Annotated in this window: 99 protein-coding genes, 20 tRNA genes and 1 pseudogene (1 of these 120 cut by a window edge); 38 read left to right on the top strand and 82 right to left on the bottom strand. The window is 69.0% G+C overall.

Features of this window, described 5'->3' with window-relative positions:
* From ACE3SG_RS18650 to ACE3SG_RS18640, 3 genes are all read right to left on the bottom strand, one after another.
* Nucleotides 1-1,235: the 5' portion of an ATP-binding protein gene (locus ACE3SG_RS18650; RefSeq protein ID WP_374567548.1), read on the bottom strand. Its footprint begins 1,417 nt before the window's first position; 1,235 of the gene's 2,652 nt are visible here — the first part of the coding sequence; it begins with the start codon at nt 1,233-1,235; the stop codon falls past the left edge of the window.
* Complete coding sequence (locus tag ACE3SG_RS18645) at nt 1,232-2,344, bottom strand: ABC transporter substrate-binding protein (RefSeq protein ID WP_374567545.1); 1,113 nt, start codon at nt 2,342-2,344, stop codon at nt 1,232-1,234. The genes ACE3SG_RS18650 and ACE3SG_RS18645 overlap by 4 nt, the downstream gene beginning before the upstream one ends.
* Before the next feature lie 307 nt (nt 2,345-2,651).
* Nucleotides 2,652-3,293, bottom strand: coding sequence for a YdeI family protein (locus ACE3SG_RS18640; RefSeq protein WP_374567544.1), 642 nt, complete (start codon nt 3,291-3,293; stop codon nt 2,652-2,654).
* A 66-nt stretch (nt 3,294-3,359) separates the two neighbouring features.
* Between ACE3SG_RS18640 and dapF the strand changes: the two genes are divergently transcribed.
* From dapF to xerC, 3 genes are all read left to right on the top strand, one after another.
* A complete protein-coding gene (gene dapF, locus ACE3SG_RS18635; protein ID WP_374567543.1) occupies nt 3,360-4,241 on the top strand; it encodes a diaminopimelate epimerase in 882 nt (293 codons plus the stop codon).
* The gene (locus ACE3SG_RS18630) at nt 4,238-4,930 is read left to right on the top strand and encodes a DUF484 family protein (RefSeq protein WP_374567541.1); all 693 of its coding nucleotides are present in this window, start codon (nt 4,238-4,240) and stop codon (nt 4,928-4,930) included. The genes dapF and ACE3SG_RS18630 overlap by 4 nt, the downstream gene beginning before the upstream one ends.
* 201 nt (nt 4,931-5,131) lie before the next feature.
* Nucleotides 5,132-6,049, top strand: a complete 918-nt coding sequence (gene xerC / locus ACE3SG_RS18625; protein WP_374567539.1) for a tyrosine recombinase XerC — start codon at nt 5,132-5,134, stop codon at nt 6,047-6,049.
* Nucleotides 6,050-6,082: 33 nt separating this feature from the next.
* On the opposite strand, the gene ACE3SG_RS18620 is transcribed toward xerC, so the two are convergent.
* Nucleotides 6,083-6,661, bottom strand: a complete 579-nt coding sequence (locus ACE3SG_RS18620; protein ID WP_374567537.1) for a hypothetical protein — start codon at nt 6,659-6,661, stop codon at nt 6,083-6,085.
* 147 nt (nt 6,662-6,808) lie between these two features.
* Here ACE3SG_RS18620 and ACE3SG_RS18615 point away from each other — a divergent pair, with 147 nt between their 5' ends.
* From ACE3SG_RS18615 to ACE3SG_RS18585, 7 genes are all read left to right on the top strand, one after another.
* Nucleotides 6,809-8,191, top strand: coding sequence for a M48 family metallopeptidase (locus tag ACE3SG_RS18615; protein ID WP_374567536.1), 1,383 nt, complete (start codon nt 6,809-6,811; stop codon nt 8,189-8,191).
* Between the two features lie 109 nt (nt 8,192-8,300).
* Nucleotides 8,301-9,524 (top strand): PQQ-binding-like beta-propeller repeat protein, encoded by a 1,224-nt coding sequence (locus ACE3SG_RS18610; protein WP_374567534.1) that lies wholly within the window; start codon nt 8,301-8,303, stop codon nt 9,522-9,524.
* A gap of 507 nt (nt 9,525-10,031) precedes the next feature.
* Nucleotides 10,032-10,256: a hypothetical protein gene (locus tag ACE3SG_RS18605; protein ID WP_374567533.1), complete on the top strand. Its 225-nt coding sequence runs from the start codon at nt 10,032-10,034 to the stop codon at nt 10,254-10,256.
* Nucleotide 10,257: 1 nt separating this feature from the next.
* Nucleotides 10,258-11,268 (top strand): hypothetical protein, encoded by a 1,011-nt coding sequence (locus ACE3SG_RS18600; protein WP_374567531.1) that lies wholly within the window; start codon nt 10,258-10,260, stop codon nt 11,266-11,268.
* A 444-nt stretch (nt 11,269-11,712) separates the two neighbouring features.
* Nucleotides 11,713-12,063 (top strand): GntR family transcriptional regulator, encoded by a 351-nt coding sequence (locus ACE3SG_RS18595; RefSeq protein ID WP_374567529.1) that lies wholly within the window; start codon nt 11,713-11,715, stop codon nt 12,061-12,063.
* An 11-nt stretch (nt 12,064-12,074) separates the two neighbouring features.
* Nucleotides 12,075-12,956, top strand: coding sequence for an ABC transporter ATP-binding protein (locus ACE3SG_RS18590; RefSeq protein WP_374567527.1), 882 nt, complete (start codon nt 12,075-12,077; stop codon nt 12,954-12,956).
* A gap of 21 nt (nt 12,957-12,977) precedes the next feature.
* Entirely contained in the window at nt 12,978-13,838 is an 861-nt protein-coding gene (locus ACE3SG_RS18585) for a hypothetical protein (protein WP_374567525.1), read from the top strand.
* 53 nt (nt 13,839-13,891) lie between these two features.
* Here ACE3SG_RS18585 and ACE3SG_RS18580 read toward each other — a convergent pair whose 3' ends face one another.
* The 7 genes from ACE3SG_RS18580 to ACE3SG_RS18550 all read right to left on the bottom strand — a co-directional run bounded on the left by ACE3SG_RS18580 (nt 13,892) and on the right by ACE3SG_RS18550 (nt 21,474).
* The gene (locus ACE3SG_RS18580) at nt 13,892-14,836 is read right to left on the bottom strand and encodes an AraC family transcriptional regulator (RefSeq protein ID WP_374567523.1); all 945 of its coding nucleotides are present in this window, start codon (nt 14,834-14,836) and stop codon (nt 13,892-13,894) included.
* Between the two features lie 47 nt (nt 14,837-14,883).
* Entirely contained in the window at nt 14,884-15,669 is a 786-nt protein-coding gene (locus tag ACE3SG_RS18575; RefSeq protein ID WP_374567522.1) for an L-iditol 2-dehydrogenase, read from the bottom strand.
* Nucleotides 15,666-17,060: a D-arabinitol 4-dehydrogenase gene (gene dalD, locus ACE3SG_RS18570; protein WP_374567519.1), complete on the bottom strand. Its 1,395-nt coding sequence runs from the start codon at nt 17,058-17,060 to the stop codon at nt 15,666-15,668. Before dalD ends, ACE3SG_RS18575 begins: the two co-directional genes overlap by 4 nt.
* On the bottom strand, nt 17,057-18,121 hold the full coding sequence (locus ACE3SG_RS18565) for an ABC transporter ATP-binding protein (protein WP_374567517.1): 1,065 nt from the start codon (nt 18,119-18,121) through the stop codon (nt 17,057-17,059). The genes dalD and ACE3SG_RS18565 overlap by 4 nt, the downstream gene beginning before the upstream one ends.
* 19 nt (nt 18,122-18,140) lie before the next feature.
* On the bottom strand, nt 18,141-18,971 hold the full coding sequence (locus tag ACE3SG_RS18560) for a carbohydrate ABC transporter permease (protein ID WP_374567515.1): 831 nt from the start codon (nt 18,969-18,971) through the stop codon (nt 18,141-18,143).
* A 5-nt stretch (nt 18,972-18,976) separates the two neighbouring features.
* Nucleotides 18,977-19,834 (bottom strand): carbohydrate ABC transporter permease, encoded by an 858-nt coding sequence (locus tag ACE3SG_RS18555; protein ID WP_374567513.1) that lies wholly within the window; start codon nt 19,832-19,834, stop codon nt 18,977-18,979.
* A gap of 323 nt (nt 19,835-20,157) precedes the next feature.
* Nucleotides 20,158-21,474, bottom strand: a complete 1,317-nt coding sequence (locus ACE3SG_RS18550; RefSeq protein WP_374567511.1) for a sugar ABC transporter substrate-binding protein — start codon at nt 21,472-21,474, stop codon at nt 20,158-20,160.
* A 239-nt stretch (nt 21,475-21,713) separates the two neighbouring features.
* On the opposite strand from ACE3SG_RS18550, the gene ACE3SG_RS18545 reads away from it, so the two are divergent.
* Together ACE3SG_RS18545 and cfa are read left to right on the top strand one after the other, a co-directional pair.
* On the top strand, nt 21,714-22,895 hold the full coding sequence (locus ACE3SG_RS18545; RefSeq protein WP_374567509.1) for a class I SAM-dependent rRNA methyltransferase: 1,182 nt from the start codon (nt 21,714-21,716) through the stop codon (nt 22,893-22,895).
* Nucleotides 22,896-23,088: 193 nt separating this feature from the next.
* Complete coding sequence (cfa, locus tag ACE3SG_RS18540) at nt 23,089-24,291, top strand: cyclopropane fatty acyl phospholipid synthase (RefSeq protein ID WP_374567506.1); 1,203 nt, start codon at nt 23,089-23,091, stop codon at nt 24,289-24,291.
* A gap of 55 nt (nt 24,292-24,346) precedes the next feature.
* On the opposite strand, the gene ACE3SG_RS18535 is transcribed toward cfa, so the two are convergent.
* Nucleotides 24,347-25,801: a hypothetical protein gene (locus ACE3SG_RS18535; protein WP_374567503.1), complete on the bottom strand. Its 1,455-nt coding sequence runs from the start codon at nt 25,799-25,801 to the stop codon at nt 24,347-24,349.
* A 10-nt stretch (nt 25,802-25,811) separates the two neighbouring features.
* Complete coding sequence (locus ACE3SG_RS18530) at nt 25,812-27,110, bottom strand: SPFH domain-containing protein (RefSeq protein ID WP_374567501.1); 1,299 nt, start codon at nt 27,108-27,110, stop codon at nt 25,812-25,814.
* Nucleotides 27,111-27,333: 223 nt separating this feature from the next.
* Here ACE3SG_RS18530 and ACE3SG_RS18525 point away from each other — a divergent pair, with 223 nt between their 5' ends.
* Both ACE3SG_RS18525 and ACE3SG_RS18520 read left to right on the top strand, forming a co-directional pair.
* A complete protein-coding gene (locus ACE3SG_RS18525) occupies nt 27,334-28,023 on the top strand; it encodes a response regulator transcription factor (RefSeq protein ID WP_374567499.1) in 690 nt (229 codons plus the stop codon).
* Nucleotides 28,024-28,291: 268 nt separating this feature from the next.
* Nucleotides 28,292-30,403 (top strand): sensor histidine kinase, encoded by a 2,112-nt coding sequence (locus tag ACE3SG_RS18520; protein WP_374567497.1) that lies wholly within the window; start codon nt 28,292-28,294, stop codon nt 30,401-30,403.
* Here ACE3SG_RS18520 and ACE3SG_RS18515 read toward each other — a convergent pair.
* The gene (locus ACE3SG_RS18515; RefSeq protein WP_374567495.1) at nt 30,400-30,897 is read right to left on the bottom strand and encodes an Lrp/AsnC family transcriptional regulator; all 498 of its coding nucleotides are present in this window, start codon (nt 30,895-30,897) and stop codon (nt 30,400-30,402) included. The genes ACE3SG_RS18520 and ACE3SG_RS18515 overlap by 4 nt on opposite strands.
* Before the next feature lie 140 nt (nt 30,898-31,037).
* On the opposite strand from ACE3SG_RS18515, the gene glmS reads away from it, so the two are divergent.
* On the top strand, nt 31,038-32,885 hold the full coding sequence (glmS, locus tag ACE3SG_RS18510; RefSeq protein ID WP_374567493.1) for a glutamine--fructose-6-phosphate transaminase (isomerizing): 1,848 nt from the start codon (nt 31,038-31,040) through the stop codon (nt 32,883-32,885).
* Nucleotides 32,886-33,024: 139 nt separating this feature from the next.
* Here the strand turns inward: glmS and ACE3SG_RS18505 are convergent, their stop codons facing one another.
* The gene (locus ACE3SG_RS18505) at nt 33,025-33,423 is read right to left on the bottom strand and encodes a hypothetical protein (protein ID WP_374567491.1); all 399 of its coding nucleotides are present in this window, start codon (nt 33,421-33,423) and stop codon (nt 33,025-33,027) included.
* 193 nt (nt 33,424-33,616) lie between these two features.
* On the opposite strand from ACE3SG_RS18505, the gene ACE3SG_RS18500 reads away from it, so the two are divergent.
* Nucleotides 33,617-33,994 carry a VOC family protein gene (locus ACE3SG_RS18500; protein ID WP_374567489.1) on the top strand — a complete coding sequence of 126 codons (378 nt, stop codon included), beginning with the start codon at nt 33,617-33,619 and terminating at the stop codon, nt 33,992-33,994.
* A 57-nt stretch (nt 33,995-34,051) separates the two neighbouring features.
* Here ACE3SG_RS18500 and ACE3SG_RS18495 read toward each other — a convergent pair whose 3' ends face one another.
* Nucleotides 34,052-35,701 carry a hypothetical protein gene (locus tag ACE3SG_RS18495; protein ID WP_374567487.1) on the bottom strand — a complete coding sequence of 550 codons (1,650 nt, stop codon included), beginning with the start codon at nt 35,699-35,701 and terminating at the stop codon, nt 34,052-34,054.
* An 8-nt stretch (nt 35,702-35,709) separates the two neighbouring features.
* Entirely contained in the window at nt 35,710-36,177 is a 468-nt protein-coding gene (locus ACE3SG_RS18490; RefSeq protein ID WP_374567485.1) for an Lrp/AsnC family transcriptional regulator, read from the bottom strand.
* Between the two features lie 173 nt (nt 36,178-36,350).
* On the opposite strand from ACE3SG_RS18490, the gene ACE3SG_RS18485 reads away from it, so the two are divergent.
* Together ACE3SG_RS18485 and ACE3SG_RS18480 are read left to right on the top strand one after the other, a co-directional pair.
* Nucleotides 36,351-38,618, top strand: a complete 2,268-nt coding sequence (locus ACE3SG_RS18485; protein WP_374567483.1) for an aminotransferase class V-fold PLP-dependent enzyme — start codon at nt 36,351-36,353, stop codon at nt 38,616-38,618.
* Between the two features lie 47 nt (nt 38,619-38,665).
* Entirely contained in the window at nt 38,666-39,463 is a 798-nt protein-coding gene (locus ACE3SG_RS18480) for a sulfite exporter TauE/SafE family protein (RefSeq protein ID WP_374567480.1), read from the top strand.
* A 146-nt stretch (nt 39,464-39,609) separates the two neighbouring features.
* Here the strand turns inward: ACE3SG_RS18480 and ACE3SG_RS18475 are convergent, their stop codons facing one another.
* From ACE3SG_RS18475 to rtcR, 27 genes are all read right to left on the bottom strand, one after another.
* Nucleotides 39,610-40,416, bottom strand: a complete 807-nt coding sequence (locus tag ACE3SG_RS18475; protein WP_374567478.1) for a DNA polymerase beta superfamily protein — start codon at nt 40,414-40,416, stop codon at nt 39,610-39,612.
* A 91-nt stretch (nt 40,417-40,507) separates the two neighbouring features.
* On the bottom strand, nt 40,508-41,647 hold the full coding sequence (locus ACE3SG_RS18470) for a slipin family protein (protein WP_374567476.1): 1,140 nt from the start codon (nt 41,645-41,647) through the stop codon (nt 40,508-40,510).
* Nucleotides 41,648-41,941: 294 nt separating this feature from the next.
* Nucleotides 41,942-42,007, bottom strand: a tRNA-Ala gene (locus ACE3SG_RS18465).
* Between the two features lie 197 nt (nt 42,008-42,204).
* Complete coding sequence (locus ACE3SG_RS18460; protein ID WP_374567474.1) at nt 42,205-42,768, bottom strand: HNH endonuclease; 564 nt, start codon at nt 42,766-42,768, stop codon at nt 42,205-42,207.
* A 53-nt stretch (nt 42,769-42,821) separates the two neighbouring features.
* Nucleotides 42,822-44,024: an RtcB family protein gene (locus ACE3SG_RS18455; protein ID WP_374567472.1), complete on the bottom strand. Its 1,203-nt coding sequence runs from the start codon at nt 44,022-44,024 to the stop codon at nt 42,822-42,824.
* 29 nt (nt 44,025-44,053) lie between these two features.
* Nucleotides 44,054-44,122: transfer RNA gene (locus ACE3SG_RS18450), tRNA-Ser, on the bottom strand.
* 92 nt (nt 44,123-44,214) lie between these two features.
* A tRNA-Val gene (locus ACE3SG_RS18445) sits at nt 44,215-44,289 on the bottom strand.
* A 6-nt stretch (nt 44,290-44,295) separates the two neighbouring features.
* Nucleotides 44,296-44,435: transfer RNA gene (locus ACE3SG_RS18440), tRNA-Gln, on the bottom strand.
* Between the two features lie 11 nt (nt 44,436-44,446).
* Nucleotides 44,447-44,520, bottom strand: a tRNA-Lys gene (locus ACE3SG_RS18435).
* Nucleotides 44,521-44,525: 5 nt separating this feature from the next.
* Nucleotides 44,526-44,600 (bottom strand) — tRNA-Glu (locus ACE3SG_RS18430).
* Nucleotides 44,601-44,632: 32 nt separating this feature from the next.
* Nucleotides 44,633-44,707: transfer RNA gene (locus ACE3SG_RS18425), tRNA-Met, on the bottom strand.
* Nucleotides 44,708-44,710: 3 nt separating this feature from the next.
* On the bottom strand, nt 44,711-44,872 hold the full coding sequence (locus ACE3SG_RS18420) for an SEC-C metal-binding domain-containing protein (RefSeq protein ID WP_374567470.1): 162 nt from the start codon (nt 44,870-44,872) through the stop codon (nt 44,711-44,713).
* Nucleotides 44,873-45,013: 141 nt separating this feature from the next.
* A tRNA-Phe gene (locus tag ACE3SG_RS18415) sits at nt 45,014-45,088 on the bottom strand.
* 18 nt (nt 45,089-45,106) lie between these two features.
* Nucleotides 45,107-45,196, bottom strand: a tRNA-Ser gene (locus ACE3SG_RS18410).
* Nucleotides 45,197-45,206: 10 nt separating this feature from the next.
* Nucleotides 45,207-45,291 (bottom strand) — tRNA-Leu (locus ACE3SG_RS18405).
* Nucleotides 45,292-45,315: 24 nt separating this feature from the next.
* A tRNA-His gene (locus ACE3SG_RS18400) sits at nt 45,316-45,386 on the bottom strand.
* A gap of 27 nt (nt 45,387-45,413) precedes the next feature.
* A tRNA-Pro gene (locus tag ACE3SG_RS18395) sits at nt 45,414-45,489 on the bottom strand.
* A gap of 150 nt (nt 45,490-45,639) precedes the next feature.
* A tRNA-Asn gene (locus tag ACE3SG_RS18390) sits at nt 45,640-45,716 on the bottom strand.
* A gap of 1 nt (nt 45,717) precedes the next feature.
* A tRNA-Cys gene (locus ACE3SG_RS18385) sits at nt 45,718-45,803 on the bottom strand.
* Nucleotides 45,804-45,813: 10 nt separating this feature from the next.
* Nucleotides 45,814-45,889 (bottom strand) — tRNA-Trp (locus ACE3SG_RS18380).
* Nucleotides 45,890-45,903: 14 nt separating this feature from the next.
* Nucleotides 45,904-45,978: transfer RNA gene (locus ACE3SG_RS18375), tRNA-Gly, on the bottom strand.
* Nucleotides 45,979-45,982: 4 nt separating this feature from the next.
* Nucleotides 45,983-46,067, bottom strand: a tRNA-Tyr gene (locus ACE3SG_RS18370).
* Between the two features lie 17 nt (nt 46,068-46,084).
* Entirely contained in the window at nt 46,085-46,318 is a 234-nt protein-coding gene (locus tag ACE3SG_RS18365; RefSeq protein ID WP_374567468.1) for a hypothetical protein, read from the bottom strand.
* A gap of 34 nt (nt 46,319-46,352) precedes the next feature.
* Nucleotides 46,353-46,431, bottom strand: a tRNA-Arg gene (locus tag ACE3SG_RS18360).
* A gap of 11 nt (nt 46,432-46,442) precedes the next feature.
* Nucleotides 46,443-46,584 (bottom strand) — tRNA-Asp (locus ACE3SG_RS18355).
* Between the two features lie 416 nt (nt 46,585-47,000).
* Nucleotides 47,001-47,075, bottom strand: a tRNA-Gly gene (locus ACE3SG_RS18350).
* Nucleotides 47,076-47,618: 543 nt separating this feature from the next.
* Nucleotides 47,619-49,223 carry an RNA repair transcriptional activator RtcR gene (rtcR, locus tag ACE3SG_RS18345; RefSeq protein ID WP_374567466.1) on the bottom strand — a complete coding sequence of 535 codons (1,605 nt, stop codon included), beginning with the start codon at nt 49,221-49,223 and terminating at the stop codon, nt 47,619-47,621.
* Between the two features lie 205 nt (nt 49,224-49,428).
* Between rtcR and ACE3SG_RS18340 the strand changes: the two genes are divergently transcribed.
* From ACE3SG_RS18340 to ACE3SG_RS18325, 4 genes are all read left to right on the top strand, one after another.
* A complete protein-coding gene (locus tag ACE3SG_RS18340; protein WP_374567464.1) occupies nt 49,429-51,009 on the top strand; it encodes an RNA-binding protein in 1,581 nt (526 codons plus the stop codon).
* 534 nt (nt 51,010-51,543) lie between these two features.
* Nucleotides 51,544-52,764: an RtcB family protein gene (locus ACE3SG_RS18335; protein WP_374567462.1), complete on the top strand. Its 1,221-nt coding sequence runs from the start codon at nt 51,544-51,546 to the stop codon at nt 52,762-52,764.
* 124 nt (nt 52,765-52,888) lie between these two features.
* Nucleotides 52,889-53,926 carry an RNA 3'-terminal phosphate cyclase gene (gene rtcA / locus ACE3SG_RS18330; protein ID WP_374567460.1) on the top strand — a complete coding sequence of 346 codons (1,038 nt, stop codon included), beginning with the start codon at nt 52,889-52,891 and terminating at the stop codon, nt 53,924-53,926.
* Between the two features lie 127 nt (nt 53,927-54,053).
* On the top strand, nt 54,054-54,362 hold the full coding sequence (locus ACE3SG_RS18325) for a hypothetical protein (RefSeq protein WP_374567458.1): 309 nt from the start codon (nt 54,054-54,056) through the stop codon (nt 54,360-54,362).
* 14 nt (nt 54,363-54,376) lie between these two features.
* Here ACE3SG_RS18325 and ACE3SG_RS18320 read toward each other — a convergent pair whose 3' ends face one another.
* Entirely contained in the window at nt 54,377-55,342 is a 966-nt protein-coding gene (locus ACE3SG_RS18320) for a GlxA family transcriptional regulator (protein ID WP_374567456.1), read from the bottom strand.
* 110 nt (nt 55,343-55,452) lie between these two features.
* Here ACE3SG_RS18320 and ACE3SG_RS18315 point away from each other — a divergent pair, with 110 nt between their 5' ends.
* Complete coding sequence (locus ACE3SG_RS18315) at nt 55,453-55,761, top strand: putative quinol monooxygenase (RefSeq protein WP_374567454.1); 309 nt, start codon at nt 55,453-55,455, stop codon at nt 55,759-55,761.
* Nucleotides 55,762-55,776: 15 nt separating this feature from the next.
* Here the strand turns inward: ACE3SG_RS18315 and ACE3SG_RS18310 are convergent, their stop codons facing one another.
* Nucleotides 55,777-56,313: a hemerythrin domain-containing protein gene (locus ACE3SG_RS18310; RefSeq protein ID WP_374567452.1), complete on the bottom strand. Its 537-nt coding sequence runs from the start codon at nt 56,311-56,313 to the stop codon at nt 55,777-55,779.
* Nucleotides 56,314-56,428: 115 nt separating this feature from the next.
* Nucleotides 56,429-57,409 (bottom strand): DUF72 domain-containing protein, encoded by a 981-nt coding sequence (locus ACE3SG_RS18305; protein WP_374567450.1) that lies wholly within the window; start codon nt 57,407-57,409, stop codon nt 56,429-56,431.
* A gap of 76 nt (nt 57,410-57,485) precedes the next feature.
* Between ACE3SG_RS18305 and ACE3SG_RS18300 the strand changes: the two genes are divergently transcribed.
* From ACE3SG_RS18300 to rpoD, 5 genes are all read left to right on the top strand, one after another.
* Entirely contained in the window at nt 57,486-58,076 is a 591-nt protein-coding gene (locus tag ACE3SG_RS18300) for a helix-turn-helix domain-containing protein (protein WP_374567448.1), read from the top strand.
* Entirely contained in the window at nt 58,073-58,600 is a 528-nt protein-coding gene (locus tag ACE3SG_RS18295) for an N-acetyltransferase family protein (protein WP_374567446.1), read from the top strand. Before ACE3SG_RS18300 ends, ACE3SG_RS18295 begins: the two co-directional genes overlap by 4 nt.
* A 63-nt stretch (nt 58,601-58,663) precedes the next feature.
* Nucleotides 58,664-64,810, top strand: a complete 6,147-nt coding sequence (locus ACE3SG_RS18290; RefSeq protein WP_374567444.1) for an MG2 domain-containing protein — start codon at nt 58,664-58,666, stop codon at nt 64,808-64,810.
* Nucleotides 64,807-66,963 (top strand): penicillin-binding protein 1C, encoded by a 2,157-nt coding sequence (gene pbpC, locus ACE3SG_RS18285; RefSeq protein ID WP_374567442.1) that lies wholly within the window; start codon nt 64,807-64,809, stop codon nt 66,961-66,963. The genes ACE3SG_RS18290 and pbpC overlap by 4 nt, the downstream gene beginning before the upstream one ends.
* A gap of 554 nt (nt 66,964-67,517) precedes the next feature.
* Nucleotides 67,518-69,743 carry an RNA polymerase sigma factor RpoD gene (rpoD, locus tag ACE3SG_RS18280; RefSeq protein ID WP_374567440.1) on the top strand — a complete coding sequence of 742 codons (2,226 nt, stop codon included), beginning with the start codon at nt 67,518-67,520 and terminating at the stop codon, nt 69,741-69,743.
* Nucleotides 69,744-69,826: 83 nt separating this feature from the next.
* On the opposite strand, the gene ACE3SG_RS18275 is transcribed toward rpoD, so the two are convergent.
* From ACE3SG_RS18275 to ACE3SG_RS18265, 3 genes are all read right to left on the bottom strand, one after another.
* Nucleotides 69,827-70,606 carry a hypothetical protein gene (locus tag ACE3SG_RS18275; protein ID WP_374567438.1) on the bottom strand — a complete coding sequence of 260 codons (780 nt, stop codon included), beginning with the start codon at nt 70,604-70,606 and terminating at the stop codon, nt 69,827-69,829.
* 167 nt (nt 70,607-70,773) lie between these two features.
* Nucleotides 70,774-71,310, bottom strand: coding sequence for an HD domain-containing protein (locus tag ACE3SG_RS18270; RefSeq protein ID WP_374567435.1), 537 nt, complete (start codon nt 71,308-71,310; stop codon nt 70,774-70,776).
* A 23-nt stretch (nt 71,311-71,333) separates the two neighbouring features.
* Nucleotides 71,334-72,356 carry a LysR substrate-binding domain-containing protein gene (locus ACE3SG_RS18265; RefSeq protein WP_374567433.1) on the bottom strand — a complete coding sequence of 341 codons (1,023 nt, stop codon included), beginning with the start codon at nt 72,354-72,356 and terminating at the stop codon, nt 71,334-71,336.
* Nucleotides 72,357-72,583: 227 nt separating this feature from the next.
* Here ACE3SG_RS18265 and ACE3SG_RS18260 point away from each other — a divergent pair, with 227 nt between their 5' ends.
* Nucleotides 72,584-73,558 carry an MBL fold metallo-hydrolase gene (locus tag ACE3SG_RS18260; RefSeq protein WP_374567431.1) on the top strand — a complete coding sequence of 325 codons (975 nt, stop codon included), beginning with the start codon at nt 72,584-72,586 and terminating at the stop codon, nt 73,556-73,558.
* Here ACE3SG_RS18260 and ACE3SG_RS18255 read toward each other — a convergent pair.
* From ACE3SG_RS18255 to ACE3SG_RS18240, 4 genes are all read right to left on the bottom strand, one after another.
* Complete coding sequence (locus tag ACE3SG_RS18255; RefSeq protein ID WP_374567429.1) at nt 73,537-75,201, bottom strand: 2-isopropylmalate synthase; 1,665 nt, start codon at nt 75,199-75,201, stop codon at nt 73,537-73,539. The two genes, ACE3SG_RS18260 and ACE3SG_RS18255, sit on opposite strands and share 22 nt — an antisense overlap.
* 623 nt (nt 75,202-75,824) lie before the next feature.
* Nucleotides 75,825-76,355 carry a DUF6622 family protein gene (locus ACE3SG_RS18250; RefSeq protein ID WP_374567428.1) on the bottom strand — a complete coding sequence of 177 codons (531 nt, stop codon included), beginning with the start codon at nt 76,353-76,355 and terminating at the stop codon, nt 75,825-75,827.
* Between the two features lie 138 nt (nt 76,356-76,493).
* Nucleotides 76,494-77,381 carry a class A beta-lactamase gene (gene bla, locus ACE3SG_RS18245; protein WP_374567426.1) on the bottom strand — a complete coding sequence of 296 codons (888 nt, stop codon included), beginning with the start codon at nt 77,379-77,381 and terminating at the stop codon, nt 76,494-76,496.
* Between the two features lie 5 nt (nt 77,382-77,386).
* Nucleotides 77,387-77,917 carry a GNAT family N-acetyltransferase gene (locus tag ACE3SG_RS18240; protein WP_374567423.1) on the bottom strand — a complete coding sequence of 177 codons (531 nt, stop codon included), beginning with the start codon at nt 77,915-77,917 and terminating at the stop codon, nt 77,387-77,389.
* 171 nt (nt 77,918-78,088) lie between these two features.
* On the opposite strand from ACE3SG_RS18240, the gene ACE3SG_RS18235 reads away from it, so the two are divergent.
* Nucleotides 78,089-79,366: an HD-GYP domain-containing protein gene (locus ACE3SG_RS18235; protein WP_374567421.1), complete on the top strand. Its 1,278-nt coding sequence runs from the start codon at nt 78,089-78,091 to the stop codon at nt 79,364-79,366.
* 75 nt (nt 79,367-79,441) lie between these two features.
* On the opposite strand, the gene ACE3SG_RS18230 is transcribed toward ACE3SG_RS18235, so the two are convergent.
* From ACE3SG_RS18230 to ACE3SG_RS18210, 5 genes are all read right to left on the bottom strand, one after another.
* Complete coding sequence (locus ACE3SG_RS18230; protein ID WP_374567419.1) at nt 79,442-79,621, bottom strand: hypothetical protein; 180 nt, start codon at nt 79,619-79,621, stop codon at nt 79,442-79,444.
* A 30-nt stretch (nt 79,622-79,651) separates the two neighbouring features.
* Nucleotides 79,652-80,128 carry a BON domain-containing protein gene (locus tag ACE3SG_RS18225; RefSeq protein WP_374567417.1) on the bottom strand — a complete coding sequence of 159 codons (477 nt, stop codon included), beginning with the start codon at nt 80,126-80,128 and terminating at the stop codon, nt 79,652-79,654.
* A gap of 352 nt (nt 80,129-80,480) precedes the next feature.
* Nucleotides 80,481-80,882: a hypothetical protein gene (locus tag ACE3SG_RS18220; protein ID WP_374567415.1), complete on the bottom strand. Its 402-nt coding sequence runs from the start codon at nt 80,880-80,882 to the stop codon at nt 80,481-80,483.
* A 53-nt stretch (nt 80,883-80,935) separates the two neighbouring features.
* Entirely contained in the window at nt 80,936-81,100 is a 165-nt protein-coding gene (locus ACE3SG_RS18215; protein WP_341429021.1) for a DUF1328 domain-containing protein, read from the bottom strand.
* A 199-nt stretch (nt 81,101-81,299) separates the two neighbouring features.
* Complete coding sequence (locus ACE3SG_RS18210; protein WP_374567412.1) at nt 81,300-82,748, bottom strand: CHASE3 domain-containing protein; 1,449 nt, start codon at nt 82,746-82,748, stop codon at nt 81,300-81,302.
* Nucleotides 82,749-82,794: 46 nt separating this feature from the next.
* Here ACE3SG_RS18210 and ACE3SG_RS18205 point away from each other — a divergent pair, with 46 nt between their 5' ends.
* The gene (locus tag ACE3SG_RS18205) at nt 82,795-83,427 is read left to right on the top strand and encodes a response regulator (RefSeq protein WP_374567411.1); all 633 of its coding nucleotides are present in this window, start codon (nt 82,795-82,797) and stop codon (nt 83,425-83,427) included.
* A 35-nt stretch (nt 83,428-83,462) separates the two neighbouring features.
* Here the strand turns inward: ACE3SG_RS18205 and ACE3SG_RS18200 are convergent, their stop codons facing one another.
* From ACE3SG_RS18200 to ACE3SG_RS18190, 3 genes are all read right to left on the bottom strand, one after another.
* Entirely contained in the window at nt 83,463-83,873 is a 411-nt protein-coding gene (locus ACE3SG_RS18200; protein WP_374567409.1) for a response regulator transcription factor, read from the bottom strand.
* Nucleotides 83,874-84,032: 159 nt separating this feature from the next.
* A complete protein-coding gene (locus ACE3SG_RS18195; protein ID WP_374567407.1) occupies nt 84,033-86,105 on the bottom strand; it encodes an AsmA family protein in 2,073 nt (690 codons plus the stop codon).
* A 42-nt stretch (nt 86,106-86,147) separates the two neighbouring features.
* Nucleotides 86,148-86,465, bottom strand: coding sequence for a BON domain-containing protein (locus ACE3SG_RS18190; protein WP_374567405.1), 318 nt, complete (start codon nt 86,463-86,465; stop codon nt 86,148-86,150).
* A gap of 386 nt (nt 86,466-86,851) precedes the next feature.
* Between ACE3SG_RS18190 and ACE3SG_RS18185 the strand changes: the two genes are divergently transcribed.
* Entirely contained in the window at nt 86,852-87,196 is a 345-nt protein-coding gene (locus ACE3SG_RS18185) for a hypothetical protein (RefSeq protein ID WP_374567403.1), read from the top strand.
* A gap of 142 nt (nt 87,197-87,338) precedes the next feature.
* Here ACE3SG_RS18185 and ACE3SG_RS18180 read toward each other — a convergent pair whose 3' ends face one another.
* The 11 genes from ACE3SG_RS18180 to ACE3SG_RS18130 form a co-directional block, all read right to left on the bottom strand.
* A complete protein-coding gene (locus tag ACE3SG_RS18180) occupies nt 87,339-87,752 on the bottom strand; it encodes a hypothetical protein (RefSeq protein WP_374567401.1) in 414 nt (137 codons plus the stop codon).
* 131 nt (nt 87,753-87,883) lie between these two features.
* Nucleotides 87,884-88,804, bottom strand: coding sequence for a heme o synthase (cyoE, locus tag ACE3SG_RS18175; protein ID WP_374567672.1), 921 nt, complete (start codon nt 88,802-88,804; stop codon nt 87,884-87,886).
* Nucleotides 88,805-88,862: 58 nt separating this feature from the next.
* On the bottom strand, nt 88,863-89,204 hold the full coding sequence (locus ACE3SG_RS18170; protein WP_374567399.1) for a cytochrome C oxidase subunit IV family protein: 342 nt from the start codon (nt 89,202-89,204) through the stop codon (nt 88,863-88,865).
* Nucleotides 89,205-89,215: 11 nt separating this feature from the next.
* Nucleotides 89,216-89,941 carry a heme-copper oxidase subunit III family protein gene (locus ACE3SG_RS18165; protein ID WP_374567397.1) on the bottom strand — a complete coding sequence of 242 codons (726 nt, stop codon included), beginning with the start codon at nt 89,939-89,941 and terminating at the stop codon, nt 89,216-89,218.
* Nucleotides 89,942-90,071: 130 nt separating this feature from the next.
* Nucleotides 90,072-90,704: a bb3-type cytochrome oxidase subunit III gene (locus tag ACE3SG_RS18160; protein ID WP_374567396.1), complete on the bottom strand. Its 633-nt coding sequence runs from the start codon at nt 90,702-90,704 to the stop codon at nt 90,072-90,074.
* A 10-nt stretch (nt 90,705-90,714) separates the two neighbouring features.
* Entirely contained in the window at nt 90,715-92,463 is a 1,749-nt protein-coding gene (locus ACE3SG_RS18155; protein ID WP_374567394.1) for a cbb3-type cytochrome c oxidase subunit I, read from the bottom strand.
* A gap of 20 nt (nt 92,464-92,483) precedes the next feature.
* Nucleotides 92,484-93,602 (bottom strand): c-type cytochrome, encoded by a 1,119-nt coding sequence (locus ACE3SG_RS18150; RefSeq protein WP_374567392.1) that lies wholly within the window; start codon nt 93,600-93,602, stop codon nt 92,484-92,486.
* Nucleotides 93,603-93,722: 120 nt separating this feature from the next.
* Entirely contained in the window at nt 93,723-94,250 is a 528-nt protein-coding gene (locus ACE3SG_RS18145; RefSeq protein ID WP_374567390.1) for a hypothetical protein, read from the bottom strand.
* Nucleotides 94,251-94,626: 376 nt separating this feature from the next.
* Complete coding sequence (locus ACE3SG_RS18140) at nt 94,627-95,346, bottom strand: ArsR/SmtB family transcription factor (protein WP_374567389.1); 720 nt, start codon at nt 95,344-95,346, stop codon at nt 94,627-94,629.
* Nucleotides 95,346-95,690 carry an antibiotic biosynthesis monooxygenase gene (locus tag ACE3SG_RS18135; RefSeq protein WP_374567387.1) on the bottom strand — a complete coding sequence of 115 codons (345 nt, stop codon included), beginning with the start codon at nt 95,688-95,690 and terminating at the stop codon, nt 95,346-95,348. The genes ACE3SG_RS18140 and ACE3SG_RS18135 overlap by 1 nt, the downstream gene beginning before the upstream one ends.
* Complete coding sequence (locus ACE3SG_RS18130; RefSeq protein WP_374567385.1) at nt 95,690-96,034, bottom strand: NIPSNAP family protein; 345 nt, start codon at nt 96,032-96,034, stop codon at nt 95,690-95,692. The genes ACE3SG_RS18135 and ACE3SG_RS18130 overlap by 1 nt, the downstream gene beginning before the upstream one ends.
* Before the next feature lie 183 nt (nt 96,035-96,217).
* On the opposite strand from ACE3SG_RS18130, the gene ACE3SG_RS18125 reads away from it, so the two are divergent.
* On the top strand, nt 96,218-96,517 hold the full coding sequence (locus ACE3SG_RS18125; RefSeq protein WP_374567382.1) for an antibiotic biosynthesis monooxygenase: 300 nt from the start codon (nt 96,218-96,220) through the stop codon (nt 96,515-96,517).
* 7 nt (nt 96,518-96,524) lie between these two features.
* Here the strand turns inward: ACE3SG_RS18125 and ACE3SG_RS18120 are convergent, their stop codons facing one another.
* The 3 genes from ACE3SG_RS18120 to ACE3SG_RS18110 all read right to left on the bottom strand — a co-directional run bounded on the left by ACE3SG_RS18120 (nt 96,525) and on the right by ACE3SG_RS18110 (nt 99,296).
* Complete coding sequence (locus tag ACE3SG_RS18120) at nt 96,525-98,015, bottom strand: cytochrome P450 (protein ID WP_374567380.1); 1,491 nt, start codon at nt 98,013-98,015, stop codon at nt 96,525-96,527.
* Nucleotides 98,016-98,154: 139 nt separating this feature from the next.
* Nucleotides 98,155-98,835 carry a protein-L-isoaspartate(D-aspartate) O-methyltransferase gene (locus ACE3SG_RS18115; RefSeq protein ID WP_374567378.1) on the bottom strand — a complete coding sequence of 227 codons (681 nt, stop codon included), beginning with the start codon at nt 98,833-98,835 and terminating at the stop codon, nt 98,155-98,157.
* A 92-nt stretch (nt 98,836-98,927) separates the two neighbouring features.
* A complete protein-coding gene (locus ACE3SG_RS18110) occupies nt 98,928-99,296 on the bottom strand; it encodes a hypothetical protein (RefSeq protein ID WP_374567376.1) in 369 nt (122 codons plus the stop codon).
* Nucleotides 99,297-99,900: 604 nt separating this feature from the next.
* Here ACE3SG_RS18110 and ACE3SG_RS18105 point away from each other — a divergent pair.
* Nucleotides 99,901-100,929, top strand: coding sequence for a hypothetical protein (locus tag ACE3SG_RS18105; protein WP_374567374.1), 1,029 nt, complete (start codon nt 99,901-99,903; stop codon nt 100,927-100,929).
* A 16-nt stretch (nt 100,930-100,945) separates the two neighbouring features.
* On the opposite strand, the gene ACE3SG_RS18100 is transcribed toward ACE3SG_RS18105, so the two are convergent.
* Nucleotides 100,946-101,503: a DUF1579 family protein gene (locus ACE3SG_RS18100; RefSeq protein WP_374567372.1), complete on the bottom strand. Its 558-nt coding sequence runs from the start codon at nt 101,501-101,503 to the stop codon at nt 100,946-100,948.
* Between the two features lie 185 nt (nt 101,504-101,688).
* On the opposite strand from ACE3SG_RS18100, the gene ACE3SG_RS18095 reads away from it, so the two are divergent.
* Entirely contained in the window at nt 101,689-102,567 is an 879-nt protein-coding gene (locus tag ACE3SG_RS18095; protein WP_374567370.1) for a pirin family protein, read from the top strand.
* A gap of 4 nt (nt 102,568-102,571) precedes the next feature.
* Complete coding sequence (locus ACE3SG_RS18090; RefSeq protein WP_374567368.1) at nt 102,572-103,354, top strand: hypothetical protein; 783 nt, start codon at nt 102,572-102,574, stop codon at nt 103,352-103,354.
* Here the strand turns inward: ACE3SG_RS18090 and ACE3SG_RS18085 are convergent.
* On the bottom strand, nt 103,335-105,506 hold the full coding sequence (locus tag ACE3SG_RS18085) for a hypothetical protein (protein WP_374567366.1): 2,172 nt from the start codon (nt 105,504-105,506) through the stop codon (nt 103,335-103,337). The genes ACE3SG_RS18090 and ACE3SG_RS18085 overlap by 20 nt on opposite strands.
* A gap of 28 nt (nt 105,507-105,534) precedes the next feature.
* Nucleotides 105,535-106,494, bottom strand: coding sequence for an AraC family transcriptional regulator N-terminal domain-containing protein (locus tag ACE3SG_RS18080; protein ID WP_374567364.1), 960 nt, complete (start codon nt 106,492-106,494; stop codon nt 105,535-105,537).
* A 165-nt stretch (nt 106,495-106,659) separates the two neighbouring features.
* On the opposite strand from ACE3SG_RS18080, the gene ACE3SG_RS18075 reads away from it, so the two are divergent.
* Both ACE3SG_RS18075 and ACE3SG_RS18070 read left to right on the top strand, forming a co-directional pair.
* Nucleotides 106,660-107,136: a (2Fe-2S)-binding protein gene (locus tag ACE3SG_RS18075; protein WP_374567362.1), complete on the top strand. Its 477-nt coding sequence runs from the start codon at nt 106,660-106,662 to the stop codon at nt 107,134-107,136.
* A 14-nt stretch (nt 107,137-107,150) separates the two neighbouring features.
* Nucleotides 107,151-109,406, top strand: a complete 2,256-nt coding sequence (locus ACE3SG_RS18070) for a molybdopterin cofactor-binding domain-containing protein (RefSeq protein WP_374567360.1) — start codon at nt 107,151-107,153, stop codon at nt 109,404-109,406.
* Between the two features lie 310 nt (nt 109,407-109,716).
* Here ACE3SG_RS18070 and ACE3SG_RS18065 read toward each other — a convergent pair whose 3' ends face one another.
* The 3 genes and pseudogenes from ACE3SG_RS18065 to ACE3SG_RS18055 form a co-directional block, all read right to left on the bottom strand.
* Nucleotides 109,717-109,938, bottom strand: a complete 222-nt coding sequence (locus ACE3SG_RS18065; RefSeq protein ID WP_374567358.1) for a DUF4287 domain-containing protein — start codon at nt 109,936-109,938, stop codon at nt 109,717-109,719.
* Nucleotides 109,939-109,998: 60 nt separating this feature from the next.
* Nucleotides 109,999-110,325, bottom strand: a complete 327-nt coding sequence (locus ACE3SG_RS18060; RefSeq protein WP_374567356.1) for a hypothetical protein — start codon at nt 110,323-110,325, stop codon at nt 109,999-110,001.
* A gap of 287 nt (nt 110,326-110,612) precedes the next feature.
* Nucleotides 110,613-110,818, bottom strand: a pseudogene (locus ACE3SG_RS18055) (lipid ABC transporter permease/ATP-binding protein); the annotation flags it as partial.

Raw genomic sequence — 110,818 nt, 5'->3', positions numbered from 1 at the left:
AAGCGCGCCAGCGCCGCCTGGCCGAGCACAGCCTCGGCGGGCCAGCCCAGCATCTTGGCCGCGCCTCGGTTGAACAGCCGCAGCACACCCTGGGTGTCGGTGGCGATGAAGGCCACCTCGGTGGCGGCGTCCAGCACCGCCTGCAGGTCGCGCCGCGCGTCGTGGGCGCGCTGCTCCTGCTCCTGCAGCCGGTCCAGCAGCGCGCGCAGCCGCTCCCACAGCGCGTGGGCTTCCTGGCTGCCGAAATCCAGCTCGGGGTCGGGTGATTCACCGTCGACCATGGCCTGCGCGGCGCTGGCCAGCCGCCGGTAGCGCTCGGACACCCGCCGCGCCAGGCGCAGCGCCGCCAGCACTGCCAGCCCCAGCGCAGCGGCGACCGACACGCCCGCTACCGCGCCGATGCGCCACAGCGGCGCGAGCAGGCGCGAGCGCGGCTGCGCCACCACCACCAGCCAGCCCGCCGGCTGTGCCGGCGCCGCGTCGGCCAGCCAGCGTTCGCCGGCCAGTTCGATCTCGCCGCGGGCCGGGCCCGGGCCTTCGAGCGCGTGGCGCACCAGCGGCAGGTCGCGCAGGTTCTCTTGCCAGTTGGCCAAGTGGGGGTCGGGGTGCACGATCACGTGGCCCTTCGCATCGAGCACGATCACCGCCGCGTCCTGCAGGCCGGCGAACTGCCGCAGCTCTTGCGCCAGGCCCGACAGCGACATGTCGGCCGCCAGCATCCGCTCGCCGGCCGGCACCGCCAGCGCCGCGGTCACCCGGCCGCAGAACGGCGACAGAAAGGTGTCCGACCAGACCGGGCCGGCGCGTGCGCGGGCTGCGGCGAAGAACGGCCGCGCGGAAAAGTCCAGCCCCTGCACGTCGGCGGCGTGCACGCCGGTGCTGGCGCTCAGGCCCGCCGCCTGGGTGATGCCCTGCGCGTCGGTCAGGTACACCGCTTCGAACGCCGGCGTGGCCTGCAGCGTGTCTTGCAGCACCTGGCGCTGAAACGGCAACGCCGCCTCGGGCGACGCCAGCAGCCGCGCGGCCAGCTGCAGCGAACGCTGCGGCACCGCCAGCACCGCCTCGAGCTGCCCGCGCATCGCGGTGGAGATGCGCTCGTTGTCGCGCTCGACCTCCTGCAGCGCCTCGGGCACCGCGAGCGCACCCCACAACAGCGTGGCCGACAGCAGCGGCAGCGCCGCCACCAGCGCGAACTGCCACGCGAAGACCCGGCGCAGGGCCAGCCGCTGCGTCATGGGCGCAGCGCGACAAAGCGGCCGTCGTGCACCCGGGCCACATGCAGCGGGCGGGCCGCGTCGCCAAAGCCGTCCAGCACGATGTCGCCGTACAGGCCGGACCAGTGCTTGCCCGGCTCGGACAGCACCTGGCCGAGGCTGCGGCCCGGCGCGCGTTGCGCCAGCGCCGCCACGCCGACCGTCACCGCCTCGTACGACTGGACCGCCGGCGTGCCGGGGTCGTCGCCGAAACGCTCGCGGTAGCGTTGGCGAAACAGCCGGTAGGCCGGGGCCGAACTCTCCAGGTCCAGCGCCTGCAAGGCCAGGCAGCCTTCGACCGCGTGGGCGCCCAGCTGCAGCAGCCGCGTGTTGGCCGCCCAGGGGGTGACGGCCAGGCCGATGCCGGGTTGCAGGCGGCGCAGCTGCTGCGCCGCCAGCGCCGAGTCGCCCACCCCCGCCACCAGCAGCACGGCCTGCGGCCTGCCCGCCAGCAGCGCGCTGGCCAGTGCGGTGAAGTCGTTGCTGCTGCTGTCGAAACCCAGCTCGGCCGAGATCGTGCCGCCGGCGTGGCGTAGCCGCTCGCCGAACGCCTGGGCAAAGCTCTCGACGTAGGCGCGGTTGCGGCGGTCCATCAGCACCGCCACGCGTTGCTGGCCCTGCGCCAGCATCAGGTCGGCCAGTTGACGCGCGCCGATGGCTGCGCCCGCCGCGACGCGAAAGAAGGGGTCTGCCCGGCCGCTCAGCTCGTCGCTGGTGGCCGTGGGGCTGATCAGCACCAGCCGGGCCTGTTCGGCCACCGGCAACACCGCCACCGCGACCGAGCTGGTCATCGGGCCGACGACGAACGCCACCTGCTGCGCCGCCAGCGCCCTCAGCGCGGCGCGGGCCTTGTCGTCGTCTTGCTGGTCGTCCTCGACCCGCAGTTCGTAGTGCGCGTCACCCTGGGCGTTGAGCGTTTCCACCGCCAGCAGCGCGCCGTTGCGGCCGTTGACGCCGAGCTCGGCCACGCTGCCGGACAGGCCGCCGAGGAAGCCGATGCGCACGGTCTCGGCCGGGCGCTGGCAAGCGGCCAGTCCGAGCGCCGCCAAGCCTGCCAGCAGCAACGGCCGGCGATGGATGCGGGGTGTCATCTTGCGTCCGCCGAGGGGTCGCCGTTGGGCAACCGGGGGGGACCGGGGCCATCGGGTGTCGATAGGGCTTCGTGTCATGCCAGCGCCGAACAGGCCTGGCCGCTCGGGCAAGCGGCATACCCAGCCCGCCCCGAGGGGCGGGGCCTGGTTGTCTTGAGCGAAAACAAGAGAAGGCGCCGCCGGACCCGGCAGTACATTGCCGCCGGGCCGGCCGCGATGACAGCGGACGAGGCCAGTGTGCGCTCCGCCGGCCCGGCCGGACACTGTCAGCTCTGACAGGGTACAGGCGCCCCGGATTGCGCGACGATCAGCAATTCACGTATTTCCAGTGGCGCCGCTTGCCTTCGGCCAGCCATTGCAGCGCCTGGGCCAGCCGGCGCTCGCGCGTGGCCGCCTGCTTGGCCTCGGCCAGCCACTCGATGTATTCACGCTGCTGGCTGGGCGGGAAGCCCTCGAAGGTCGCCTGTGCCGCCGGGTGGCGCGCCAGGGCCTCGCGAAAGAAGTCGGGGGCGGCCGCCGGCGGCTTGGGCTCGGCCGAGCGGCGGTTGCGGCGCGGCGGCGCGCCGGCGTCGATCAGCGCGGTGGCCTGGCGCACCATCGCTTTCAGCCGGGCCGCGCTGGGCAGGTCTTTCGGCCCGGTCAGGCGGCCGAACTGGCCCATCGCCTCGCCGGCCTTGCCGGTGGCGGCCACCGCTTCACCCTGCCAGAAGCCGAAGGTCGCGTGGGCCTTGAACGCGGCCATGTTGGCCAGGATGCGGCCACCGTACATGAAATGCGGCATGCCCCACTTGATCGTCTCGCTGATGCCGGGGTGGGCAGCGTGCACGCCGTCGCGCAACTGCCTCAACAGCGGCTGCGCGAATTCGGCCGCGCGCTCGATGTAGGCGTCGATTCGCGGGTCGCGGCTCGCGTCGGCGGTAGTGGCTTCGGGCTTGGCAGCGGCGGTCATGCGGCGATTGTGGGCAGCCCGCCAGACGCCGGGGAGGGGGATCGCCCCAACGCCGATAATCGGCGCATGCATGTCCGCTTCACCAAGATGCACGGCGCAGGCAACGATTTCGTGGTGCTCGACGCCACGCGTGCCCCGCTGGCCTTGAGCACCGCCCAGTTGCGCCACCTGGGCGACCGGCGCTTCGGCGTCGGCGCCGACCAGATCCTCGTCGTCGAGCCGGCAACCCAGCCCGGCGTCGATTTCCGCTACCGCATCTTCAACGGCGCCACCGGGGCCGAGGTCGAGCACTGCGGCAACGGCTCGCGCTGCTTCGTGCGCTACGTGCGCGAACACGGCCTGACCGACCGCGACACGGTCCGTGTCGAGACGATGAACAACCTGCTCGAGCTGCGCCAGCAGCCCGACGGCCGCGTCACGGTGGACATGAACCGGCCGGTGTTCGAACTGGACCGTGTTCCGTTCGACGCCGCGGGCCTGCAGGCGCGCGAGATCAACGCGTTTGCGCTGTGGCCGCTGGACCTGCCGGACGACCGGCGTGCGCGCCGGCCCGGCGCGCGCGAGGTCGAGGTGGCGGTGCTGTCGATGGGCAACCCACATGCGGTGCTGCGGGTGGACAACGTGGCCGAGGCGCCGGTGGGTGAGCTGGGCCCGATGATCGAGGCGCACCCGCGATTCCCGCGCAAGGTCAACGCCGGTTTCATGCAGGTGCAAAGCCGCACCCAGATCGCCCTGCGCGTGTACGAGCGCGACGCCGGCGAGACGCTGGCCTGCGGCACCGGCGCCTGCGCGGCGGTGGTGGCGGGCATCCGGCTCGGTTGGCTGGACCCGCAGGTCGATGTCGACATGCGCGGCGGCAGGCTGACGGTGCAATGGGCCGGCGGCGACGCCCCGGTGCTGATGACCGGTCCGGCCGAAACGGTTTTTGAAGGGGAGATCGAGCTGTGACAGTGACGACAGGTGTGCAAGGGATCACCGAAGAAGACATCGCTGCTTACCTGGCCAACACGCCGGGTTTTTTCGAACGCCAGGCCGAGCTGCTGGCGACGATCCAGCTGGCCAGCCCGCACGGCGGGCGCGCCGTCTCGCTGCAAGAGCGGCAGATGGAGATGCTGCGCGAGCGCATCAAGGGCCTGGAGCGCCGCATCATCGAGATGATCCGCGCCGGCCACGACAATGAGGCGCTGGTCGGCAAGATGCACCGCTGGACCCGCGCGGTGATGCTGGCGCGCAGCACCATCATGCTCGGCCAGGTGCTGATCGAAGAGCTGAAGCACGAGTTCATGATCCCGATGGCTGCGCTGCGGCTGTGGGGCGTGGCCCCGTCGCACACCGGCCTGCCCTGGGCCCAACCGGTCAGCGACGACCTGAAGACCTTCGCCGCCAGCCTGGCTGCGCCCTATTGCGGCCTGAACAGCGGCTTCGAGGCGGCGCACTGGCTGTCGGCCGACGGCACGCCGGCCCAGTCGATCGCGCTGATCCCGCTGCGCCTGGGCGCGGCCAGCAGCGAATGCTTCGGCCTGCTGGTGCTGGGCTCGCCGGACGCACTGCGCTTCCAGAGCGACATGGGCACCGAGTTCCTGCAGCAGGTCGGTGACCTGGCCAGCGCCGCCATGGCGCGAGCCTTGGCAGACTGATGGACCCCCACGCCCCCTTCCGGGGGCTGCCTTGCAGGCCGCACCGAGCCAGAGGCTCGGCCCCTCGGCAGGCACGAACAGTCCACTGGACTGTTCATGTCCGGCCTCGGCCCCCCGAGGGGGCTCGCGCAGCGGACCGGCAAAGCCGGATCCGCGCACGCCGCTTGAAGGCGACGGCTCCTACGGAGCGTCGCGGCTGTCGTGCCAACGCAGCTGCTTGAGCGCTATCTGACGCATCTGCGCACCGAGCGTCGTGTTGCGGCGCGCACGTTGACGCTCTACACCGACGCGCTGACGCGGCTGGTTGCTGGTGCCGAAGAATTGCACATCGAGTTGAACGCGCTGCAGCCGCACCATGTGCGCATGCTGATGGCGCGGGCCCATGCGGCGGGTCTGTCGCCGCGCAGCCTGGCGTTGCAGCTGTCGGCCTGGCGTGGCTTCTACCGCTGGTGGGGGCTGCAGGGCGGCGTCAAGTTGAACCCGGTCGAGGGGGTGCGGGCGCCGAAGGCGGCCAAGCCGCTGCCCAAGGCCTTGCCGGTGGACCAGGCAGTGGCGTTGGCCAACCAATCACCCGAACACACCGACCCGGCACTGGCCGCGCGTGACCATGCCATCGTCGAGCTGTTGTACGGCAGTGGCCTGCGCGTGGGTGAGCTGGTGGGGCTGGACTGCCAGGCCGGCGACGCCGCGGCCGGCTGGGTCGACCTGGCCGATGGCAGCGCGCAGGTGCGTGGCAAGGGCTCTAAGTGGCGCAGCGTGCCCGTCGGCAGCGCTGCGCGCGACACGCTGCAAGCCTGGCTGGCGGTGCGGCCAGCCGTGGCCTCGGCCGGCGAGGCCGCGCTGTTCGTCAGCCAGCGCGGCACGCGGCTGTCGACCAGCCAGGTGCGCACACGCCTGAAGACGCTGGCGCTGCAGGCGGGCTTGCCGACCTCGGTTCACCCGCACATGCTGCGCCACAGCTTTGCGTCGCACCTGCTGCAGTCCAGCGGCGACCTGCGCGCGGTGCAAGAGCTGCTGGGCCACGCCAACATCAGCACGACCCAGGTCTACACGAAGCTGGATTTCCAGCACCTCGCGAAGGTCTACGACGCCGCGCACCCACGCGCCAAGCGGCGCTGACGCCGGCTGGGGCCCACCGGGGACCACAGGGGCCTACTGCGGCGACTTGTCGCTCACGGCGTGGATCAGCGTGATCTTGCTGCCGTCTCCATCGGGGGAGACGTTGACTGTCGTTGATTCATTGGCCTTCGGGTCGCTGATCATCAGCGACATGCCGTTGTCTTCGGCGGCCGAATCGATGACGGTCTTGCCTTCGCCGGCGGTCGACTTCAGCTTGTCGCGGTACCAGGCCGACACCGTCTTCGCGGCATCGTCGGTGCGCAGCTCGATCGAGACCATCTCGCCGCCGCCGTTCTTGATGCGGGTGCCGCTGTTGTCGGCCGGCTTGGCCCCGGGGTAGAACGGGACCTTCATGTCGGCTTCGCTCAGCTTGGCCGAGCCCATTTCCATCTTGAAGGCCTTGCCGTGCTCGTCGGTGCCTTCGGCCGTCATGCCCCCTTTGGACAGATCGACCTTGGTGTTGCCGCCGTCCTTGTTGATCTGCGACTCCATGTATTTCTCGGTCGCCTTCTCGGTCGCCATCTCGGTGACCTTGCCGCAGCCGGCCAGCGTGGCCAGCGCGGCGGCCAGGCCGAGGGTCGTCAGCGTGCGATTCATGGGGATGGTGGTCATCGTGGGGCTCCTCCTGTGTGCCATCGGCGCAAATTGTGACGGTGCACAACGCATGAGCAACACCCGCGGTGCACCTGAAACTAGGGGCAGCGCCGCCGGTGAATCCGCGCGCCGACAATCGCGCCTTTTCATCTGCCTGAGGACGCGATGCACCCCACCGCTACTTCCTGGCGCACCCTGGCCCGCCGGCTGATCGGCGGCGGGCTGTGGTGCCTGTCGGCCTGGCTGGCCATGCCGACAGCGGCGGCCACGGCCGCCGAAGCCCCCGCCGCGGCAGCGCCGGCGGCCAGCGCCGCCGCGCCGCGCTTTCCGGTGCGCGCGGTCGACGACGCCTGGCGCGCCAGCCTGCCGCGCGAGCCCGAAGCCGCCACCCGCGCCTACCTCGATCGCCTGTCGCCCGAGGCCCGCGCGCAGTCGGACGCCTACTTCGAAGGCGGCTACTGGTTGATGCTGTGGAACGCGCTGCTCGGTGTGGCCGTGGCCGCGCTGCTGCTGTGGACCCGGCCGTCGATCGCCGTGCGCGATGCCACCCGCCGCCTGGCGCGTTGGCGCTGGCTGGCCGATGCGCTGTACGGCGGCTGCTACGTCGTCGCCACCTGGGTGTTGACGCTGCCGATGACGGTCTATGAAGGCTTCGTGCGCGAACACGCCTACGGCATGGCGACGCAGGATGCCGCGGCCTGGTTCGCCGAGCGCCTGGTCGAGCTGGCGGTGATGACGCTGGTGATCGGGCTGTCGGTGTCGTTGCTGTACGCGGTGTTGCGCCGCACCGGCGAGCGCTGGTGGATGTGGGCGACCGTGGTGACGGTGTCGCTGTCGGCGCTGGGCGCGCTGGTGGCGCCGGTCTGGATCGACCCGCTGTTCAACACCTACAAGCCGGTCGAAGACGGGCCGATCAAGCGCGCGGTGCTGGCGATGGCCCACGCCAACGGCGTGCCGGCCGACAACGTCTACGAGTTCGATGCGTCGCGCCAGACCACGCGCGTCAGCGCCAACGTCTCGGGGCTGGGCGGCACGGCCGCGGTGCGGCTGAACGACAACCTGCTGCGCCGCGCCAGCGAGAGCGAGATCCGCGCCGTGATGGGGCACGAGATCGGCCACTACGCGATGCACCACGTGACCAAGTCATTGGTGATGTTCGGCGTGGTGTTCCTGGCCGGTTTCGCGTTTGCCGCGTGGGCCATGCGACGGCTGCTGGCCCGTTTTGGTGCACGCTGGCGCCTGCCCAGCGGGCCCGACGGGGTGGCCGATGTCGGCTCGCTGCCGTTGCTGGCGGCGGTCATCGGGGTCTTCATGTTCGTCGCCACGCCGATCACCCACACCATCACCCGCACGATGGAGGCCGAGGCTGACATGTGGTCACTCAATTTGGCGCGCGAGCCGCTTGGCCTGTCTGAAGCGATGCTCAAACTGGCCGAATACCGTAAGACCGAGCCGGGCCCGGTCGAGGAGTTCGTCTTCTTCGACCACCCGAGCGCCCGCAGCCGCATCGAGATGGCGATGCGCTGGCGTGAGCAGCAGCTGCCATGAAGATGCAGCGCCGGCCGCACCTGAACGTGGGGGGTGCACCCCGGCGCAACCTGCCTAGACTCGCCGGCTTGCGTTCAGCCTTCTCCATCCCCTTTCCCGAGCACACCCCATGAGCCTGATGAAGTCTTTCGCGCGCCGCCCGGTCGGCAGCGCCCTGCGTGTCACCGTCCTGGCGCTGGCCGCCTGCGCCGCCGCGACCGCGCAAGCCCAGTGGAACCAGGACGGCTACGACGCCGCCAAGAGCTACGCCAACACGGCCGAGTCGACGCTGACGCGGCAAAACGCCGCCCAGCTGAGCCAGCAATGGCAAACGATGATCGGCCAGTTCTATGCCAGCTCGGCCACGCAGGCGGGCGGCCGGCTGTTCGTCTGCTCCAACCTGCACGGTGTCTCGGCCCAGGCGCCCGACACCGGCAGCATGCTGTGGAGCCAGCCCAACGCCGGCGTGGGCGACTGCGGCAACCCGGCGCTGGCTGGCACCACGGCCTACCTGGTCAGCTCGTCGTTCAACACGCCTTACCGCAACGTGCTGTCCGCCGTCGACCAACCGTCGGGCAACGTGTTGTGGACGGCCGACCTGCCGGCCGGCTCGGCCTACCTGAACCTCGGCTTCGGTCCCGCGGTGCAGGGCAACCGGCTGTATGTCAACACCGGCCGCAGTGCGGTGCTGGCGGTGGACACCGCCGACGGCCATGTCGTCTGGCAGGCCAGCACCGGCGGCGGCGTGGTGCTGAACAACGACGTCGCGGTGGCCAACGGCCGCGTCTTCACCAGCACCTGGCACGAGTGCTGCGAAAGCGCCGCCCGCCAGCTGTTCGCCTTCGACGCCGCGACCGGCGCCCAGCTTTGGGCCAGCGATGTCGACGGCAGCAACATGCAATACCCGGCGCTGGCGCTGGGCAAGCGCGTGTTCGTCGGCAGCGACAGCGGCGCCGTGCGCGCCTTCGCGGCCGACAGCGGCAAGCTGCTGTGGAGCCAGCCGCTGAACGGCTACATCTCGGCGCCGCTGGTCGGCCAGGGCAAGCGGGTGTTCGCCGTCAGCGGCAACCGCGAGATCCAGGCGCTGGACGCCCAGACCGGTGTGAAGCAGTGGCTGCGCACGCCGTCCGGCACCCACCAGGTCGCGTCGAACCTGGCCTGGGCCAACGGCGCGCTGTACATGACGACGCAAGACTTCTCGGGCGCCAAGCAACTGTTGGTGCTGAACGCCGGCAATGGCCACGTGGTGGCCAAGGTGCCGCTGTCGATCCGCGGCAGCTTCACCAAGCTGACCGTGATCGACGGCCGGGTCTACCTCAGCAGCGAAGGTCAGCTGACTGCGCTGGGCCTGTAAGCACCCTCATGGCGGCGGCGGCCGGCGGGCCTGGATTTCCAGGCCCGGCTGTTGAGCCTGCCGGTAGATGAAACCGGTCGAGGCCGTACGTCAAGGCCTTGGCAGCGCGTCGCTCGCTGAACCTGAAACCTGCTTTTCGCCGAAGGTGGAACTTTCAGGATTTCGTTTCACTCAAGATGGAACCATAGACATGGCGCGCACGGCCGGTCGAGGTGGGCGGCAGTTGTCTGTCAAGACCAGCGATCGAAGGGCTGCGGACTTTGAAACCTGCCATTGATGGTCGCTGAACCCTGGCGTCAACTCCGTCCAGAAAGGTGCCAACCATCTTGAGTTCACAGCGGTGGCGCGGGCGGGCTGGCAGCGGTAACCTGTGAACTCCCCCCAGAAATTGGGGGTGATGCCAAGCCGCCCGTGGCAAAGTGCGTGCTAACCTGCCGCTCCAGCGATTAACGTCCCAAGTCCCGAGCTTGCTAGAGGTTTGGGACGTTGTTCTTCGGGGAGACGCTCATGCATACACTCAGCCTACCGGCTACCGAAAACATCCTTCTGATCGCCTTTCGTGCAGTAGCAGAAGGTCGACCCTCCGACCCCGCAGAACTGGTAGCCGCCTACGAGCGGCACTTCACCACGACCGTACCGGTACCCGCCGTACAACCGCCAGTGTTCGAGCGGTTCTCACTTGTCGACCCCAACATCAGAATGATCGTCCAGTCGAGCACAGCGACGGTCTGAGATGCCAGCGTGGGGCAGCGTCCTAGCCGAAATCGGGGCGAAACAGCAAGGCGGCCAACAGGCGGTCGACGTCGTTCGACGCAAGTACCTCAAGCGGCTGCATCAGCACACTGGCCGCAACGTCATTGCGTACTACTCAGGTTGGCTCTTCCGGCCGCCCACAACGCCGAACCTCAGCGTTGGTGATGACGACATGAACGCCTTCATGGCGGCAGTACACCAGCTCAAGAGGGAGAAGGGCCTCGACCTCATACTTCATACGCCCGGTGGGGACATCGCGGCGACTGAAGCGTTGGTCAAGTACCTATGGGTAATGTTCGACAAGAACATTCGGGTGATCGTGCCTCAGCTTGCAATGTCTGCGGGGACGATGATTGCTTGCGCGGCCCAGAGCATCGTCTTGGGCAAGCAGTCGAGCCTAGGCCCCATTGATCCGCAGATCGGTGGTGTACCAGCGCAAGGGGTGCTCGACGAGTTTCAGATGGCTGTCGAGAGCATCAAGCGCGATCCTGCGAGTGCGCCGCTGTGGCAGCAAATCGTGTCCCGGTACCACCCCTCCTTCCTCAACGAGTGTGCGCAGGCTATCAACTGGTCACGGACCATGGTTCACGGCTGGCTGTGCGCGAACATGTTTGGAGGCGATGCCGCGCATGCGCCTACCGCTCGGACGATCGTCGATTTCCTGGGCGATCACTCGGCCACTGCCGCACATGCCCGTCACATTCCGCTCAGCAAGTGCGAAGAGATTGGGTTGAAGATAGAGAGGCTTGAGGACGACAAGAAACTGCAGGACTTGGTGTTGACCGTGCACCACGCCTACATGCACACGTTTTCAATGTCACCTGCGATCAAGATCATCGAGAACCAGATCGGTGTCGCCACAGTCCACATGAGCGCGATGCAGCAAGTGTTTCGCGCCTCGCCAGCGCAAGCGTTGTCGCAAGATCCCGCGCCATTGAGATCCTTGGAGCCCCCAGAGGTACCAACTGCACCTAGCACCGAAGGCGCTTAAGTTCCATGGGATTGCAAGTTCGACCGGCTGTGAAGCGGTTGCAGGCGCGGGATGAGCGGTTCATCCAACCTCGCGGTCACCTCGTTCGCCGACATTCAAGCCGGCCCCGGTGGCTGTTCTGAACGGCGGCTTGGTGCCGCTCAATGCGAATACGCACACGGGTAGCCATTGGCAGCACTCGCTGCAAAGCGAGTCAGTGGCGCGACCACTGGGATCTAGGCTGTGCTCTGTCGACTGAGTCGGCAGCAGTTTCATCTTCAGTGCAAGAAGTTCAACCTTACTGAAAACCGACACAGGCGCCGTCGGCCGCTGTGCATTTCGTCCCCCGCTTCTGCAGCCTGTCGCATCGCCGGCGACAGGCTGCCGGGCTTTGCCTACAGTGTTCTACATCAGTAACACACCCGGGTGTCTGTGGCGCCCGGGACCCACCAGAAGGGGAAGGCAATGCCAACCTGGGATGACCGCCAGCCGATCTACCGGCAACTGGCCGACCGCCTGGCCGGCGCGCTGCTCGACGGCGACCCGCCCGAGGGCGACCCGATGCCGTCGGTGCGCTCGCTCGCTGCGCAGTACATGCTCAACCCGCTGACCGTGGGCCGCGCGCTGCAGGCGCTGACCGACGACGGGCTGCTCGACAGCCGGCGCGGGCTGGGCCTGTTCGTGCGGGCCGGTGCCCGCGACAAGCTGCGCGCGCTGGAGCGCCAGCGCTTCCTCGAACAAGAGTGGCCCCAGCTGCGCCAGAAGCTGCGCCGGCTGGGCCTGCAGATGGATGAATTGCAGTGGGAACAAGCCTGAGGGAGCCGACGATGAACGACACCAACCACACCCTGATCCGGGCCGAGAACCTGAGCCTGCACTACGGCAAGAAGCTCGCGCTCGACGGGTTGAACTTCAACATTCCCAAGGGCCGCGTGGTCGGCCTGCTGGGCCACAACGGTGCCGGCAAGACCTCGCTGATGAAGGCGATGGTCGGCCTGCACGACCACGAAGGCCAGCTCGACGTGCTGGGCTTCGCGCCGCAGCGTGACCGCGTCAAGCTGCTGCAGCAGGTGACCTACATCCCCGACGTGGCGATCCTGCCACGCTGGGCCCGCGTCGAGCAGCTGATCGAGCTGATGAGCGGGCTGCACCCGAAGTTCTCGGCCGAGCGCGCCCACACGCTGCTCAAGCGCACCAGCGTCAAGCTGACCGACAAGGTCAAGTCGTTGTCCAAGGGCATGGTGGTGCAGACGCACCTGGCGCTGATCGCCGCGGTCGATGCCAAGCTGATGATCCTGGACGAGCCGACGCTGGGGCTGGACGTGCTCAGCCGCAAGGCCTTCTACGAGATGCTGATCGACGAGTGGTGCGACGGCGAGCGCAGCGTGCTGATCTCGACCCACCAGGTCGAGGAGATCGAAGGCCTGCTGTCCGACGTGATGATGCTCAACGAAGGCAAGCTGGTGCTGAACATCCCGCTCGACCAGATCGACGACCGCTTCGTCGCGCTCAGGCACGACCCGCAGGCGGCCGAGGCGATTGCCGCGGCGCACCCGATCCTGCGCTACCGGCAGCAGGGCGAATCGGCGGCGCTGTTCGACGGCGCGCCACCGGCCCACGTGGCCTCGCTTGGCCAGCGCATGCGGCCCAGCCTGGTCGACCTGTTCGTCGCGCTGACCCGCGCGCCCGAGATCAACCCGCAACGCTGACAGCGCACGAGGAGACGCACGATGCAAACCTTCAAGACCTTGATGCTGCGCGAGTGGATGCAACACCGCCTGGGCTGGCTGCTGCTGGGCAGCGTGCCGTTCGTGATCATGGTGCCGCTGATGATGTTCGGCGAGGTCCATTTCGGCGACACCCCGCCGCCGCCGGGCTTCGCGGCCCTGATCATCGCCTTCGGCTACATCTTCTTCCTGCTGGTGCTGGCCGGTGGCGCGGTGGCGATCCAGGCCCCGGGGCTGGCGCGGCGCGATCGGCAAGACCGCTCGATCGAGTTCTGGCTCTCGCTGCCGGTGGGCCACAGCGCCAGCATCGGCGCCACGCTGCTGATGCACCTGCTGGCGATGCCGCTGCTGCTGCTGGGCATGGCGGCGATCGGCAGCCCGGTGGCGGCGCTGCTGGGCGAGATGCGCGTGCACGGGGCCGCCGTGCTGGGGCAGGTGCCCTGGGGGACTGCGATGCTGGTCTTCGTGGCCGGCGTGGCCCGGCTGGCGCTGGGCATCGTGCTGGCGATGCTGTGGCTGTCGCCGCTGCTGCTGGCGATGATGGCGGCCTCGGCCTGGCTCAAGCGCTGGGGCGTGCCGGTGCTCGGCGCGGTGCTCGGTTTCGGTGGGCTGCTGCTGAAAGAGGGCTACCACCAGCCGTTCGTGTTCGACGCGATCGACAGCCTGTTCGTCCATGCCCGTGACGCGCTGCTGCCGCAGAACATCGACCTGTCGCCGAGCGCACCGATGGTGCGGCTGGCGCAGTGGGTGGGCGAGGACGCGCTGCGGGCCCTGGCTGACCTGGCCACCCCGTCGTTCGTCGTCGGCCTGGTGATCGCTGCCGGCGGCTTCGGCCTCATGGTGCTGCGCCGAAGCCGCGGCTGACACACCCACGCTCTCGAAGCAAGGCGCCGGCGGACCCGGCGCCTTTTTCTTTTTCAGGCGGCGCTCTTTGGCGCACCGCCGAAGCGTTTGTCCGACTGGCGGCGGAACTCGGTCGGCGTCATCCCCTTGATCTCCAGGAAGCGCCGGTTGAAGTTGGCGACGTTGTTGAAGCCCACTTCGTAGCAGATGTGGGTCACCAGCCGGTCCGAGTCCATCAGCAGCTGGCAGGCGCGTTGCACCCTCACGCGGTTGACGAAGTCGGTGAAGGTGTTGCCGGTGGCGCGGCGAAAGAAGCGCGAGAAGCGGCTTTCGCTCATGCCCAGGCTGGCCGCGATCTCCGAGGCGGCCAAGGGCTGCGCCACGTCGGCCATGATGCGCTGGACCACCGCGTTGATCTGGTCGAGCTGCTGGTCGTCGTCGGCGCTTTGCATCTGCACGCTCGACAACATCCGGTAGTCGGTGCACTGCGCCATCTCGGCCAGCAAGGTGGTGAACGCGGCGAGCCGCTTCAGGCCGCGGCTGCCCTTGATCGCATACCACTGGCGCTCGGCCAGGTCACCCAGGCCGAAGAACTCGATGCCGTGGCGCGCGCGCTCGAGCATCGGCAGCACCTCGGCCAGCTCGGGCAGCTGCTCGGCCGCGTGGGCGATCGGCCCGTGCGGAAACTGGATCACCAGGTCGCGCACGGCGATGCCGCCCTCGGGCACGTCGGTCGAGACCCAGTTGTGCGGCAGGCGCGGGCCGGCCAGCACCAGGTGGCCGGGCTCGAACGGGCCGATCCAGTCGCCGACGAAGGCCTTGCCGGCGCTGGCGACAATCAGGTGCAGCTCGTACTCGTCGTGGTGGTGCCAGCGCGCCAGCGGCGTCGGGAACCCGTGCGCCAGGCAGCGGATCAGGCCCACGTCTTCGGGCGCCTCGTAGCCCAGCGCGGGGCTGCGCGTGAAATCACGCTCCAGCTCGGGTTGGCGTTGGCGGGGCAGTTGGCGTGGCGGCGGCATGGTCACGATGGTGGCACGGTCGAGCGTCGCGATGAAGCGCAAAACCCTCAGCCCATGACCGCGCCGCCGTCCACATTCAGCGTCTGCGCGGTGATGTAGGCCGCCTCGTCGCTGGCCAGGAAGACCGCCGCGCCGGCGATGTCGCCGGGCTGGCCCATGCGGCCCAGCGGCACCGCCTCGCCGACGCGGCGCTTCTTCTCGCCCAGCGGCAGGTGCTCATAGCGCGCGAAGAGAGCATCCACGTGCTGCCACATCGGCGTGTCGACCACGCCCGGCGCGATCGCATTGACGCGGATGCCGTGCGGCGCCATCGCCAGCGCGGCGCTCTGGGTGTAGCTGATCACCGCCGCCTTGGTCGCGCAGTAGTGCGACACCAGCGCCTCGCCACGCCGGCCGGCCTGCGAGCTGAGGTTGATCACGCTGCCGGTGCGTTGTGCGGCGACCATGCGCGCGAGCATCTTCTGCATCACGAAGAACATCGCCTTGACGTTGACCGCGAACAGGCGGTCGAACATCGCCTCGTCGCTGTCCAGCAGCGGCGCCATGTCGAAGATCGCCGCGTTGTTGAACAGCGTGTCGATCGGCCCGTGCTGGGCCTCGGCCAGCGCGATCAGCGCGTCGACCTGCATCGGCTGCGTCACGTCGGCGCTGCAATAGTGCAGCCGGCCACCGTGCGCGGCGCTGGCCTCGCGGAACGCCACCGACGGCTCGGCCGGCAGATCGGCCACCGTGCAGCGGGCACCTTCGCCGGCGAAGGCGGCGGCCACCGCCAGCCCGATGCCGCCGCCGGCGCCGGTCAGCAGCGCGTGTCGGCCCGCCAGGCGCCCGCTCATGAGGCGGCCCTCACGAAAGCGGCCACGCGGTCGCTCGCCTCGCGCAGCGCGGCCACCAGCCGCGGGTCACCGGCTTGCGGGCCCCACAACGCCGCCTGGCTGGCCAGCGCGGCGACCGGGTCGTCGGCATCGCACAGGGCCTCGGCCACGCCAGGGTCCATCGCCTGGTCCTGGTAGGTGTAGCCCAGCGCGCCGTGGCGCCAGCGCTGCAGAAAAGCGAGAAACAGCGCCGGCAGCATCGCCACGCTGCGGATCGATTCGCCGCGCGCCAGCCGTTCGCGCACGGTCGGTGCGATGAAGCCGGGGATCTTCGAGAAACCGTCCATCGCGACACGCTGGTTGGTGTCCTGGATCGCCGCGTTGGCGAAGCGGTCGAGCACCGTGTCGCGGTAGGCGGCCAGGTCGATCGGGCTCGGGCTGAGGACCGGGATCACGTCGTCGGTCGCGTAGTCGAACGCCATCTGGCGAATGGCCGGATCGCGCGTGCCCTGGTGGATGAAGTCGTAGCCGCGCAGCGTGCCGGCCCAGGCGATGCAGCTGTGCGTCGCATTGAGCAACCGGATCTTGGCCTCTTCGTACGGCGCGACCGAATCGACCATCTCGACACCGACCTGCTCCCACGCGGGCCGGCCCGCGGCAAAGTGGTCTTCGATCACCCACTGGATGAAACTCTCGCCCATCAGCGCCGCCGGGTCGTCGACGCCGGTGGCGGCGCGCACGCGCTCGCGCACTGCGGCCGTCGGTCGCGGCGTGATGCGGTCGACCATCGCGTTCGGACTGGTGGTGTTCGACGACACCCAGGCCAGCAGGTCGGGTTCGCCGAGGCGCTCGATGAACTGCAGCAGGCCGCCGCGCGAGCGGTCGCCGTTGTGGCGCAGGTTGTCGCAGTTCAGCAGCGTGACCGGGCCGGCGCCGCGCTGCATGCGCGCACGCAGCATCGCCGTCAGCGCGCCGTAGATCGTCGAGCCGGGGCGTTGTGCTTTCGCCGCGTCCAGGTCGGCCACCAGGTCGGCAAAGCCGAGGTCGAGCTGGTTCTTCGCGTCGAGGTAGTAGCCGGCCTCGGTGACGGTGAACGACAGGATGCGCGTCGCCGGGTCCGCCGCGGCGTCGATCAGCGCGGCGAGCGACGGCTCGTAGGCATGCACCCGGCCGATCGACGTGATGCGCTCGTAGCGTGCATCACCGGCCGGCGACACCGTCTCCAGCGTGTAGGCGCCGCCTTGGGCCTGCAGCGCGGCGATCAGCTCGGGCATGTCGTTGCGCAGGTTGCCGCCGGCCAGCGCCCAGGTGGTGTCGCCGCGCTGGTGCAACGCATGCAGGTAGACCGCCTGGTGGGCGCGGTGGAACGAGCCCAGGCCCAGGTGCAGCATCACGAACGGGGCCTGGCTCATGCGGCCTCCGTGACGCTGGCCGACACGCCGGTGCGCGTGACACGGCCTTGCGCGTCGAACAGGTGTGCCGCATCGGCATCGATCGCCACGCCCACGGTGTCGCCGGCCTGCAGGTGGGTGCGGGTGCTCTGCCGCGCGACGAGCTGCGCGCCGCCCTCGGTGCTCACATACACCAGCGTCTCGGCGCCGAGTGCTTCGACCAGCTCGACCTTGCCGCTGAACTGACCCTGGCCGACGGCCGTCAAGCGGACGTTCTCGGGCCGCAGGCCGACATGACCGCCGGCCGGCACCGGCAGCCCGCAGACGTCTTCCAGCTGCGGCACCTGGGCGGCCGCGACGACGTTCATCTGCGGCGTGCCGATGAACTGCGCAACGAACTGGTTGGCTGGCCGGTCGTACAGCTCCAGCGGCGTGCCGACCTGCTCGATCACGCCGTCGCGCAGCACGACCACGCGGTCGGCCAGCGTCATCGCCTCGACCTGATCGTGCGTGACATAGATGGTGGTCGCACCCAGCTCGCGGTGCAGCCGCGCGATCTCGACCCGGGTCTGGCCACGCAGGGCGGCGTCGAGGTTCGACAGCGGCTCGTCGAAAAGAAACACCTTGGGCGAACGCACGATGGCGCGGCCGATCGCCACGCGCTGGCGCTGCCCGCCGGACAGCTCTTTCGGCGTGCGCTGCAGGTAGGGCGTGAGGTTCAGGATCTTGGCCGCGCGCTCGACCTTCTCGCGGATCACCGCCGGCTCGACCTTGGCCAGCTTGAGCGCGAAGCTCATGTTCTCGTACACGCTCATGTGCGGGTACAGCGCGTAGCTCTGGAACACCATCGCCAGGTCGCGTTTGGACGAGGGCGCGTCGGTGATGTCGCGCCCGTCCAGCACCAGCGAGCCGTCGGTGATCGTCTCCAGCCCGGCGATCAGCCGCAGCAGCGTCGACTTGCCGCAGCCCGAGGGCCCGACGAAGACGATGAACTCGCCCTGGTTGATCGCCAGATTGATGCCGCGGATGGTGTGCACCGAGCCGAAGTGCTTGTGGATGCCTTGGAGTTCGAGGTAGGCCATGGCCATGTCCCTTCTTGACTTACTTGACCGCGCCGAAGGTCAGGCCCTGCACCAGCTGCTTCTGGCTGAACCAGCCGAAGACGACGATCGGCGCGATGGCCATCAGCGACGCGGCCGACAACTTGGCCCAGAACAGGCCCTCGGGGCTGGAGTACGAGGCGATCAGCGTGGCCAGCGTGCCGGCCTTGGCCGAGCTGAGGTTCAGCGACCAGAAGGCCTCGTTCCACGCCAGAACCAGGCACAGCAGGCCGGTGGAGGCCAGGCCACCCATGCCCAGCGGCAGCAGCACCAGCCGTGCCTCTTGCCACAGCGTGGCGCCGTCCATGCGCGCGGCTTCGAGGATCTCGGGCGGGATGTCCTTGAAGTGCGAGTACAGCATCCAGACCATGATCGGCAGGTTGCTGAGCGTGAAGACGATGATCAGCGCGAGCTGGGTGTCCAGCAGCGACGATTTCTGCGCCAGCACGTAGATCGGCACCAGCGCGCCGACGGCCGGCATCATCTTGGTCGACAGCATCCACATCAGGATGTCGCGCGTGCGCTTGCTGCGAAAGAAGGCCATCGAGTAGGCCGCGGGCGCGGCCAGCAGCAGGCCCAGCAGCGTCGACAGCACGCTGGTGATGACCGAGTTCTTCGCGTACAGCAGGTAGTCGCTGCGGACCTGCACCTCGCGAAAGTTCTCCAGCGTGGGCGTGAAAATGAACTGCGACGGCACGTGGATCGCCTGCATCTCGGTCTTGAACGCCGTCAGCACCAGCCAGCCGAGCGGGAAGAACAGCAGCAGCGTGACGGCCCAGGCCGCCACGGTGCGGGCGATCAGGGCGTAGGGGAAAGGGGTGGGGCGCGCCATGGCGTTCAGTCGAGGTTCTTGCCGATCAGGCGGATCAGGAACACCGCGGCCACATTGGCCAGCAGCACCGCGAACAGCGCCCCGGCCGAGGCCACGCCGGCATCGAAGTTCAGCAGCGCCTGCTTGAAAATCAGGAACGCGACGTTGGTGCTGGCATCACCCGGGCCACCGCCGGTGGTGGTGAAGATCTCGGCGAAGACCGAGAGCAGGAAGATCATCTCGATCATCACGACCACCGCCATCGAGCGCGCCAGGTGCGGCAGCACCATGTAGCGCAGCTGCTGCAGGTAGGTGGCACCATCCATGCGCGCGGCTTCGAGTTGCTCTCGGTTGAGCGACTGCAGCGCGGTCATCAGGATCAGCGTGGCGAACGGCAGCCACTGCCAGGCGATCATGATGATCACCGAGCCGAGCGGAAAATCGGTCAACCAGTCCACCGGCGTCGCGCCGAAGAACTTCCACACCTGCGCCAGCACGCCGTAGATGGGGTTCATCATCATGTGCTTCCACAGCAGCGCGTTGACCGTGGGCATCACGAAGAAGGGCGAGATCAGCAGCAGCCGCACGAGGCCGCGGCCGGGGAAGGGCGCATCGATCAGCAGCGCCAGCCCGGTGCCCAGGCCAACGGTGATCACGATCACGCTGCCCAGCAGCAGCAAGGTGTTGCCCACCGCGGTGCTGAACGATGGGTCGGTGACGAAGTACTCGAAGTTCTCCAGCCCGATGAAGCCGGTCGCCTCGGGCTGCATCAGGTTGTAGCGGATGACGCTGAAGTACAGCGTCATCACCAGCGGCACGATCATCCACAGGAACAGCGTGGCGACCGCGGGTGCCATCAAGGCGCGGGGCAGGAATCTGTTCATGGTGTGGGGTTCGTTGAGGGTGGCGTGCGTTGGCTTGTGCTGGCCGAGGGTGCCGGGTGACCGGCTCCGTTCATGTCCCCCGGCAACGGCCTTTGGCCGCTGCCTCCTCCTTTACTTCACTGCGCCGGTCACCCAGCACCCTCGGCAGGCCACCGATGTGGGACCGCCGAGGAGTAGAGACGGTGCCGGATCAGGGGGCTGGGGTGTTCTGTGCAGCGAAGTAAAGGAGGAGCCGTCGGCCACCGGCCGGCGGCGGGGGACATGAGCGGAACAGAACACCCCGGCGCCCTGATCTCGCTCAGACCCGATGACCAGGTAACGACCTACTTGTAATACCCCGCCTTGCGCATCTCACGGTCGGCCGCCGTTTGCGACGCCTTCAGCGCCTCGTCGACAGTCGACTTGCCCGCAAGCGCCGCACTCATCTGCTGGCCCACTGCGATGCCGATCGCCTGGAACTCGGGGATCGCAGCGAATTGGACGCCGACATACGGGCTCTTGGGCAGCGTCGAGTCGTTCGGGTTGGCCGACAGCATCGCCTTCTGCTCGGCGGCGCCGAACTTGGCGGCGGTGCGGAACTCACGCGTCAGGTAGGTCGACTTGCGGGTGCCGGTGGGCACGCTGGCCCAGCCTTCTTCCTTGGCGACCAGCTTGATGTAGTCCTTCGACGTGGCCCAGTTGATGAACTTCTGCGCGGCATCGGGGTTCTTCGAGGCGGCCGGGATCGCCAGCGCCCAGGCCCACAGCCAGTTGGCACCCTTGTCGGTCACGGCCGAGGGGGCCTGCACGAAGTCGACCTTGTCGGCGACCTTGCTCTGCTTCGGGTCGCTGATGAACGACGCTGCGATCGTCGCGTCGATCCACATCGCGCACTTGCCCTCGTTGTACAGCGCAAGGATCTCGTTGAAGCTGTTGGCCGACGAGCCCGGTGGGCCGTATTTTTTCAGCAGATCCACGTAGAGCGTGATCGCGTCCTTCCACGGCTTGGTTTCGAGCTGGGGCTTCCAGCCCATGTCGAACCATTGGCCGCCGTGGGCGTTGACCATTGTCGTGATGAAGGCCATGTTGTCGCCCCAGCCGGGCTTGCCGCGCAGGCAGATGCCGTACACGCCGTTGGCCGGGTCGTTCATCTTCGCTGCCGCATCGCGCACCTGGTCCCAGGTCGGCCGCTCGGCGAATTTGATGCCGGCCTTTTGCGCCAGGTCACTGCGGTACATCAGCATCGAGCTTTCGCCGTAGAACGGGGCGGCGTAGAGCTTGCCGCCCGACGACAGGCCGTTGCGGATCGCCGGCAGGATGTCGTCGAGGTCGTAGTTGGCGTCGGGCTTCAACTCGGTCAGCCAGCCCTTCTTGCCCCAGATCGGCGTTTCGTACATGCCGATCGTCATCACGTCGAACTGACCGCCCTTGGTGGCGATGTCGGTCGTCACGCGCTGGCGCAGCACACCTTCTTCCAGCGTCACCCACTTCAGCTTGATGTCGGGGTTGGCCTGCTCGAAGTTCTTGCCGAGCTTCTGCATCTCGATCATGTGGCCGTTGTTGACGGTGGCGATCACCAGTTCGGTGGCGGCCTGGGCGCCGAAACTGGCCAGGCCCAAGACGGCGGCCGCGCTGGCGGCCCAGGTGGCGGTGAACTTCATCAGTTGTCTCCTGAGGGGCTGAAGGGGCGGTGGCGGCGGGTGGGTTCCCAACTCGTCCACGGGTGGGGCGCATCTTCCGGCGGCGGCGTTTCGGCAGTCGATACGCGAGCCGCCAGTGCTGGTACCAAATTGCACCAGTTGGTCGTGGTTTTCCCCAATCTGGTGGAAATTTGTACAGATTGGCGCCGGCGGCCATCGGCTGGGCGGGGTAGTTGGGGCGCCGCGCGACAATCCCGTCCATGAAAGTCATTCGCCTGCGTGAAGGCAAAGAACGCTCGCTGCTGCGCCACCACCCCTGGGTCTTCGCCGGCAGCATCGCCAAAGGCCAGGCCGATGCCGGCGAGACCGTGCGCGTCGAAAGCGACGACGGGAAATTCCTCGCCTGGGCCGCCTACAGCCCCAGCTCGCAGATCCGTGTGCGGGCCTGGACCTTCGACGAAGCCGAGCGTGTCGACCACGCCTTCTTCAAGCACCGCATCGGCGCGGCGGTGGCACTGCGCCAGCGCCTGGCGGTCGAGAGCGACGGTGTGCGCCTGATCCATGGCGAGGCCGACGGCCTGCCCGGCCTGGTGGTCGACCGCTACGGTGACCTGCTGAGCGCGCAGTTCCTGTCCGCCGGCACCGAGCGCTTCAAGAGCACGATCGCCGACGTGCTGCTGCAAGCCACCGGCTGCACGCGGCTGTACGAGCGCTCGGACTCGGGCGTGCGCGGGCTCGAAGGCCTCGAGCCGGTGACCGGCTGGTTGCGCGGCGAAGGAAACACCGAGGTCACGATCCGCGAGCACGGCTGGCGGCTGACACTCGACGTGCACGAAGGCCACAAGACCGGCTTCTACCTCGACCAGCGCGACAACCGCGCGCGCCTGGCCGACTGGGTCAAGCGATTCGGCTGCAAGCGGGTGCTCAACTGCTACAGCTACACCGGCGGCTTCAGCATCGCGGCGCTGGCCGGCGGCGCCGAGCAGGTGGTCAGTGTCGATTCGTCGGCCCCGGCGCTGGCGCGCGCCACGGCCCACGTTGCGCTCAACGGCCACGACCCGGCGCGCCACCAGGCGCTCGATGCCGACGTGAACGGCTACCTGCGCGAGGCGCTGAAGAGCGGCCAGCGCTTCGACGCGATCGTGCTCGACCCGCCCAAGTTCGCACCGACGGCGGCCCACGCCGAACGCGCGGCCCGCGCCTACAAGGACATCAACCGCCTGGGCCTGAAGCTGCTCGCGCCGGGCGGCCTGCTGCTGACCTTCAGCTGTTCGGGCGGCATTGGCGCCGAGCTGTTCCACAAGATCGTTGCCGGTGCCGCGATGGACGCGCAGGTCGATGGCGCGATCCTCGCGCGGCTCGAAGGCGCGCCGGACCACCCGACCACGCTGATGTTCCCCGAGGGTGAATACCTGAAGGGGCTGGCGATCCTGAAGCAGTAGCCACCGACCGGGGCCCTCGCCTCCCGGGTGGCGGGCGCGCCGATTGCTGGTGGCGCCGATGCCCGGCATGCGCCGGGGGCTTGACCGGCGCGCACCGGTTCGCGCAAAGTCTGGAGGGCGAGCGCCTCGCCGACCCCTTGAAGGCGCACAGGGTAGATCCTCCCTGACGGCTTCTTGGCGGAGCGGTGTGTGCATGGACGCGGACGCGATCGGCGCGACAGGCGGCAACAACCAGACGGCGCGGCCCGGCCCACCGGACGACGGCACGCGCGATTGGTTCGAGCGCCTGCTGGCGCAGGCCGACATCCGCGTCGGCGGCGATCGCCCGTGGGACATGAAGCTGCTCGACCCCGACGTGCCCGAGCGCGTGCTGGCGCGGGGCACGCTCGGCCTCGGCGAAAGCTACATGGACGGGCACTGGGACGCCGAGTGCCTCGACCAGTTCTTCTTTCGGCTGGCGGGTGCGCAGATGTCGCGCGACGGCCGCTCGCTCGCGCTGGCCGCCAAGCCGCCGATGTGGCACCTGCTGAAGGCCCGCTGGGTCAACCTGCAGACGCAGGCGCGCGCCTGGCAGGTGGGCCAACAGCACTACGACCTGGGCAACGATTTCTATGCCGCGATGCTGGACCCGCGCATGACCTACACCTGCGCCTACTGGGCCGGTGGCGCGCAGACGCTGAGCGACGCGCAAGAGGCCAAGCTCGAGCTGGTGTGCCGCAAGCTGATGCTGCGGCCCGGCATGCGGGTGCTCGACATTGGCTGCGGCTGGGGCAGCTTCATGCGCTACGCCGCCGAGCGCCACGGGGTGCACTGCGTCGGCGTCACCGTGTCGGCCGAGCAGGTGTCGCTCGGGCGCGCGCTGTGCGCCGGCTTGCCGGTCGAGTTCAAGCTGCAGGACTACCGCGAGCTGCAGGACATGGGCGGCCGCTTCGACCGGGTGGTCAGCCTGGGCATGTTCGAGCACGTGGGCCACAAGAACTACCCGGCGTTCATGCGCGTGGCCGAAGCGGCGCTGAAGCCCGACGGGTTGTTCCTGCTGCACACGATCGGCCGCAACGAGCACGGCAACGGCACCGACCCGTGGATCGACAAGTACATCTTCCCCAACGGCGAGCTGCCGACCATCGCCCGAGTCGGCCGCGTCTGCGAACGGCGTTTCGTGGTCGAAGACCTGCACAACTTCGGCGCCGACTACGACCGCACGCTGATGAGCTGGTGCGCCAATGTCGAGGCGGCGTGGCCGCGCTTTGCCGAGGCGCTGGGTGAGCGCTTTCGCCGCATGTGGCGCTACTACCTGCTGTCGTGCGCCGGCGCCTTCCGCGCCCGTGACATTCAGCTGTGGCAATGGGTGTTGTCACCACGCGGTGTGCCGGGCGGCTATCACCGCCCGGCCTGACCTCTTGGGGTCTCTCCCTCTCACGACAGCGTCAACTACTCATCAGTATTCCCGGTCAGCGCAGGCTGACGGTGCCTCGTTTCCAACCCGCATCCTGAAAGCGCTGGAAGGCGGCCAGGATCTGCGGCGTGCTGGCGAACTTGTCGGTCGTCAGCGTCGGCAGCTTGGTGACTTCGAAGCGGCGGCTCCAGCGGCCTTCGGTGCGGGCTTCGCGGGCCAGCAACAACTTGGGCTCTGCCCCGGGCGCGAAGCCGGCGTATTCGACGTAGCCGGCATCGGCGCCGAGCGGGTTGCCCGGGGCGGGCGGCAGCACGTCCAGCGTCCAGCCTTGTGCACCATCCTTGCGCATCACCCACAGCTCGCGCCAGGTGGCCAGCGGCTGCACGGCCACCGTCAGCAGCGTGGCGCCGGGGTCCACGGTGGCCGAGTTCAGCCACACCACGCCCCAGGTGCAGCGGCGCAGCAGCGGTTGCTTCGCATCGTGTTGCGCGTCGACCAGCAGCAGGCAGGTTTCGCCGGGCTCGCCGGCCTGGGTGACCAGCGTCGGCCGGCGCGTGAGGTCGGGCGTGCCCACCGGGGCGGGTGCCGCGGCCCAGCGTGAGGCACCGACGCGGATCGCCGCGTCGTTGTACTCGGCCTGGTCTTCCTCGGCCAGCTCGGTGGCGCGCACGCCGGCCAGCTCGTCCACCGCGCGTTGGCCGGCCGCTTGCGCGGCCTCGCCACGGCGGGCTTGGGCAAACGCCAGCGACGACCAGACGCCCGCGCGGCGCAGGCGCAGCTTGTTCTTCGTCCACTCGGGCAGCGTCGCCATCGCGGCAGGGCTCAGCTTGTCCAGCAGGCCGGCGCGCCACTGGTCGCGCGCTTCACGCTCGGTCGGCTTCAAGCCCGGGTCGATGCAGTCGTGCCGGGTCAGGCCCAGCACGGCGCGGGCCTGTTGCTCGGGCGTGGCCTGCGGCATGGCCAGCACACGGCCGTAGGCCTCGCCGTCGTAGCAGAGTTGCACCGCGCCGTCGCGCTCGACGTTCACCCAGCGCACGCCGTAAGCGCCCACGCCGTCCAGGTGGGCCGAGAGGGTGGTACTCGGTGTCGTGTTGCGCGACGAAGCCCGGCGCGCCAGCCGCTCGGCCATCGTGCCGATCGCGTCGAAGGGCTCGGGCCCGATCTCGCGCGCCGGCGCCGCCTTCAGGTAGGCCGCGGCGTAGGCGATGCCCAGCGCCTCGGCCCCTGGCGTGTCCTTGACGAAGCGCAGCACGGCCAGCAGTTCGGGCGCGTCGGCTTCTTTCGCTTCGGTGCCACGCACCTGGGTGGCCTTCACGTAGCCACCGCGCTCGCGCTTGTGGTCCCAGACCTGCAGGTAGCCCAGGCGCTCGCCGCGCACTTCGAGCGCGTCGCCCTGCCAGAGCTGGGCCTGGGCGGGTGCGCTGTCGCTGGGCGAGGCGCGCAGCGCGGTGGCGTCTTGTGTCACCAGCGCGAGGCTGGAGAGGGCGGCAGCCACAGTGATCGTGATCATCATCGGCTCCTTACTGGGTCTCTTCTTCGCTCTGCACGTCACCCACGACACGGGTGGGGGTCGCCTTGGCCTGGTTGCCCAGCAGCGTCGAGCCGATGAAGCCACCATCGGCCGGCGGCGGCGCGATGATCACCTGCACCTTGTCCGACAGCTTGTCGGCCAGCGTCTTCTGGATCAGCAGCGGGTGGCGGGTGATCAGCGCGCCTTCGCGCGCCATCTGCTCGCTGTTGGCCAGGCCCACCTTCTGCAACCGGTAGGCCTCGGCGTCGGCCAGCTTCTGGCGCGAATCGGCTTCACCCTGGGCTTCGATGCGGCGCGCTTGCGCGCTGGCTTCGGCGGTCTTCACGCGGGCTTGCTTCTCGGCCTCGGCTTCGAGCTGACGCTGCTCGATCTGCTTCTGCTTGAACGGCAGCACATGCTTCATCGCTTCTTCCTGCGCCTTGGCGGCGATGATCTGTTCGCGCGCCGCGGCCTCGGCCTGCTTTTCGCGCCGCACGCCGTCGGCCTGGGCTTCGAGCGCGGTCTGCTCGACCTGTTTTTCCTTCAGCACCAGCGTGTAGCGCATCTTCTCGGCCGCCAGCTCTTCGGCCAGCAGGCGGTCCATGCCGCGGCGGTAGTCTTCGGGCAGGTCGATCTTGCCCAGCGTCACGCCCTTCAGCAGCACGCCATCCGCGGCCAGGCGCGGCTTCAGCTCGGTCTCGATCGCCTGCTGCAACTCGGCGCGCTTGCTGGAGAAGATCTCGCGCACCGTATAGCGCGCCATCACCTTGTAGATCACGCCGTTGACCGCTGGTTGCACCACGTCGGCGCCCAGGTCGTTCGGCAGGCTGGTGGCCATCGCCGCCACGCGGGTGGGGTCGAGCGCATAGCGCACCGACAGGTCGACACCCAGCGACAGGCCCTCGACCGACTGGAACGGCGATTCGCCGTCGGCGTGCAGGCTGCCCTGCGGGCGATAGACCTGGTCACGCAACGGCAGCGTGCGCAGCGTGTGCAGGCCGGGCAGCACGATCACGCTGCCTTCGTGCAGCTCGGTGGTGCCGCCGGTCAGGCGGTTCGAGCGCACGCCGACTTCGCCGTGCTCGATGCTGGCCAGCGGCGGGTTCTTCCACAACACATAGGCCGAGGCCACCGCCAGGCCGGCGACCAGCAGCACCACCCGCGACGAGTGCAGGGTGGCCGCGCCGCGGCGAAGGGTGACGCCGGTGGCGCGGGCGATGCGGTTCAACCGCGTCTGCCAGCCGCGCTCGCGTGCCGGGCGGGCCGGCTCCGGGTCTTCGAAGGTGCTGGGGGGGGTGTCGTCGTTCATGGTGTCGTCCTGTGGTGTCTCGGGGTCCGGATGTCGGCCGTCGCGTTCTTCGCTTCGGCATGGCCCTCATTCTTCGAATCCACCGCAGAGCAAGCGAGAGCCGCGCGCACCCAGTTCGCACGCGTTCGTGAAGGCCCGCGCCGGGGCGCGGAAGAAACCTTCACGCCGGCCGCGGCAAGGGCTCGGGATAATCGGCCGCAGCAGTTCAAACCGGAGCGAACCGATGGTGAAAGTGGCCGTGATCGAGGACGACCAGCCGACCAGCCAGCAGCTGTGCGGCTGGATCGCGGCGGCGCGCCCGGGCATCCAGGTCGACACCTGGTTCACCCGCGACGAGGCCGAGGCCGCGATCGCCCGCGAACGCTACGACCTGGTGGTGCTCGACATCGAGCTGGGCCGCGAGCGCAACGCCGGCGTGGCCATCATCAACGCGATCAACAAGCGCCACGCCGGCACGCCCGTGCTGGTGGTCTCGGCGATGCCGGCGGCCATCTACCGCAGCATCATGAAGGCGCTCGACGCCTGGGACTACCTGCAGAAGACGACCTTCGACGAGGCCGATTTCGTCGAGACCTTTCTCGACATCCTGCGGGCCACGCGCGACAAGGCGCCGGCGCCTGAGCCCGTGGCCCCGCGCGACGAACTGCTGGTCGACCCGCTGCGCCAGGGCGCCGCGATCTGGCGCGGCCAGCGCGTGAACCTGCCGCTGACCGCGCAGCGCATCTTGAGCGCGCTGTACCAGCGCCGCGGTGAGGTCGTCAGCTACGAAGACCTCTACCAGGTCGTCAAGAGCGGCCGCAACCGCGACAACATCCGCAAGCACGTCAGCACGATCCGCGAGGCCTTCCGCGACATCGACCCCACCTTCGACGGCATTGCCAACGTGCCGATGCGCGGCTTCCGCTGGGAGTAGGGCCTGCCAACGCTATGGGAAGGCACGCGTGACTCAGCAAATAGCCGCCAGCAAGGCGCACGGCGCAGCCCGGGCTTGCCGTCCGGGCAAGGTGGGCAACGCCGCGGGCGGCTGTTTGCTGAGATCACCCTCCGCGCCGTCTGCTGACAGGCCCCACGGCGTCGTTGCTCACTCGTTGTGTGCCCAGGGCACACGGCCTCGTTCGCGCCTACCCGTGGGGCCTGCCAGCAGGCGGCGCGTGTCTTCCCATAGCGTTGGCAGGCCCTAGATGCGCTGGACGTCCGGCCTGCCCGATGTGCAGGCCCTGCTGCCCACCCGTATCCCGCTGCGGCTGCGGGTCTTCTTTCGCGGTGTGTTCGTGCTGCTGGCGCTGGCCACCGTCGCGCTCGCGGGCTTCGTGCTGCGGGAGGAGAAAGAGCTGGGCTTGCGCGCCTACCGCGAAGGCTTCGGCAAGACCAAGGAGCAGATCGTCGCCCGGCTGCGCCACCCCACCGGCCAGTTGGCGCTGTTGAACCCCGACACGCGCGGCACCGCGGTGACCCCGCTGCACCCAGTCGTGCTGCCGTTCTCGGCGATCGATTTCGACGACAAGGCCAAGGTGCAGCAGGCGGTCGAGATGGCCGGCTGCGGCGTGCAGTACGGTGACGGCGCGACGCTGTGCGTGGCGATCGGCAGCAACCCGCTGGCCGGCGGCTTCATCTACGCCGTGGGCGGCTTTGCCACCGGCGAGCTGGTGCCCAAGCCGCCGGGTGTGCGAGACCTGGGCACGGCACACCGCGTGCGCGTCGAGGTGGCGATGCGTGGGCAGGCCTGGCGCTGGCTGGCCCCGTATGAAGGCTCCGCCGACATCACCGGCGCCCAGCGTGGCCGCCTGACCGGCTTTGCCGAAGAGGCAGATGGCGCCTTGGCGCTCAAGCCCGTGCGCGACTTTCGTGGCTGGCTGTGGCAGGACGCGCGTTGCGTCGATGGCCAGACCGGCGATGACTGCCCGCGCCGGGTGTTTTACTCGGTGCGCCTACCGATCGAGATCTTTCGCGACGAACTCCAGGCCAAGCGCAACCAGCTTGTCTGGCCACCGGCCGACCTGAACCGCATCCTCGTGCACCTGCAGGTGCTGGCACCCAGCGGCGCCACGCTGTTCGACAGCAACCAACCCGACGCGACGCCACCCTTTGGCCTAGCCGACCTGCAGCCGCTGCTGCTGCCTGGCGAAACGCTGCGCCTGGCCAAGGCCGGCCCGCAGGGCGAGACCGAGTTGGCGCTGCTGCAGGGCAACGAGGTGCCCGGGGCGGCCGAGCCCTCGTGGTGGGACCGCTTCACCGCGCAGCTGATCCGCCGCCTGGAAGTCGAAGGCTATGAGCAGGCCCTGGTGGCGCAAGACACGATCGCCACCCCGCTGGGCCGCTACGAGCTGACGCTGACCGGCGACGTGCGCAGCGTCAACCGCACGCTCGGCCGCGTGGCCGCACGCGTCGGCTGGATCGTGGTCGCGATGCTCGCGGCGATCGTGCTGGCGTGGGCCGCCATCGAGCTGCGGATCGTGCGCCGCATCACGCTGCTGACCAAGCGCGCGGCGGCGGTGCGGCATGGGGTGCAGAGCCTGAAGGGCGGCTCGGACGATGAGGTGCGGCTCGACGTGGCCGACCTGCGCGGCAGCGACGAGCTGGGCCTGCTGGCCGGCACGCTGGCCGAGCTGCTGGAGCGCGTCAACGACGACGTGCGCCGCGAGCAGATCCGCACGGCGCAGGAGCGCGAGCAATGGCACGCGGTGGGCCACGAGATCATGTCGCCGTTGCAAAGCCTGCTGGCGCTGCACCCGGGCGACGCCGACCCGAGCCACCGCTACCTGCGCCGCATGCAGCAGGCGGTGCGCGTGCTCTACGGCCAGGCCTCGCCGACCGAGGCCTTCGAGGCGACGACCTTGCCGGTGCAGGCGCTGGACATCGACGAGTTCCTGCGCCACGTGGCCGACAACGCGCCGCACGCTGGCATCAACGACGTGCGCTACACCAGCGCCGGCGCACCGTGCCTGGTGCGTGGCGACGCCTACGCGCTGGAAGACGTGGTGACCCACGTGCTGCGCAACGCCGAGCGCTATCGCCCCGCGGGCACGCCGATCCAGCTGACGCTCGCGCAGGTCGATGCGGGTGTCGACGTCGTCATCCACAACCAGGGCCCGCCGATCCCCGACACGCTGGTCGACCGGATCTTTGAATACGGCGTGTCCGACGCCGCCGGCGAGCCAGGCGCCGACCCCGCACACCGTGGCCAGGGCCTGTTCGTCGTGCGCACCTACATGGCCAAGATGGGCGGCACGGTGGAAGCGCGCAACGAGCCCGCGGGTGGCGTGAGTTTCGTGCTGCGCCTGGCGCGGGCCTAACGCGGCGGCTCGACGGCCTCGACTCGCGGGTCGAACTTCGCCCGCTTCAACGCGAAATAGCTTTTCACGTTGCGCACGTTCGCGTCCTGCGTGAACAGGCGCTGCGCGAACGCGTGGAAGGCGGGCATGTCGGCGGCCCAGGCGATCAGCACGAAGTCCGGCCCGGGCGACACGCGCCAGCACTGCTGCACCGCGGCGTCGGCCACGGCGCGCTGCTCGAATGCGGCCTGGTGCTCGTCACCCTGGCGGTCGAGCGTGATCTCGCACACCGCGCTCAAGCCCCGCTCGGCAAAGCGTGGGGCGAGCAGGGCGGTGAAGCGCTCGATCACCCCGGCATCGCGCAGCCGCTTGACGCGGCGCAGCGCCGTGGCCGGCGACACATGCGCCGCCTGCGCCAGCGCGTGGTTGGTCAGGCTGGCGTCGGCCTGCAAAAGGTCGAGCAGGCGCCAGTCGATGGCATCAAGCGAGATGGATTCATTCAATTCTTCTGCCATGGTGGATGATTATTCCATTCACGCTACGGACTGGCGAACAATTTCATTGTGAACTGAAATTTGAAAGCATCCGTCTTTCGGTGAGGCCTACGATCTTGGCATCGCCGCACCCCAGCGGCCTCTCGACAGGACACCCCACCATGTGCGGCATCGTCGGCGCGGTCAGCGCCCAGAACATCGTCCCCATCCTTGTGCAGGGCCTGCAGCGGCTCGAATACCGCGGCTACGACTCCTGCGGCGTCGCGGTGCATCAAGACGGCGCGCTGCGCCGCAGCCGCTCGACCGAGCGCGTGGCCGATCTGCTGGCCCAGGTGCAGCACGACGGTGTTGCCAGCGGCACCGGCATCGCCCACACCCGCTGGGCCACGCACGGCGCGCCGGCAGTGCACAACGCGCACCCGCACTTCTCGCGCGACCCGAATTCGCCGCAGGTGGCGCTGGTCCACAACGGCATCATCGAGAACCACGACGAGCTGCGCGACGAGCTGAAGGCCAAGGGCTATGTCTTCGAGAGCCAGACCGACACCGAGGTCATCGCACACCTGGTGCACCACCACTACGACGGTGACCTGTTCGACGCGGTGCAGCGCACCGTGCAGCAGCTGAAGGGCGCGTTTGCGATCGCCGTCTTCTGCCGTGACGAGCCGCACCGCGTGGTCGGCGCGCGTCAGGGCTCGCCGCTGGTGCTGGGTGTCGACGAGGCCAACGGCGCGCGCTACCTCGCGTCCGACGCGATGGCGCTGGCCGGCGTGACCGACCGCATCGCCTACCTCGAAGAAGGCGACGTGGTCGATCTGCAGTTGGGCAAGCACTGGGTGGCCGCCCGCGACGCCAACGGCCAGTTCCGCCCGGTGACGCGCGAAGTCAAGACGGTGCAGGTGGCCAGCGGCGCGGCCGAGCTGGGCCCCTACCGTCACTACATGCAGAAAGAGATATTCGAGCAGCCACGCGCGATCGCCGACACGCTCGAAGGCGTGCACGGCATCACGCCGGAGCTGTTCGGCGACGGCGCCTACCGCGTGATCAAAGAGGTCGACCGTGTGCTGATCCTGGCCTGCGGCACCAGCTACTACGCCGGCTCGACCGCCAAGTATTGGCTGGAGAGCATCGCCAAGATCAAGACCGATGTCGAGATCGCCAGCGAATACCGCTACCGCGACAGCGTGCCCGACCCGCGCACGCTGGTGGTCACCATCAGCCAGAGCGGCGAAACGGCCGACACGCTGGCGGCGCTGAAGCACGCACGCTCGCTGGGCATGCAGCACACGCTGACGATCTGCAATGTCGCGACCAGCGCGATGGTGCGCGAATGTGCGCTGGCCTACGTGACGCGGGCCGGCGTCGAAGTCGGCGTGGCCAGCACCAAGGCCTTCACCACGCAGTTGGCCGCGCTGTTCCTGCTGACCTTGTCACTCGCGCAAGTGCGTGGTCACCTGAGCGACGAGCAAGAGGCCGCCCACCTGAAGGCGATGCGCCACCTGCCGGTGGCATTGCAAGCCGTGCTCGCGCTGGAGCCCCAGGTCGTCAGCTGGGCCGAGGCCTTCGCGCGCAAGGAAAACGCGCTCTTCCTCGGCCGCGGCCTGCATTACCCGATCGCGCTCGAAGGCGCGCTGAAGCTCAAGGAGATCAGCTACATCCACGCTGAGGCTTACCCCGCCGGCGAGCTGAAGCATGGCCCGCTCGCGCTGGTGACGGCCGAGATGCCGGTGGTCACCGTGGCCCCGCACGACGCGCTGCTCGAAAAGCTCAAGAGCAACATGCAAGAGGTTCGTGCGCGCAAGGGTGAGTTGTTCGTCTTTGCCGATGCGGACAGCCGCATCACCGCCGACGAAGGTGTGCACGTGATCCGCATGCCCGAGCACTACGGCGCGTTGTCACCGATCCTGCACGTGGTGCCGCTGCAGCTGCTGGCGTATCACACGGCCTGCGCGAGAGGGACGGATGTCGACAAGCCCAGAAACCTCGCCAAGAGCGTCACGGTCGAATGAACGTGACGCTCTTGCGGGCCGCCAGCGGCGGCCCGGCGCCGTGGGCGCGCGAGCTTTCTGGGCTTGGGGCGTAGCTCATGTGCCCTTGGGCACGTGAGCGGAGACCACAAGCCCCCGCCGGCAGCAGGAGCCTTCCTGCTCAGCGCTGCGGTTCGGCCTCGCGCACGTCTTCTTGGGCAGCCGTGGCCTCGGTATCAGACGCAGCAATGACGTGAATGTCCGCGCCGTCTGATGGCCAGCGGTCCAACGCGAAGCATTCGCCATGCTCGGCCGCCTGGTCAAACCAATCCAGCCATTCCGGGTCGTCGAGGTAATCCTCACGTTCGACGAAGGATGGCTGGCGGGTGATGGCGACCACTTCCCAATGGTGGTCTTCGAAATGGCGCGATGAAATGTCGACGGCCCGAGATTCGCACGAGGTGGCGATAAAACAGTTGGCAACGACGTCTTTGATGGCGGGATGGTGTTCGTTGATGGGCTTGGCCAACAACCGGTACTGCACGAATTGCACTTGCGAACGGCGCGGGCGCGCTGCCATTTGAGGAACCCGCCATTTTGCCGGCTGGTGTTTCGCAGCGAGGGCAGCGCCATGGCAGGCCAATCCAAACGGCGAATTAATTCACCACTCCGTCAACCGGGATGCGGCTGGCACAACGACGCAGAAGATGGCGATACTTCGCCCCCTTGATTTGATTCAGCGTCGCGCACGGCCAGGCGCTTCAGGAGAGTTCATGTTCGACCACGTCAAGTTTGGAGTCAGCAACTTCGCTGCGAGCAAAGCGTTCTACCTGCAGGCGCTCGAACCGCTCGGCGTCAGCGTGGTTTCAGAAGGCGCGCCGGCGTACGGTGTCGAGTTCAGCCAGCCGCAGGGCACGGTCTCGCTGTGCCTGTTTCAGACAGAAGAGAAGCCCGCGCACCTTCACCTGGCGTTCGTGGCCGAGAGTCGCCAGCAGGTCGATGCCTTTCATCGTGCGGCGTTGGCGGCGGGGGGCAAAGACCATGGCGCGCCGGGGCTGCGCCCGCACTACCACGCGAACTACTACGCAGCCTTCGTCATTGATCCGGACGGGCACAACATCGAAGCCGTCTGCCACAAGCCCGAGGCCTGACCTGCGGGCGCGTCTCTCGGCAGCGAACGCGCGCGCCACTGGGTCACGGGGAGATCATCAGTAGCACACGTACTCGCCCTCGATCTGGCATTCGCCGCCGTCGGCGTCGTGCTCCTGGCAGCGGGCGGTTGCCGGGGTCGACAGAAAACCCAGCAACTGCGTGTTGCTCGACGAAATGTCGTAGGCCCCCACCGCGCAGTGCCCGTCGGCCACCACATCGGATGCGCGCTCGACCGCCAGCGAGTTCCACGGCGCCCCGGCCAGTGCGTCCGGGTCGATCGGGCCGAACTCCAGGTTGCAGCGCGCCTTCAAGGCCTGCAGGCGCTTGTGGCTGCCGCAGGACAAGACCTTCTCGCAGCCCTCGTTGCTGTCTTTCACCGAGCATCTGAAGTGGCGCTGGGTGATGTGCTGGCCGTCGCAGGTGCGAGGTCGCTGGTCCAGCGTGCCGCCGTGGCACACCAGGCGGTGCTTGGCGCAGGTCACCTGCTTTGGGTTGGTCGCATCGAGCTCGAGCGATTCGCCGTCGCGCAGCAGCATCGGGATCCGGTCGCGCCAGAAGCACGAGGTGGACGGCACCGGCCCGTGGCCGGCCCGGTTGCCGACGAAGGTGCTGCCAAACGCATCTGCACCTGGGATGGCGCCCGCGTCCTCGGCCACGTTGTCGATCAGGTAGTTCGGCCCATCGCCCAACAAGATGGCCTGCGACCTGGCGTTGAAGTAGTTGCCCTTGATCGCCGTGCGGTGGGCTTCGTCGCGGTCGTTCACGCTGCTGCCGTACGGAAAGCCGGCGTCGTCGTCGCAGTAAGAGCGGTTGCCGTTGCGTGACGCGACCCAGATGTGCGGCTGCCTGTCGACGGGGCCACGCGGGTCGAGGAACTGGTTGCCGAGCAGGTCGTTCTTCGACGGCTCGTTGTGCCGCACGGTGCCGGCCTCGCCGCAGTTGCGGTAGATGAAGATGCCGCCGTGCGGGCTGGTGCTGAACTCGTTGCCCTGGATCAGGTTCTCCGACGAACCGTCCACCGCAATCACTTCGCGCGCCGGCGCCGTCTTGAACCGGTTGTTCAGGATCTGGTGCGAGCCGCCCTCGGCGTCGAGGTAGACCACCGCCGAGGGCGAGGTGCCGAGAAAGGTCGAGTTCCGAATCGTCACGCCGGTCACCCCCATCGACAGGTAGATGGCGATGCGGTCTTTCGGGTCGATCGTCAGCGTGTCGAAGCGGATGTTCGTCGGCGCTCGTTTCCTGAGCACGCTGGTGTGGTGCGGGTCGGTGCGTGAAGACTCCCTGACCGCCGGCGAGTCCTGCCCGCCCATGCCGCTGACGTTGATGTTGCCTTCGAGGACGCAGTTCTTGATCGTGATGTCGCGCGGGCGCTCCCAGGCGGTCGTGCCGTCGGGCTTCTGGTACTCGTACGACTGCACGTTGATGCGCGGCAGGTCGGCGTTGAGCGCAGTGGACGACAGCGTCGCGCCGGCACAGTCCACCTGGACACCGTTAGACACCGCGCCATGGTTGAAGTACAGCGAGCGGGTGATCACGTCGACGGGCTTCAGCGTCAGGTGGCAGTCGATCAGCACCGCGCCGTCGCCGGGCTGTGGCGGCGAGCGCAGCACGGCCAGCTTGTCGGCGCTGCAGGCCTGTGCGGCCTGTGCCGGCGGCCCCAGCCCGGCAGCGGCGCACAGCAGCAGGGCAGCCCACCGTGTTCGCATCGCGGCCCCTACAGCGCGTAGCCCAGCGGCAGCGCGGTCGTGTACTTCAGCTCTTCCATCGCGAAGCTCGAGCTGACATCGGCCAGCTCGATGCTGGCGGTGAGCCGCTTGTAGACCGCGTCGTAGGCTGCGATGTCGGGCACGACGACGCGCAGCAGGTAGTCGACCTCGCCGCTCATGCGGTAGAACTCGACCACCTCGGGGATCGCCTCGACCGTGGCGCGGAAGTTCTCGAACCACTTCTGGTTGTGGTGGCTGGTGCGGATGCCGACGAACACGGTGACCGCCACGTTGACCGCCTTGCGATCGACCAGCGAAACCTGCTTGGTGATCACCCCGCCTTCTTTCAGGCGCTGCACGCGGCGCCAACAGGGCGTGGTGGACAGGCTGACGCGTTCCGCCAGTTCGCTGATCTGCAGTTCGGCGTTGTCTTGCAGCAGCGCCAGCAGCTTCATGTCGATCGCGTCGAGTTTCATGTCGTCACACGTTCAAAACGGGCAAAGCAAGCCGTTTGCGTGGAGATTGGCAAAACCGGCGGCTAGGAGATTCATGTACTACGGTGCATCCTAATCGGGGTAGAAAATTTCTCTCGATGGTAGATACCATGAACCCCATTCCTGAGGCTTCAGGAAAGCAGGAACCCCCTTCCATGGAAATCTATCTCGACGCCAACGCCACCACGCCCGTGCTGGCCCAAGCCCGCGCCGCCGCCCTGGCCACGATGGCCGACGACTACGGCAACCCCAGCAGCATCCACAGCACCGGCCTGAAGGCCCGCGCGCTGATGGACGCGGTGCGTGGCCGCGCACGCCGCGTGCTGGGCGCGCCGACAGGGCAGCTGCTGTTCGTCAGCGGCGCGACCGAAGGCATCCAGACGGCGGTGCTGTCGGCGCTCGGTGCCTTGCGTGAGCGCTGTGCCGCGCCCGGCGCACCGCAGCTGCTGTTGTATGGCGCCACCGAGCACAAGGCCGTGCCCGAAGCGCTGAAGCACTGGAACGCTTTGCTCGGCCTGGGCCTGCAGGTGGTGGCCATCCCGGTCGGCCTCGATGGTCGCCACGACCTGGGCTGGCTGCGTGACCACGCGCCGCGCGCCGGCCTGGTCTGCACGATGGCGGCCAACAACGAAACCGGCGTCATCAGCGACCTGGACGGCATTGCCGCCGCGCTGGAAGGCAGCCAGGCGTTGTGGATGGTCGACAGCGTGCAGGCGCTGGGCAAGCTGCCGCTGCACCTGGTGCAGCGCCGCATCGACTACGCGCCGTTCTCGGGCCACAAGCTGTATGCGCCCAAGGGCATCGGCATGCTCTATGTGCGCGAGGGCGCGCCGTTCACGCCCCTGCTGGCAGGCGGTGGGCAAGAAGGCGCGCAGCGCTCGGGCACCGAAAACATGTCTGGCATCGCCGCGCTCGGCGCGGTGTTGTCAGCCCTGCAATCCGGCCAGGGTTTCAAGAACCACGCCACGCTGGCGGACTACCGCGCCCGGCTGGTCGACGCCTTGCAGGACGCGTTCCCCGGCCTGGTCTTCAACGCGCCGCCGGCACTGTGCCTGCCGACGACGCTGAACTTTTCGGTGCCGGGCCTGAGCTCGAAGCTGCTGCTCGACCTGTTCGACGCGGCCGACGTGCGCGTCAGCGGCGGCTCGGCCTGCAGCGCGGCGCAGGCCAAGCCGAGTTATGTGCTCGAGGCAATGGGGCTGCCGGCCTGGCAGACCGCCTCGGCGGTGCGCCTGTCGTTCGGCCCGGCGGCCGATGCAGACTTCATCGACGAAGCCTGCGCGCGCATCCGCGCCTGCGGCGAAACCCTGCGCGACTGCTGCCTGGGCTCGACGCCGGGCCGCGCGCTGCCGGCCGAGGGCGTGACGCGCTTCGTCGTCGACGCCGCGTGTTGTTACCTGGTGGCCGACGAGGCGAGCCGGCGCTGTGTCGTGATCGACCCGCTGCCCGAGCTGACCGAGCGCCTGGTGCAGCAGATCCGCTGCCAGGGCCACACCCTGGCGGCCGTGCTGGACACCCACAGCCATGGCGACCATGCCTCGTCGGCGCCCGAGCTGCGCGCCACGGCGCACGACCTGCTCGAAGGCGGCGGCGCGATGGCGCTCGACCCGCTCGGCTGGCCGCGTGGCACCGAGCACATCTCGCTGGGCGCGCTGAGCCTCACCCGGCTGGCGCTGCCCGGCCACACCGAAGACTCGACCGCCTACCTGCTGCGCGACGCGCAGGGGCTGCGCATGGCCTTCGTCGGCGACACGGTGATGCCCGGCGCGCTGGGCCGCAGCGACTTTGCGCAGAGCGCGCCGCTGGCGTTCGGCCCGTCGCTGCGCCGGCTCGAAGAGGCGGTGGGGCCGCACGGCCTGCTGGCCCCCGGGCACGACTATGAGAAGCGCGTGGCCACCACCTTGAGCGCCGAGTGCGCCGTGCAGCCGCTGCTGTCGCGCGTGCTGCGGGGTGCGATGGAGGCGGGGGCCTTCGCCGCCGCCAAGAGCGCGCTCGAGCAAGACCTGGGGCTGACCGAGTACCAGACGCTGGCCTGCGGTGCCCGCGTTGCGACGGCTGTCGAGGCCGTGCCCCACGAGCTCGAGCCGGCCGCGCTGCATGACCTGCTGCAAGGCCCGGGCGGGCTGGTGCTGGTGGATGTGCGCGAGCCCTATGAGCAGCGCCTGAGCACCACGCCCGACCTGGGGCCGAACGTGCGCTACCAGGCGGTGCCGATGTCGCGCCTGCTCAATGCGTTGCCCAACTGGCTGGCACTGCCGGCCGAGACGCCGGTGCTGTTCTTCTGCCGCAGCGGCAACCGCAGCGCGCAGGCGGCGCAGGCGCTGCGGCGCCTGGGCCACGCGCAGGCCTGGAGCCTGGCCGGCGGCCTGGCACTGTGGCCGAAGACCCTGCCGGGCATGCTCGACATCGACCTGGCGATCTGACGAATGAGTGTGGTGGACGTGTTGGGGCGGCGATGCTGATCGCCGCGATGTCTTTGGGCGCGCTCGTCGGCCTCACGCTCGCGCTGACCGGCGCGGGCGGCGGCATCCTGGCGGTGCCGCTGCTGGTGTTTTCGCTGCACCTGGGGCTGGCCGAATCGGCGCCGGTGGGGCTGCTGGCGGTGGGCCTGGCGTCGGCCGTCGGCGCGGCGCTGGGCCTGCGGGAAGGGCGGGTCCGCTACCGCGCGGCCATGGTCATCGGCGGCGCCGGCGTGCTGCTGGCGCCCTGGGGCGTCTGGCTGGCGCAGCGGGTGCCCAACGGGCCGTTGACGCTGGTCTTCGCGCTGGTGCTGGGCTGGTCGGCCTGGGGCATGTACCAGCGCAGCCGCGCGGCCCGTTCGGCCCCGGTGGAGCGGCTGGCGCAGCCACCGTGCGTGCGCAACCCCTGCACCGGTCGCTTCATCTGGACGCGGCCCTGCAGCATGGTGCTGGCCTCGACCGGCATGGTGTCCGGCATGCTGAGCGGGCTGCTCGGCGTTGGTGGCGGCTTCGTCATCGTGCCGGCGCTGACGCGCTACTCCGACCTGGCCCCTGACAGCATCGTCAGCACCTCGCTGGCGGTGATCGCGTTGGTGTCGGTGTCCGGCGTCGCCTCGGCCACGCTGCACGGCAGCATGCCCTGGTCGATCGCCTGGCCCTTCGCCATGGGTGCGATGGTGGCGCTGCTGGCCGGGCGCCGCCTGGCGGGCCGTTTCAGCGGGCCCACCTTGCAGCGCAGCTTCGCGGCGCTGAGCGCCGTGGTCTCGCTGATGCTGCTGGCCCGCGGGTTGGGGGCGATCGGCGCTTGAGGTGACGCCTTGGGCAGCCGCGCGTTTCAGCCGGCACGACGCCACAAGCCAGGATGCTGTATGAAATCACAGTATCATGAGGCCCGCAGTTGCCATCAGGCATTCGGGGAGCCAGGCTGGCCCTGGCTCCCTTCTTTTTCGGCATCTCAGCGGCCCGACAGCACGGTTTCGGCCAGCAGTTGGTCGAGTGTGTGCATGTCCGGCTGGCCGATCGCCGGCTGGGCGTCGGCCAGATCGGCCATCAGTTGCTCGAGGTAGGTGTTGAGCACCGGCCGCGCTGGCAACCACTCTTGCTCGCCGCTGCGGCGCTTGATCACCAGCAGCTCATCGATGTCGCGCTGCACCGCCACGTCGGTCACCATCGCTCGCACCAATGGCTCGAAAGCCATCGGCGGTGCGTCGTCGCGCTCGAGCACCCACTTGGCGGCCAGCAGCGGCCGCAGCACGTAGAGATACTTCTTGGCCCGCACCTGCTCGCCCTGCAGGTACTCGCGAAAGTTGCCGCGGCCCATGGCCGCGTAGTGGTGGAACGAGCGGATCGGTTGGTACACCGCGGCAGCCGCTTCGCGCAGGCGCTGCACAAAGCCGTCGTCTTGCCGGTAGACCACCGGCGAGCTGAGCCATTCGATCAGCGTCGCGTTTCCCTTGGCCAGCAGTTGCAGGGCCTTGCGCAGGTCCCAGCCATTGACGTCGAACACCGGGCCGGGCACCTCTTCGATCACGTCGCGCGTCGGCGTGATGCGCAGGTACTCGCGCACCGGCCGCGCGAAGATGAAGCGCACGTCGTAGTCCGAGTCGGGCGAGGCGAAGCCCCAGCCGCGGCTGCCTGATTCGCAGGCGTACAGCACGCGCACGTCGTGCTCGGCCTCGACCGCAGCGAGCTTGCGCAGGATCTCGGCGCGGATCTGCGGTTCGATCGGGTGGGCGACGTTGTCCAAAGGCGAAGTGTTCATGGATCCTCCGTGATTCGATTGTCTGCAAGGAAGCAAGTGCCAAGAAAAAAGGGCGCCCGAAGGCGCCCTGCAAAGCGAATGACCACGCGGTTCAGCGCAGCTTGACCAGCCCGTTGAGCACCTGGTCCAGGCCACCGAAGACCGAGATCTTGTCGATCCGTTCGGCCACGCGTTCCAGCGTCTCCAGCTCCTTCATGCGCAGCGCAACGGGGTTGCCCTCCATCACCTTCGCGGTGTTGAGCAGCGAGCGCGTCGCCGCGGTTTCCTCGCGGCGGCGGATCACGTTGGCCTCGGCCGACTTCTCGGCCTCGACCACCTGGGCCAGGATGGTCTTCATCTCGCCCGGCAGCACGATGTCCTTCACGCCCACGCCGTCCAGCTCGATGCCGTAGGCCCCGAGCTTGGCGCTGACCTGCGCGGTCACGACCTCGTCGATCACGGTCTTGTTCTCCAGCAGCTCGTCGAGCGATCGGGTGCCCACCGCGGCGCGCAAGCCGAACTGCAGCTCGCGGTACAGGTGGTCCGCAGGCTTTTGCAGCTGGGTGTAGGCCTGCAGCACGTCGGTGAAGCGCCAGGTGGCCGACAGGTTCAGCCGCAGCGCCACCTTGTCGCGGGTCAGGATCTCCTGGCCGGTGACTTCGAGCGCCTGCAGCCGCAGGTCCACCAGCTCCACCGTCACGTTGCGGTTGAACTTCCAGAACGCATACGAGCCGGCCACCAGCAGACGCTCGATGTGGCCGTCGACCCAGAGGATGCCGGCGCCGTGGTCGGGCACCTGCACCTGCAGCACACCCGCCAGGCCCGCCACCGGGCGCGAACGCAGCTGCGTCTGCACGAAGCGCGCCGCCAGCGCGGGCGCCACCTCGACCGAGGAGCCGATGTCGACCACCTCGACCTTCACATCGACCAGGCCGTTCTTCCAGTACAGGCGCCGCGTGGCGGGCGGCAGCACTTCGACCAGCACACCGTTGTCGGTGCGCAGGCCGACCTGGTGCTCGCCAAGTTCGACGCGCACGAATTCGGCCTCGACCACCTCGGGCTCCTTGGCCATCAGGTAGTCGGCCAGCCCGTGGTTGAACGCCGCTTGTTCGAGCGCGAAGGTCTCGACGCGCAGCTCGTCCTTCCAGCTGGAGAAGCGGTGTTCACCGGGGTGCAGCACGCGCTCGAAATCGCCATTGCGCAGCAGCAGGCCGCGCTCGTTCTTCTTCACAGTGACACGCGTGAACAGCATGGTGTCCCTCCTTGATTCGTGATGTCGTGTCGATGGGGTGTCGATGGAAATGGGTGCCGTTACAGCAGGGTCGCGGGCGGCGAATGCCAAGGCCCGGGCGTCACGCTGCACCGCACCAGCTGCCTCCCAGTCAGCCGGTGAAGTGGAACGTGGGCACGAAACCCCGCGTGCTCGCCGCGCAAGCGGCCCTGCTGATGAACCTCTGGGTTCGCGCCTTGCGACGCTCGCCCACGGTTCACGTTCGGCGTGGTCTTGCGACCGGTTGACACTGGGTCTGGTTTTTCAGGCCAGATGTGGAACAGGAGTCGAACCTGCGACCTACGCATGGCGAATGCGCTGCTCTACCCAACTGAGCTATCCAGTGGCGGAGATGCCGGGAGTCGAACCCAGACCCTTGCGGGAAACCACTTCATCACCATGACGGCCGTTTCCAGCAACGCGGCATGTGCGGCAGCGACGAGCCCTTTGACATCGGGCCCGGTCACCGCACACCGGTGGGGTGGTACCCCCAACCTGTGAGCGTTTGCCTTTCACGGCAGACTCATTGGCGCCCGAGCTCAGCTCAGGCGCGATCCTTTCGGCAGGCGCGAAGCCAGCCAGTCATGCACGTCGGCGCGGATGTGCCTGCCTTCGAGCAAAAAATCCTCGAAGCGACTCGGCACGTACGGCAGGTACAGCAGCGGCATGCTCGCCTCTTCCGGCGTTCGGTTGGCCTTGCGACCATTGCAGGCGCCGCACGCGGTGACCAGGTTCATCCAGGTCCAGCCGCCCCCGCGTGATTCGGGCACGATGTGTTCGCATTGCAGATCTCGTTCATGAAAGCGTTGGCCGCAATAGGCGCAGGTGTGGCGGTCGCGGCGAAACAATTTCAGCTTCGCCATCGACGGCGTCACATCGAACAGGTTGATGCGCGGCGCACCGCGCAGCGCGATGATCGGGTGCACCTCGATCAGCGATTGGCGGCCGGTGGCCGCGTTCATGCCGCCGCGCAGCGTGGTCAGCGGCCTGTCGCCATCGGTCCACGCCACCGTGTCGGTCGCGTAATGCAGAGCGGCGTGCTCGAGCGTGATCCAACGCTGCGGCGTGCCTTGAATGTCCAGTTGCAGTACATGCTGGTGCATGACGTTCTCCTCTCAGCTTTTGTCGTGGCTGACGGAGCACACCAGCGACCCCGTCAGCCTTTCACACACAAGACCTGCTTGAGCGTGTGTTCCACGCTCACCAGGTCCGCTTGCGCGGCCATCACCGCGTCGATGTCCTTGTAGGCACCGGGTATCTCGTCTAGCACGCCTTCGTCCTTGCGGCACTCGACGCCGGCGGTCTGCGCCGCCAGCGCGTCCAGGTCGAACAAGCGCTTGGCCGCACCACGCGAGTGGCGTCGGCCCGCGCCGTGCGAGCACGAGCAGTACGCCAACGGGTTGCCCTTGCCGCGCACGATGTAGCTCTTGGCGCCCATCGAGCCGGGGATGATCCCGAGCTGACCTTCGCGCGCACTCACTGCCCCCTTGCGGGTGATCCACACCTTCGCCCCGAAGTGTTCTTCGACAGTCGCGTAGTTGTGGTGGCAGTTGATCGCTTCCTTGGTCGAGCCGATCTCGCGCCCCAGCGTTTCGCGCAAGGCGCGCATCACGCGGAACATCATCAGATCGCGGTTCAGCGCTGCGTAGTCCTGCGCCCACTGCAAGGCTTCGACGTACTGGTGGAACTCGGGCGTGCCCTCGTTCAACCAGGCCAGGTCGCGATCGGGCAGCCCGACACCTGCTTTCACGCAGGCTTCGCGGGCCATGCCCACGGCCGCTTCGCCGATCGTCTTGCCGATGTTGCGCGAGCCCGAGTGCAGCATCACCCACACCGCGCCGGCCTCGTCCAGGCACAGCTCGATGAAATGGTTGCCACCGCCCAGCGTGCCGATCTGCTTCCAGATGCGGCGTGCGTCGAGCGAGCCGAGCACTTGCAGGATCGAGAGCTTCTCGAAGCGCAGGAACAGCGCGTCCATGCGCTGCTTCAGCACCTTGCCATGCGCGGCTTCGTGCGTCGGGTTCACTTCCTTGTCGTGGGCCGCGAAGCCCACCGGCACCAAGGCCTCGATCGCCGAGCGCACGGCGGCCAGGCTGGCCGGCAGGTCGTTGGCGGTCATGTCGGTGCGCACCGCGCACATGCCGCAGCCGATGTCGACACCGACGGCGGCCGGGATGATCGCGCCGCGGGTCGGGATCACCGAGCCCACGGTCGCGCCCTTGCCCAGGTGCACGTCCGGCATGATGGCCACGTGGCCCGCCACGATCGGCAGGCCCGCGATGTTTCGGATTTGAGACAGCGCCTGGTGATCCACCTCGACGCCCTCGGTCCATCCCTGGACGTTCTTCATCAGCTCCATGGCTGTTCTCCTTGTTGTTGTTCGAATGGTGGTGCGCCCGGGTGAGTTCGAATCACCGGCCTCGGCCTTCGGAGAGCCGCGCTCTTCCGTCACGGCGCCCCAGGTCTCGGCAAGCCGAGCCCGCCCCCGAGGGGATCAAGGAACTCGGGAGCGGCCCTTCGTTTCCTTGAGCGCTACGGGCGCAAGAATCTGGTAGCCCCCGGGAATTTCGAAATCCCGACCGTCGCCTTGTAAGGGCGCTGCTCTGCCTCTGAGCTAGGGGGCTGTTTGGTGGCAGGGGCGGCAGGATTGCTCGGGCTTCCGCCCTCAGCCTTCGGCACGTGGCAAGCCACGTCCTGCTGCTTCGCAGCAGAGCGAACCTGCGTTCACTGGTTCAAAGCCAGCTGTCTGAGGCCACTCGACTACACCCCGGTTGTTGAAGATGGTGCGGGCGCAGGGGATCGAACCCTGACCTGCCGGTTAAAAGCCGGCTGCTCTACCCTTGAGCTACACCCACGAAGTTGGTATCTCGTACGGGGGTCGAACCCGTGTTCCGACATTGAAAGCGTCGTGTCCTGACCGTTAGACGAACGAGACATAGATGGTGAGCCGCGAGAGCTCGCCTGGATTGGTAGTCCGAGGTGGGAACGATCCACCGACCTGAGCCTTATGAGGGCTCTGCTCTGCCACTGAGCTATCGGACCCGTTCAGAGGGCGTCACTCGCGGTGGTAGTCATTGCGCAGTGATCCGTCAAAAGCAGCCGCTGCGCAGGCAGCAGCGCTTGAAAGCTGAGCGCAGATCCGCATGGGCACGGATCGTTGCGGCCGAGCTTCTCCAGAAGCTCTTTGTCGCCGCGCACCGTGCGCATGCCACGCTTCACGCCGGTTTCCGACGGGAAGCCTTTGCGCCGCTTACTCGTGACCTCGAAAGCAGAACTGGTCGGCGTGTTGATGCTTCTTCATGATGGTCTCCTTGGACTGAAATGAGTCGTCTCGTCTCGACTCGGTGTTGGTGCCGCAGGAGGGCATCGAACCCCCGCACCCGGTGCTTCAAACCGGTGCTCTACCGGCTGAGCTACCGCGGCGTATCTGTTGTCAGCTTCTGGCGGAGAGCACAGGAGTCGAACCTGTTCAGCGTTTTCACGCCGGCTTCGACTTAGCAAGTCGACCCCTTACCGATCGGGCAGCTCTCCCAAATGGTGATGGTCCCCTCGGCTCGACTTGAACGAGCATGCCTTGCGGCCACGGCTTCTGAGACCGTTGCGTCTGCCATTTCCGCCACGAGGGGGTTGATTGAATCGATGCGCTCAGGGGTGACCGGTCGGAGTCGAACCGACATCAGCGGACCCACAATCCGCGGCTCTGCCATTGAGCTACGGCCACACCTGAGCGCACCTTTGGTGAAGGGATTGGTCTCGGCGGCAGGTTTCGAACCTGCGACCTCATGCTCCCGAAACATGCGCGCTGCCTTCTGCGCTACACCGAGACGAAACTTGGGTCCCCGCGGGTGGGTAGGTTCAACGCCTTCAGGCGTTGGACGTGACGCAGTCACGGGCCGAGGGCCGCGGGCTTGCCCGCGCAACCACCGACTTATCAAGACGGTGCTCTACCACTGAGCTACGCGAGGTTGTTTGATTGGCTCCCCGACACGGGTTCGAACCGCGGACCTTCCGGTTAACAGCCGGACGCATCTACCAACTGAGCTATCGGGGAATGGACTCGGGAGCCGGATTTGAACCGGCGTGGGCATGCGCCAGCGGATTTGCAATCCGCCGCCTTCGACCGCTTGGCTATCCCGAGATGGAAAGAGTGGCGAGCATGCACGGAGTCGAACCGCGAACCGTCGGATTTGGAATCCGGTGCTCTGCCAATTGAGCTACGCACTCGTGAATGAAAGTGTTGGAGCGGGCGGCGCGAATCGAACGCGCGACACGCTGCTTGGAAGACAGAAGCTCTACCGCTGAGCTACGCCCGCAATGTGGTGGGTGCGGATGGATTCGAACCACCGTGCCTTTAGGAACCTGGTTTACAGCCAGGCGCGTTCGACCGCTCTGCCACACACCCAATCTCTGGATTTCGGCTTACGCCAGCATCCGGCTCTCGATGCGAGCCCGGTTCAGCAGGTCGATCTGCCTGCGGATGTAGCGCATGAAGAGCAGCGCCTTGTCTCGCGCCAACATCGTTGCATTGCCGACATCGGCGACTGGGACCGGGAAATCGAACCCGTCTTCGGTGCGGTACCACAGCTCACCTTCCTTGAAGCGCACGAAGGTGACCTGCTTGTTGTCTTCGACCATGTATTTCAATGACAGCATGTTGACCTCCGTGGTGTGCTGTGGGTTGATGAATTGGCGCCTTCTGCACGACTCGAACGTGCGACCTCCGGCTTCGTAGACCGGCGCTCTGAATCCAACTGAGCTAAGAAGGCAGGAAATGAATTGGCGCCCCGTGCGGGATTTGCTCTGCTGGGCTTGCCCAGCAGGACGTCGCTTGCGACGGGCCGAAGGCCGAGCGCGTAGCGCGAGCAACCCGCGGCTTCCGGCTAGACAGGCCGGCACTCTGGCCGCTGAGTTAACGAGGCAGATGAATAGACTATTTTTGGTGGAGATGACAGGCATGCTCGCTACGCTCGGCCTGCGGCCCGTTGCTGTGCAACGTCCTGACCGGCGAGCCGGTCAGAGCAAACCCGCAACCCGCTGCGTGCAAGGCGGCTGCTCTTCCAGTTGAGCTACACCCCCCATGAAGTGTCCGGTGACGGGTTCCGGTGCCGCCCAATCGTTGCGGCCGATTTCCACCCTCGAAGCGTGAGCTCGACGAGGGCTTGTGTTGTTCCATGAGAAATCTCATCGCGGTTGTGCTCCAGCGCGAGGGCGGGTGACCGCCAAAGCGCTGACTCGCTGCACGACGTGGGCGTCCCCGCGGCGCACATCCCGATCGCCTCTGCACTTTGTGAGGCGCTGCATGACCGTGGTGCCGAAGCACACCCGCCATGAGACTTGGAGCGGAAACCGGGGATCGAACCCGGGGCCTCGACCGTGGCATGGTCGCGCTCTCCCACTGAGCTACATCCGCTTGAATTTGCAAGGACTCGCTGCTCGGGATGTGAGCAGCGGTCCTCGCGGCAACTTGTTAAAGAGCAGGCCGATGCACCGCTGTGCGTCGGGGCGACCATCGGCCGACCGGTAGTGCAAACCCTTCAGGGCATGCGAGAAACAAAAAGGCCCGGATCCTTGCTGGAATCCGGGCCTCGACGTGTGTTCGAGTTGGAAGGGGTGTGCGCCTACGCGCCTCCCTCGCCCGGTGGCAACCAATCCTCACAACCGTTCGACCCCATGGGTCGAAGGCTCGGACTGGCGTGCCGATGCTTCATCGTGACGACGGCCAGCTGGCCGTTGCCAAAGGCGGCACGCACGAACGCCCACTGGCCCGACTGGGTCAGCGCGTTGTGGGTGATAGGGCCTAGGGATTTCACGATGAATGCTTCAGTGAATGATTGCTTGAGATCTGGGTGCAGCAGCCCCAATGGCTGCAACAGGATTCGGACTGTAAAGACTCTTCACTAGCGCGTCAAGCGGTCGCGCCGAAGTTTGTTGTTTCGAAGACGACGGCCCGTGCTCAATGCGAGCAGACCGCGTCCCAGCTCAGCCCGTGTTTCTGCAGGTACTTGCGCAAACGGTCGGCGTCATTCACCACGCTGCGCTGCGTACGCGAGCGGTGAAAGAGCTTGCGCCCCGCATCCGACAGCGTCTTCGATTCGCGGCACACGCGGACCACCGCTTCGAGCTGCAGGCGGTCGAACAGGTCCAGCGCGTCGAGGGCTTCTTCGCCCATCAGCGCGTCGAGCCGGGCGCCTTCGGGCGCGCCGGCCGAGCCCGCGTGCTGCCAATGCCAGCGCAGCCGCTGCAACTCGGCCTCGACCAGCGCGCTGGAGATGCGGCCACCATCCGCCAGTGTCGCCAACCGCGAAACGCTGGCCGACAGGTCACGAAAGTTGCCCGGCCAGGTGGCTTCGGGCGATTGCGCAAAGCGCAGGTACTGTGCCTTGGCCTCGGCGCTGAAGCGAACCGCGCGGCCCGACTCGGCGGCGGCGCGCGCCAGCAGATGCTCGATGTTCGGTTCCAGGTCTTCGGGCCGTTGCGCAAGGCCGGGCAGCGTGTACGACCACAGGTTGATCCGGGCGTACAGGTCTTCGCGGAAGCGCCCGGCTGCCACGTCGATGCGCAGGTCGCGGTTGGTGCCGGCGATCAGCTGGAAGTCGCTCGTGACCTCGCGGTCGCTGCCCATCGGGAAGAAGCGCTTTTCTTCCACCGCCTTCAACAGCATGGCCTGCTCGTCCAGGCCCAGCTCGCCGATCTCGTCGAGAAACAGCACGCCCTCGTGCGCGGTGCGCAAAAGGCCGGCGCGGTCGGCCGCCGCGCCGGTGAACGAGCCCTTCTTGTGGCCGAACAGGGTGGACGCTGCGCCGTCGCCGTGCAGCGTGGCGCAGTTGACCTCGACGAATTCGCCCTTCATCTGATGCCGCGCCTTCTTCAGCTCGAACATCCGGCGCGCGAGGTGCGACTTGCCCGCGCCGGTCGGCCCGGTCAGCAGGATCGGCGCGCGTGAGCGCACGGCGACACGCTCGATCTCGTCGATCAGCGCATTGAATCGTCTGTTGCGCGTGGCGATGCCACTCTTCAAGAAATCGACCGCATTGCGTTGCTCGGCTTCGAAGCGCTGTGCCAGTGCGTCGTAGCGCGACAGGTCGAGGTCGATCAGCGCATAGCTGCCGGGGTCGCCCTGCACCTGCTTCTTCGGTGGTGCTGTCTGCAGCAGCACGCCGGGGATGAAGCGCGATTCGACCAGCAGGAACATGCAGATCTGCGCGACGTGGGTGCCGGTGGTGATGTGCGTCCAGTACTGCTCGCGGTCGGTGTCGAAGCGGTAGCCGCGTGTCCAGTCGTACAGCGCGGCGTAGACCTCGCCGAAGTCCCATGGGTCGGCGATGGCCATCTCGACCAGCCGCACCTCGGTGTCGGGCGAGACGGTGGCGATGTCTTGCTTCACGCGCTGCGCCAGGGCCGCGTGGGTCGGCGTGTAGATCAACTCCAGCCGATGCACGAGGGTGTCTTCGTGCTGGGCCAGCGACACGGTGGGGCGCCACTTCTCCCACCGCCCGGCGCCCTGGCCCGAATCGAGCTGGGTGCCGAGAAAGCCGATCACGACAGTCTTCTTTGGCATGGCGATACAGATAAATGGCTAGCTTGAATGCTAGCAGTTGGTCGAGTTGTTGCAGCGCGCTGTGCGTGAACTCTTGCGATGAGATGGAAATAAGTCCTTTTAAATCAACAAGATAGAAGGCGCCTGAGGTGTTGGCTGGTCAACCTGGCACACCCGTTGCAATAGAAGAAGCACAAAAGTTGAATGCAAGAACAAGGAGAACACCATGGTCAACACCCAGCTGTTTCATTCGAGCAAGGGTGCGCTGCTGCCTCAGGCGAAGGCCACCAACCACCACGGCGCGCCCGCCTATGCGCTGAGCCCGCGTCACCAGCTGGCGCAGCTGGCGGCCACTGGTTGCCTGAGCCAGACCTTCTATGCCAATGCTGAAACCCAGCTCGACCAGGTGCTGGCGTTGGCGCAGCAGGTGGACCCGGCCTTCGTCGCGAAGACGGCGATCTACGCTCGCTCAGCTGGCCACATGAAGGACATGCCGGCGCTACTGGCTGCGACGCTGGCGGTGCGTGATGTGGCGCTGCTGAACGATGTGTTCGGCCGTGTGGTCGACAGCGGCAAGATGCTGCGCAACTTCGTGCAGATCGTGCGCAGTGGTGTCGTGGGTCGCAAGTCGCTCGGTTCGCGCCCGAAGAAGCTGGTCCAGCATTGGCTGTTGAGCGCGAGCGAAAAGCAGCTGCTGGCGGCTTCGGTGGGCAACACGCCGTCGTTGGCCGACGTGGTGAAGATGGTCCACCCGGCGCCGGCGCAGGCCTGGCGCGCAGCCTGGTTTGCCTGGTTGCTGGGCAAGCCGTTCGTCGAGGCTCAGCTGCCGCCGATCACGCAAGCGTTTGAACGCTTCAAGCGTGGCATGGCGTTGGGTGTGGCGGCGTCGATGGACGTGCCGGATGTGCCGTTCCAGATGCTGACCGCGTTGCAGTTGAGCACTGCGCAGTGGGCGCAGATCGCCCGCGCCGGGTCGTGGCAGATGGTGCGTCAGAACCTGAACACCTTTGCCCGTCACGGTGTGTTCGGTGTCGATGGCATGGCCGAGGTGATCGCCGCCAAGCTGCGTGACCCGCAGGCCGTGGCGAAGGCGCGAGTGCTGCCGTACCAGCTGATGTCGGCCTTCATGGCGACCGGCGACACGGTGCCGGTGATCGTTCGCGATGCGCTGCAGGACGCGATGGAAGCGGCGTTGGCCAACGTGCCGGCGTTCGATGGCCGTGTGGTGGTGTGCCCCGACGTGTCGGGCTCGATGAGCTCGGCGGTGACGGGCCACCGTGGTTCGGCGACGTCGAGCGTGCGTTGCATCGACGTTGCGGCCCTGGTGGCGGCGGCGGTGTTGCGCAAGAACCCGTCGGCGCGGGTGATGCCGTTCGAGCAGAGCGTGGTGAAGCTGGCGTTGAACGCCCGCGACTCGGTGATGACCAACGCGAAGGCGCTGGCGTCCATCGGGGGTGGGGGTACCAACTGCAGCGCGCCGCTGACCTGGTTGAACTGGGAGAAAGCGCAGGTGGACGTGGTGATCCTCGTCTCGGACAACGAGTCGTGGGTCGACGCGCGCCGCCATGGGGCGACGCAGACGATGCGCGAGTGGGCGGAGCTGAAGCAGCGCTGCCCGCAAGCCAAGCTGGTCTGCATCGACATCCAGCCGCACGGCACCACGCAGGCGGCCGAGCGCGCCGACATCATGAATGTCGGCGGCTTCTCGGACGCGGTGTTCACGCAGGTGGCGCAGTTCGCCCAAGGGCAGATCGGCGCCGATCACTGGGTCGGCGAGATCGACAAGATCTCGTTGAACGTGCAATGAAGAAGATGAAAGTCACTGGGAGGTGAGGACGGTGCCGCAGGCGAATGCACACAGGAATACAGCACCCATTGGCCACGCGGGCCCGCAAGCCCGCAGCCGGGCAACCGGCCGGCCGCTCTTGTGAACCTGGTCGCCTGCGGCACCCATCCAACCTCGACGGCTGTCGGGTGGCGAATGCTTGGTGTGGACTACATCCTTTCCCGATCAAAGTCTCACCATTTCTCTCGTCGCCACCCGAGAGCCGTTGAAGCAGAAGAGTTCGAAGCGCGAATGCCAGCAGGACTACATTGGAGCCGTGGGGGTTCGATCCCCCAACCGGGCAACCGGACCGGCAGTTGTCTTGCGCCCTCTTGTCGCGCCATATTTTTTGATGTCGCGCTGCGAATGCAGATGGAACTACAGCTTTGGGTGCTCGTGGTCGCGGGTTCGATCCCCGCCGGTCCCCTATCAACGGGACCGTAGCTCAGCGGTAGAGCACGATACGTTTCATCGAATCTCGTCGCAGCGAGACATCTCTTTTCTCAGGTACTGACCATGGAACAACAAAACTACAACGAAGAAACCATTCCCGGCGGCGTGCCGGTGAAGATGTGGACCCGCGGCGTGCCGGTCGAAGACGAAGCCAAGCGCCAGCTGGCGAATGCCGCGCGACTGCCGATCGTCTTCAAGCACATCGCGGCGATGCCGGACGTGCACCTGGGCATCGGTGCCACCGTCGGCTCGGTGATCCCGACGCTGAAGGCGATCATCCCGGCCGCGGTGGGGGTGGACATCGGCTGCGGCATGATGGCCTGCAAGACCACGCTGCGTGCCGAAGACCTGCCCGACAACCTGGGGCCCCTGCGTTCGGCGATCGAGCGTGCGGTGCCGCATGGCCGCTCGCCCGGCGCGCGTGACCCCGGTGCGTGGGGCAAGATCCCCGGCGCGGTGGACACCGCCTGGTCGCAGCTGGAGCCCGAGTTCACCGAGCTGTGCCGCGACTACCCGAAGCTGGAGAAGACCAACCACCGCAACCACCTGGGCACGCTGGGCACGGGCAACCACTTCATCGAGGTCTGCCTCGACGAGGAAGGCGCCGTGTGGTTCATGCTGCACTCGGGCTCGCGCGGTGTCGGCAACGCGATCGGCACGATGTTCATCGAGCTGGCCAAGCAGGACGCGCTGCGCAACAACGCCAACCTGCCGGACCGTGACTTGGCGTACTTCGAAGAGGGTGCGCGCTACTTTGGTGACTACGTGCGTGCGGTGGGTTGGGCGCAGAAGTTCGCGAAGCAGAACCGCGAGGTGATGATGCGCCGCGTGATCGAGGCCGCGAAGACCGTGCTGCACAAGAACTTCCAGAGCCACATCGAGGCGGTGAACTGCCACCACAACTACGTGCAGAAAGAAACGCACTTCGGCCAAGACGTGTTCGTGACCCGCAAGGGTGCGGTGAGCGCGAAGAAGGGCGAGCTGGGCATCATCCCGGGCAGCATGGGCGCGCGCAGCTACATCGTGCGCGGCAAGGGAAACGCCGAGAGCTTCGAAAGCTGCTCGCATGGCGCCGGCCGCACGATGAGCCGCGGCGAAGCCAAGCGCCGCTTCACGCTGGCCGACCACCGCGCGGCGACCGAAGGCGTCGAATGCCGCAAAGACAAGGACGTGATCGACGAGATCCCGATGGCCTACAAGGACATCGACGCGGTGATGGACGCGCAGAAGGACCTGGTCGAGGTGGTGCACACGCTGAAGCAGGTGGTCTGCGTAAAAGGTTGACCCCCGCTTGCGGGGTACCGCAAGCGCCCCCCGAGGGGGCACCCGGCTGGCTTGGGAGCGGCCCGGCGCTCGGCCGGGCACGCTTCGATCGAGCGACGAGAAACAAGGAAGAGGGAGAAACCACATGATTGAACTGGACGGCTCCGCCGGCGAAGGCGGGGGCCAGATCCTGCGCACCGGCCTGGCGCTGGCGATGTGCACCGGCCAGCCGCTGCGCATCCACAGCATCCGTGCCAAGCGCGCGAAGCCCGGGCTGATGCGCCAGCACCTGTCGTGCGTGCAGGCCGCTCAGGCGGTCAGCGGGGCCACTGTCAGTGGCGCCGAGCTGGGCTCGTCGGCGCTGCAGTTCGAGCCGGGCGCGGTGCGGGCCGGTGACTACCGCTTTGCCGTCGGCACGGCCGGCAGTTGCACGCTGGTGCTGCAGACGGTGTTGCCGGTGCTGATGCGCGCCGAGGCGTCCAGCCGCATCGAGCTGAGCGGTGGCACCCACAACCCGATGGCGCCGCCGTTTCACTTCATCGAGCGCTGCTTCGCGCCGCTGCTCAAGCGCATGGGCGTGGGCCTGGCGCTGCAACTGCGTCGGCACGGCTTCTATCCCGCCGGCGGCGGCGAAGCGGTGGCGACGATCGCGCCGGCCGAGCATGGCCTGCAGCCGTTCGACCTGCTGCATCGCGGCGCACTGCGCGAGGCGTATGCCGAGTGCCTGGTGCCGGGCCTGTCGCGTGGCGTGGCCAACCGAGAGCTGTCGACGCTGGGTGAAGCGATGGGCTGGTCGCCCGACCAGCTGCACACGCCGGCTGTTCGACAAGACGAAGGCCCCGGCAACGCGCTGATGGCGACGCTGGCTTATGAGCAGGTGACCGAGCTGGTCACCGCGTTCGGTGAGAAGAACCGCAGTGCCGAAAGCGTGGCCGCGGCGGTGGTGGCCGAGCTGCGCGCTTTCCAGGCGAGTGCTGCGGCGGTGGGCCCGCACCTGGCCGACCAACTGGCCCTGCCGCTGGCGCTGGCGGTGCACGATAGCGGCCGCGCCGCCGCCTACGGCTTCACCGAGCTGACCGAGCATGCCCGCACCAACTTCCAGGTCATCGAGGCGTTTCTGCCGGTGCGTTGCGAGACGCAAGGCGCTGGCGACGGCTGGCGCGTGACGATCAGCCCGCGTTGACCGGGCCGAAGCGGCCGCCATCGGTAACAAGCACCGGTGTGCAGCCGCTTTTCGGCCGATCGCCGCGGCGCCATCCCGGCGACATTGGGGGCCCTCGAATGCGACTCGCGTTTGGCGACCCCACACCATGCCCTTGCCCGCTTCCTCTGGTCAGATCCTCTACGTGCTCGACGTGGCGCAGAAGCTGCACGAGATGGAAAACGGCCGCCTGCGGCTGGACCCGGTGGCCTACAAGCTGTTCGCCCGCCGCCTGAAGCAGGCGCTGGCCGGCTGTTCGCCCCGTGACCTGCCCGCCAATGTGTCGCAGGCGCCCGCGCTGCGCGAAGCACTGGCCGACCGCTACTTCGTCGAGCACGGCCACTTCATGAACGAGCAGGCTGCGGCCGACATCGCCTGGGCGACGATCGACCGCGTGCAAGATCGCCTGCGCGGCTGAGCTGACCGATCTCTTCAGCGGGCCCGCGCGCGCAGCTCGCGCACGCCACGCCCCAGGCGCTTGCGCAGCAGCGTGCGCAGCGTCACCCCATCTGCATAGCCCACCTCGGCCGCGATCTTCTCGATATCGGCCGGGCTGGTGCGCAGCAGGTGCACCGCGCGTTCGACGCGCAAATCCTGAAAGTACGACAACGGCGACTTGCCGAGCACGGCCTCGAGCCGGCGCTGCAGCGTGCGTTTGCTGGTCGCCAGGGCATCGGCCGCGGCGTCGAGCGAAAAGCCTTGGTCGAGGCGCCCGCGGGCCCAGCGCTCGAAACGCTGCACCAGCGGGTCGGCATGCGCCAGGTGGTCGGGGATCATGAACGCGGCTTGTGAGGGCCGCGAATCGACCAGCAGGTAACGCGCGACGACCGCCGCCAGCTCCGGGCTGGCCCGGCGCACCAGCCACAGTGCGAGGTCGAGGTGGCCGATGGCCGCGCCGGCGGTGACGAAATCGCCCGAGGGCACCAGCATGCGCGACTCGTCGAGCCGCACGCCCGGGTAGCGCTGGCGAAACAGCGGCCCGAGCCACCAGGTGGTGGTGGCCTCGTGGCCTTCGAGCAGGCCCGATTCGGCGAGCAGAAAGCCGCCGATGCAGGCCGCCGCCACGCGTGCACCGCCGCCATGCCAATCGCCCAGCTGGGCCGCGCCGTCGCGCGTGTCGGGCCGCGCCAAGGCCTGCACCAAAGGCTCGGGCATCTTGGTGCCCAGCGCCGGCACGACGACCCAGTCCGGGTGCGGGCAGGCGCCCACCGGCTGCACCGGCACCCGCAGGCCGAGCGCGGTGTTCACCTGCTTGCGCACGCCCACCACCGTGATGTCGAAGCGCGGCGCCGGCAGCTGCTGCAGCGCGGCGAGCTCGTTCGCGGTGGTGAGGGTGTCGCACACCGACGCCAGCCCGGTATCGAACACGCCATCGAGCGCCAGCACTGCGACCTTCATGGCGCATATGGTATCGAAAATGTCATTTGCGGCAATGGTGAGAAAACGCTTGGATGTCGACACTGGCCCCCGTCGAATCAACGACGAACCCTTCAACCAGGAGTCACCCCATGATCAAGCTCGCCCTGTTCGCCCGCCTCGAAGCCAAGCCCGGCAAGGAGGCCGAGGTGGCCCAGTTCCTGCAAGCTGCGCTGACGATGGCGCGCGACGAGCCGGCCACGCCGATCTGGCTTGCGCTGCGCTTGTCGCCGACCACGTTCGGCGTCTTCGACGCTTTCCACGACGAGGCCGGCCGCCAGGGCCATCTGACCGGCCCGATCGCGCAGGCGTTGATGGCCAAGGCGCCCGAGCTGTTTGCCAGCCCACCGGCTATCGAGCCGATCGAGGTGCTGGGCCTGAAGAACAGCGGCGCCGTCTGACGAGCGTTGAAACGCTCAGGCCGGTGCGGCCGGGTGTTGCGCCGCCCGGCGCGACAGGCGCACTGCACCGGCCGCGTCCACCGCCAACGTGCGGTAGTGCTCGGCGTACAGGCGACGCAGTCGCACCACGTCTTTCTCGTAATCGCGCGCCAGCTGGGCCTTGTGGCGCGCGGTGAGCAGGCGCCCGCCGACCTTGAAGAACTTGCGTTCTTCTTCACGCAGGTGGTGGTGCACCTTGTGGCTCAGCGCGGCCATCGTCTCGGCCCATTCGGCGCTGGCCTTGTCGCGCACGCTCAGGTCTTCGCACAGTTCTTCGATGTCGTGGTGTTCGGACAAGGCGTGGCGTGTCGCGCTGAGCCCCGAGTCGGTCATCAGCATCGGCACGTAGAGAAAGCGCTCTTCGGCAGCGGCATGGGCTTCGAGCTCGACCTTCAACTGCAGAAACAGCATCTCGCGCCGCTGCGGGTGGCGCGTGCGCGTCAGGCGGCGGCACAGGCTGCGCTGGATCGCGTGGCTGTCGCGCAAGGCGTCGAAGAGGGTGGGGGTGGTCATCGGTCAAGTCCTGCGTGTGTCGGCCGCGGCTCGGCCATCGCGGCCCAGTGTGGGCGGCGCCGGCGGCGCGCCGTGTAGGAAGCGGGCGACGCGCGTTGTAGGACCGGCCGCCGCGTCAGTGCCGAGCGCGCGGCGAGCCCCAGGCGGGTGCCTGGCTGCGGGGCGGCGGCAAGCCGGCCGGCGGCACGACGTGTTCGTCCGCCGTCAGGCCGGTGGGCAGCCCGAGCCGCTTGGCCAAGTGCGCGGCGTCATACGGCGCATGCACCTTCACATCGTTGTCGAAATAGCAGTAGACGTCGCGCCGGGCACGGCGCGGCGCCGCCTTGGGCGACGCGAGGTGGGCATCGGCCACCTGCCGGCCGTTGCGCCAGGTGGCGATGCGCTGGGCCCAGCGGTCGAGCGCCGCGCTGCTGTAGCCGCTGGCGTACAGCTCTTGGTCGCCATGCAGCCGCAGGTAGACGACGTCGGCGCTCAGGTCTTCCAGCTGGGGCCACTTGCCGGCAGTGTCGGCCACCACCAGCGCCACCTGGTGGCGCCGCAGCATCGCGATGAAGCCGGGGTCGATGAAACTCGCGTGGCGGATCTCCAGCGCATGGCGCAGTGGCTGCGGGTGCTGCACACGCAGCAGGCTGCGGCCGTTCAGGCGCTCGTCGTGCCGACGCGCCAAGGCGAGGGCTGCATCGCTGTCGTGCGGCAGCAACTTGAAGAAGGCCTCGAAGCGCGCCGGGTCGTAGGGCAGGTGAGGCGGGCATTGCCACAGCAGCGGCCCCAGCTTGTCACCGAGTGCGAAGACACCCGAAGCAAAGAAATTCGCCAGTGGTTGCTGCACATCCTTCAGGCGTCGCAGGTGCGTGATGTAACGCGGGCCCTTGACCGCGAAGACGAAATCTTCGGGTGTTTCGTCGTGCCACTGCTCGAACGATTCCGGCCGCTGCAATGCATAGAAGGTGCCATTGATCTCGATCGTCGGCAGCATGCGCGAGGCGAAGGCCAATTCTTGCCGCTGGGGCAGCTTGGGTGGGTAGAACACGCCGCGCCACGGCGCATAGCGCCAGCCCGAGATGCCGATGCGGATGTCGCCATGTGCTGCAGCCATGCCGTGGTCCGGCAATCGGCGCGCCCGCCATTCTGTGTCCAGTTAAATGGATTCGTATTCCTGTAAACTGGAACGTATGGACATCAACACCCGCATCGGCCGCCGTGTGCGCGAACTGCGTGACACCCACGGCCTGTCGCTGGATGCGCTGGCCGAGCGCAGCGGCGTCAGCCGTTCCAACATTTCGCTGATCGAACGGGGCCAGAGCAGCCCCACCGCCGTCGTGCTGGACAAGCTGGCCGCCGCGCTGGGCGTGACCGTGGCCTCGCTGTTCGAAGACAGCGTCGCGGCGTTGGCCGAGCCTTCACCGATGGCCCGCGTCGCCGAGCAGCCGCTGTGGACCGACCCGGCCACCGGCTATGTGCGGCGCAATGTGTCGCCGGCGGCGCGCTCGCCGATCCAGCTGGTCGACGTGATCTTCCCGGCCGGCCAGCGCATCGCCTACGACAGCGGCCCGCGCGAGTCCGAGGTCCACCAACAGGTCTGGATGATCGATGGCGCGATGGAGATGACGGTCGGCGACACGCACTGGTGCCTGGAGACCGGCGACTGCCTCGCGATGCGGCTGGATCAGCCGATCGTCTACCGCAACCCGACCCGCTCGCCCGCGCGTTACCTGGTCGCGCTGGTGACCCTGCCTTTCATGCCCACCCGGAGAAACGGATGACCGAGCCAATGACGATCCGGCGCGTTGGCGCCAACGAAGCCGCGGCCTGTGTCGAGGAGCTGGCTGATCTGCTGATCGACTGCGTCGAAGGCGGGGCGTCGGTCAGCTTCATGTGGCCGTTGCCGCGCGAGCGGGCGCTGGCCTTCTGGCGTGACGTGGCCGAGGGCGTGGCCCGAGGCGAGCGCGTGCTGCTGGTGGCCGACGATGCCGACGGGCGGTTGGTCGGCACGGTGCAGCTGATCACCGGCCTGCCCGACAACCAGCCTCACCGCGCCGACGTGGCCAAGATGCTGGTGCACCGCCGCGCCCGCCGCCGCGGCATCGCGCAGCGGCTGATGGCGGCGCTCGACGACGAAGCCCGCGCCGAGGAGAAAACGGTGCTGGTGCTGGACACCGTGACCGGCGGCGATGCCGAGCGCCTGTACCAGCGCGCCGGCTGGCAGCGGGTGGGCGAGGTGCCGAAATACGCGCTGATGCCCAACGGCGATTTCTGCGGTACGACCTTCTTCTACAAGCACTTGTAGGCGCCGCTGCGGCATCATCGCGGGCGAGGGCCCGCGCCGATCGGGCTGGGAAGGGAGCCCGACGTGAACCAGAAGAAGTTCCTCCGCACCGCCACCCTGGCCGGGTGCATCGCCGCCGCCAGCGCGGCCCAGGCCTTCAGCGTGCAGACTTTCTCGCCGCAGGGCGAGACGGCACAGGTGCGGCAGGTGCGCGCCACCTTCAGCGAACCGATGGTGCGCTTCGGCGACCCGCGGCTGCCGGCGCCGTTCGACCTCGCCTGCCCGACGCCGGGCAGCGGCCGCTGGGTCGACGACAAGACCTGGGTCTTCGACTTCAAGGAAGACGTGCCGGCCGGCACGGCCTGCCAGTTGACCGCCAAGCCGGGCCTGAAGGCGCTGGCTGGCGGTGAGCTCACGGGCCCGGCGCGCTACGCCTTCAACACCGGCGGCCCGATCGTCAAGCGCGCGCATCCGTTCGACAGCGGCTATGGCGGCGGCCGCATCGAAGAAGAGCAGGTCTTTGCGCTGCTGCTCAACGGCACGGCCACGGCCGAAAGCATCGAGCGTTTCGGGCACTGCCAGGTCTCGTCGCTGGGTGAGCGGATCCCGCTCAAGGTGATCACCGGCACGGTGCGCGACGAGATCCTGAAGGCGGTCAATCTGCGGGCGCAGCAGGCGCGGGTGGTGACGGTGCGCTGCGCGCGGCCGCTGCCACCGGGCGCCAAGCTCGACCTGGTCTGGGGCAAGGGCATCGCCACGCCCTCGGGCGTGGCGAACTCGGCCGACAAGCGCCTGAGCTACGAGGTGCGGCCGCCGTTCAACGCCAGCTTCACCTGCGAGCGCGAGAACTCACGCGCCGATTGCCTGCCGATCCGCCCGCTGCGGCTGGAGTTTTCGTCGCCGGTGCCGCGCAACGTGGCCGAGCGCGTCGCGCTCGTCACCCCGTCGGGTGAGCGCCTGGCGCCGCAGCTCGAAACCGGCCGCGGCGACCAGACCGAACAGCTGCTGTCGTTCTGGGACCGGGGCATGCAGCGCTTTCTGTGGCTGATCGGCCGCAGCGCGGGCAAGACCAGCGACGCGGCCGCGCTGCGGGCGCAAGAAGGTGTCAGCGCGGTGCAGTGGAAGGCGGCGCTGCCCGAGACCGCGGCCTTGCGCATCGAGCTGCCACCCGGCTTGAAAGACGATGCCGGCCGCGTGCTGGCCAACGCCAGCCAGTTTCCGCTGGCGGTCAAGACCGCCGGTGCGCCGGCGCTGGCCAAATTCGCCGCGGCGCCCTTCGGCATTCTGGAGCTGAACGCCGAACCGCTGCTGCCGGTGACCTTGCGCCATGTCGAGCCCGACCTCATGGTCAAGGGCGCCAGCGCGACCGGCCCGCTGCCGGTGCGCGATGTGCGCCTGACCGACGACAAGCAGATCGTCGCCTGGCTGGCCAAGGTCAAGCGTTACCAGGAGCGCTGGCTGCCGCGCTCGGTGGTCGAGGCGGAGCTCGGCATCAAGCTGCCGCCGCCCCCGGCGCCGCAGAAGCCCGCGCGCAAGACCAAACGCTACGGCGAGGAACAGGGTGAGGACTCAGGCGAGGGCGATGACGGCTACGAAGGCTATGTGGCCCCCGACGAGACCCGCAACGTGCAGACCCGCGCCGTCAGCCTCTTCGCTGGCGTCAAGGACGTGCGGCGCCTGACGCTGCCGCCCAGCGACGCGAAAGACGGCCGGCCATTCGAGGTCGTCGGCATCCCCTTGCCACAGCCGGGCTTGCACGTGGTCGAGATCGAGTCGCCGCGCCTGGGCCGCTCGCTGCTCGATCGCGAGGCGCCGATGTATGTGCGCACCACCGCGCTGGTCACCAACCTGGGCGTGCACTTCAAGTGGGGCGCGGTCAACTCGGGCGTCTGGGTCACGACACTCGACCAGGCCCAGCCGGTGGCCGACGCGCAGGTGCAGATCTCCGATTGCCACGGCGAGCCGCAATGGAGTGGCCGCACCGATGCAAAGGGCTTCGTGCTGGTGCCCAAGGTCTTGCCGCCGATGAACTGGGACGCGTGCAACGGTCGCGATGGCGAAAGCGGCACCGAGGTGGGCTATTTCGTCAGCGCGCGCAAGACCGATGCCGCCAAGGGCTGGACCGACATGGCCTTCACCTGGTCGACCTGGAACCAGGGCCTGGAGGCCTGGCGCTTCCACCTGCCGTACGCCGGTGGCCGTTGGGGCGACATCGACGACCGCGCGCAGCGCCTGCACACGGTGATGGACCGCACGCTGCTGCGCGCCGGCCAGACCTTGTCGATGAAGCACTACGCGCGGCAGGAAGAGCTGGCCGGCATCGCGCTGAGCGACGCGGCGCAGTTGCCCACCGAGCTGATCGTCACGCACCAGGGCTCGGGCCAGCGCTTCACCTTCCCGCTCAGCTGGCGCAACGGGCGTTATGCCGAGTCGAGCTTCGAGATCCCGCGTGACGCCAAGCTCGGCCGTTATGACGTGACGCTCGCGCGGCCGGGCCACGCCCAGATGACCGGTGGCTTTCGGGTCGAAGAGTTCCGCCTGCCGCTGATGACCGGCCGGCTGGTGCCGCCCAAGGCGGCGCTGGTGCAGCCGACCGAGGTGCCGATCGCGCTGCAGGTCAACTACGGCAACGGCGGTGGCGCCGCGGGGCTGGACGTGCGGGTCTCGGCCCAGCTGCGGCCAGCCGACGGCGGCGCGGCGCAGCGGGCCGAAGCCTACCCGGGCTTTCGCTTCGAGCGCCCGCGCGAGCCGCGTGAGGCCACCAACGCGCCGGCCTTCGGCGAAGACTATCTCGACGAAGACGACGAGGAGCATGCGGTCTCCCGCCGTGGTGCCAACGACGCCCGGCTGGTCGGCGACAAGCTCGCCGTCACGCTCGACAAGAACGGCGCCGGCCAGGTCAAGCTGAGCGGCCTGCCGCCGGTGCAGAGCGCCTCTGAGCTGCTGCTGCAGGCGACTTATGCCGACCCGAACGGCGAGATCCAGACGCTGTCGCAGACGGTGCCGGTGTGGCCGTCGGCGGTGGTGCTGGGCGTGCGCACCGACCGCTGGGTGTCGGTCAAGCAATCGTTGCCGACGCAGGTGCTGGCGCTGGACACCGCGGGCAAGCCGATCGCGCAGCAGGCCGTGTCGCTGCGCGCGGTGCTGCACAAGGTGCAATCGACCCGGCGCCGGCTGGTCGGTGGCTTCTATGCCTACGACAACCAGCGCGCCGACGAGGAGCTGGGCGAAGTCTGCACCGGCCGCACCGATGCGCGCGGCCTGCTGCTGTGCGACGTGCAGCTCAAGACCGCCGGCGACATCGAGCTGATCGCCAGCGCGACCGATGCCGGTGGCCATGTGGCGCGCGCTGCCGCCACCGCCTGGGTCACGCGCCAGGGCGAAACCTGGTTCGGCGGCGAGAACGACGACCGCATGGACGTGATCCCCGAGCAGCGCTCTTACGAGCCGGGGCAGACCGCGCGCTTCCAGGTGCGCATGCCGTTTCGCCATGCGACCGCGCTGCTGGCGATCGAGCGCAACGGCATCCTCGAAACCCGCACCATCGATCTGCACGGCAAGGACCCGACGATCGACTTGCCGGTCAAGCCCGAATGGGGGCCTAACGTCTATGTGTCGGTGCTGGCGGTGCGCGGCCGGCTGCGCGAGGTGCCGTGGTATTCGTTCTTCCAGTGGGGCTGGAGGTCGCCATCGCAATGGTGGAGCGACTACAAGCAGGCCGGTGAGCCGGTGCAGCCGCCGACCGCGATGGTCGACCTGGCCAAGCCGGCCTTCAAGTACGGCATCGCCGAGATCCTGGTCGGCACGGCGGGCCACAGGCTGAAGGTCGAGGTCACGACCGACAAACCCAGCTACCCGGTCCGCGCGCAGGCGCAGGTCAGGCTGAAGGTCACGCTGCCCAACGGCCAGCCGGCGCCGGCCGGCACCGAGGTGGCACTGGCCGCTGTCGACGAAGCGCTGCTGGAGCTGATGCCCAACGCGAGCTGGGACCTGCTCGGCGCGATGATCCGCCACCGCGACTACGACGTGGAGACCTCGACCGCGCAGATGCAGATCATCGGCAAGCGGCACTTCGGCAAGAAGGCGGCGCCGGCCGGTGGTGGTGGCGGCAACTTCCCGACGCGCGAGCTGTTCGACACGCTGTTGTTGTGGAACCCGCACGTCACGCTGGACGCGAACGGCCAGGCCACGCTCAACGTGCCGCTGAACGACGCGCTGACGAGCTTTCGCATCGTCGCGGTGGCCGACGCGGTGCAGGGCACTAACGCCGGCCTGTTCGGCACCGGCCAGGCCAGTATCCGCAGCACACAGGATCTGCAGATCCTCGCCGGCCTGCCGCCGCTGGTGCGCGAGGGCGATCGCTACCGCGCCAGCGTCACGCTGCGCAACACCACCGCGCAGGCGATGGAGGTCAAGCTGAGCGCCAGCGTCAACAGCAGCGAAGGGGCGCAGACGATGGCACCGCAAACGCTGCGCATCGAGCCGAACGGCGCGCAAGAAGCGGCCTGGGATGCGCTGGTGCCGTTCAACGTCAAGTCACTCGACTGGTCATTGCAGGCCGAGAGCGCGAGCGCACGCGACAAGATGAAGTTCACTCAGAAGGTGGTTGAAGCGGTGCCGATCACGGTGCAGCAGGCCACGCTGGTGCAGCTGGACAAGGCGGCATCGCTTGCCGTGGCACCGCCACAAACCGCCTTGCGCGATGCCAAGGGCGTGATGCGCGGCGGCATCGATGTCGGCTTGAAGCCCAAGCTGGCCGACGGCCTGCCAGGGGTGCGCGAGTATTTCTGGCGCTACCCATGGAGCTGCCTGGAGCAGCAGGCGTCGATCGCGATCGGCCTGCGCGACGCGCCGCGTTGGCAGTCGCTGATGGAGCGGCTGCCGCTGTACCTGGACGACGATGGCCTGGCGCACTACTTTCCGCCCGGCGCCGACAGCCGCAACACCGGCAGCGACACGCTCACCGCCTACCTGCTGTCGATCAGCGCCGAAGCGGGCAGCGACTACGCGATCCCCGATGCGGCCAAGAGCCGGATGGAGGCGGGGTTGGTCGCGTTCGTCGAAGGCCGGCTGGAGCGCAAGTTCTGGGTGCCCGCCTTCCTGAAGAACGGCGACCTCGATGTGCGCAAGCTGAGCGCGCTCGAAGCGCTGTCGCGCAGCGGCAAGGTGCAGCCGCGCATGCTGCAGGCCATCCAGATCCTGCCCAACCAGTGGCCGACCGCGGCGGTGATCGACTGGTTGATGCTGCTGGACCGCACGCCCAACCTGCCCGAGCGCGAACAGCGCATCGCCGAGGCCGAGAACATCCTGCGCGCGCGCTTGAACGTGCAGGGCACGCGGGTGGGCTTCTCGACCGAGCGCGACGACAACTGGTGGTGGCTGATGGCTAACGGCGACAGCAACGCGGTGCGCCTGCTGCTGGCCGTGATGCAACGCCCGGGCTGGAAGGACGACATGCCGCGGCTGGTGACCGGCGCGCTGCAGCGCCACCAGTACGGGCATTGGTCGACCACGCCGGCCAACGCCTGGGGCGTGCTGGCGATCGAGGCTTTCTCGCGCCGCTTCGAGAGCGAGTCGGTCCACGGCAGCACCAAGGCCGGCTTCGACGGCGCGCCGGCGCTGAGCTGGGACTGGGGCGCCAAGCCGCAAGGCGGCACCTTGGCCATGGGCTGGCCGGCGCCGAAGATCGGTGCGGCCTCGGCGCCCCTGTCTGCCGGTGACTTGAAGGTCACGCAAGAGGGCATGGGCAAGCCGTGGCTCACGCTGATCTCGAAGGCCGCGGTGCCTGTCGACAAACCCTTCTCGTCGGGCTACCGGATCGAGAAGACGCTGACCCCGGTCGAGCAAAAGACCAAGGGCGTGTACAGCCGCGGCGATGTCTACCGCATCACGCTGAAGATCGATGCGCAGGCCGACATGACCTGGGTGGTGGTGCACGACCCGATCCCGGGGGGCGCGGCGCTGCTGGGCAGCGGGCTGGGGCGCGACAGTGCCTTGTCGACCGACGGCGAAAAGAGCGACAGCCGCGGCTGGCTGGCCTATGAAGAGCGCAGCTTCGAGGCCTTTCGCGCCTACTACCGCTACCTGCCCAAGGGCCCGCTGGTGCTGGAGTACACCGTGCGGCTCAACAACCCCGGCGACTTCGGCCTGCCGCAGACGCGGGTCGAGGCGATGTACGCGCCCGAGATGTTCGGCGAGTCGCCGAACGCGCGCTGGGTGGTCGCGCCGTGAGGCGGTGGCGGCTCGCCGCGGGCACCGCGCTGCTGCTGGCAGCGGCCGCGGCGTGCGCCGGTGAGTTGCCGCGCTTCGACGAGGTCAAGGCCGCCTGGCGCCCGTCCGACCAGGTGTTGCTGGACCGGCATGGCGAGCCGCTGCAGACGCTGCGCACCAACCTCAAGGTGCGCAAGCTCGACTGGGTGCCTCTGACCGAGGTGTCGCCCGCCGTGCGCACCGCGCTGCTGCTGTCGGAGGACAAGCGCTTCTACGAGCACAGCGGCATCGACTGGTCGGCGGTCGGCGCGGCCGCGTTCGGCAACCTGTGGAACACGCGCACGCGCGGCGCGTCCACACTGACGATGCAGCTCGCCGGGCTGCTGGACCCGGAGGCGAGCGGGCGCGGCGGCAGCCGCGGTGTCGGCGCCAAGCTGACGCAGGCCGGCACCGCGCTCGTGCTGGACCAGCGTTGGCGCAAGGACCAGATCCTCGAGGCCTACCTGAACCTGGTGCCGTTCCGCGGCGAGCAGGTCGGCATCGCGGCGATGTCGGCCACGCTGTTCGGCAAGCGGCCAAGCGGGCTGGACGCGCAAGAGGCGGCCATCGCGGTGGCGCTGTTGCGGGCGCCGAACGCGACGCCGGTCGTCGTCAGCCAGCGGGCCTGCGGCCTCTTGCGCGAGCAGCGGCTGGATTGCGCCGGCCTCGAAGGCGCTACGGTCTTCGCGCTGGGCCACACCGTGGCGGCGCGGCTGGATGCCGATGCGCAGCTGGCCCCGCACCTGGCGCGCCGGCTGCTGCGCGGCGAAACAGCGGCGCAGGTGCGCAGCACACTGGACGCCGGCCTGCAGCGTTTCGCGCGCGACACGCTGCGCCGCCAACTGGCCGAGCTGCGCGGCCGGCAGGTCGACGATGGCGCGCTGCTGGTGATCGACAACGCCAGCGGCGAGGTGCTGGCCTGGGTGGGGTCGAGCGGGCCCGAGCTGTCGCAGGCCGGTGAGGTCGACGGGGTGCTCGCGCGCCGCCAGGCAGGATCGACCTTGAAGCCCTTCTTGTACGAACTGGCGATCGAGCAACGCTGGCTGACCGCGGCCTCGCTGATCGACGATTCGCCGCTGGGGCTCGAGACGGTGGGCGGGCTGTACATCCCGCAGAACTACGACCACCGCTTCAAGGGGCTGGTGTCGGTGCGCACCGCGCTGGCCAGCTCGCTCAACGTGCCGGCGGTGCGCACGCTGGTGGTGGTCACGCCCGAGGCTTTCCACGAGCGCTTGCAGGCGCTGGGCCTGGGCCTGCGCGAAAGCGGCGGCTACTACGGCCACAGCCTGGCGCTCGGCTCGGCCGAGGTCGCGCTGGCCGACCTGGCCAATGCCTACCGTGCGCTGGCCAATGGCGGCCGTGTTTCAACACTGCGCTTCAAGCCGGCCGATGCGAAGGCGGCGCCCCGCAGCGTGATGGACCCAGCGGCCAGTTTCATCGTCGCCGACATGCTGGCCGACCGCGAAGCCCGCGCGGTCACCTTCGGCCTCCACAACGCGCTGGCCACACGACGCTGGAGCGCGGTCAAGACCGGCACCAGCAAGGACATGCGCGACAACTGGTGCATCGGCTTCTCGCGCCGCCACACGGTGGCGGTGTGGGTCGGCAACGCCAGCGGCCAGCCGATGGCCGATGTCTCCGGCGTCAGCGGCGCCGCGCCGATCTGGCGCGCGGTGATGGACGAGCTCTGGCGGCGCGAGGCCGAGCCTGCCGCGGCGGTGCCGCCGCCGGGCCTGGTGCACCAGCCGCTGCGCTTCGAGCCGGCGGTCGAGCCGCCGCGCAGCGAGTGGTTTCTGGCCGGCACCGAGCAGGCCAAGGTCGTGCGCGCCGAGCAGGCCCCCGCGTCGGCGCTGATCGCTCAACCGATCGACCGCACCGTGCTGGCGCTCGACCCCGACATCCCGCCCGCCGCGCAAAAGATGCGCATCGCCCCGGCCCACGCGTTGCCGGGCGGCTGGCGCTGGCGCCTCGATGGCAAGCTGCTCGGCGCAGCGCAGCCGATGCAGTGGCTGCCTTGGCCCGGCGCGCACAAGCTGGAGCTGCTGGATGCGCGCGGCGCGGTGCGCGAGGCGGTGGCCTTCGAGGTGCGCGGGGCGCAGGCCAGGGCACAGCGGGTGGCGCAGCAGGCGCGTTGACGGTGTGAGGGGGGGCTGTGGGTGGGCTGAACGAAAGACCACAGATTTTTCAATCGAGGGCTCATGTCCGGCCTGCGCTGGCCGAAGACCCAGCGATGCGCGCCGTGCCCCCACACCAGCCGAGGTTTCCTGCCGCCATGCGCCTGTGCACTATTCATCGACTTGGCGCGCCGCTGCATCGGCCCTGGACGAGTTTGGGGAAAACCCGGTATAATCCATTTTCCTGCCGCGCTCAACCGGCCGCACCATTGGGCGGATCCACGGGAACCCGTCACCCAGCGCGCGAGACCGTCGTGCACCCATCGGGGCACGTCCGGAAGACCGAAGCCCGCTGCCAACACATTGGTTGCGGGCTTTTTCTTGTGGTGCGGGGTTCGCCGAAGGCGCGGGGCCCATGCCCCGGCAGCTTTCAATCTGGTCCGCGACCCCCAACTGGGTCGTGGGCGGCCTTGTTAATTCATCCGCGTCGAGCCTGGTGATGCGGGTGTCCGGTCCACCGGCCGGTCCAACCCAGGTGGGTCACGTTCTCAGCTCTTCCAGCCCCTAGGAATCGAATGTCCGAAAAGTCGACCGCCGCGCGCACGGCAACCGCCAAGACTACCGCCACCGCCACTGCCGCGCCGGCCAAGCGCGCGACCAAGCGCACTGCCGCCGCTGCAGCTCCGGCGAAAGCGGCCGCCCCGGTGAAAGCGCCGGCGCCGGCCAAAACGAAGGGCAAGGCCAAGGCCGCGCCGATCCCGCTGGAAGACGATTTCGATGCCGAGCTCGAAGACCTGACCGCGGGTGAAGACGGTGCCGAGGCCGCTGTCGGCGCCGAAGCCGGCGACGCGACCACCGAGACCGCCAAGGTCAAGCCGCTGCGGATGAAGGTGCCCAAGTCCAAGGAACGCGCGCTGATCCGCGAGTTCGGCCTGGACTCCACCACGCTGACCGAAGAAGAAGCCGCCAAGCGCCGCAGCGACCTGAAGACGCTGGTCAAGATGGGCAAGACCCGCGGCTACCTGGTCCAGCAAGAAATCAACGATCACCTGCCCGAGAAGCTCGTCGACCCCGAGGTGATCGAGGCGACGGTGAAGATGCTCAACGACATGGGCATCGCCGTCTACGAGCGCGCGCCCGATGCTGCCACCTTGCTGGTGGCCGGTGGTGCCGGCACGGCGACGACCGAAGAAGAAGCCGAAGAAGCCGCCGAAGCCGCGCTGTCGACCGTCGACTCCGACTTCGGCCGCACGACCGACCCGGTGCGCATGTACATGCGCGACATGGGGCTGTTCGAGCTGCTGACCCGCGAAGGCGAGATCGAGATCGCCAAGCGCATCGAAGGCGGCATGCAGGCCATGATGCTGGCGGTCTCGTCGTCGCCGCTGGTGGTGGCCGAGGTCTTGTCGTATGCCGACAAGATCGCCACCGGTGAGCTGGCCATCTCCGATGTCGTCGACGGTTTCGTCGTCGCCGACGAGGCCGACGACTACGTGGCCGAAGAAGACACCGATTCGTTCGACGACAGCGAAGACGACGATGACGACGGCAACGGCGGCAGCCGCGCGATGACCCGTCGCCTCGAAGAAATGAAGGCCCAGGCGCTGGACAAGTTCGCCGCCATGCGCGAAAGCTTCGGCAAGCTGCGGGTCGCGTTCGAGAAGCACGGCCACGGCTCTGCCGCCTACGACGCCGCGCAGCGTGTGCTCAGCGACCAGCTGATGACCATCCGCTTCACGGTCAAGACGATCGACAAGCTGTGCGGCCTGCTGCGCCTGCAGGTCGACGGTGTGCGCCGCTACGAGCGCGAGATCCGCCGCATCGCGGTCGACCGCTGCGGCATGCCGCAAGAGCATTTCATCGAGCATTTCCCGCCCAACGCGCTGAACCTCGACTGGGTCCTGAGCGAAGCCGCCGCCGGCCGCCCCTACAGCGCCGCGATGGGCCGCCACGTGGCCGCGCTGCAAGAGCTGCAGGGCAAGCTGGTCGACCTGCAGTCCAAGGCGGTGATCCCGCTGAGCGAGCTGAAGGCGATCAACCAGAAGATGAACGAAGGCGAACGCGCCTCGCTCAACGCGAAGAAGGAGATGATCGAGGCCAACCTGCGCCTGGTGATCTCGATCGCGAAGAAGTACGTCAACCGCGGCATGCAGTTCCTCGACCTGATCCAGGAAGGCAACGTCGGCTTGATGAAGGCGGTCGACAAGTTCGAATACCGCCGCGGCTTCAAGTTCTCGACCTACGCGACCTGGTGGATCCGCCAGGCGATCACCCGCGCCATCGCCGACCAGGCGCGCACGATCCGCGTGCCGGTGCACATGATCGAGTCGATCAACAAGCTGAACCGGGTCAGCCGCGTCTACCTGCAAGAGTTCGGCGTCGAGCCCGACCTGGCGACGCTGGCCGAGAAGCTCGAGATGCCCGAGTCCAAGATCAAGCAGATCATGAAGATCGCCAAGGAGCCGGTGTCGCTCGAATCACCGGTCGGTGACGATGGCGACACGACGCTGGGTGACTTCCTCGAGGACAGCCACAACGTGGCGCCGATGGAAGCGGCGATGCAGTCGGGCCTGCGCGCGGTGATCGCCGAGCTGCTGGACGGGTTGACCGCGCGCGAAGCCAAGGTCATGCGCATGCGCTTCGGCATCGACATGAGCAGCGACCACACGCTCGACGAGGTCGGCAAGCAGTTCGACGTGACGCGCGAGCGCATCCGCCAAATCGAAGCCAAGGCCATCCGCAAGCTCAAGCACCCGAGCCGCTCGGACAAGCTGCGTACCTTCGCCGACGGCCTCGCCTGAGGCGACGCTGAATCAGCCCCCGCGAGGGCTGTGAAGTACCGGCGCCTGGCACACCGCGGCCGGGCGCCGCTCGTTGCGGCCGCTCAACGAGGCAGGGTCTTCGGATCGACGTCGTAGCGGAACTTGTAGGACTCCTTCAGCTTCTTGATCTCGGCGGCGTTGTCGAGCAGAAACTGGTTGAACTCCTTGATCACCTCGGGGTGGGCCTTGCTGGACAAGGCAAACCGGCTGAATTGGTAGGGCAGGCTCGCGTCGAAGCCGGCCTCGGCCGACAGCCCAGCGCCCGCCAGGTAGCTGGCCACCACGTCGGCGTTCAGGTAGACGCCGTCGACACGGTGGCTCAGCAGCATCTGCATCACCGCCTCGACCGAGTTGAGCTCCTCGATGGCCAGCGCCTTGCGCTGGACCAGGGGGTAGTAGTCGATCGGTGACCAGCCGCGCGGCATCGCGATCCGCTGGAGGGTGGTGATCGGCTTGCCGATGTCCTCCCGGCGCCGGCTGATGCCGTCCACGTACTCGATCACGCCCTGGCTGTAGTAGATCTTGTGGCCGCGCTTCAGGTCGGCCAGCCAGTCCGGGTTGTCGGGGTACTGAAAGTCGATGTCGCCGCGCAGCAGCTCCTTGACCATCCGCACGTAGGGACGCGGCTGGTAGTTGAAGTCGTAGCCCTTCTTGCGCGCGAACAGGTCCAGCACATCGCGGCCGAAGCCGTCGTAGCGGCCGTTGACGGTGAAGTAGTGCGGGGCGTAATAGAACTCCTCGACCCCCACGGTGAACACCTGGTGCTCAGCGCCCGCCGTTTGCGGCAGGGCCGCCACGGGCAACAGGAGCAGGGCCAGCAGAACCATGCTTCGCTTGGGCATCCGGCGCTCCTTGCAGGAACCAACCCCTCCTGGGCGGGCACGCCACCACGTCGCCTCGGCGAGGCCGCTGTCGGTCTGTCGCTTCAGCTGTCGGTCGTGCCGCCGACCTACTCTAGCCCTTTGGCCGTGCGCTGGCAAAGCGGTGGCGGCTCGCCCGGCCGGCCGGCCTACGGCCGCAGCGCGTAGGCCTGCTCGAACAGCGCCAGCAGCGCCGCATTGACCGGCGGCAGGCCGTCGATCACCTGCTTGGCCCAGTCGAAGTACTCGCGCCGCCGCTGCAGCGACCAATCGGCCGGCGGCGAGCTGGCGATGTCGCGCAGGTTGCAGATCTTGTCGGCCAGCTTGACCAGCGATGCGCCCGGGCTCTTGTGCGGCGCATGCGCCACCTGCAGGGCCTTGCGCTGGTGCTTGGGCAAGGCCTTGTCGTCGGTGACCTCGTCGACGATGCCCGCGACCGCCGCGCCAAACCGCTCGCGCAGCTCATCGAGCGTGGTCTCGGTGTCTTCGACCGTGTCGTGCAGGATCGCGGCCATCAGCACATCGGGGTCGTCGATGCCGATGTCGACCGCCAGCAACTGGGCCAGCGCCACCGGGTGGTTGATGTAGGGGCTGGCCTCGCGGTCCTTGCGGCGCTGGTCGCGGTGGCGTTGCGCGGCAAAGTGGATCGCGTCGAGCAATCGGGCCGTGGGGGTCAGCGGGGTCATCGGTGCTCCGTTCGGTCGCCGGTTCAGCCCGGCGTGGCCTGGCTGGCGCGGGGCGCGCGCGCCGCACGCGCGGGCCGCTTCGGCGCGGCCGGGCGGCGCCGGCCGGCCGCCGGCCCGGTGGGGACTGCCGCGCCCGGGCGGAACAGCGGCTCTTGCTCGAACAACTGCACCACCCAGTCGATGAACACACGCAGGCGCCGGCTCATGTGGCGGCGCGAGGCGTGCGCGATGTAGATCGGCTTGTCGTCGCAGGCCCAGTCGGGCATCAGCCGCACCAGCCGGCCGTCGGCCAGCGCGTCCTTGACCAGGTAGCTGCAGATGCACATCACGCCCAGCCCCGCCAGGCCGGCGGCCAGGTAGGCGTTGCTCTCGTTCAGCGACAGTGTGCTGCGGCCCTGCACGGTCAGCCGCTGGCCGTCGCGCTCGAAGGCCATCGGGCGCGGCTTGCCGCTGCCGGGCATGAACAGCGTCAGCACGCGGTGCTGCGGGTCTTCCAGGTCGGCCGGGTGGGCCGGCGTGCCGTGCTCGCGCAGGTACTGCGGCGAGGCGCAGGTGATGTAGTTCATCACGCCCAGCCGGCGGGCCACCAGCGACTCGTCGTCGACACCGCCGCCGCGGATCACGCAGTCCACGTTCTGGCCGATCACGTCGCTGACCACGTCGCCGACACCGAGGTTGATCTCGATGTCGGGGTAGCGGGCATGGAACTGCGGCAGCGCCGGGATCAGGAACTGGCGCGCGATCGCCGCGCCGATGTCGACCCGCAGCCGGCCCTGCGGCGCGGCCTGCGCATCGACCACGCTGGCCTCCAGCGCCTGCCAGTCGTTGAGCCAGCCGGCCGCGCGCTCGTACAGCCGCTGGCCGTCCGGCGTGACGCTCAGGCGCCGGGTCGTGCGGTGGATCAGCTTGGTGCGCAGGTGCGATTCCAGGTCCTGCACCGAGCGGGTCACCGCGGCGTTGGTGGCGTCGAGCGAGGCCGCCGCCTTGGTGAAGCTGCCGCATTCGACGACGCGGGCGAAGGCTTGCAGGGCAGCGAACTTGTCCATCCGATCAATTGTTGCACCACGGAAAAACAGCCCGCCTGCCCGGGCGCTTGTTTGCCGGCGGGCCTCGGCCTATCGTGCGGTCCGCGTCTTCCACCAGCGCCGGGCGGGCTTTTGCGGCCCGCGTCGGCGGCGGCGCGGCAGGTCGGTGAACATCCGGCCCCGGGGGCCCGACAGCCCCGCGCCGATGGAAGCACACGTTCGAAGAAGACACAGCAAGGACATTCCCAATGACGTATCCCACCGCATTCGCCCGATCCACCCTCGCCATCGCACTGGCCACCGGCCTGTGGGCCGGCCCCGCCTCGGCGCAGACGCTGCCCGCGCCGACCCTGGCCAAGGCCCAGGCCGGCTACCTGCGCATGATGCTCGGCGATGCCGAGGTCACCGCGCTGTCCGACGGCACCGTGGTGCTGGACTCGAGCATCCTGACCGGCGCCAAGCCCGAGCACATCAAGGACCTGCTGAACCAGGCCCACCAGACCGGCCCGCTGCACACCTCGTTCAATGCCTACCTGGTCAAGACCGGCGACAAGCTGGTGCTGGTCGACACCGGCGCCGGCAGCTTCTTCGGCCCGACGCTGAACAAGCTGCAGGCCGGCATGAAGGCCGCCGGCTACACGCCCGACCAGGTCACCGACATCCTGATCACCCATCTGCATGCCGACCACGTCGGCGGCCTGGTCAACGGCGAGGCGATCCAGTTCCCGAACGCCGTCGTGCATGCCGACAAGGCCGAGCTGGACTACTGGCTCGACACCGCCAAGGCCGAGGCCGCGCCGAAGGAGGCGCAGGGCTTTTTCAAGATGGCGCAGGCGGCGCTGACGCCGTATGTGAAGGCCGGCAAGGTCAAGCCGTTCGAAGGCGCGACCGAGATGGTGCCGGGCATCCGCACGCAGCCGACGCACGGCCACACGCCGGGCCACAGCTTCTACGTGCTGGAGAGCAAGGGCCAGAAGCTGGTGTTCTGGGGCGACCTGTTGCACTTCGAAGAGGTGCAGTTCCCCGAGCCGACCATCACCGTCGCGTTCGACGTCGACCAGAAGGCCGCCAAGGCCCAGCGCCTGGCCGCGTTTGCCGACGCGGCCAAGCAGGGTTACCTGGTCGCGCCTTCGCACGTCACCTTCCCCGGCATCGGCCACCTGCGCAAGCAAGGGGCCGGTTATGTCTGGCTGCCGGTGCGCTACGTCAACGACGCGCACTGAGCGTCGAACGCCCCCAGGCGGGCGGCGGCGCTCAGCACCGCCAGCACGCCGGCGGTGTCGGCATCGGCATGCCGGGCGGCGCCGAAGCGGGTGCCGGCCACGCCCGGCGCCGCCAGCTCGACGAGGGCCCAGCCAGGCCCGGCGGGCGCGCCGTGGCTGTCCAGGCGCGCACCGGGCGCCAGCGCGGCCAGCGCCGCGTGCAGCACGCTGGGGCCCGCGCCGCGGCGGCGCTGCGCCACGCCGCCGGCCAGCAGGTCGATCTCGATCGCCCAACCGCCGTCGGCCGCGGTCACCCGGTGTTGCCGATAGGCCAGCGCCAGGCCGTCGGCCTGCGGCGCCAGGTAGGTCTGGGTGAACAGCGCCCACAGCTGCGCCGCGCTGACCTCGGCCTCGCTCGCGTCGGCATGGCGCTGCACCACGGCGCTGAACTCCACCTGCATCCGGCGCGGCATCACCAGGCCGTGCTCGCGCTGCAGCAGGTAGGCGATGCCGCCCTTGCCCGACTGGCTGTTGACGCGGATCACGCTGTCGTAGCTGCGGCCCAGGTCTTTCGGGTCGATCGGCAGGTAGGGCACCTCCCAGGGCGCATCGTCGGCCTGGGCGGCCAGGCCCTTCTTGATCGCGTCCTGGTGCGAGCCGGAGAAGGCGGTGAACACCAGGTCGCCCACATAGGGGTGGCGGGGGTGGATCGGCAGCGCGGTGCAGTCTTCGACCACCCGCGCCACCGCGGCGATGTCCGAAAAATCCAGCCCCGGGTGGATGCCCTGGCTGTACAGGTTCAGCGCCAGCGTCACCAGGTCGACATTGCCACTGCGCTCGCCGTTGCCGAACAGGCAGCCTTCCACCCGCTGCGCGCCGGCCAGCAGCGCCAGCTCGGCGCAGGCCACGCCGGTGCCGCGGTCGTTGTGCGGGTGCACCGACAACACCAGGTGTTCGCGCTGCGGCAGGTGGCGGTCCATCCACTCGATCTGGTCGGCGAACACGTTGGGCGTGGCCACCTCCACCGTTGTCGGCAGGTTGATCACCATGGGCCGGCCGGGCCCGGCGGCCCAAGCCTCGATCGCGGTGGCGCAGGCGTCGAGCGAAACCTCGAGCTCGGTCATGCAAAAGGTTTCGGGCGAGTACTGCAGCACCCATTCGGTCTCGGGCTGCGCATCGGTCAGCCGCCTGATCAGCTCGACATGCTCGCGCACCAGCGCCATCACCTCGGCCACGCTGAGGCCGAAGACCAGCCGCCGCCAGGCCGGCGCGGTGGCGTTGTACAGGTGGATGGTGGCGCGGCGCGCGCCGCGCAGCGAGGCCACGGTGCGCTCGACCAGCTCGGCCCGCGCCGGCGTCATCACCATCGGCATCACCTGCGGCGGGATCAGGTCACGCTCGACCAGGTGGCGCACCACGTCGAAATCGATCTGCGAGGCGGCCGGAAAACCCAGCTCGATCTCGCGCAGGCCCACGGCCACCAACTGGTCGAACAGGCGCAGCTTGCGGGCCTGGTTCATCGGCTCGAACAAGGCCTGGTTGCCATCGCGCAGGTCGGTCGACAGCCAGATCGGGGCATGGGTCAGGCTGCGCGACGGCCAGCGGCGGTCGGGCAAGTGCACAGCGGGGGCGGGGCGGTATTTGGATTGCGGGTTGGAAAGCATGAAGCGGCCATCGAGAGAAGGGGCTCGTCGAGCGAGCACGGCAGCGCTTGGCGGGGCGCGCCGGGTCACCGCGGCGGGTGACCCGGGCAGGCCGGTGCCAGGCAGCAGAGGGCGCAGGCTTCCCTGGGGCTTCTGCGGGCAGAAGCCGCTCGCGTGGCCGGGATCGGGGGAAGAAGAGGCTGAAAAGCCGCGAGCGCGGCCGCCTTAGCGCACGAGCCGATCCCGGCCGGGCGCTAGGCTCGGCTTTAGGGAGGTCGGTGTGCGTGCAATCACGAAGTTAGTGTCCTGTCTCAGGAATACGCTGCATTGGACGGGTCGCAATGGGGATGATAGCGAGGCGCGAAGCCTGACTGATACCCAGTGGTATCAGTCAGGCTTTGCAACGCTGCTAGCGCCCCATTTCGGCCCGCCCTTCGGGTTCGACCAGATGGCGCCCTCGCACGCCCGGTCATCAGGGCAGATACGCTGGGTATCTGCCCAGCCGCCCGGCCGCACGATCATCACCATCTGGTCGAATCTCAATGCAGCGTACTCCTGAGACAGGACACCAAGCTAACAGCAAGCGCCCGCCTCGGTCAACGACCGGGCGGGCGCTTGAAGGTCAAAGCGGGTCAGCGGCGGGCTCAGCGCAAAGCCAACTCGGCAGCCGCCGGTGCCCGGCCGAGCGTCGGCAGCGCCAGGCGCCACAGGCGAATCGCGCGGCCCAGGAACACACCGCTCATGGCACCGTACAGCAGGCTGATGGCCCAGGCGAAGGTGGTGTTGTGCGCCAGACCCGGCTGCAGCGACATCGCCACGCCCGCCGCGTATTTGGTGCAGAAGATGCCCATCATCATCGCCAGGGGCACCGCGCTGCCGGGCAGCGTGACCGCGCGTGCGGTGTCGTCATAGGCGGTGCCGGCCGGCAGCGGGCGCCGCAGCACCAGCAGCGCGCTGACGCTGAGTGCTTTCAGCCAACCCAGCAGCACCCAGGGCTGCGAGGCGAAGCCCGCCCAGACGCCATAGAACGACAGCGCCAGCATCGCCAACGGCAGGATCGACACCTTCACCAGGCTGGCGCGGCGGCTGGCCAGTTGCGACAGGCCGATCGCCAGCAGCACGGCGAACAGGCCGAAGACCCAACGCGGGGTGTGAAGAAGAATCTGCATCAGCATCTTGGGCTCCAGGGAAGGGGTTGAACTTCGATGGGCGCCATGGTGCCGGGCGGGTGCCGGGCCCGCGAGCGGGTTGCGACCGGCGGTGGCCGGCCGGCGCGAATGGCGCCGGGCCGGCGTGAACGGTGGCCTGCGGCGTCAGCTCGCCCAGGCTGAAACGATGCGCGCGGCGGCCGCCACCACGTCGTTGCGCGGCAGGGCGTCTGGCGCCGGCTGGGTCGTGTAGACCACCAGCACCAGCGGCGCGCGATGCGGCCGCCACAGCACGGCGATGTCGTTGGCGGTGCCGTGGGCGCCGGTGCCGGTCTTGTCGCCGGTGCGCCAGTCGGCCGGCACGCCGGCACGGATGCGTTCGGCACCGGTCGTCGAGCCGCGCAGCCAGGTCTGCAGCTGGTCGCGCTGCAGCGCCGGCAGCGCGTCGCCCAGCGCCAGCTTGTGCAGGCTGCGGCCCACCGCCTCGGGCGTGGTGGTGTCGCGTGGGTCACCCGGCCGTGCGGTGTTGAGCTCGGTCTCCCAGCGGTCGAGGCGAAAGGCCGGGTCGCCGATGCTGCGCGCGAACGCCGTCACCGCGGCCGGGCCGCCAAGGCGCTTGAGCAGCACGTTGGCGGCGGTGTTGTCGCTGAGCTGAACCGTGGCCGCGCACAAGTCGGCCACGCGCATGCCGGCACCGACATGCTGCTCGGTGATCGGCGAATAGCTGACGAGGTCGCGCTTCGAATAGGCCAGGCGCTGCTGCAGCAGGCGCGGCTCGTGCACGCTGCGCCGCAGCACCGCGGCGGCCAGCATCATCTTGAAGGTGCTGCAGAAGGGGAAGCGCTCATCGGCGCGGTGGCCGAGCTGTGCGCCGCTGGCGGCGTCGAGCGCAAAGAGGCCGAGGCGGCCGCCGAAGTCGGCCTCCAGGCGTTGCAGTAGCGCGCGGGCCGCGTTGGCGTCGGGCGCGGTCTGGGACTGGGCGAGCTGAGGCCAAGCGACCAGCGCAGCGGTGCCGCACAGCAGACGGCGTCGGGTGTCGAAGAGGGTCTGCATCGCGCTCATTGTGCTGAGCGCGCCTGCCATTCCTGGTCCGTGATTTCGTAGACCGCCGTGTCCATGTCGTACCAGCGCTCGACACCGCGGTAACGCATGCCCAGGCGCTGCATCACCTTGGCCGACGCGGTGTTGTCGACGTGGCAGACCGAGGTCAGCAGCGGGGTCTTCAGCGCGTCGAAGGCCCAGCCGGCCATCGTCTGCGCGGCTTCGGTGGCCAGGCCCCGGCCCCAGTGGTCTTGCCGCAGCCGCCAGCCGATCTCGAGCGGGTTGGCGGCGTCGCGCGCCAGGTGCTGGATGCAGCCGGCGCCGACGACCTGGCCGCTGCCCTGCTCGATGAAGGCCCACCACGAGTAGCCCCATTCGGCCCAGCGGGCCTTGACGCGGCCGATGCTGGCGAGTGTGTCGTCGCGGGTTTCGGGCCGGCCGGTGATGTAGCGCATCACCACCGGGTCGCGGTTCAACTCGTACAGCCCGTCGAGGTGGGCGTCGTCGAAAGGTTCGAGGCGCAGGCGCGCGGTGCTCAGGATGGTCATGCCGCCATTCTGTGCCGGCGCGGGCGGCGGGTGGCGCCAGCCGCCGACAACCCGGCGCCCCGCGCGTGCCGTCAAGACCTGTTTCCAACTGTCACCAAGCGCGCGGAAACCCTTGCTTCACCCGGCTGCGGGGCGGACGAATCACGAGGTCTCGAATCAGGGAGATTCACCGTGTTGAACGCAGCAACAGTCCCTCGCAGCCCCTCGTTCTCGGTCGCCAACCAGCATGCGCTGGCGACGATCCTGGAGGCCAGCCAGACCAAGAGCATCATCGCCTCGCGCGACATCTTCGACATCTCGGGCATCAAGCTGTGGGCGCGCGACCAGCCGGTGTCGAGCGCCTTGCAGCGTCGGCTGCTCGACCGCCAGCTGCGCAACCCGCTCGAAAGCTGCCTGCTGGCCGAAGACGGCGTCACCGCCCACACGCTGGTGCGGGCTTTCGAGGAGCAGCTCGAGCGCGGCGGCCCGCTGGCGGCGCTGGTCCGCCCGCACGCCGGCCGCATCCTGAAAGAGGCGGCGCACCTGCCGCTGCATTCGGTGCCGCAACTGTTGCTGACGGCGTCGCAGGCGTCGCGGCCCGAGGCGTTCGACCATGCGGTGCAGGCGATGGCGCTGTGCGGCGCGATGATGGACGCGCACGGCGGCGGCGTGGCCGAACTGCGCATGGCCTTGTTGTGCGGCCTGCTGCACGACCTGGGCGAGATGTACATCGACCCGCGCCACGGCGAGGCCGATGCCGACCGCGAGCTGGACTTCGTCAGCTACCAGCAGCTGGTCGTGCACCCGCACGTGGGGCACCTGCTGATCGCGCAGCTGACCAACTACCCTGGGGCCCTGTCACGCGCCATCGCCGAGCACCACGAGCGGCTCGATGGCTCGGGCTACCCGCACGGGCTGCAGCGCGACGAGGTCTCGGCGCTGGGCCGCATGCTGGCGGTGGCCGAGGTCACGCTGGCCACGCTGCGCCACGCCGAGCGGCCGCAGCTGGCGCGCGCCAGCGTGGCGCTGCGCGCGGTGCCGGGCGAGTTCGACCTGAACTGGGCGCAGGTGGTGGAGGCCGCTGCGCGGGCCGAGGTGCCATGCCGTGCCAACCTGGGTACCGCCGATGTGCAGGCCCGGCTGGGCCGGCTCGATGGTGCTTTGCGCATGGCCGAGGAATGTGTCGCCGCGTTGACGCCGCAGGCCGAATCGCCCGCGCTGAAGGGGGCGGTGGCGCTCGGCCAGCACCTGCTGAGCCGCCTGCGCATCGGCTGGAACGCCAGCGGCCTGTGGAGCGCCCAGGCGCTGAGCGCGCGCGACGCAGCCGAGGTCGAGGCGATCGAGGAAGAGCTGGTGTTCCGGCTGCGGGCGATCGAGCGCGCCGCGCTGCTGCGCGCCGGCGAGCTGGCGCCGGGTGACGCGGCGCGCCTGGGCACCTTGTGCGAAAGCCTGCGCGCGGTCTCGGTTTAGTCGAACTCGGCCCAGACAGAGGAAGGGCCTGCCGCCATGCAGGCGAGCAGGCCCTGTGCTGTGCCGGCCGAACAGTTACTCGGCTTGGGCCGGCGCCGCGCTGGCGTCATCAACCGCCAGCGTGGTCAGCACCTGGTCGGTGATCGCGACCACCGATCCCGCGTCCAGCGACTCGGCCTCGACCGGCTGCAACGCGGCCAGCGCAGCGCTGGCCAAGGCGACCAGCAAGTACAACGGAGCGTGGAGGCGGATCATGGTGCGATCTCCCGTTTTTCAGCGAGCCCGTCAGCGGACTTCGAGCTTGTTGTCGACGCTCACGACACCCTTGACGGCTTGCGTCAATTCGGTCGCGCGTGAACGTGATGCTGCATCGGGTGCAAAGCCCGACAGGTTGACGTGGCCACTGACGGTGTCGACGTCGATCTTCAGCGCGCTCAGCTTCGGATCGCCGGCCAGCGCCGCGTTGACCTTGGCGGTGATCGCCACGTCTTCGGCCTTGCTGGCCATCTTGTCGGTCGCGCTGTCGACCTTGGCCGCCATCGTGTCGGTGGCGGTGTCGATCTTCTGCTCGGTGCGGGCCGCGGCGTTCTCGGTCGCGATCTTGGCCTCTTCGGACTTCTGCTCGGTCTTGGCGATCGCGCTGTCGAGCTTCTGGCCCGCCGTGCGGTCGTCTTGCTTGTCACAAGCCACCATCAGGAACGAAGAGACCAGGGCGACCGCCAGCATGCTGGCGTGGGTGGTGGAGCGTGAATGGAAGTTCATGTTGATTCCTCTTCTTTGTTCAGGCCGCGGGTGTGGCGGCTCACTGGGTAGCCGGCGCCCGCAAGGGGTGGCCGGGTCGTCGGTCGAAGGAAGAAAAACCCGCTCAACCGTGGATGTGAGCCTACGTACTGCGGGTCGCACCGCCTATCGGCGGGCCGCCCATCCCCTTGTCGGAAGCGGCTGACAAACTCGGTACGGCAGGCGGGCAATCGGCGTTCCCGGGGGCTGGCCTGTCAAGCCTGTCAAACCTGCAAAAAGGCAACAGGCTGCCGACGGCAGCCTGGGCAGGCGCAAGAGGCCCGTCAAACGTGCGGCCGTGCGCGCCGATCGGCGCACGGCGTGGCACGGGGTGTCACAGGCGGCTGGAGCGTGAACGGGCAAACCAGCCCGCCAGCATCGCCACCGCCGCGCCGGCCGCCACCGCGATCAGCACCGACTTCACCGGCTCGTGCTGGATGTAGCCGACCGCGCGGTCACCGGCGCGGTGGGCCTGGTCGCGCACCTGGTTGCTGGCGTCGCGGGCGCGGTCCATGCCGCGGCGCGTCAGGGCTTCCATCTGCGCGGCGGCACGGCTGAAGGCCGAGGGCGCCGTGTCGCGCATGTCGTCAACGCTCGAGTCGATGCTGTCCAGGGCACCGTTGGCGCGGCGGCGGGTGGCAGTGACGGCGTCATGGGCCTTGGTGGCCAGTTGCTCGGCCACCTGGTCCGCGGTTTCGCTGGCGGACTGGGCGAGGGTGGTGGGCTTGGTGTTCATGGAGGGTCCTTTCGATCGGCTTGGGGGAACGAGAGGCGGCCGTCAGGCCGCAATCAGCCTTTGCGCAGCAGTCCCATCAGGAACGCGGCCACGGCCATGACGAGGAAAAGAATGAACAGGATCTTGGCGATGCCCGCGGCGCCGGCGGCAATCCCGCCAAAGCCGAGCAGCGCTGCGATCAGCGCGATGACGAAGAAGACAACGGCGTAGTGCAACATCGGGTGCTCCTTGGACAACAAGGGCGGCGTGGCTGCCCTGGTTCAGACGGCTCGCAACAGGGTTGCTGCGATGGGTCCAATGTAGGCAGGCGCCTGTTCGCACTTCAGCAGCCGACAGCGCGGCTGGATGTCGGTGCGCCATGCAAGCGCACGTAGGACGAAGACTACGCCCCGATCAAACCCGTGTCGACTGTGTTGTTCAGGCCGGCGCGCCGGGCTCGTCGCCCGAGGCGGGCACCGATTCCAAGCGGCTGTCGGGGGCTGCCGCGTCGTCCGGCGGCGCCAGGGGGGCGAGCGGCAGGCGTGCCGTCAGCGTGGTGCCGCGGCCCGGCGCCGATTGCACGCTGAACTGCCCGCGCTCGGACTCGACCCGAAAGCGCATGCCCAGCAGGCCGTGGCTGCCGCTGGTCAGTTGGCCGGCGTCGAAGCCAACGCCGTTGTCGCGCACCTCGACCACGGCGCAGTCGCCCTCGCTGGTCAGCGACACCTCGATCTGCGTCGCCCGGGCGTACTTGGCGATGTTGGTCAACGACTCCTGCACCAGGCGGAACACCACCAGGTTGGCTCCGGGCCCCAGCCGCACCGGCTCGATGACCGCGTCGATCGGCACCCCCATGCGCTCGGCCGATTCGTTGCACAGGATCTCCAGCGCCGGCACCAGGCCGAGGCTGTTCAGCGTCGATGGGCGCAGGTCTTCGATGATGCGGCGCTTCAGCGCGATGCCGCTGTTCAGCGCTTCGACCAGGTGGGCCAGCCGCGGTGCCAGGTCGGGCGCGGCCTGCTGCAGCTTGGGCCGGATGCGCGCCACGTCGAGCTTGGCCGCGGTGAGCAGCGCGCCGAGTTCGTCGTGCAGGTCGCGCGCCAGGCGTGCGCGCTCGTCTTCGCGCGCGGTCTGCAGGTGGCGCGCCAGCTCGGTCAGGTCGGCGGTGCGCAGCCGCACCTCGCGCTCGAGCCGCTCGCGCTCGGCCTGGGCCTCGGCCTGGCGCTCGGCCAGCTGGCGATCGAGCAGGCGCCCGTTGCGCAGAAAACCGCTCAGCACCAGCAGGCCGACAGCCGTCAGCGCGGCCACGCCGAGCCGGCCCATCAGCAGCGTGTCGTAGACGCTGGCCAGGGCCTCGTGGCTGGCCTGGTTCTGCTGCTTCAGCAGCTCGTCGACCTCCTTGCGCAGCTGCTCCATCTGGTCGCGGCCGATGCCGGTGCGCACCATCTCGAGCGCGGTGCCGCGGGCGCCGCTCTGGTCCAGCCGCAGCGTCTCTTCCATCTCGCTGAGCTTGGCGATGACCAGCTCGGCGATGCGCTTGCGGTGCGCCTCCGAGGCCGCGTCGCCGGCCTCGGTGTAGAGCTTCTCGATCTTCTGCAGACCATCGAACACATCCGAGCGGGCCGATTGGTACGGCACCAGGTACTCGGGGCCACCGGTCAGCAAGAAGCCGCGCTCGCCCGACTCGGCGTCGGTCACGCGGCGCAGCACGCGCAGCAGCTCGTAGCGGGCCTGGTCCATCGCCGTCAGCCGCGTGAGCCGGCTGCCGGCGCCGTGGTAGGCCAGCTCGCTGAGCAGGATCATCAGGCCGGCCACCAGCACGGCCAGCGGGAACGCCAATTGCCGGTAGCGCGCTCGTCCAAGCCACGGAGCGAATCGAGGGACCATTGACCTACACTCCACTGCAATTGTTGTTCACCATCACGGGCGCGCCATGATCAGGGTCGGAATAGTGGATGACCATGTGATCGTTCGTACAGGGCTGCGCCAGTTCCTGTCCGAACAGGTCGACTTGCGTGTCACCGGCGAGGCCGCCAACGGCCGTGAGGCCTTGAACCTCGTGCGAGGCGGCGAGGTCGACGTGCTGGTGATGGACCTGTCGATGCCCGACCAGAGCGGCGTCGACGCGCTGGCCGCGATCAAGGCCCGCGAGCCCGACCTGCCGGTGCTGATCCTCAGCGGGTTTCCCGAGACGCACTACGCCACCACCTTGCTGCGCCAAGGCGCGAGCGGCTACCTCAACAAGGAGTGCGACCCCGAGGAGATCGTCACCGCGATCCGCACCGTCTACCGGGGCCGCAAGTACATCACCGCTGCGGTCGCCGAGCTGCTGGCCGACGGGCTCGGTGGCGACCCCGACAAGCTGCCGCACGAACAGCTCTCCGAGCGCGAGTTCCAGGTCTTTCTGCGGCTGGCCAAGGGCGAGACGATCGGCCACATGGCCGACTCGATGGCGCTCAGCGTCAAGACCGTCTCCACCTACCGCACGCGGGTGATGGAGAAGATGAAGCTGTCGTCCAACAGCGACCTGACCTACTACGCGCTGAAGAACGGCTTGATCCAGTAGCTGCACGGTCGTCTGCCGGCCGCCCAGGCGGCCCGTCAAGCCTGCGGCAGGGGCCGGCCGAGGCCCTCGCAATAGGCCAGCAGCTCTTCGAGCTCGGCTGACTTGTCGAACACCCGGTCGGCACCCAGCTGCGCACAACGCTTGCGCATGTCGGCGGTGGCGAAGTTGGTCAGCACCACCAGCCGCGACGCCGGGTGCAGCGCGCGCGCCTGGCGCAGCACCTCGAGCCCGGTGCCCTTGCGCAGGAAGATGTCGATGATCATCAGGTCGCAGGCCTCGGCCGTGTGGGCCTGCAGCCACTCGATGGCGCCACGCTCGTCTTCGGCCGTGCCCACGATCTGAACCGCCAGCAGCTCTTCGAGCGTGGCGATCAGGTTCTGCCGGATCACCGCGCTGTCTTCGACGAGGAAGCACCTCAGCGGGTTCGGCGTGGCGCTGGCAGGCATCAGCGAGGTCATACGAGCGAGCAGCGGGTCAAGCCCGCGAATGAGTCCCGAAACCCGCCGCGGCCTGCGAGGGCTGCCTTGGGTGCATGTGAGCCGATTATCAAGCGACGATCTCGGCTTGCGCGTCCGTGCAACGACGTGTTTTTTGTCGGACGAGTCCTACGGGCGGGCCCCGGCCGCCGCAGGCGCAGCCACCACTCTCTGCGCCGTGGCCGGCGGCTGCCGCTGCGCCAGCTGCTGGCAGCCGGCCAGCCTGTCCTTCGCGCCGTCGTCACCGGGGTCGATCAGCGGCAACAGCGCCGCCAGCGGGTTCAGCATGCCCAGCAGCACCGCGGGCACCACGCGCCGCGCCAGCGGGCCTTTGTCGAGCGAGACATCGGGGTCGCCCAGCGTGCCGCGCACATGCACCGGCGTGCGCAGCGCGAGCGGGCTCATGTCCTTCGGCGCGACGCGGGCGGTCAGGTCCAGCTTTTCGCTGGCCAGCGACAGGTGGCCGGTAGCCCACAGCGTCGAATCGCTGGTGTCGACCACCAGCACCTTCGGCGAGACCAGCCCATCGCGCACCTGCAGGTCGGCGGCGCCACAGCGCACCGCCAGCGCGTTGTCGCCGCGCAGCATCACGCCCAGCGCCTGCGCCACGTCGATGCCGGCCGCCTCGACCGCCAGGTGCGACATCTGGCCGCGCGTCCACAGCAGCTGCGCCTCGCCGTCAGCGGTGGCCAGCAGGTCGGCTACCGAGCGCCCATGCCCGGTCAGCTGGAAGCGACCCCCCAGGTCGCCGGCCACATACGGCGGCTGGCCCTTCGGCCGGTCTTGTGCGATCCATTGCTCCAGCCGCAGCCCGCGGGTCGACAGGTCGACCGTCCACAAGCCGTTGCGCGGTTGCCGGCCGTCGAGCTGCACCCGGCCCCAGAGGCGGCCTTGCGCCATCGTCGCGTCCAGGTCTTCGAGCGTCAGCACGCTGTCGTTCAAGGTCAGGTGGGCCTTCAACGGCCGCATCGACTGCAGCTTCGGATGGCCGAGCTCGAAGCGGTCGAGCCGGATCCGCACATCGGCCTTCATTGCCCCCAGCGACGGCAGGTCCAGCGGCCGATCGGGCAGCACGCGGGCGTCGGCAGCCGCGGCCTTGGCGGGCTCGGGTTCGACACCGATCGCCGGCCCCAGGTCTTGCAGCCACAGCGCCGGGCCGTGCAGCTCGCCGGTCAGCGACGGCAGCTCGCCGGGGCGCTGGCGATACTCGAACTCGCCGGCCAGTTCGCTGCGGCCGATGTGCGCCGACTGGACCTGCGTCGTCCAGCGGGCGCCCTCGCGCTGCAGCTGGCCCCGCATCGTGAAGTAGGCGGTGGTCGGCAGCGTGAGGCCCAGCGGCTCGCCCACGGCGGCCAGCGACGGGCCGCTGAGCTGGTAGTGCCCGGTGAGGGTTTGCGGGCCCAGCAGGTCGCGCACCTGGCCGTCGAACTTCAAGCGGGCGCGCCCGGCGCTGCCCTCGAACATCACCGGCACGACCGACGGGCTCAAGGCGTCGATGCCCGGCAACACCGCGCCGGTGCGGGCCTGCAACACGAGCGGGGCGTCGCGGTAGCGGCCCTTGGCCTGCGCCGTCCAGCCGGGCTGGTTCTGCCAGGCGTCGGGCAGGTAGGCGAACTGGCCGTCCAGCGTGACGGCGCTCGGCGCATCGATCAGCTTCAGACGGCCATCGCGCACCACCAGCGATTCGAAGTGCACGCCGTTGATCGACGCACCGGCCCGGTCGGGCGCCGCTGCCGGGTCGGCGCCGAACTGCCAACTGGCCCGGCCATCGGCCTGGCGTTCCAATTGCAGCTGCAGCCCCTCGGCCTGCAGGGCCTGCACGGTCAGTGGCCGGCCGCCGCGGGCCGCGAACAGGTCGCGGTAGCGCAGCGTCAACTCGGCCTGGTGCGCGACCACCATCGGCCCCAGCTGGCTCCACGCCGGGTTGGCGATCTGCAGCGCGCCCACCTTCAGCCCGACATGGCCGAGCAGCGACAGCTGAAAGCCGCCGGCGTCGTCACCGAACCGCACCTCGCGTGCCAGGTGGCTGCTCAGCCAGCGCTCGGCCGGGTGGGCCAGGAAGCGCCAGCCTTGCCACTCGGCCCAGGCGACGCCGGCCACCAGCCCGGCGGCCAGCGAGAGCGGCACCAGCCATGGCCAGCGCCGCCGGCGGCGTGGGGCCGCGGCGGCGCTGGGCGCGGGATCGTGCGGGGTGGGGGTCATGCAGGCATGCACCCGGCCGGCTGGCCGGGCGCGGCTCAGGCATCAAGACCGCACGACGATCTGGTTCTTCACAGCCTTCACGCCGTGCACGTTGCGCGCCAGGCTCTCGGCCTCGCCGCGCTCGGTGCCGGTCTTCGCGAAGCCCGACAACATCACCTCGCCGTTCAGCGTCTCGACCTTGATCGAGGTCGCGTCGACGGCCTTCGATTCGACGAACTTGGCCTTCACCGCGGTGGTGATCGTGGCGTCGTCGATGTACTCGCCGACCGAGGACTGGCCGCGCGACACCGCGCAGCCGGGCAGCGTGGTCAACGCGGCCAGGGCGGTGGCAATGGCAATGAAAGTGGTGCGTGCATTCATGGTGTGATCTCCAGGCAAGGGCACGGTTCGATCGCGTGCCGTTTTGTGCTGTGGGCTGCAAGACGCTTGAACCACCGACGGCGCGCTGAAGACGCGTCGCCGGCACCTTGTCTCGACACGCGGGGCCCGGCGGGCCGAAGCCCCGAATGTCGATGGCGACACCTTAGGCCGCGGCCCGCGCCGGGCCCATCGGAAGACAGCGCCGGCGTTTGTAGGACGTTGCCGCGCACGCTGTGCTCGTTCAGGTATCACGGCCGGGCACGCCAACCGGTGACACGCCAGCCGATCGGCCCGCCCTCCTACAACCGCTGCCGCTGCTGGCCGACGCAGCGAGCAACGCCGCCCGTTCAGACTGGGTGGCACGTCACCACCTCAAGGAGAAGACGATGAACACCCATGTCCACCACGACGTTCGTCTGCCGGCCGATGCGCCGGCCGAGCATCCGTTGTACGAGCCAGCCCGGCGCCACTGGCCGGGGGTGGTTGCCGCGTTGGCGGTGGCCGCGGTCGTGGCCTTCGTGGCCGTCAACAGCGCCGACGACAACGACACCGTGGCACCGCCGCCGACCCTGACCGAGCCGGCGACCACCACGCCGTCGAGCGCGTCACCACCGAGCAGCGAGCGGCCGACCGAGCGCCATGTCGACGACACCAGCGGCGCGATCGTCACCGACGAACAACCGGTCGACGTGTCGACACCGCCGCCGCCGGAGCGCTCGCCGGCGCAGTGACGCCGCGCAGCCTCTCGTCGTGAACGCGGCCGGGCAACACACCCGGCCGCTTTTGTGCGCCCTGCTGGGCCTGCAAAAAAGCCCCGGCCGTCGAGCGACGGGCCGGGGCAACTTCAGGAGGGAGCAGGGAGGACGGGCAGCCTCAGCGGCCGTTCACGTTCGGGTGGCGATCGACCCAGTTCGGCACGCCGTCGCCGTCGCGGTCGGCATCGCGGCCGTTGCGCACGCCGTCGTTGTCCTTGTCGTGGCGGGCCCAGCCGCCGTGGGTGAAGTGCCATTCGCCGTTGCGCTCGACCCAGCGCGGCTGCACGTAGACATAGCCGGGGCGGGCGGCGGTCCAGGTGCCACCGATCCAGACGTGGGTATTGCCACGCCAGGCCCAGTAGCCCGGCGTCCAGACGAAGCCGGGCCGGGGCGGCGGCACGGCTTCATAACGCGGCGCCGGCGGCGGCACGCGCAGCACCAGGTCGACGTCGACATCGGCCGATGCGCCCAGCGGCAGCAGGGTCGCCACCGGGGCGAGCAGCGATAGCGCGATCACGGATGCTTTCAACATGGTTGGATCCTTTCCTTCAAGACAAAGGCCATGTCGGGCATCTTCATCGGCGGGTCATCGCGGCTCCATCGGACGGCGGCGGATCGGCGTGTAGGCAGACGCCTGCACGCATGCGGCGCAGGATGGCGCGCTCAGGCCGCGGCCAGCGCCATCGCCAGGTAGTGCTCACCCAGCAACAACGCGAACAGCGCGAACAGGTCGACGATCGAATAGCGGAAGGTCGGCATCGCCCAGTGCACCGGGTCGCGCCGCAGTTGCACGGCGTGCCAGATGAAGCGCGCGCCGAAGCCGGCCGCCCCTGCCGTGTAGAGCCAACCGCCGACGCCGCCGACCATGCCGATAGCCTGCGGCAGCAGCGTGATCGCCCACAGCACGACCGCGTACTGCAGCACCCGCGTCGCGGTGAACGGCACGCCGTGGATCACCGGCAGCATCGGCACGCCGGCGCGGGCGTAGTCGTCCTGGCGGTGGATCGCCAGGGCCCAGAAGTGCGGAGGCGTCCAGACGAAGATGATCAGGAACAGCAGCAGCGCACCCGGCTCGATCTGCCCGCTCACGGCCACCCAGCCCAGCAGCGGCGGTGCCGCGCCGGCCGCACCGCCGATCACGATGTTCTGCGGCGTGCGGTGCTTCAAGAACAGGCTGTAGACGCCGGCGTAGCCGATCAGCGAGCCGACCGTCAGCGCCGCGCACAGCGCGTTGGTGAAGGCCAGCAGCAGCGCCACGCCGGCCAGCCCGATGGCCGCGGCGAACAGCGCCACCTGCGCCGTGCCGAGTGCGCCGCGCGGTAGCGGCCGGCCGCGGGTGCGCGCCATCACCGCGTCGATGCGCTGGTCCACGAGGTGGTTGATCGCCGCCGCGCTGCCGGCCACCAGCGCGATGCCGAGCGAGCCGAAGGCCAGCACCGGCCAGGGCGGCGCGGCGGGGCTGGCCAGCAGCATGCCGACCACCGCGGTGAACAGCATCAGCGCGACGACACGCGGCTTGGTCAGCGCGAAGTATTCGCGCCAGACGGCGCGCCGGCTCGCCGGCAGGGTCAACGGGGTGGCGATGATGCGGCTCCTTTCAGTTCTCCACGTCGGCGAAGGCGCTTGCGCAGTGTGAACAGGCCTAGCGGAAGAACAGCAGCCGCGTCAGGTTGGTGTAGTGGCCTTCCGAGGCCATCAGGCCGACCAGCACCATCAGCGCCGCGGGCGGGATCAGGATCGCGCAGACCAGCGCCATCCGTTCCCAGGCCATGTGCATGAAGACGGCGACGATCAGGCCGGCTTTCAGCAACATGAAGACGAGGATCAGCGTCCAGCGCAGCACCCCCTGGAAGTGGAAGTAGTCGACCAGGTACGACAGCGTGCTGAGCACGAACAGCAGGCCCCAGATCTTGAAGTACAGCCCGATCGGGTGCTGCTGGGTGTGGGGCTGCGGGGCCGGGCCCGGCGAGGCGGCGTGTGCCATGGCGATGCCTTTCACCAGAGGTAGAACAGGGCAAAGATGAAGACCCAGACCAGGTCGACGAAGTGCCAGTACAGGCCGGCGATCTCGACGATCTGGTAGTTGCCGCCGCTGGGCGCCGGGCCACTCCCGGACTTGGGGGTTGCTGCGTCGTACTTGCCGGCCAGCAGCCGCAGCGCCACGACGCACAGGTAGATCACGCCGGCCGTCACGTGCAGGCCGTGGAAGCCGGTGACCATGAAGAAGACCGAGCCGAACTGCGCCGCGCCCATCGGGTTGCCCCAGGGCCGCACGCCCTCGTCCATGATCAGCTTGGTCCACTCGAAGGCCTGCATGCTGACGAAGGTGGCGCCGAACGCCGCGGTGGCGAACATCAGCTTCGCGGCGGTGGCCTTGTCGCCCCGGTAGGCGCAGTTGACCGCCATCGCCATCGTGCCGCTGGAGCTGATCAGGATGAAGGTCATGATCGCGATCAGCAGCAGCGGCACCGGCTTGCCGCCGATGTCCAGCGCGAACACTTCGCTCGGGTTCGGCCACGGCACGATGGTCGAGGTGCGCACCGTCATGTAGCCCGTCAGGAACGAGCCGAAGATGAAGGTGTCCGACAGCAGGAAGATCCACATCATCGCCTTGCCCCAGGCGACCTGGAAGGTCTGCTGGTCACCCGACCAGTCGGCCACCAGCCCGCGCAGGCCGGCCACTTGGCCACCCCCGTGCGATTCAAGAGGCATGTCGGTCATCTCGTCACCTCCCAAGCATTGAAGGGCGCGCGAGGCGCCGCCCGCTCCAAGTGGCGTGCGCGGATCCGGCTTTGCCGGGCCGCTGCGCGAGCCCCCTCGGGGGGCAGCGACCGGAAGGGAGCGTGGGGGCTCATGTCCCTCCCCTTCCGCAGATGAAGCGCACGATTTCGGGCGTTAGCAGCGAGAGCGCCCCGAACAGCACCACCCAGACGATCAGCAGGAAGTGCCAGTAGCGCGCGCACAGCTGCACGCGCCAGGCCGCAGTGGGCAGTTCGGGCTCGGGCGTCGACAGCGCCTGCGCGGCGATGCTCCACGCGACCAGGCCACCGAGCACGTGCAGCCCGTGCAGCGCCGTGAGCACATAGAAGAAGCTCGCGGCCGGGTTGCCGGCCAACAGCACGCGCGCATCGATCAACACCTGCCAGCCCCACAGTTGCGAGCCGACGAAGGCGGCGGCCGCCGCACCGCCGCCCAGCAGCATCGGCCGCAGCGTGGCCGGCCGGCGCTGCGCCGCGGCGGCGTCGGCGCGCTGCATCAGCACGCTGCCGGCGACCAGCAGCCCGGTCGACAACCACAGCTGCCACGGCAGCGCGATCGGCGACCAGTCCGGGGCGTCCATGCGCATGCCGTAGGCCACGACGAACAGCGAGAAGAAAGTGGTCGCCACACCGATGAACAACCAAAGGGCGGTGCCGGCCGCCTGCGCGTGGTTGGGTTCGCGGTCGGTGTCAGTCGGTGTGTGCGGCCAGGTGTGGGTGTTCATCGTCGGGCTTTCAGTGTTCCTGCGAAGGCTCGGCGCCGCCGGCTGACGCAGGCGCGTTCTGCGGCACGAAGTCGTCCTTCGCGCCGGGCATGTTGAACGCGTAGGCCCAGCGCTGCACCACCGGCAGCTTCGGGCCCCAGTTCAGGTGCTTGGGCGGCGTGTGCGGCGTGAACCATTCGAGCGAGCAGGCGCGCCACGGGTTGGGCGGCGCCTTCTCGCCGTGCTTCAGGCTCCACAGCAGGTTGAACACGTAGATCAGCTGCGCCGCGCCCAGGAACAGCGCGACCACGGTGATGAACTGGTTCAGCATGTGCGCCGACGCCGGGATGAAGCTGTAGCCCTCGTAGTTGTAGTAGCGCCGCGGCATGCCCAGCACGCCCAGGTAGTGCATCGGGAAATAGATCAGGTAGGTGCCGAGGAAGGTGATCCAGAAATGCAGCTTGCCCAGCGTGTCGTTGAGCATGCGGCCGGTGATCTTGGGGTACCAGTGGTAGATGCCGCCGAAGACGACCAGCAGCGGCGCCACGCCCATCACCATGTGGAAGTGCGCGACGACGAAGTAGGTGCCCGACAGCGGGATGTCGACGCTGACGTTGCCCAGGAACAGCCCCGTCAGCCCGCCGGCCAGGAAGGTCAGCAAGAAGGCCAGCGTGAACAGCATCGGCACCGTCAGGTGGATGTCGCCGCGCCACAGCGTGAGCACCCAGTTGTAGACCTTGATCGCCGTGGGCACCGCGATGATCAGCGTGCTGGTGGCGAAGAAGAAGCCGAACCATGGGTTCATACCGCTGACGAACATGTGGTGGGCCCAGACCACGAAGCTCAGGCCGCCGATGACGACGATCGCCCAGACCATCGTGCGGTAGCCGAAGATCGCCTTGCGCGCGTGCACGCTGATCAGGTCGGACACGATGCCGAAGGCCGGCAGCGCGACGATGTAGACCTCGGGGTGGCCGAAGAACCAGAACAGGTGCTGGAACAGCAGCGGGCTGCCGCCTTTGTGGCCGCTGACCTGGCCCATGCTGATCAGCGCCGGCATGAAGAAGCTGGTGCCCAGCGTCTTGTCCAGCATCATCATCACGCCCGACACGAACAGCGCCGGGAAGGCCAGCAGCGCCAGGATGGTGGCGACGAAGATGCCCCACACCGACAGCGGCATGCGCAGCAGCGTCATGCCCTCGCAGCGCGCCTGCAGCACCGTGGTGACGTAGTTCAGGCCGCCCATCGTGGTGGCGACGATGAAGATCAGCAGCGACACCAGCATCAGGATGATGCCCCAGTCCCACCCCGGCGTGCCGGGCAGGATGGCCTGCGGCGGGTACAGCGTCCAGCCGGCACCGGTGGGGCCACCCGGCACGAAGAAGCTGATCATCAGCACCACCACGCTGAGCAGGTAGACCCAGAAGCTCAGCATGTTCATGTACGGGAACACCATGTCCCGCGCGCCGATCATCAGCGGGATCAGGTAGTTGCCGAAGCCGCCGAGGAACAGCGCGGTCAGCAGGTAGATCACCATGATCATCCCGTGCATGGTCACGAACTGGTAGTAGCGCTCGGCGTTGATGAACTCGAACACACCCGGAAAGCCGATCTGCAGCCGCATCAGGTTCGACAGCAGCAGCCCCACCAGCCCGACCAGGATCGCGGTGCCGCCGTACTGCACGGCGATCACCTTGTGGTCCTGGCTCCAGACGTACTTGGTGATGAAGCTCTGCGGCTCGTGGTGATCGTGCAGGTCGTCGGTGTCGGCGTAGGCCATCGTCTCGTCCTGTCCATGCGTTACTGGGGCGCGCCGCCGTGCGACTTGATGTACGCGACGACCGCGTCCATCTCGTCGTCGGCCAGCGGGATCGGCGGCATCACCTGCGCAAAGCCCTTGATCGCGCGCGCCTTCGGGTCTTTGATGAAGGCGCGCAGGTAGGCGTCGTCGACCAGCACGGTCGAGCCGTCGACCATCGTCTCGGTCTTGCCGAACAGGCCCTTCCAGGTCGGGCCGACGCCGGGGTTGCCGTCGACCGTGTGGCAGGCCACGCAGCCCTTGGACTGGGCCAGCGCATGACCCTTGGCGACCAGGTCTTCGCCGGCCGCGCCGGCCGGGGCCGGTGGCTTCAGGCTGGTGGCGAAGGTGGTCTGCTGCTTCAGCCAAGTCTTGAAGGCGGCCTCGTCTTCGACCACCACCAGCCCGTGCATGTTGGGGTGGCCCACGCCGCACAGCTGCGCGCACATCGCCTCGTAGCGGCCGGCTTGCGTGGGCGTGAACCAGAACCAGCTCATCTGGCCCGGCACGATGTTCATGCGGGCGCGGAACTGCGGCACGAAGTAGTCGTGCAGCACGTCGTGCGAGCGGGCCAGCACCTTGACCGGCTGGTTCAGCGGCAGGTGCACCTCGTTGCCGGTGATGACCACGTCGTCCTGGCCGGCGGCGTCGGCCGGGTCGAGCGCAAACGGGTTGGCGGCGCTGAAGAAGCGCGCGTCGCTGCCGCCGAGCTTGCCGTCGTCGCCGGTGAAGCGGTAGCGCCACTGCCACTGCTGGCCCAGGATCTCGAGCTGCATCGCATTGGCCGGTGGCCGCACGTAGTCGGCATAGACCTTCAGCCCCGGCGCCAGCAGCCCGACGATGCCGACCGAGGTGATGCCGATCAGCCAGTGCTCGAGCTTGCGGTTGTCCGGCTGGTAGGCCGCGCGCGGGCTGCCCGGCCGGTGCCGAAAGCGCCACAGCGTGTAGACCACGAACAGCAGGATGACGACGAAGAACGCCCCGGTCACGCCCATCGTGATCGACAGCGTGTGGTCCATCTGGCTCCAGTTCGACGCGAGCGGCGTCAACCACCAGGGCGTGAGCAGGTGGAAGACGACGCTCGCGACGACGATCAGCAACAGCGCGATCGCGATGCTCATGGTTCGTGGCTCCGACGTGGGCGGGCTCTGTGCAGGGCGGTGCAGGCCCGCGGCGCCATGGCTTAGGCGGGCCTGAGAGGCCGGGCCGCCGCGCGGGCCCGGCGAGCCGGACTCAGGCGCTCAGCCCTGGCCCTGGCGCCGCTGGCGGTACTGGGCCAGCTGGCCGTACAACACCGCGGCGGTGATGCCGAAGATCAGGTGGGCGCCGAAGGTGCCCCAGGCCCGCATCTCGGCGAACCACGGGAAGACCTCGGTCAGCGCGTAGAAATTGAACAGGTACAGCACCGCGCCGAAGACCGCGCCGACCACCGGCAGCGAGACCAGCGCGTCATCGTCGTAGTGGTAGCCGGCCACCACCGCGCCCAGCACCAGCCCGAAGCTGATGCCCAGCACATAGTGGGTGACCAGCGCCACGCCGACGGTGGTGGGGTCGAACACCTGCGCCGGCGCATGCAGCACCGAGTAAGGCCCCATCGTGATCGCGGCGACGAACTGCGAGATGCGCCACGGCGCCTCGCCCATCATCGCGCCGGCCCACAACAGCTCGAGCACCATCAACACCGCGCCGGCCGCAAAGCCGGCCACCGCGGCCGCCAGCAGGTCGGGCGAGCGGCCCTCCCAGTGGTGCAAACGAAGACGCAGTTCCATGGGTCACCTCCAAGAACGCAAAACGGCCGCACAGCGGCCGGGCAGGGCAGGAGAGGATTCAGCAAGGACAAGGACAGGCGCGACCGCCATCAGCGCGGCCGGGGCGGGCCGCCGCGTGTTCACGCGGTCGGCGACAAGGTCAAAAGCGCGACAACGCCCGCGCATGGGGGCGCACTGCGGGTGGTCCGGCGCGCGTTGCGTGGCGCCAGGCCGCTCGGTTCGCGACGGGCGGATTCGCCTGCGCATCGCCACCCCCTTGTCAGAGTCAGACAAGCAAGACTGCAACCGTTGCGGCGGTTTTACTCCTGTTGCCGGCTCGCGGCAAGGCGGGCTCTACCCGCGCAAGGGGCGTTACAGGGCAAGCCCGCCCGCGTGGTCAGTGGGGCCACCAGCCCAGTGCGCGCAGGCCGGTGGGGGTGGCGTCGAGCGCGCGTTCACCGTTGCGCCGGCGCAGCCAGCCCTGGCCGACGAAATGGTCGAGCAGCGCACTGCCGAGCGGGCCGGCCAGGTGGTCGCGCCGCTCTGACCAGTCCAGGCACGGGTAGGCCTGGCGCCGCGCGCCGGGCGAAGCCAGCCGGGCCTGCCATGCGGCGCCGTCGAGGCCCCAGTCGGTCAGGCCGCGGCCACCGGCGTCGCTGAGGTTGAAGACCGGCCCGGCGGCGCTCGCGCCGGCGCACAGCCAGCCCTCGCCCTGCAGGTGCGCCAGCAGCGCGACGCCGGCGCGGCCGGCCAGGTGGCCATAGCAGCAGCGTGCGTCGCGCAGGCGCGCCCGTGCCGGCCGGGCCCAGGTGGATTCGTGGCTGCCGCGCTCGGCCACCAGCGCCAGCGCCTCCAGCGCATGCGCCACCTCGGCGTCGGCCAGGCGGTAGTAGCGGTGGCGGCCCCGCGGCTCGCAGGCCACCAGGCCCGCGTCCAGCAGCTTGGCCAGGTGGGCGCTGGCGGTGGCGGCGCCGACCGACGCGCAGGTGGCCAGCTCACCGGCGCTGGCCAGCTCGCCGCCGAGCAGGTAGCTCAGCATGCGCGCGCGGGTGGCGTCGGCCATCAGCGCGGCCACGCGCACCAGGCGTGGTTCGTGGGCGGCAGGTGTCACAGGCATCAGAGCAGGGCGGCGTTCGAGTCGGTGGGCGCTTGGTCGCGCTCGACCAGACTGTAGTCGCGCAGCACCCGGGCCACGCGGATGCGGTAGCCGGCGAACACCGCCTCGCGGCCCTCGCGCTGGCCGCTGCGGTGCAGCCCCTGGTTGCGCCACGCCTGCACGGCGGCCTCGTCGCGCCAGGTCGACAGCGACAAGAACGTGCCCGGCCGGGTCAGGCTCTCGAAGCGTTCGACCGAGATGAAGCCGTCGATCTTCTGCAGCTCGCCCACCAGCTCGGCGGCGATCTCGAAATAGCGCTGCGCCTGGCCTGGCTTGGGGGTGACTTCGAAGATGACGGTCAGCATCACGCGGTCTCCATGACGGCGGCGGGTTGGAGGAAGGTCGAATCGACGACGCGGGTGAAGCTGCGCCACTCTTGCAGGATGAACCGCTGCGCTTGAGCGAACTCGAAATTGGCGCGGCCTTCGGGGTCTTCGCGCAGGCGCTGGCGGTAGGCCTCGTAGGCGGCCAGGCTGGGGAACGCGATCAGGCCCCAGGCCTCGTCGTTGCTGCCTTCGTGCGGCATGAAGTAGCCCAGCAGGTGCCCGCCGCAGCGCGGGATCACGCGGGCCCAGGTCTGGGCGTAGCGCTCGAAAGCGTCGCGCTGGAAGGGGTCGAGGCGGTAGCGGATGAAGCAGGTCAGGGTCATGGTCGGCGGGTCGTGGTCAATGGCGATGACGGCAGTGTCGGCCGCGGCCCCGGGCCGATGTTTCGATGGTGGACGAAACATCGACGGGGCGGATGGATCGGCGTAAGGTCCAGACGGCCAGCGGCGACCCAGCGTGACAGTGGCAAGCCGCCGCTGCCTCTTGGGTTGTCGAAAGGAGTCACCATGACCGCGTTCAATATCGTCCGCTTCCGCGTCAAGCCCGGCCGGGAAGAGGCCTTTCTCGAGGCGCACCGCAAGGCCGATCCGACCTTCAAGGGCTTTCTGCGCGGCTCGATGGTCAAGACCGGCGAGCGCAGCTTCTGCCTGGTCGGTGAGTGGGCCTCGTTCGACGACCTCGTGGCCGCCCGGCCGAAGATGATCGGCCTGCTCGACAGCTTCCGCGCCGAGCTCGAAGACCAGGGCAACGGCCTGGGCGTGACCGACCCGGTGTCGGGCGAAGTGGTGCTGGACCTGAAGCCCTGAACCCGCCCTAAACCGACAGCGCGGATGCGGTGCGCAGCCGCATCCGCAGCCCGACCGGCGACATCGTCAGCGCCAGCCGCTCGCGCACCGGCGTGCCGTCTTCGGTGTCGACCGACTCGATGCGAAACGACGCCAGCAGCATCGAGATCACCATCTTCATCTCGGCCAGCGCCAGGTAGCGCCCGGGGCAGATGCGTGGGCCGGCGCCGAACGGCATCGCCACCCGCTTGGCCGAGCTGGCGGCCAGGCCGGCCGGGCCGTGGGCCAGCCAGCGCTCGGGCATGAATCGGTCGGCCTCGGCGAAGTGCGTGTCGCTGACCGCCGCCGGCCGCATCAGGCACATCACCAGGCTGTTCATCGGCACCTCGATGCCCGCGACCACCGTGTCGCGCACGGCCTGCTGGATGATCAGCGGCGCGACCGGTTTCAGGCGCATCGTCTCGTGCGCACAGGCCTCGACATAGTCCAGCCGCGGCAACTGCTCGGGCGCCGTCACCAGCCCCGCCTGGCCGACCACGGCGCGCGCCTCGGCCGCGGCGCGCACGGCGGCATCGGGGTGATGGTGCAGTTGCCAGATCATCCAGACCAGCGTGTTGGCGGTGGTGTCTTCGCCGGCCAGCAGCATCGTCAGCACATTGCCCGACACGTCTTCGTCGGTCACCGTGCTGCCCTCGCGGTCGCGCGCGGCCAGCATCGCCTCGATCAGGTTGCGCGGGTGCGCGCGCAGGGCCGGGTCGGCGTCCAGGCGAGCCCGCGCGGCGGCGATGAAGCCCTGCACCGCGTCGGCCAGCGCGGCCAGGTGCTGGTCGAGCCGGCGGTCGGCCGGCAGCTTGAACCAGTCCCAGTAGCGCACGGTGGACATCACGCGCTTGAACAGCGCCGGCAGCACCTTGTCCAGGTGCTGCTGGATCACCTCGTCGTCCGACTCGATGGTGTTGATGTCGGCGCCGAAGGCCAGGCCGGCGGTCACGTCGACCGTGTAGCGCATCAGGTCGGCCTGCAGGTCGATCGGCTCGCCGCGCTGCGCGGCCCGCTGCCAGCGCTGGGCGAAGCGCTGCGTCACCTTCACCAGCGTCGGGAAGAAGCTCTTGATGTGGGTCGGGTCGAGCCCGGCCAGCACCATCGGCCGCTGGCGCCGCCAATGCTCGCCGTTGGCGCTGAACAGGCCGTGAAAACCGAACTCGCGCGCGGTCTGGCTCAGCCGCTCGGTGCGCTTGAAACCATCGGGCCGGTCGCGCAGCACGGCGGCCACCACCTCGGGGTTGGACAGCACCAGAAAGCGCCGCCGGCCCAGGCTCATGCGGTAGGCTTCGCCGTACTGCCCGGCCCAGGCCTCGGCCTGCTGGTGCAGGCGGTCGCGGTCCATCTGCAGCGCGTTGCCCAGCAGCGGCAGGCCGCGCGGGCCGGGCAGATCGGCGATGCGGCGCGTGACCGCGGCCGCGGTGGTGGTTGTCGTGGGCCCCATCGGTGGGGGCTGCGTCAGCGGGGTCGGTGACATGGGCGCTCCAGCGGCTACGGCCGACGCGAGGGTCGGCCAGCCGGACACTACGCCCAAACAGGCGTCGATGCATCCCCCATCGGAGGGAAGCCCGCGCCGGCACGCGGCCCCGGTCGGTAGGCAGGGCTCGAAGGCTGGTTCATCGCGGCGCGGTGTCTTCGAGCGTCGAGAAGCGCACCGCGAAGATGTCGCGCCGGTGCAGCGTGCCGTCGCCGGCCTTGTCGATCACCAACAACTGCTGGTGGTCGACGGGGCCAGCCGGCAGCACCAGCCGGCCGCCGGGCGCCAGTTGCGCCAGCAGGGCCGGCGGCACCTCTTCGGGCGCGGCGCTGACGATGATCTTGTCGAACGGCGCTTCTTCGGGCCAGCCCTGGTGGCCGTTGGCGACACGCAGCGTCACGTTGTGGCAGCCCAGCTGGCGCAGGCGCTGGCGCGCGCTCAACGCGAGCGCCTCGATCAGCTCGACGCTGTAGACATGCCCGGCCAGGCGCGACAGGATGGCCGTCTGGTAGCCCAGGCCGGTGCCGATGTCGAGCAGCTTGTCGCCGGGCTGCGGGTCGAGCAGGTCGGTCATCACCGCGACGATGAACGGCTGCGAGATCGTCTTGCCGCAGCCGATCGGCAATGGCGAGTCGGCGTAGGCATAGGGCTGCAGGTCGGGCGGCACGAAGGCGTGGCGCGGCACCTCGGCCAGGGCGTCCAGCACACGGCGACTCAAGGCCGCCTTGCCCAGCCGGCCGCAGTTGAAGATCACCAGCGCCGTGATCTCGGCCAGCATGCGCTCGCGCGCCTGCACGTAGTCGTCGTCTTCCTGGGCCATGCGCCCTCCACGAGCCGGTGACCGCCGAAGCAAAATGCTACGCCCACCGGCGGCGCTTCACCAGGGGCTGCGCGCGCCGCCGAGAACAGGCGTCAGGCCAGCGATTGCTTGAGCCAGAGCTTCAGCTGCTTGCGCCCGGCGGCGTTGCTGCCGCGCCAGGCTTTCAGCGCCAGCTCGAGAAACTGCTCTTCGGCCGGCGACAGCCCCGGCGACGCGTGTTCCTCGTCGAGCCAGCCATGGGCCTGGCCGCAGGCGGCTTCGATCTGCCGCGCCAGCTTGTCGCCAATCGGGCGGCTGCTCTTGATCTGGCTCCACATGCTGGGGCTGACCTGCAGCGCCTGTGCAAAAGCCTGCTCCAGCCCCTTGGGCGGCTCCCCGGCGCGCATGCGCGCTTCGGCGAACTGCTGGAACAGCTGCAGGGCGTTCTGGCGGCGGGTCAGCGTGAGGTTGGGCTCGGTCAAGGTGTGGCAAACGGGCGACGGCTGCGGGACGCGGATTGTCGCATCGGCTTGACGCGTGTGTGAAGACTCTTTACAGTCCGCCTCCGTCGCTTTCAAAGCCTTTCCCGAGTCGATCGTGAAGACCCGAGCCGAGAACCCCTGCCAGCCTCTGTTGCCGCTCGTCGGCCGCGCGGCCCTGCGTGGTTCGGCGGCACTGCGCCATGCGCAAGGTTTTGAAGAGCCAGCCCATCCGGGCCGGGGCGCTGCCTAGCCAGCCCACCCCGCCACTCGAATCTTTCGAGGCCCGGATCCCGCCAAGGATCCGGGCTTTTTGTTTTCCGCCTTCCCATGGCGGGTGTGCTTTGGCACAACGACTGCGGCCGTGCCTTGTCGAGCGCCGCCGCAGCCGGCATGTGCGCCACCGGGACGCCGGTGTCGTGCAGCGGGCGCGCCTCACCCAGCAGTGTTCGCGCCGGAGCACAACCGCGATGGGAAGCATCGATGCGAAGCCGTGGCGCGCGTGAGCGCCGCCGCGGCGCAAACCGGCCGCAACGATAGGGCGGCGCCGGAACCCGTCACCGGATGGAACATCGGGCCTACCTGGCCCTCGTGGAGGGAGAGAAGAGTGAAGAACGAACAACTGCCGAAGGTCGAAATCCAGGTCAAGCAGCCGCCGGTGCTGTTCAGCAAGACGCAGGCCGTGATCACCCAGCTCGGCCAGCGCTTGGGCGGCCCGGTGGTCGCCTACTGGAATGGCCCGCGCGGTGCCGTTTGCCACAACGACGTGGTGGCGCTGTACCACGTGCTCGAACGCCTGGGCCAGCACGAGACGATCTACCTGTTCCTGAAGTCCGACGGCGGCAGCGGCCAGGTCTCGCTGCGGCTGGTCAACCTGCTGCGCCAGCATTGCCGCCGCCTGGTGGCGCTGGTGCCGCTGGAATGCGCGTCGGCCGCGACGATGATCGCGCTCGGTGCCGACGGCATCCTGATGGGCCCGACGGCTTACCTGACCGCGGTCGACACTTCGCTGAACCACGCGCTGTCGCCGCTGGACCGCGACAACGACCGCGTCAGCGTCAGCCTGAACGAGCTGCAGCGGGTGATCCGCCTGTGGCGCGAGCAGCAGGCGCAGGGCGACGTGGCGGCCGAGAACGCCTACAAGGCGCTGTTCCAGTATGTGCACCCGCTGGTCATCGGCGCGGTCGACCGTGCAGAGTCGCTGTCGATCATGCTGTGCCGCGAGCTGCTGGCGTACCACATCGCCGATGCGGCCAAGGCCGAGGCGATCGCCAGCGCGCTGAATGGCAAGTACCCGTCGCACAGCTACCCGATCCTGCTCGACGAGGCAGTCAAGATCGGCCTGCAGGCCGAGCGCATGCCGGCCGATGTCAACGCGCTGCTGGTGCAGCTGAACGCCTGCTACAGCGAGATGGGCCAGAAGGCGACGACCGACTTCGACGAGGTCCGCGCGCACAGCAACGAGATCGCCAACATCTGGGAGTCGCAGGGCGCGCAGGTCTACTACCAGCAGGACAAGGACTGGTTCTACCGCTCCGAAGAGCGGCGCTGGATCACGCTGAACGACAACAGCGGCTGGCGCCGCATCGAGCGGGTCGGCCACCGCATCAAGCGCGGCGCGCTGCACGTGGCCTGACGCGCACGCTGCATGGTCAGCGGGCACGCCTGGTGAAGTGCATCTCCGCCAGCTTGACCAGGCGGCCCGACTGCAGCGCCACCTGGTAGAAGGTCAGCGTGCGTTGGGTGTCGCTGTCGTAGGCCTCGGTCATGCGGTAGTTCACCGAATGGCCCTGACCGTCGGGCTGCAGTGCGGTCCAGAACATCGTGCGGGTCTCGGCGTTCCAGTGGCCGAAATCGGTGCGCACCGCGCCGTCGTTGGTGTCGACCCAGGTGTCCACATACTGCTTGGCCACCGGGTCCCAGCCCCACACGCCGTGGCCCTGGAAAGCCGGCTTGGCCGCGGCGCCGGCCGGGCCGTGCACGACCAGGTCATTGGTCACCCAATGCCCGTCGCCCAGCAGCACGTTGGTCTGCACCCCCTTCGCGCCGCCGTTGGCCTGGCCCGTGGCCGGGTCGAAGAACTGGATCTCGGCGTCCCACACGCCGGCCTGCAGCTCGACCGGCCGGTACAGGCCCGGCTCGGGGGCGTTTGCGGCCAGGGCCGTGGTGGCGACGGCGTACAGCAGCGCGGCAAGGGCGATCGGGCGCATCGGGAGTCTCCGTGGGTTGAAAGCCCGCCACGCTAGGCCAGGCCGCGGCCGGCCGAGGCCGCATGCGACGAGACACGCCGGGGCCGGGCCGAAACCGGCCCGGCGGCGCCGAAGCCGGGCGTACCATCGCAGCGGTGGCCGGTGATCCCCCCAACCGGCCGTTGATGACGCGAAGGGAGATCGCGATGCTGCGATGGACACCCCGGGTCACCGACCTGGCTGGCGGTTTGCAAGTTCGGCGTGCCCTGCCGGTGGCAGCGCGGCGCGCGGTCGGGCCGTTCGTCTTCTTCGACCACTTCGGCCCGGTGGGCCTGGCGCCTGATGCCGATACCGACGTCGGGCCGCACCCGCACATCGGGCTGGCCACCGTCACCTACCTGTTCGAAGGCGGCTTCCTGCACCGCGACAGCCTCGGCACGGTGCAAGAGATCACGCCGGGCGCCGTCAACTGGATGACCGCTGGCCGCGGCATCGTGCACAGCGAACGCACGCCTGACGCGCAGCGTGGCCAGGCGCGCCGGCTGCACGGGCTGCAGCTGTGGGTGGCGCTGCCGCTGGACGCCGAGCAGGGCGAGCCGGCGTTCCAGCACGTGGCGGCCGACGAGATCCCGCAGCGCGAGGTCGACGGCGCGATGGTGCGGGTGCTGGTGGGCGAGGCCTTTGGCCTGCGGTCGCCGGTGCGCGCCGCCTCGCCCACCTTGTACCTGGACATCGAGCTGCCCGCCGGCGTGCCCTGGGCGCTGCCGCGGCTGGCCGACGAGATGGCGATCTACAGCCCGGCCGAATGCATCGAGCTGGCCGGCGAGATGCTGCCCACCGGCGAGATGGCGCTGGTGGCCGGCGCCGATGGCGCGGTGCTGCGCTCGGCCCTGGCCACCCGCGTGGTCGTGATCGGCGGCGCGCCGCTGGAAGGGGGGCGCCTGATGTGGTGGAACTTCGTTGCCAGCGACCGCGCGCTGATCGAGCGCGCCGCCGAGCGCTGGGCCGCGCACGGCTTCGACCCGATTCCCGGCGAAACCGGTGGCCTGCTGATGCCGCCGCGGCCGCTGCACCCGGGGGTGTGAGGCGATGACGGACCGGTCGGCGCATCGGCCAGCCATCGGGCGGCAAGGTGCCGGCCTGCTGGTGCGGCTGGTGCTGCTGGCCTGCGCCGGCCTGGCGGCCAGCGGCGCCGCGCTGGCCGCCACCGAGCCGTTGAGCCTGTACTTCTTCGAGCGCCCGCCATACGTGGTGCAGGCCCGCGGCGACGAGGTCACCGGCCTGACCGCCACGCCGGCGGGCCAGGCGTTCAAGGGGGCCGGCATCGACTACCGCTGGGTCATGCTGCCGACGGTGCGGCAACTGGTGACGCTGAAGGACAACCCGAAGCTGGCCTGCGCGGTGGGCTGGTTCAAGAACCCCGAGCGCGAGCAGCACTTCAAGTTCAGCAAGCCGATCTACCGCGACCGGCCCACCGTGGCGCTGGCGCGCAGCGAGTTCAACAACGCCAGCGCGACGCTGGCCGAGACCTTGCGGCAGCCGGGCCTGCGGGTGCTGGTGAAAGACGGCTTCTCGTACGGCGCGCTGATCGACAACCTGCTGGCGCAAAGCAAGGCCGAACGGGTGGTGACCAGCGCCGAGTCGGTGGCGATGATCCACATGATCGCCGCCCAGCGCGCGCACTTCATGTTCGCGGCCGAAGAAGAGGCGGCCTACCTGGCCGAGCAGGCCGGCGTGCCGGCGCAGCAACTGCGCACGCTGCACTTCGCCGACCTGCCGCCGGGCGAGCGCCGCTACATCCTGTGCAGCAAGGCCGTGCCGGACGAGCTGATCGAGCGCCTGAACAAGGCGATCACGGTCGAGATTCCCTGAGCGTGTCGGCGCCGGCGGGTGTCCACGCGAAGAAGCTCAGCGTGTCACCCCAGACCTCGCCCATGTGCAGCTCGGTGATGTCGCAGTCGATGCCGGGCTTCAGGTCGTCGCCGTCGCACTCGCCGAAGCTGCCGCTCAGCCACACCTCGGGCCGGCCGTCGTGGTCGATGTCGGTGACCTGGCCGATGGTGCCCTCGTCGTACTGAAACGCCAGCCGGTCGGACGTGCCCACCGGCTGCATCTGGCCCGCGCCGATCACCAATAGCACCCGCTGGCGGCCGAAGCCGAAGGGATGGCTGGCCACGGCCGCAGGGGCCTGCCCCGCCGCCGGCTCCGGCGTCACCAACGACAGCTCGACCAGGTGCTGCTGCCCGTCGGCGCGGCGCCAACCGTGCAGCCCGATGACCTGCTGGCCCGCGCGCTGCGCCACGGCGAGCAAGGCCTGCACCTCGCCCTGCGGCGCACCGAGCGCTGCCAGCTGCGCGCCGAGCCAGGCGTGGCGCCGCGCGGCGGCGTCCGGGCGCGGCTCCAGCAGGTCGGGCGGCATCTCGGGCAGCGTCAGCGCGGCAAAGCGGTCGGCGGGCTGCACGCTGCGGCCGGTGTGCGCCAAGGGCTCGACGACCTTGCCGGGCTCGGAGATCCACGCGCGGCAGACCGCCTGCAACTCGGCCGAGGCGTGGCGGGCGTTCTCGTCGAAGCAGCCCTCGCCTTGGTTGGTCAGGCCCGACAGGACCTGCTCGTGCACCTGGCCGGGCGCACTGGGCAACAGCGCGAGCAGCGCCGCGTACAGCTGGCGGGCCTCGGGGGTGAGGTCGCCACGCAGGCCGTTCCAGACCGGCTGCACGCACAGCGATGGCCGGCCGGCGCGCCAGGCGTCCAACGCCAGCCCGCCGAGCACGCCGGGCGGCATGCGCCGCGTCCACGGGTCGTAGGCCTGGCAGTCGGCATTGGCCGGCGGCGGCAGGGCGGTGATCTGCGCCCGCACCGCGGCCAGCCCGGCGGGCTGCTGCACCAGCGTTTCGAGCACGGGCCACGGGCTGATCGGCGCGCTGTAGGGGTGCAGATCGAAGGCCGACCAATTGCGCTGCGAATCCTGGCGCGCCCGGTCGAGCTCGGCCTGCAGCGTGGCCAGCTGGCGCAGCGCCTGCGGCAGCGCGTCGGCCGGCCAGGCGGCGGGGGCCGCGGCCAGCGAGGTCAGTTGCGCCTTCAGCATCGCCGCCTGCCGCAGGCCTTGCAGCAGGCGCTGGCGCCGGCCGGCCTGGCTGTCAGGGTCGGCGACGGCCTGGGTGGCCAGGGCCTCCGGCGCGATCTTCTGCAAGGCCGCGGCCAGCGCCGGATCTGCGGGCGCCAGGCTGGCCCACAGCCATGCGACCAGCGCACAGTCGTCGGGCCCGGTGCCGCTGCAGCCACGCTGCGCCAGGTGCTTGGCGAAGTGCGCCACCAGGATCGGCGCGGTGCGCGTGGCCCGCTGCCGGCGTTCGGCCGCGCGGCGCTCCTCGGCCGCCGCGTTGGCGGCCACCGCCCCGCCGCTTCGCTCGCGCAGGCATGGCCCGATATCGATGTCGTTCGAGCTGCGCGCGGCCACGCCCAGGTAGCCATCGCCGCGATCGGCTTCGGGGTCGAACGGCGAGCTGTCCGGGCGCAGCCAGGCGCGCTGCGGCATGCAGTTCCACAAGTCCAGGAAGGCGGCGGGTTCGTCGTCCCAGTTGGCGTAGGGCCCCGGCAACTTCAGGTGGCCCTGCAGTCGCTGGGCTTGGCGGGCTTGCGCCATCTCCTGTGGGAACCAGCGGTCCACGGCGCGCACGATGTCCGACGGCGCGTCGAACTGCAGCAGCGGGCCGCGGCCGGCGAAGATCAGCCCGTTCTCGCGCTGCTCGCGCGTCAGCCCGGCCACGGCAGGGCTGCGGTACAGCCGATCGATGCGCGCCGGCGTGGCCTCGCGCACCACGAAGTCGACCACCTGGTCGCTCGGGGTCTTGACCATCGCGTCGATCTCGGCGACGACGGCGTGGAGCTCCTCGTCGTCCAGCGGCCGCGGCGCTGTTGGGCGCACCCACCAGGCGGCGGCCAGCAGCAACGCCAGCAAGGCCAGCATCCACACGGCATGACGCGCCCAGCGCGTGGCACGCACGTCGATCCCCTCATCCCTCATCGTTCGGTCTCCAGAGCGGCCAGATCCGTCACGCCACCGAGTCGGACGGCACGGCCTGGCCGCGCAGCCCGGCGATGTCGCGCATCGGCGGCGCGCCGAACTGGCGGCTGTATTCGCGGCTGAACTGCGACGGGCTCTCGTAACCCACGCGGTAGGCGGCGGTCGAGGCGTCCAGGTGGTCGGCCAGCATCAGGCGCCGCGCCTCGGTCAGCCGCAGCCATTTCTGGTACTGCAGCGGGCTCATCGCCGTCAGCGCGCGGAAGTGGTGGTGAAACGTCGACGGGCTCATGCGCACCCGCTCGGCCAGCGCGTCGACGCGCAGCGGCTCGGTGAAGTTCGCCTTCAGCCAGTCGATCGCGCGGCCGATCTGGTGGCTCTGGCTGCCGGCCGCGCCGATCTGGCGCAGGCGGTCACCCTGTTCGCTCATCAGCAGGCGGTAGAGGATCTCGCGCTGCACCAGCGGCGCCAGTGCCGGGATCGACGCCGGTTCGTCGAGCAGCTCGACCAGCCGCTGGAACGCCGACAGCAGCGGCGCGGTGACCCGGCCGGTGGCCATGGCCCGCTCGGCCGACTGTGGGCGCGGCGGCGGCACCTGGCCGTCCATCATCAGCTGCGCGATTTCGTGAGCGTCCAGCCGCAGCATCACCGACAGGTACGGCCGCTCGGCGCTGGCCTCGAGGATCTGCGCCACCGCCGGCAGGTTCAGCGACGCGATCAGGAAATGGTCGCGGCCGTAGACGAAGCTGTCCGAGCCCAGCAGTACCCGCTTGCTGCCCTGCACGATCAGCGCCACGCCGGGTTCGTACAGGCCGCACACCGGGCCGGCGGTGCTGCTGCTGCGAAACATCGCCAGCGCCGGCAGCGCGGGCAGGCGGTGCAGCAACCCCTCGGGCGCCCAGCGCTGGATCGCCCGCGCCAGCGCCTGGCGGGCGGCGTCGGCGCGGTCGTCATCGGCGTCAGGGGGCGGTGGGGTGACTCGTTGCAGCATGGCGCGTCTCCGGCAGGGGAGCCCAGGCGCCGATGCTAGCGAAGTGCGGCTGGCCATTGCCGGTGGCTCGCGCGCGCCGGACGATCAGGCAATGAACTCGCAGCATCAGGCTAACCCCTGCAGGCGGCTTGGTTCGACACTCGCCGGCCACCAGGAGGATTTCGCATGACGACCACCTTGAACGTGAACGGGCGCGACCAGGCGCTCGACGTCGACCCCGGCACGCCCATCCTCTGGGCGCTGCGCGACACGCTGGGCATGACCGGCACCAAGTTCGGCTGCGGCGCGGCGCAATGCGGCGCCTGCACCGTGCACCTGAACGGCCAGGCCATCCGCTCGTGCGTCACGCCGATCTCGGCCGCTGCCGGCCAGAAGATCACCACCATCGAGTCGGTCACCGATGGCCACGACAGGGTCGGCCAGGCGGTGCACACCGCGTGGGTGAAGCACGACGTGGCCCAGTGCGGCTACTGCCAGAGCGGCCAGATCATGTCGGCCACGGCCTTTCTCAAATCGCTGCCCAAGGGCAAGCGGCCGACCGAAGCCGAAATCGACGCTGCGATGGCCGGCAACATCTGCCGCTGCGGCACCTATGCGCGCATCCGCGCCGCGGTGAGCGACGCCGCCAAGTCGCTGGCCTGAACGAGGAGACCCTGATGCATCTCGAACACGCACTCGTGAACGGCCTGGTCGACGAACTGCCCAAGGCGCTGCAGGCCATGCTGGCGCGCGACGCCGCAGCGGCCGAGCCCCGCGGCCTCGCCCGCCGCAGTTTCCTCAAGCTCTCGGTGGCCGGTGGGTTCGCCATCGGGGCGTTCCCGCTCGTCGCGGGCGCGCAGGCCGCGGCAGGCGCCGCGGGCCTGAAGCCTTTCCAGCAGCCCTCGTCGTTCGTGCACATCGCGGCCGACGGCACCGTCACCGTCACGATCAACCGGCTCGACTTCGGCCAAGGCGTGCAGACGGCGCTGCCGATGATCCTGGCCGAGGAGCTCGACGCCGACTGGGCCAAGGTCCGCAGCGTGCACGGCACGAACGACCCGGCCTATGTCGACCCGCTGTTCGGCATGCACCTGACCGGCGGCTCGGGCTCGATCGCGCACAGCTACATGCAGTACCGCGAGCTGGGCGCGCGGGCCCGCGCGATGCTGGTGGCGGCCGCCGCCGCGCGCTGGAAGGTCGGCGCGGCCACGCTGCGCACTCGCGACGGCCTGGTCCTCGGCCCGAACGGCCAGCAACTCAGCTACGGCGAGCTGGCCGAAGAGGCGATGAAGCAGCCGGTGCCTGACACGGTGGCGCTGAAAGACCCGAAAGACTTTCGCCTGATCGGCCAGCCGACCACGCGCATCGACGCGCCGGCCAAGAGCAGCGGAAAGCAGAACTACGGCATCGACATGCGCCTGCCCGGCATGCTGACCGCGGTGGTCGCGCGGCCGCCGGTCTTTGGCGCGAAGCTGAAGAGCGTGGACGACAGCGCCGCCAAGGCCGTGCCGGGTGTGAAGGCGGTGCTGCGCGTGCCGACCGATCGCGGCGGCGAAGGCGTGGCCATCATTGCCGACGGCTACTGGCCGGCCAAGCAAGGCCGTGAGGCGCTGAAGGCCGAGTGGGATCTGGCCAGCGTCGAGCGGGTCGACAGCACGAAGCAGTTGACGCAGTACCGCGCGATGGTCGGCGAGCCGGGCCCGCGCAAGTTCGACGCCGACGTGTCGGGGTTGAGCAACGCGCCGCATCGCATCGAGGCCGAGTTCGTGTTCCCGTACCTCGCGCATGCGCCGATGGAGCCGCTGAACTGCACCGTGCAGCTGCAAGGCGACAAGGCCGAGCTGTGGATGGGCTCGCAGATGCCGGGCCTGGACGGCATGGCCGCGGCCAAGGTGCTGGGCGTGCCGATGCAGAACGTGGCCGTGCATGTGCAGATGGCCGGCGGCGGCTTCGGCCGGCGAGCGATCGCGACCAGCGACTACGTGGTCGAGGCCTGCCAGGTGGTCAAGGCCGCGCAGGGCGCCGGCATCGCCGCGCCGATCCGCACGCTGTGGAGCCGTGAAGACGACATCCAGGGCGGCTACTACCGCCCGATGCACCTGCACAGTGCCCGCATCGGCTTCGACGCACAAGGCAAGGTGCTGGCCTGGGACCACACCATCGTCGGCCAGTCGATCCTCGGCGGCACGCCGTTCGAATCGATGATGGTGAAAGACGGCATCGACAACACCGCGGTCGAAGGCATGAAAGAGCCTTACGACGTGCCGATGCGGCTGACGGTGCACCACCCGAAGCTGAACGTGCCGGTGCTGTGGTGGCGCAGCGTGGGCTCGACCCACACCGCCTATGTGATGGAAACGCTGGTCGACGAGATCGCGCGCCAGACCAAGCAGGACCCGGTCGCCTACCGCATGAAGCTGATCGGCAACGAGCACCCGCGCCACCGCGCGGCGCTGCAGCTGGCGGTCGACAAGAGCGGCTACGGCAAGAAGAAGCTCGCAGCGGGCCGCGCCTGGGGCGTGGCGGTGCACGAGTCGTTCAACACCGTGGTCGCCTACGTCGTCGAGGCCTCGGTGCAGAAGGGCAAGCCGGTGCTGCACCAGGTGACGGCCGGCGTGCACTGCAACTTCGTCGTCAACCCGCGCACGGTCGAGGCGCAGGTGCAGGGCGCAGCGCTGATGGGCCTGTCGATGTGTCTGCCCGGTGCGGCGATCACCTTGAAAGACGGCCAGGTCGAGCAACGCAACTTCGGCGACTTCCAGGTGCCGCGCATCACCGACATGCCGCAGATCGCCGTCTACACCGTGCCCAGCGCCGATGCGCCGACCGGCATGGGCGAGCCCGGCCTGCCGCCGCTGGCACCGGCGTTCGCCAACGCGATCGCCAAGCTGACCGGCAAGACGCCGCGCGAGCTGCCGTTCAAGACTGCGTAACGAGCGTCGTCTGCGAAGGGCCGGCCTTGTCCGGCCCTTCGATCATTTCTTCGATCCGGCTAGTGTCCTGTCCCACAAATAACTGCCATTTGGATTCGGCCAGATGCTGATGATCGTGCGGTCGGGTGACGAGGCTGATACCGGGTGGTATCGGCCTTGGCGCACGGCCGCGCGAGGGCGGCATCTGGCCGAACTGCTGCGCAGCGGGCCGCAATGGGGTGCTCGCCGCGTTGCCAAGCCGGGCAGATACCACCCGGTATCTGCCCGGCTCGGCGCCTTGCGTTCATCCCCATTTCGGCCCGTCCAAATGTCAGTTATTTGCGGGACAGGACACTAGGTGGTGGGCCACGATCGCATTGGCGTGGCCATGGCCGATCCCGTGCTCGCGCTTGAGCCACTCGACCTGCTCCATGTGCTTCAGGCCCTTCAAGCCGGCGACGAGGCCGAGCCAGTGCGCGATCGGTTGGCCGTAGGTCTTCTCGATCGAAGGGAAGTACGAGGCGGGGCCCTTGGGCTTGTCGGTCGTCGGCATGGTGTCGTGCTCCTGGTGTCGGTGGCGGCCCGTGGGCGGGCTGCAATGCCACGACGATCGTCAGGGGCCGATTTCGACAGCGGCCTGGATCAGGCGCAAGGGTCCATCGGGGCATGACGCCCGGCTGTTTCCTTGGCACGCCGCGGCCACAGCCGCGCGAACGGCCTGGTCCCAGACGGAGGCAGCCAGCGCGTCGCGACGGCTGAGGATCATCGGATCGTCCGCCAGCCCCAGCGCTTCGCAGAGGTCACGGCGCCAGCGCCCGTGGTCTGCTTCCGCCGCCGTGATGCCATGCGTGCGAAAAATTTCGCGGGCCGCGCTGACGCCTCGCTCGAGGTCGTCAGCATCGACGCCAGCCATGTGAAGAGACAGCAGCGGCCTTGACAATCTTGCGCATCCAGCTCGGGCATGACCGTTCTGACAGGGGGCCTGTCTGGTCGAGCCTTGCGCCCGAAGTCCTGACCGTTGGCGACGGTCTGCACTTCGAGAGCCATGGGGTAGGTAGAAGTTGGGCGTGACTGTAGAAAGCGCCCGGTCGATTCGCCACCGGGCTGCGACCAGCCCGCGGTGCGATCGGACGAAATGCAGTTGCGGCCGATGAAGCTGGCGATGGCAGGCGTGGCCATCGCGTTGCCACGACCAGCGCCGCAGGGGCCGCGGCAGCGACGCGCAGCTCAGGCGCCGCTGTTGGGCGCTTGAACGTCGGCCGGTGCGGCCGCGGCGCTGAACTGCGCCTGGTGTAGCCGCGCGTAGTGGCCGCCGCGCGCCAGCAGCTCGGCGTGGCGGCCCTGCTCGACGATGCGGCCCTGGTCCATCACGACGATCAGGTCGGCGTGCTCGATCGTCGACATGCGGTGGGCGATGATCAGCGTGGTGCGGC

It is taken from the genome of Ideonella sp. (genome assembly GCF_041914305.1).
GTDB lineage: Bacteria > Pseudomonadota > Gammaproteobacteria > Burkholderiales > Burkholderiaceae_C > Ideonella.
This window is presented reverse-complemented; position numbering and strand designations above follow the sequence as displayed.

Excerpts from the sequence above, each read along its gene's own strand:
- ACE3SG_RS18200 (WP_374567409.1), bottom strand. The coding sequence starts at position 83,873 with ATGCCTGCCAGCGCCACGCCGAACCCGCTGAGGTGCTTCCTCGTCGAA.
- ACE3SG_RS18100 (WP_374567372.1), bottom strand. The coding sequence starts at position 101,503 with ATGCGCCCGATCGCCCTTGCCGCGCTGCTGTACGCCGTCGCCACCACG.
- ACE3SG_RS18550 (WP_374567511.1), bottom strand. The coding sequence starts at position 21,474 with ATGAAGTTCACCGCCACCTGGGCCGCCAGCGCGGCCGCCGTCTTGGGC.
- ACE3SG_RS18305 (WP_374567450.1), bottom strand. The coding sequence starts at position 57,409 with ATGGCTGCAGCACATGGCGACATCCGCATCGGCATCTCGGGCTGGCGC.
- ACE3SG_RS18120 (WP_374567380.1), bottom strand. The coding sequence starts at position 98,015 with ATGTCACCGACCCCGCTGACGCAGCCCCCACCGATGGGGCCCACGACA.
- ACE3SG_RS18260 (WP_374567431.1), top strand. The coding sequence starts at position 72,584 with ATGACGTATCCCACCGCATTCGCCCGATCCACCCTCGCCATCGCACTG.
- ACE3SG_RS18620 (WP_374567537.1), bottom strand. The coding sequence starts at position 6,661 with ATGACCACCATCCCCATGAATCGCACGCTGACGACCCTCGGCCTGGCC.
- ACE3SG_RS18095 (WP_374567370.1), top strand. The coding sequence starts at position 101,689 with ATGCTGCGATGGACACCCCGGGTCACCGACCTGGCTGGCGGTTTGCAA.
- ACE3SG_RS18560 (WP_374567515.1), bottom strand. The coding sequence starts at position 18,971 with ATGGCGCGCCCCACCCCTTTCCCCTACGCCCTGATCGCCCGCACCGTG.
- ACE3SG_RS18085 (WP_374567366.1), bottom strand. The coding sequence starts at position 105,506 with ATGAGGGATGAGGGGATCGACGTGCGTGCCACGCGCTGGGCGCGTCAT.
- ACE3SG_RS18240 (WP_374567423.1), bottom strand. The coding sequence starts at position 77,917 with ATGACCATCCTGAGCACCGCGCGCCTGCGCCTCGAACCTTTCGACGAC.
- ACE3SG_RS18180 (WP_374567401.1), bottom strand. The coding sequence starts at position 87,752 with ATGTTGAAAGCATCCGTGATCGCGCTATCGCTGCTCGCCCCGGTGGCG.
- ACE3SG_RS18065 (WP_374567358.1), bottom strand. The coding sequence starts at position 109,938 with ATGCCGACGACCGACAAGCCCAAGGGCCCCGCCTCGTACTTCCCTTCG.
- ACE3SG_RS18125 (WP_374567382.1), top strand. The coding sequence starts at position 96,218 with ATGACCGCGTTCAATATCGTCCGCTTCCGCGTCAAGCCCGGCCGGGAA.
- ACE3SG_RS18495 (WP_374567487.1), bottom strand. The coding sequence starts at position 35,701 with ATGCGAACACGGTGGGCTGCCCTGCTGCTGTGCGCCGCTGCCGGGCTG.
- ACE3SG_RS18190 (WP_374567405.1), bottom strand. The coding sequence starts at position 86,465 with ATGAATGCACGCACCACTTTCATTGCCATTGCCACCGCCCTGGCCGCG.
- ACE3SG_RS18485 (WP_374567483.1), top strand. The coding sequence starts at position 36,351 with ATGGAAATCTATCTCGACGCCAACGCCACCACGCCCGTGCTGGCCCAA.
- ACE3SG_RS18270 (WP_374567435.1), bottom strand. The coding sequence starts at position 71,310 with ATGACCCCGCTGACCCCCACGGCCCGATTGCTCGACGCGATCCACTTT.
- ACE3SG_RS18315 (WP_374567454.1), top strand. The coding sequence starts at position 55,453 with ATGATCAAGCTCGCCCTGTTCGCCCGCCTCGAAGCCAAGCCCGGCAAG.
- ACE3SG_RS18150 (WP_374567392.1), bottom strand. The coding sequence starts at position 93,602 with ATGAGCATCGCGATCGCGCTGTTGCTGATCGTCGTCGCGAGCGTCGTC.
- ACE3SG_RS18480 (WP_374567480.1), top strand. The coding sequence starts at position 38,666 with ATGTCTTTGGGCGCGCTCGTCGGCCTCACGCTCGCGCTGACCGGCGCG.
- dapF (WP_374567543.1), top strand. The coding sequence starts at position 3,360 with ATGCATGTCCGCTTCACCAAGATGCACGGCGCAGGCAACGATTTCGTG.
- ACE3SG_RS18525 (WP_374567499.1), top strand. The coding sequence starts at position 27,334 with ATGGTGAAAGTGGCCGTGATCGAGGACGACCAGCCGACCAGCCAGCAG.
- glmS (WP_374567493.1), top strand. The coding sequence starts at position 31,038 with ATGTGCGGCATCGTCGGCGCGGTCAGCGCCCAGAACATCGTCCCCATC.
- ACE3SG_RS18325 (WP_374567458.1), top strand. The coding sequence starts at position 54,054 with ATGCCCTTGCCCGCTTCCTCTGGTCAGATCCTCTACGTGCTCGACGTG.
- ACE3SG_RS18535 (WP_374567503.1), bottom strand. The coding sequence starts at position 25,801 with ATGATCACGATCACTGTGGCTGCCGCCCTCTCCAGCCTCGCGCTGGTG.
- ACE3SG_RS18505 (WP_374567491.1), bottom strand. The coding sequence starts at position 33,423 with ATGGCAGCGCGCCCGCGCCGTTCGCAAGTGCAATTCGTGCAGTACCGG.
- ACE3SG_RS18585 (WP_374567525.1), top strand. The coding sequence starts at position 12,978 with ATGCAAACCTTCAAGACCTTGATGCTGCGCGAGTGGATGCAACACCGC.
- rtcA (WP_374567460.1), top strand. The coding sequence starts at position 52,889 with ATGATTGAACTGGACGGCTCCGCCGGCGAAGGCGGGGGCCAGATCCTG.
- ACE3SG_RS18205 (WP_374567411.1), top strand. The coding sequence starts at position 82,795 with ATGATCAGGGTCGGAATAGTGGATGACCATGTGATCGTTCGTACAGGG.
- ACE3SG_RS18575 (WP_374567522.1), bottom strand. The coding sequence starts at position 15,669 with ATGAGCGGGCGCCTGGCGGGCCGACACGCGCTGCTGACCGGCGCCGGC.
- ACE3SG_RS18320 (WP_374567456.1), bottom strand. The coding sequence starts at position 55,342 with ATGAAGGTCGCAGTGCTGGCGCTCGATGGCGTGTTCGATACCGGGCTG.
- ACE3SG_RS18155 (WP_374567394.1), bottom strand. The coding sequence starts at position 92,463 with ATGGCCTACGCCGACACCGACGACCTGCACGATCACCACGAGCCGCAG.
- ACE3SG_RS18455 (WP_374567472.1), bottom strand. The coding sequence starts at position 44,024 with ATGGAGCTGATGAAGAACGTCCAGGGATGGACCGAGGGCGTCGAGGTG.
- ACE3SG_RS18130 (WP_374567385.1), bottom strand. The coding sequence starts at position 96,034 with ATGACCCTGACCTGCTTCATCCGCTACCGCCTCGACCCCTTCCAGCGC.
- ACE3SG_RS18300 (WP_374567448.1), top strand. The coding sequence starts at position 57,486 with ATGGACATCAACACCCGCATCGGCCGCCGTGTGCGCGAACTGCGTGAC.
- ACE3SG_RS18075 (WP_374567362.1), top strand. The coding sequence starts at position 106,660 with ATGACGACCACCTTGAACGTGAACGGGCGCGACCAGGCGCTCGACGTC.
- ACE3SG_RS18460 (WP_374567474.1), bottom strand. The coding sequence starts at position 42,768 with ATGCACCAGCATGTACTGCAACTGGACATTCAAGGCACGCCGCAGCGT.
- ACE3SG_RS18220 (WP_374567415.1), bottom strand. The coding sequence starts at position 80,882 with ATGAACACCAAGCCCACCACCCTCGCCCAGTCCGCCAGCGAAACCGCG.
- ACE3SG_RS18475 (WP_374567478.1), bottom strand. The coding sequence starts at position 40,416 with ATGAACACTTCGCCTTTGGACAACGTCGCCCACCCGATCGAACCGCAG.
- ACE3SG_RS18580 (WP_374567523.1), bottom strand. The coding sequence starts at position 14,836 with ATGCCGCCGCCACGCCAACTGCCCCGCCAACGCCAACCCGAGCTGGAG.
- ACE3SG_RS18420 (WP_374567470.1), bottom strand. The coding sequence starts at position 44,872 with ATGCGCACGGTGCGCGGCGACAAAGAGCTTCTGGAGAAGCTCGGCCGC.
- ACE3SG_RS18365 (WP_374567468.1), bottom strand. The coding sequence starts at position 46,318 with ATGCTGTCATTGAAATACATGGTCGAAGACAACAAGCAGGTCACCTTC.
- ACE3SG_RS18520 (WP_374567497.1), top strand. The coding sequence starts at position 28,292 with ATGCGCTGGACGTCCGGCCTGCCCGATGTGCAGGCCCTGCTGCCCACC.
- ACE3SG_RS18545 (WP_374567509.1), top strand. The coding sequence starts at position 21,714 with ATGAAAGTCATTCGCCTGCGTGAAGGCAAAGAACGCTCGCTGCTGCGC.
- ACE3SG_RS18275 (WP_374567438.1), bottom strand. The coding sequence starts at position 70,606 with ATGCCCAAGCGAAGCATGGTTCTGCTGGCCCTGCTCCTGTTGCCCGTG.
- ACE3SG_RS18605 (WP_374567533.1), top strand. The coding sequence starts at position 10,032 with ATGCATACACTCAGCCTACCGGCTACCGAAAACATCCTTCTGATCGCC.
- ACE3SG_RS18565 (WP_374567517.1), bottom strand. The coding sequence starts at position 18,121 with ATGGCCTACCTCGAACTCCAAGGCATCCACAAGCACTTCGGCTCGGTG.
- ACE3SG_RS18530 (WP_374567501.1), bottom strand. The coding sequence starts at position 27,110 with ATGAACGACGACACCCCCCCCAGCACCTTCGAAGACCCGGAGCCGGCC.
- rpoD (WP_374567440.1), top strand. The coding sequence starts at position 67,518 with ATGTCCGAAAAGTCGACCGCCGCGCGCACGGCAACCGCCAAGACTACC.
- ACE3SG_RS18335 (WP_374567462.1), top strand. The coding sequence starts at position 51,544 with ATGGAACAACAAAACTACAACGAAGAAACCATTCCCGGCGGCGTGCCG.
- dalD (WP_374567519.1), bottom strand. The coding sequence starts at position 17,060 with ATGAGCCAGGCCCCGTTCGTGATGCTGCACCTGGGCCTGGGCTCGTTC.
- ACE3SG_RS18515 (WP_374567495.1), bottom strand. The coding sequence starts at position 30,897 with ATGGCAGAAGAATTGAATGAATCCATCTCGCTTGATGCCATCGACTGG.
- ACE3SG_RS18590 (WP_374567527.1), top strand. The coding sequence starts at position 12,075 with ATGAACGACACCAACCACACCCTGATCCGGGCCGAGAACCTGAGCCTG.
- ACE3SG_RS18135 (WP_374567387.1), bottom strand. The coding sequence starts at position 95,690 with ATGCTGACCGTCATCTTCGAAGTCACCCCCAAGCCAGGCCAGGCGCAG.
- ACE3SG_RS18255 (WP_374567429.1), bottom strand. The coding sequence starts at position 75,201 with ATGCTTTCCAACCCGCAATCCAAATACCGCCCCGCCCCCGCTGTGCAC.
- ACE3SG_RS18140 (WP_374567389.1), bottom strand. The coding sequence starts at position 95,346 with ATGCCTGTGACACCTGCCGCCCACGAACCACGCCTGGTGCGCGTGGCC.
- ACE3SG_RS18210 (WP_374567412.1), bottom strand. The coding sequence starts at position 82,748 with ATGGTCCCTCGATTCGCTCCGTGGCTTGGACGAGCGCGCTACCGGCAA.
- ACE3SG_RS18070 (WP_374567360.1), top strand. The coding sequence starts at position 107,151 with ATGCATCTCGAACACGCACTCGTGAACGGCCTGGTCGACGAACTGCCC.
- bla (WP_374567426.1), bottom strand. The coding sequence starts at position 77,381 with ATGCAGACCCTCTTCGACACCCGACGCCGTCTGCTGTGCGGCACCGCT.
- ACE3SG_RS18215 (WP_341429021.1), bottom strand. The coding sequence starts at position 81,100 with ATGTTGCACTACGCCGTTGTCTTCTTCGTCATCGCGCTGATCGCAGCG.
- ACE3SG_RS18185 (WP_374567403.1), top strand. The coding sequence starts at position 86,852 with ATGAACACCCATGTCCACCACGACGTTCGTCTGCCGGCCGATGCGCCG.
- ACE3SG_RS18295 (WP_374567446.1), top strand. The coding sequence starts at position 58,073 with ATGACCGAGCCAATGACGATCCGGCGCGTTGGCGCCAACGAAGCCGCG.
- rtcR (WP_374567466.1), bottom strand. The coding sequence starts at position 49,223 with ATGCCAAAGAAGACTGTCGTGATCGGCTTTCTCGGCACCCAGCTCGAT.
- ACE3SG_RS18160 (WP_374567396.1), bottom strand. The coding sequence starts at position 90,704 with ATGAACACCCACACCTGGCCGCACACACCGACTGACACCGACCGCGAA.
- ACE3SG_RS18145 (WP_374567390.1), bottom strand. The coding sequence starts at position 94,250 with ATGGAACTGCGTCTTCGTTTGCACCACTGGGAGGGCCGCTCGCCCGAC.
- ACE3SG_RS18195 (WP_374567407.1), bottom strand. The coding sequence starts at position 86,105 with ATGACCCCCACCCCGCACGATCCCGCGCCCAGCGCCGCCGCGGCCCCA.
- ACE3SG_RS18080 (WP_374567364.1), bottom strand. The coding sequence starts at position 106,494 with ATGCTGCAACGAGTCACCCCACCGCCCCCTGACGCCGATGACGACCGC.
- ACE3SG_RS18265 (WP_374567433.1), bottom strand. The coding sequence starts at position 72,356 with ATGGACAAGTTCGCTGCCCTGCAAGCCTTCGCCCGCGTCGTCGAATGC.
- ACE3SG_RS18340 (WP_374567464.1), top strand. The coding sequence starts at position 49,429 with ATGGTCAACACCCAGCTGTTTCATTCGAGCAAGGGTGCGCTGCTGCCT.
- ACE3SG_RS18230 (WP_374567419.1), bottom strand. The coding sequence starts at position 79,621 with ATGATCCGCCTCCACGCTCCGTTGTACTTGCTGGTCGCCTTGGCCAGC.
- ACE3SG_RS18615 (WP_374567536.1), top strand. The coding sequence starts at position 6,809 with ATGCACCCCACCGCTACTTCCTGGCGCACCCTGGCCCGCCGGCTGATC.
- ACE3SG_RS18470 (WP_374567476.1), bottom strand. The coding sequence starts at position 41,647 with ATGCTGTTCACGCGTGTCACTGTGAAGAAGAACGAGCGCGGCCTGCTG.
- ACE3SG_RS18310 (WP_374567452.1), bottom strand. The coding sequence starts at position 56,313 with ATGACCACCCCCACCCTCTTCGACGCCTTGCGCGACAGCCACGCGATC.
- ACE3SG_RS18595 (WP_374567529.1), top strand. The coding sequence starts at position 11,713 with ATGCCAACCTGGGATGACCGCCAGCCGATCTACCGGCAACTGGCCGAC.
- cfa (WP_374567506.1), top strand. The coding sequence starts at position 23,089 with ATGGACGCGGACGCGATCGGCGCGACAGGCGGCAACAACCAGACGGCG.
- ACE3SG_RS18640 (WP_374567544.1), bottom strand. The coding sequence starts at position 3,293 with ATGACCGCCGCTGCCAAGCCCGAAGCCACTACCGCCGACGCGAGCCGC.
- ACE3SG_RS18500 (WP_374567489.1), top strand. The coding sequence starts at position 33,617 with ATGTTCGACCACGTCAAGTTTGGAGTCAGCAACTTCGCTGCGAGCAAA.
- ACE3SG_RS18610 (WP_374567534.1), top strand. The coding sequence starts at position 8,301 with ATGAGCCTGATGAAGTCTTTCGCGCGCCGCCCGGTCGGCAGCGCCCTG.
- ACE3SG_RS18250 (WP_374567428.1), bottom strand. The coding sequence starts at position 76,355 with ATGCTGATGCAGATTCTTCTTCACACCCCGCGTTGGGTCTTCGGCCTG.
- ACE3SG_RS18170 (WP_374567399.1), bottom strand. The coding sequence starts at position 89,204 with ATGGCACACGCCGCCTCGCCGGGCCCGGCCCCGCAGCCCCACACCCAG.
- ACE3SG_RS18490 (WP_374567485.1), bottom strand. The coding sequence starts at position 36,177 with ATGAAACTCGACGCGATCGACATGAAGCTGCTGGCGCTGCTGCAAGAC.
- ACE3SG_RS18600 (WP_374567531.1), top strand. The coding sequence starts at position 10,258 with ATGCCAGCGTGGGGCAGCGTCCTAGCCGAAATCGGGGCGAAACAGCAA.
- ACE3SG_RS18165 (WP_374567397.1), bottom strand. The coding sequence starts at position 89,941 with ATGACCGACATGCCTCTTGAATCGCACGGGGGTGGCCAAGTGGCCGGC.
- ACE3SG_RS18090 (WP_374567368.1), top strand. The coding sequence starts at position 102,572 with ATGACGGACCGGTCGGCGCATCGGCCAGCCATCGGGCGGCAAGGTGCC.
- ACE3SG_RS18645 (WP_374567545.1), bottom strand. The coding sequence starts at position 2,344 with ATGACACCCCGCATCCATCGCCGGCCGTTGCTGCTGGCAGGCTTGGCG.
- ACE3SG_RS18555 (WP_374567513.1), bottom strand. The coding sequence starts at position 19,834 with ATGAACAGATTCCTGCCCCGCGCCTTGATGGCACCCGCGGTCGCCACG.
- ACE3SG_RS18115 (WP_374567378.1), bottom strand. The coding sequence starts at position 98,835 with ATGGCCCAGGAAGACGACGACTACGTGCAGGCGCGCGAGCGCATGCTG.
- ACE3SG_RS18225 (WP_374567417.1), bottom strand. The coding sequence starts at position 80,128 with ATGAACTTCCATTCACGCTCCACCACCCACGCCAGCATGCTGGCGGTC.